Source organism: Pseudomonas sp. Pseusp3 (genome assembly GCF_047304225.1).
GTDB classification, from domain to species: domain Bacteria; phylum Pseudomonadota; class Gammaproteobacteria; order Pseudomonadales; family Pseudomonadaceae; genus Aquipseudomonas; species Aquipseudomonas fluorescens_CD.
This window is the reverse complement of record NZ_JBGLYV010000016.1, coordinates 1-84,716: the sequence shown is the minus strand read 5'-3', so window position 1 is coordinate 84,716 and position 84,716 is coordinate 1. Positions and strand designations below refer to the sequence as shown.

Below are 84,716 nucleotides of genomic sequence, written 5' to 3'. Positions count from 1 at the left end.
AACGAGATGTCGACTGACACGGCCCTTTCGCGAGCAAGCCCGCTCCCACATGAAAGGTGGTGTTAGTTCGATTGATATCGGCTTTTTATCGATCATTTTTGTAACCGTGGATTGATGGTGCTTTAAAAGCCGATATTTATCGGATATAAAGTCACCATAGCCCACGGCGTTTACACATACGCTTCCCTTTCTGTCAGGTATCAATGCCACTCCGGAGTCCTGAGCCATGACCACGTTGAACAGCACCCCTCGCGCCGACGGCTTCTACATGCCGGCCGAATGGGCACCCCAAACCCAGACCTGGATGATCTGGCCCGAGCGCCCGGACAACTGGCGCCTGGGTGGCAAACCGGCACAAGCCGCGCACGTGGCAGTGGCCAAAGCCATCGCCCGTTTCGAACCGGTGACCGTGGCGGTTTCCGCCGGCCAGTACGAAAACGCCCGTGCCCGCCTGGACGTGCCGAATATTCGTGTGGTGGAAATGTCCAGCGACGACGCCTGGGTTCGCGACTCCGGTCCGACTTTCGTCATCAACAACAGTGGCGAAGTCCGTGGCGTGAACTGGGACTTCAATGCCTGGGGCGGTTTTGACGGCGGCCTGTATTCGCCGTGGAACCGTGATTCGCAAGTCGGCGGCAAGATCCTCGAGATCGAGCGCAGCCCGCGCTACCGCACCGAAGGCTTCGTGCTCGAGGGCGGCTCGATTCACGTCGATGGCGAAGGCACGCTGATCACCACCGAAGAATGCCTGCTCAACCGCAATCGCAACCCGCACATGAATCGCGCGGAAATCGAAGCGCTCCTGAGTGCGAACCTGGCTGTGGATAAAATCATTTGGCTGCCGGATGGCTTGTTCAACGACGAAACCGATGGCCATGTGGATAACTTCTGCTGCTATGTGCGCCCGGGCGAAGTATTGCTGGCCTGGACCGATGATCCACAGGACCCGAACTATCCGCGCTGCCAGGCGGCGATGAAAGTGCTGCAAGGCAGCACCGACGCCAAGGGCCGCCCATTCATGGTGCACAAGATGCCGATTCCGGGTCCGCTGTTTGCGACCGAGGAAGAATGTGCCGGTGTCGATCCGGTCGATGGAACCCAGGAACGTAACCCGACTGTTCGTCTGGCCGGTTCCTACGTGAACTTCCTGATCGTCAACGGCGGCATCATCGCGCCGAGCTTTGACGACCCGCAGGATGGCCCGGCCAAGGAAATCCTGCAGAACCTGTTCCCGCAGCATGAAGTGGTCATGGTGCCTGGCCGCGAACTGTTACTGGGGGGCGGCAATATTCACTGCCTTACCCAGCAACAACCCGCGCCGCACAAGGAGTGAGTGAGGTTGTAACAGCTTGAGTTGATTGCGAAATCCCTCAGGCTGTCGATCAGCCCGCTGCATGGCACAGAGCCCGCAGCCCATCAGGGTTGCGGGCTTTTTTGTATCCGCTTGCCCACACTTCAGAAACCTTGGCACAGCTCTTGTATCTCTACTGTTGTAACTCGGGGAGGGGGAGGACTTCGATGTTCTGTCATAAACCTTGGATAAGTTAGCCGCTCACAAACCGGGAGAGAGCGCGGAAATGAACGCCGAAGTGAATGTAGTGAGCGAAAAGGCGTTGCATCCCCTGGCAGTAAACAGCGAATCGCTCCAGATTCTGGCGCACTGGTTCAAGTCCAATGGAACGCGTCAGATCAGCGAAACTGATCCGCGCCGGACGATGATCGAGCGTTACCCCGCTGGTTTATTCAGCGAAGCGGAACTGGATGCGTTGTGGGATGTAATGGAAGGATAAGAAGAACAACAACGGATTGATCAAAAAAAAGCGCTGCCGGGATGGCAGCGTTTTTTTTTGCTTACGGATTTTTTCAGTCACCACTGAACATTGTGGGAGCAATGGTCTTAACCCTGCCATTCGACCGATTCAAGCAACAGACTGAAAGCCAATCCGGCGTTTTTCCGGGGCCGTTGCGGCACTAATCTGCCGACATCGAATTTTCCTGAATTTCTGTCGGAGCTTTTCCATGATCCTGCATTACATCTACGACCCATTGTGCGGTTGGTGCTATGGCGCCAAACCGCTGGTGCAGGCCGCCCAGGCCGTGCTGCCCGTGATTGCCCACGGCGGCGGCATGATGACGGGTGCCAATCGGCAAAAGGTATCGCCACAGCTGCGCAGTTACGTCATGCCCCATGACCGGCGCATTGCCGAATACAGCGGGCAGCCGTTCGGTGAGGCCTATTTCGAAGGATTGCTGCGTGATCACACCGCCGTGTTCGACTCGGCTCCACCCATCGCTGCGGTGCTGGCTGCCGAGCAAATGGAAAGTCGCGGGCTGGAGTTGTTGGGGCGTTTGCAAAGTGCTCATTACGTGGAAGGGCGCCGCATCGCCGACGAATCGGTATTGTTTGAACTGGCCCACGGCATGGGGCTGGACCGTCAAGCCTTCGAAGGAGCCTTCAGGGCGGCCGACACCGAAGGCCATATCAGCAACAGCCGGGCTTTCCTGGCCAAGGTTGGAGGGCAGGGTTTTCCGACCCTGGTGCTTGAGGACAATGACCAATTCACCCTGATCGATATCGGGCCATGGCTGGGCAAACCCCAGGCATTTGCGCAGTGGTTGAGTCAGTCGCTGCCCGATCAGGGAGCATCCACTCCCGTAGCAGTCTGTGGCCTCGAAGGTTGCATCGATTGAATGTTCCTGCCACGTAAAGCCGTTTCTTAGACGTTTTTTGCCTATTTGTAGAAGATTCACGAAATTGACACATCATTGAGGGCGCAGCTACGATTCGGCCCAACGCCTGTGGCCGACCGCCACGACTCAAAAACAATAAAAGGCCCGCCGCGAGCAATCGTGGGCGGGCCTTTTTGTTTTTGCATTGAAACAAGAGCGCGATAGCGCCATTTCGGCCGTTCGACACAGCGCGTATCAACCGAATCAAGGAAAAAAACAAAATGTTGAACAAGCGAATCAGCCTGATCGCACTGGGGATGTTGAGCGCTACACAGGCCATGGCGAACGACCAGGCCGAATCCAAGGGTTTTGTTGAAGACAGCAGCCTCAAAGTGCTGCTGCGCAATGCCTACATCAATCGTGACTTCAAAGACGGCAACCCGGATAAATCCGAGTGGGGCCAGGCGGCCATCGGCACGTTCTCGTCCGGCTTCACCCAAGGCACCGTGGGTGTGGGTGTGGACGCTTTCGGGCTGTACGCTCTGAACCTGGAACGCAGCGAAGACCGTAGCGGCGCGCAAGGCATCGACTTTTTCAAAAAGGGCGACAGCGGCCAGCCGGCTGACGACCTGTCCAAGGGCGGCGCAGCGATCAAGTTCCGCCTGTCCAGCACCACCCTGACCTACGGCGACCAGATGCCGGCCCTGCCGGTACTGAACTACGACAACTCGCGCCTGCTGCCGGAAAGCTACACCGGTACCTTGATCACCTCCAAAGAGATCAAAGGCCTGCAACTGGACGCCGGGCGTTTCACCGCCGAATCGCGCAAAAGTGCCGAAGGTCGTGACAGCGGTGGCTTGAAGTCGATCAACGTATTGGGCGGTAGCTACCAGTTCACCGAACAATTCAAGGCTGCGCTGTACGCTTCCGACGTCGAAGACGTGCTGAAGAAACAATACGTGAACGCCAACTACGTGTTCCCGATCGACAAGGATCAGTCCCTGACCCTGGACTTCAACGGCTACCGCACCAAGCTGGAAGATTCCTACGTTCGCGACAACGGTATCACCGGCGACGACAACAAGATCTGGAGCCTGGCCGCCACCTACATCACCGGCCCGCACTCGTTCACCCTCGCGCACCAGCGCAGTACCGGCGACAGCAACCTGGGCTATGCCTATGGCGGCTACCAGAAAGATCAAGGCCGCATCGGCGACGGTGGCAACACCATCTACCTGGCGAACTCCTACTGGTCCGACTTCAACGCCGAAGACGAACGCAGCTGGCAAGTCGGCTACGGCCTGGACTTCAGCACCTTCGGTGTACCGGGCCTGACCTACAACGTGGCCTACGTGCGCGGTGACAACATCACCACCTCCACCAGCGAAGGCGGCACCGAGCGCGAGATCTTCAACCAGTTCAAATACGTCGTACAAAGCGGCCCGGCCAAAGACCTCAGCGTGAAACTGCGCAGCTCGGTCCTGCGCGTGTCGCAGAAATCGAGCGAGTACAACGTCAGCGGCAACGAAGTGCGTGTGTTTGTGGATTACCCGATCAACATCTTCTGATGATCGGTTGCGGTATCGAGGCCTGATCAAAGGCTGAGAGAAGAAAAGCCCCGACTGGTTCGGGGTTTTTTTATGGCTCATAGGAGTTTTCCAAACGGCTCTTTCAATGGCCATGGCGACGCCCTTCAAGATTGTCGGAAGTGTCTGAGGGAAAAAGAGGATCCACCTGATTTCTCGTGACGATTCAACAGGCTGAAATAGCAGTTGTAACCGTGAGAGATCACCGAATGAAAGTTCCAGGGGTAAAGGAAGCTCCTGATCAGGAAAGCTGGAAGGATCTAGGTTTGCCGGATCTGCGGGACATATCGATACCCTTGGAAACCAAGGTGATTCGAGAGCTACCAGGGGCCGTTGATGTCTGCTCCGCTCTAAGGCAAGTAGCGCTAGGTTTTGGATTGCATGAAGGGACTGACACGGTGCTGATCGAAACGCCATATTTACCCGTTACGGTTCGGCGTGAGCATCTACGTCACATTGTGGAAAAACGCCCTAACGCCCGAGAGCGTTTCACTGAATTTGCTGTAGATACGCTGAATAATCCATTAGAAATCTGGCGGGTTTCCTACAGCGATGGCTCCTATCGTCTCGCCTTCATTGGCGCATACCACACAAAGTACCAAATGTTGGTAGTAATCCATGTTGACCGTGGGTATGTACTTTGGAACTTCATGAACTGTGACAAAAAGGCGCTGAACAAACATCGGCACGGCGGGTTGGTTTATCAACGTTACCTATTATCCAAACAAAAAAAGCAGCCTGAGTAGGCTGCTTTTTTTGAGAAGCTTGCTTGATATTGTGCTCCCTCAAGCAAGGGAGAAGAGGTCTCACCCGAGCGCTGATTTTCAAGTCATCAACGGGGTTCCTAACGCCGACTATTGCCACCTGAAGGCAGTCGGTTTCGCGCTCTTGGGCAAATTCTCTGTCACAGATGATGCTTGTGTCAACCCGAGCGGTAGCCTTGTGGTGTTGGTCAGATCGGCGAAGTCGCGCACATCGACATCTGACTTTTTTACGATGGGGACCATTACAAAATGGAGAAATTGATCGAAACAGCAGAGGGTTATGATTCCTCGGCTGAAATGCGGATAGCTGGTGCGCGCGACCCTACAGTGAAACGGGCTTGCGCAATGCTTGATGCTCAAACCATTCGCAGGAATATCGACTCGGTTGACGAGGTGATCGAGGTTGCTGTGGGAGGTAACAGAAGGGGATATCGAACAAATCAGTTTCAGAAGGACTTGCTGGAGTCTGTTCGCGATATGAATGAGAGCCGCATCAGCCCTATCGCGCGGGGTAAGCTTTAACAAATGCATTCGCGATTCATCGCGAACGTGTCGTCCGCAGCGACATGTCCCGAAGACGTGTCGCAAAAATTGGAAAATTGCGACACGTAAGCAATTGGACGACAGAAAAAACGGTATAGAGTCCTAAAGTGCTCATTACACCACGTAACGAATGAAGTTCCCGCCCCCACCTTTATCCCTTCCAGTAAACTCCATAAATTGAGCTCCAACGCCTCTCCCATCATCCCGACGGGAAGGTCACTGGAGTTTCCCTCATGCCTTTCGTAAGCGTACGCATCACCCGCGATGGCGTTACCACTGAGCAGAAAGCTCAGGTGATTGCCGAGATCACTGAAACACTGGAACGCGTCCTCAACAAACGCCCTGACCTGACCCACATCGTGATCGAGGAAGTCGACACCGATAACTGGGGTTACGCCGGAATCACCACCACCCAGTACCGCAAGCAACTGGCCGAGGCGGAGGGGAAATCATGACGTCGTCCGTCACCATCGATTTCATCTCCGATGTGGTGTGCCCCTGGTGCGCACTGGGGGCGACGGCGCTGGAGCAAGCGATCGAGAACGTGGCCGGGGACATCTCGGTCGAGCTGACCTACAAGCCGTTCGAGTTGAACCCGGATATGCCGGCCGAAGGTGAACAAGCGGTCGAGCACTTGATGCGCAAGTACGGGAGAACGGCCGCCGACGTCGCCGCCGGCAAGGCCATGCAGATCGCTCGCGGCGAGGCCATCGGCTTCAAATTCGATCTGGAGAAACGCACGCATTTCTACAACACCTTCGATGCACACCGTTTGTTGCTGTGGGCGTTGCAGGAAGGGCGGCAAGTCGAGTTGAAGAGGGTGCTGCTGCAGGCCTACTTCAGCGAAGGCCAGAACCCGAGTGATCAGTCGACGCTGGTGCGTCTGGCGATTGAAGCGGGGCTGGATGGGGCAAGTGCACAAGAGGTGCTGGCGTCCGGCGCGTTCGCAGAAGAGGTGCGAGAACTTGAAGAGTACTACCGGCAGCGCGGCATCAATTCGGTCCCGGCCATGGTGCTGAACGGTCGCCACCTGGTGTCCGGTTCGCAATCGGTCGAGTACTACGAACAGATGTTGCGACAAATGGCCAAGGCACCGGCCGAAGCCTGATTACAGATTTTCTACCCCACTTTTAATTTTCAGAGGTCTTCATCATGAGCATTTCGAAAAAAGTCATTGTAATCACCGGCGCATCCCAGGGTCTTGGCGACGGTATGGTCAAAGCCTTTCGTGAACTCGGCTACCGCATCGTCGCCACTTCGCGCTCGATCAAACCGTCCACCGATCCGGACATTCTCACCGTGGCCGGCGACATCGGCGAACCGGAAACCGCCCAGCGCGTCATCCGTGAAGCGATTTCCCGTTTCGGTCGCATCGATACCCTGGTCAACAACGCCGGGATCTTCATCGCCAAGCCGTTCACTGCGTACACCGCGGAAGACTACGCCAATGTGCTGTCGGTGAACGTCAATGGCTTCTTCTACATCACTCAACTCGCCATCGCCGAGATGGAAAAACAGGGCAGCGGCCACGTCGTCAACATCACCACCAGCCTGGTGGACCACGCCATCGACGGCGTGCCATCGGTATTGGCTTCGCTGACCAAGGGCGGGCTCAACGCGGCAACCAAATCCCTGGCCATCGAATACGCCAAGCGCGGGATCCGGGTGAACGCGGTCAGCCCAGGCATCATCAAGACCCCGATGCACGGCGAAGAAACCCACGCAGCGCTGGGCAACCTGCACCCGGTCGGGCACATGGGCGAGATCGATGATATTGCGCAAGCGGTCGTGTATCTGGACGGCGCCAAGTTCGTCACTGGCGAAATCCTGCACGTGGACGGTGGTCAGAGCGCGGGGCACTAAAAGCGTTTTGCCAAACCCCGGAAACAACAAAGCCCCTGCATTTCTGCAGGGGCTTTGTTTTGTATGGTGCGGCACCAGGAGTCGAACAAGTAGCTAACGTATTGAACTTATAAGAAAATATTTCTAGTGGTTAGACAGGCTACCTCATTCTCTACCCTTATTTAGTTGTGTGTAAGTATCGATCATTACCTCGTCTTAAATAGATCAAATTATGGCTTTGGCCGAGCTTCGCTTTCTACTACGGTGCGAAATGCGGATTAGTATTTTTTATTCGGTATTTTAAAGGTCTACCGCTTTTGTTAAGGACAGGTGAGCGCTCAGCTGATTCGTGCTATTATACGTTCCTAATAACTTGTCCTTTCAGTAAGAGTTTGACTCGTAATGGAATACACAATATTAAAAAGCTTTGATCATGTTTCTTTGTACATAGATCAAGTTTCAAATATCGCTGATAATAACAAGGGCGCATTTGGCTTTTTGGCTTCTTCAGCATATGATCAAATGGCGTCAAAAGGACAGCTATGGGTAATAGTTAATGAGGCTAGAGAACTAAAAGGGTATCTGATGTTTGGCGGCACTATGCCGAGTATTAAAGTTTTCCAGATTTACTCCTGTCGCTCTGTAAGAGGGCACAGAATTGGTTCGCGCTTAATAAGTTCATTGAAAGATTTTGCGAAAGAGCACGGCTACCATTCCATTGTGGCTAGGGTGGCTTCTGATTTGCCAGCGAACGAGTTTTGGAGCAAGTTAGGGTTTCAGGTTTATAAACAGGTTAAGGGCGGAGAGACGACTAAGCGGATTATTAATGTTCGTGGATTCGTTGTGAATGATAATGACTTGTTCGGCTCATTAGGCAACGAGCGAGTAGGCGTTAGACCAACAGGACCTGTACTTAAAAAACGGATTTATGCTTTGGATCTTAATCTTCTCTTGGATGTCTCCAAGGCAAGGCCAGGCTATGAGCAGATAGTGAAAATCATGCAGGTTGGATTCCAAGGAGGATTTTCGATTTGCATAACTCCAGAGTTCAAAGCGGAGCTTGAGCGGCAATCGTCACACTTTTCGGATGATCCAGTTTTGAGAATGGCTGGAGCATTCCCCGAGCTAATGGCAAATACTGATGTTCAAGAAATAGCTGAATCATTGAGAAGAGATATTTTTCCGTCTAGAACAGCAGGTAGAAAATCAGCTCAGAATGATGAGTCTGATTTACGGCACTTAGCTTATTGCATATCTGCCAAAATAGATGGTTTCATAACTCGCGAGAAAGCACTTCTAAGGTCTTGCAATGATATTAAATATAAGTATGGATGTTCTATACTTTCGCCTGATGAACTTATCACGGATAATGGATTCTCAAGGTCTGATAAGCCGCTTAATTCTGATTTTTCGTTCTCTTCTTCTACTATGACTGATGAATTAAGTGCTTTTTTAAGCTCTTTTTCAGTGCCAGGGCTAGTGAGTGCAAGTCTTGACTCGGCCTCTCCTACTAAAGAGGGGGCGAATGTATATGAGGCCCGGCTGGATGGGGAGTTATTCGGCATATATTATTTCCAGAAACCGGTTAAATCTTCAGGGCATGCATTAGCCGCGTTGTATATCGATGAGAGCCGTCCACAAGCAATCGCAGCAATTGACCACTTTCTAGAAATGGCTTTGAGATATAAGTGCTCGTTCTCGCATCGCCTGGATTTATATATCGGGAAAGATCAGGATATCACTGCGGAAACCCTTACTAAGAAAGGCTTTTTCAAATCCGCTGATCATTTTGTAAAAATTATGAGTAGTGAATTTTTAGACCGTAAAAACTGGTCGGACTTCGCTCGAACCGTAAAAACTTTTTGCGAGTTCAGTATTCCAGAAAAGCTTCCTTCAAAGAAGGAGCTTCAAAATACCGGAATATTTATCTCTGATGCATTTAATGAGTCTCAAGTATTTTCTTGGTTCGATTTCGAGACCGCTATTGGGCCTAAGTTTATCTTGAGCTCCGATAGGGATTGTATCATAGTTCCTATCCGTGAAAAATTCGCTAATGGGCTGATAGGTAACGTAAAGAACCAACTGTCTCTGCTATCTAGTCATCAGCAAATATTTCTACTTGAGAAAGCGTATTTTAGGTCACCAGTTAGAGAGTCTATTTTTACACGGGGTGGGGTTATTGCTTTCTACGTTTCTGGCATAAAAAGCATTCAGGAAATCATAGGTTTCGCACGAATTACATTTTCAGATGTCATAGATATTGACGAGGCAGCCGTTAAGTTTGATCGACAGGGTGTTTTGTCAAAAAAAGAGCTGCTTGATATTTCTGATGGGGCCGGGCGTGTTCATGTCTTCACGTTTGATAACTTTATTGAATTTGATCGGCGCGTATCATTTTCAAGAGCGAAAGAGTTGGGTCTAATAAGTAATGCTAACTTAGTCTCCCCTGAGCGAATAGGCGTGGATAAGCTGAAGGTGTTAATTGGGGAAGCCTATAATGATTGAGGCGCTGGTGTCCATCAAGCCGAGGCATGTGGATAACATTATGCAAGGCAAGAAAAGTGTTGAGCTTAGAGTTAAGCCAATCAGTTTGCCACCTGGGTCACGACTATGGGTGTATACAACTCTACCAGTGGGTAGGATAGATATGTCCGCACAGGTAGACTTCGTTAAGAGTCTGCCTCCAGAGGAAATATGGACAAAGTATGGAAAAGAGATCTGTATTTCAAAACTTGATTTTGATCTATACACAGCTGGGCGCGATCTAGTAACAGCTATCGGCTTGAAAGACATAACTATTTTAGATCAAGGTGTATGCTTACCTTTGATTCGCATGAGACTTGGCAAGTTTCAACCCCCACAGTTTTTTTCCAAAATAGCCCCGAATAGTCCGCTACTCAAACTTCTTTGTGGGGGGGGGTGAGGTGGCTAGCGATTAGGTATGGCTATATAGGGTTTAGATAGTAACGAAAATTCGGAGCAGACCACAATTAATTTAGCGCTTATGGTATTTCTAGCGCGCCATGAGGATGAGCGGTGGTAGCGCAATTGGGGCAAACACCGAGCATCACCCATCAAAAATAAAAACCCTTTCTGCTCGTATCATCACGGAGTGCTGTCGGTCTGAACGTAAAATATCCAGAGCAGCATGCGGCATGGTAAACCACTAGAGCTTGAACGTTGCCAATTATTTCCCATGGATAATAGGCAGAAGTCGGCCAACAGTGGGCTCCCCCCTATCGACTGTATCGAACCAATTGCTAACGTTAGACTTGGCACCTATCAGATATCGAGAGCCGCGATCCAATTATATTACATGTTTACCTGCACACATTGATGAACCTATAGCTAGCCGTCTTACCCACGTCTATGGCGAATGAGAATCTTCCCAAGATTTATATTTTCTGATACTGCATGGGCTCCCGCCTTAAAGTTCGGACCTGTCCATGGATGATGTCGACGAGATTAGCCACAGATTAATCGTGATTTTCTACGTTGATTACAGTACCGTTGTACTCTAACGTTTACATGGTATGGAGTGAGTAATGAGCTATAGTGCAGGCGATTTAATTGACGATCGATATATAGTTTCCGGTATTTGCAGTGATAGTGGGGGGATGGGGCAGATCTTATTTGTAGAGGATGCCACAAAGGAGAAAAGCGGTAGGTTGGTTTTGAAGTATTGTCGCGAAGAGGACGATGAGTACATCAAACGGTTTCGAAGAGAGGTTAGGCTTTTAGAAGGGTTTGCGGGGAACTCCAAGGTTGTTAGCGTCCTAGACAGTAATGTGCGCCACGAACCTCCATACTTCGTGATGGACTACTACCATAATGGCGATTTAACAAAAATTATCGATGAAATTTCGGGTAGCCCTGAGAAGCAAGAATCTATATTCAATCAGATGATTGATTGCATTTCCGAGCTTCATTCCCAAGGCGTATATCACAGAGATATAAAGCCACAGAATTTCTTAATAGGTAAGAGGGGCATCGTCGTATCTGATTTCGGGCTTGGCATGGAGCCCGGGTCCTCGTCCAGGTTTACGAGTAGCTCAATGTTCTGGGGGACTCAGGGATATCTGCCGCCCGAGTTTGGGAACGGTGGATTTAAAGGTGCAGATGAAACCGGCGACATATTTATGCTCGGCAAGAGCTTATATGTTCTACTTACCAGGCAAAATCCTACTTATCTGATGGAGGGGGTAATACATCCAGCGTTATTTCACGTGATTGAAAGGGCGTGCGAGCTTGATAAGAAGAGGCGATATCAAAATCTATCGGATATGAAACAGGCGCTCCAGATGGCCTACGACGTTATCATCGGACGTGGAGGGAGACTGGGGCAGGTCAATCAATTGATATCATCAATATCTGACCGGCTGGCTAATGAGAACAAATTCAGTTCGGCCAAAGTTATTGAATTTATCAATAGTTTAGGGTTGCTCGACGATGATGATAAAATACGAATTTGCCTAGAGATTGATCGTGATTTTATTTCTTTGCTAGTACTTCCGAAACTGGTGAGTTACGTACCATCATTCTTAAAGATTTATTCTTTGATGGTCGCCGATGCGCAGTACAGCTGGGCTTTTGCTGAAGTGATTGCTAAAAACATGAAGGTAATATTTGAAGGGGAAGATGTTTCCCCGCGAGCTAGAGCTAGAGCGCTTGAGCTGGCTATTGATAGTGCCCATCAGATGAACAGATTTGCAGCTATGAACACCTGTGAGTCAATGATAGTGTCTGTCACTGATGAAGAGTTAGCTGTTTATATTGTGGATGTAATGCAAAGGAATAATCACAGTTTTATTGAGGAGATTGAGCCGTCACAGTGTAAGTCAAGTGCCATTAAAAAATATCTGAAGTCATTGTAGTATGCGTGCGATGATAGTAAGTGACGAGAGTTTGCAGCTTTGCGTAATCGAGGTGGGTTGGGGGTCTCCACTGAACTACTCGGCACTGTCATACGCTTGATTCCAGGCCTCGCTGTCACGGGCGGGGGATGGCAGCCCGTTGTGATTGAGGACATGAAGGGTTCGAACAGAAAGCCTAGGAGCCCTTCGGAAGATCCCCTTTTCGCCGCTTATTTGGGGCGGACACGTTGCTCTTGGCCGATTTCTGCCTGTCGCTACCGGCCGAAATCGGCCAGCAGAGGAGGGTCGCGAATGGTTGTCAGAAATAATCGAAGGGCTCAGAGTCGAAGTGTTTCCACTTAACTTCATCAAAATAATTAGGTGCGTCAAGAAATCTCTGAATCATGCCAAAATCTGACGGCATAAAGTCCTCTACCAAGATAAACCACAGTGCATGTCTTGCTTCCTGAATAAACATCCGATCTTTAGGATCCTTCCGCAGTAATCGCACAATAAGCGCGGATAGTATTGGCGCCGCGCTCGCCGCATACGCAGAAAGATCAAACAAGCCAAACTTGACCTCCCATTCAATCCGTTTCTGCGCCGCAGCATATTCCCCAATATTTTTGAAAGAGAACAGGTCTTTCCCGGTTACCAACTTATACAATAGCAGCCCCATAGCCCAAGAATCATACTTATTGTACTCAGATCCCGAAGCCTCCCAGTCGATAAAGGTCTCGGGAGGTAGGTTATAGAACGAGTTGGTTATCTCTCGCCCGATGCCATTATGAATGGTGACCATGTCGTCACTATCATTTTCGCTGTACTCGAAGTGCATTCTGCTATATGACTGACCCCAGTCCAGAATGATGGTTTTATAATCTGGCCGCTTAGAGTGTAAATCGATATCTTCATTTAGAAGAATAATGTTTCCTGGATGCAAATCTCGGTGAGTTACGAACATACTAAAATGTTCGGCGGCCCCAAATACTCGGTACGCTACCGTGAGCCGATCTATCAGAGACGCATTGCGAAACTTTTCTCCAAGCCAGTCTAACAGAAGTGTTCCATGAATCCTTTCCGTGACCAAGTAGAGGATTTTTCCATCAAACAATTCACCGTCTGCCAAATATTCCGGTGTCTTTTTTATAATTCCGTTGAAAAGAGCTCGCTCCTTCAGAAAACTCGCCTCATTTCTAAATCTTGCTCGTTCCAGCTCAGAGCGAGGAAAGATACAAAACTTAACGAATACATCTCTGCCTGTTTCTTCATCTACACCAAAGAACCCTGTCGAGCTTTTTCCGCCTGAGACTTCCTTGTGAAGTCTATACCTTCCCTCTAGAAGGGAGAGGCCTGTCATATCAAAGAATTTTTTTTCTTTGACTGCATTACTGGTGCCGGTTAGCATGCGTACGAAAGCCTCAAATAGGAAACGGAATGCCTTCATTATATCGGGGCTTCGCTGAGCCACTGAGTTCGGTCGAACAAGTTAATATTTTTCACCATTCCCCTCGCATCCCTCGCGAAACTAGCTTGCAAGTCCACGATCACGCTGATGCATGGTTTCTCAAGCGATTTGGTATCAAAGCCAGAAGCACAACCATAATTTGCTCTACAGATTTCTCTCAAGCCAGATCCTACGGCCCAACCTATCGTATTACGCCCTCTGAGCCCTCTACAATATTTTATAGCCCACTAGTCAGGGATTTTCTAGAGCACGAGACTGAATTGAGCTCAACATCTCAAGCGGACGTATGGGCTTGGCTAGAGAAGAAGCAATACACCGTTGTCTCGAACGTCGAAAACATAAAATCGGACTTTTTAGGTGAGGTAATGGTCTGCTGCACGAACTTTTTGGCAGTCCCCCTGATTTAAGAAGCCTCGGGCGAGTCCCGTGCTTCAGGCAACCACTCGAGCACAATATCCCCGATTCTCCTTAGAGTCAGTGCTTGGTTAAAAGAAAATCGTTGTGTCGCGATATGCTTCAACAATCTCGGGAAAGCAGGCTGTTCAGTTGGCTTGCGCAGTGTGATGTCAACGACAGCCACTTGTTACCCTGTAAGTAGGTCGATTTTTGAATCAAAATTACCCCGGATTCGTATGTCAGTTATGGTTGTTTTCTGACCTTCGTTTGGCGGTAAACTTCCAGGATTTTCCTAGGCGCTGAGTGAGTAATTGCATGGTCAGCAAATAGTAATAGCGCGTCGAGTCAGTGCGCTGGTTTAGGTGGTGATTTAAAAACCACGCAAGGTGTTTTCTCTGCCAAGTCCATGGATTGTCGCGTTGCCAGCGTTCAGCGATTGCTGCTTGGATAGTTTTCGCCTGACGAATGTGGCGTTGGCGTGTGGTATGCGACCCGGTCAGAACGCCCGCCAGGAACAGATCCATATCGAATGTCATGCTGATGCTCGACCACCAATGTAAGCGACCACCACGACGATACGGTTGTGCCCCAACTCATAGCTGATTTGTATTCGGGCATCCTGATCTAGGGTTCGGTCGAGTTGATAGCAATGACCACCGTTGATTGGGGCGGGATGGTGGGTGATTTGCTCATAGCGTTCGCACGCATAGGCTGCCCGCAGTTCGTGGAAGCCTTTTAGGTCGTGCTTATGGATGATATCCCGTGCGGGGCGGACGATTCCCTGCAAGAAATCGAGGTAGCGTTCGTTCGGTGCAAGTAGGCTGCGGCTGCCGTCGGGTGAGACCTGATCGGCAAACCTCAGCGCGTCACGAATATGATCATCTACTGTAATCCAACGAGGGGCCGAGGCGCCCGAGCGGCCACCTTTGGTGCCGTCCTGAATGTTGATCTTGCCGTATTGTTCGGCTTCATGCTTAAGGCGCGGAAGGTCGGATAAAATAGCCTCACGTAGACGCATGCCGGTGGCTCGCGCCAACTGCACGATGGCCGCGGTGCGCGGCTGCTGGTGTTCGCAAAGCACGTCGACGATCCGTTTCACGTGTTCGCGGTCTTGGCCTTGCGGCACCGAACGACGAACACTGGTGCGCCGCATTCCCAGCGCCTTGCTCGGACTTAGCAATTTCACATACTGATCACCGCGGAGCGCAGCCATGGTCCGGTTCACACTGGACAACCGGTTTTGCGCAGTGGCGATGGTCAGCTCACCTTGTTCAACTTGCTGGCGCAGATATTCGGCATAGTCCAGTAAGGTTTGCCGATCAATCTGCCTCGCGTCGTTAAACCTAGGTCCTTCATCCGATTGACACCACCGCACAAACGCCTGCCACCGATCACTGTGCGCTTTGACCGTCCCGTAATGCCCGCCGCCAAACAGATCGCGCAACGCTTGCGGCCCGGCATAGCTCAATTGCCGGCCGTAGCCAAAATTGCGCCCGTCACGTTTACCTACCAGTGCCATGATAGAACTCCTCTCGAAGCCAACACTTTTAAAACCTTCCCCACGTCATCCCGCCACGAATGTTGAGTGTTATCAGGGATCAAGGCCCCTGCGACCTGTGAGGGTTGTCCACTGACGCGGGACTGGCGGCTCTTTACGACCGGGAGCTTGGGCACCTCATGACCTGGCCTCCTGAACACTTCAGATGAAGTGGGCGGGTGGAGGCTGCGCTGGCTGACGAGACCTGCGCCGCGAGATCCTGAGTCGGGTGAAGGCAGTGAAGCGATGACCGGGGCATACCTGACTGTCAGTCAGGTGCAGTCCATTCCCTGTTCTGCGGCACCATCATCTGCATCGCTGTTGCTGGTGACTTCGGTGTTTGTCACGCCGATTGTCACGAGGGGAAATGCCGCAAAGCCTTGTACGAGTTGGGCTGCAGCAGCGGTAGGAGCGCCCGTCTCTTTCCGGAAGAAAGAGACGGGCGCAGGTTGGCGCAAGGAAATGGCCAAGCGGATAGGTTGCTGCAGGGCAGCTATGCAAGGGGATGAGTTGCCGCAGTGGGCACACTGGTAAAAGTAGGCATCCATCACATCGCTGTGACCGTGCGAGCCGCCGGACGCTAATCGCACTTTGGGAGAACCACCACGGTGTGGCGTAGCCTTAAAGGTTCTGGCTACCTGGGGTTGCTGTCAACGACAGCGCTTTGCCCGATCTTTTCTACGCCTGTGGATAATTCGGGTCAAGGCTCTAATTTTCGGGGGGGCTGCGGCTGTGGATGAAATTATCCACCGGTGGAAATCAGTGGTTTTCCACAGACAGTTGCGTTGGCTTTAGATTTTTTAAGTGAGGTCCATCGTAGCAGGGCGGCTTTGCAGCCCTGCTACGATGGACCCGCAGGGTTGTAGCGGCCGAGATCCAGGGTCGACCTAGTAAGAGAGGTGAGTCTCTAAGCGGGAAAAGCAGTATGCTTACTTATTCATAGATAAAATCGTAGTATGCCTATTTTTCCCCGCATAAAAACTTAGGGTGTTTGTATGATTAAGGATTCTGCAAAATGGAGGGCGGAGTTAACTGGTGCTGCTAAGTTCCTAGAGAAAAAAACCTACCAGCTAAGATGGAGTGATATCACGTTCTTTCAGACGGAAAGAAACATAATGACAGCTTTTTATTGGATAAGGAAAATGCTCGAGTCGAAAAAGTCGTCGCCAAAAATAATGACGTCTTCACTTAAACTCCTCGAATTTGAGAGAGGGCTGATTGGAAGTGGGGAAGTTGTCGGACCGATACTCCAAGTAAACTTTGATATGGAGCATCCAAAGGCGATCACTCGGGATTTAGTTTTTGTATGTCATCAAATAGTACATAGTTACATTTTTTCTCTGGCAGTTGGATATCAGTCCGGTCTGCAAGGTGTATATTTCTCTTCGGATAGAGAGCATCGAAGTCGCTTATTTTTTATCTCGGTTGAAGATTTAATAAATACCATAAAGATGGTAGGGCTTGATACCGATGTGGGGTTTTCTCCTTGGATAGAAGAGAGGCTTCAATTTCATCGCGTGCAGACAGCGTTTCCACAACCTTAGTATTCTATTGCAGGTCATTGATTTTAATAGATTTGTGGTGAGTCTAGCGAAAACCTAGTTTGCTTTGATCTTCCCTTGACTAGCCGCTTGGAGAATCACGGGGGCAGTAGCTCCAAGATGTATGGCAACCAATGCGCTCATTTGAGCCTGGATTACCTCCATATAAAACCATACGATTCCACCGCCCGCACCTATCATGAGAATGGTTGAGATCCAGTAAAAAACTGACGTAATCCATTCGGGGCGGCGTGATTTCTTGATTTGTCTGAGCTTATAAAGTGCAATAAACTCAGGGATTATTCCTCCCGCTATTCCATAACCTATAAACTCAACGTTCATCTTCTTCCTTAACGTCAGAATATTTTTCCCTGCTCATCTCTCTAAATGTTGACCAAATATCGCCTAATGTACTTTTTCTGGATTTTAAGGTGTAGAGCTTGCCTTTTGGTGACCGTGGAATCAGAGATTCTCTAACTCGATTGTCAGAGCTAAGTACCTTTATGACTGTCTCCTTCGGGAAACCTGTTTGAGTTGAAACTCCCTGTGCAGTCCGGTAATCCCAGCGTGCGTCTCCCAAGGCAGCGATCACACGTGACGTAACTTCGGCCCAAGTACTAGGCGTTCCCTTTTGCTTTTTTTTGATCGGTCTTGTCATGGATTAAGCAACTGTTCGTTATGATGTGAAAGTCTATTAAACTTTTTGGCTAAATTACCCTTTAGCCCAGATGCTATACACAGATTAGCAAAGCCTGGTGTAGTCGTACAGCTAGGACTTAGTGTAAGTACGTAGTAATTCCCACGGTGGTGCCAACCGGGCAGGGTGTAATTGTTCGGTGGGGGATTTTTCAATCGACTGACGAGACACTGGTCAAACGCTCATTTTTTCACATCACGCTTTACTTTTAGTTGGGCGACATTGACACCAATCTGGTTCGCGAATTCGTGTGGAGTGACATGCTCCTGCCGGTTGGCCTCCAGGTACCGGCTCCACCAGTTCATGATCAGCCTACGCTCCTCGATGAACTCTGCCTTGTGGATGTAAGCGGCGCGGACGTTGTTGCGTTCCTTGTGGCTCATCTGTCTTTCAATGGCAGTTTCGGACCACAGTCCTGATTCAATCAGCGCGCTACAGGCCATCGAACGAAATCCATGCCCGCAGATATCGGTTTTGGTGTCGTATCCCATCGTCCGAAGCGCGTTGTTCACCGTATTTTCGGACATGGGCTTCCAGGGTTTGGCATCCCCTGCGAAGACCAATGCGAATTTGCCTGTGAGTGCATGGATTTTTTCGAGTAGCGCCACTGCTTGCGGCGATAAGGGTACTAAATGGATATCCCCTGCCATCTTCGTACCCCTTGTGGAAAAGGGTACTCCTTCCAGCGCGGGTCGAGTGTCCGGTATCTCCCAGGTGCCGCGCTTGAGGTCGAACTCGCTCCAGCGTGCGAAACGCAGCTCGCTGGATCGTACAAACACATGCAGCGACAGCATCACCGTCAGACGGGTAAGTGCCCGGCCTTTATAGGTGTCGATCCGCTCCTGCAGTTCCGGCAGTCGCGATAAGGGTAGAGCGGGGCGATGCACCACCCGCGGGGCCTTAATCAAGCCTTCGAGGTCGTAAGCAGGGTTTACGGTGATAAGCCGGAGGCGCTTTGCCTCGCGCATGATGCTCTGCAGGTAGTTTTGTACCCTTAAAGCAACGTCTATCGTTCCGCGCTTCTTGATCGCTTCCAAGGGCTGCATAAGGTCATGGGTGTCGAGATCAACAATGGTGCGTGCGCCGATCAGCGGGAATACGTGGGTTTTGAGGCGGCTCATCACTGTCTTGGAATGGCCTGGTGCCCACTTGGCCGACATTTCCGTATGCCAGTCGAGCGCAACGCTTTCAAAGGTTCTGCCTTTGATTACGGCTTCCGCCTTAGCTTGGTGCTTGGTCTCTATAGGATCAACGCCATCTGCCAGCATTCGCTTGACTTCCAAGCGCTTGCGGCGCGCATCGGCGAGGCCAATGACGGGGTAGTTACCGAACGAGGTCAGTCCTTCCCGTCCGTCAGGTTTGACGTAACGGAGCCGCCAGCCTTTGCGGCCATTGGGTTGGACTAGGAGATAGAGGCCATCGCCGTCGAAAAGCTTGTAGGCGCGGTCTGTAGGTTTTGCCAAGCGGCAAGCTGCGTCGGAGAGCGGAGCTGTGGTGCGCGACATAAGGGTACTCCCTTTTATCGAAGTGACCTGTATCCCAAACTCTACCCTTAAAACGGTTGGAATCCACCAGTTTCTGACGGAAACCGATGGAACCCCAAAACGAAAAAACCCGCCAGAAGGCGGGTTTTTCGGGGGTTCCAGAGATTTTGAAAGCCTTCTCTGGAACCTTGTATGGTGCCGGCACCAGGAATCGAACCCGGGACCTACTGATTACAAGTCAGTTGCTCTACCATCTGAGCTATACCGGCGTGTCAGGGCGACGATTATAGCGATTGGTTGGCTTCTGTAAACCCCTGAATTTTGACTATTTTTGCGCGGGCTTCAGGTCAGGCGCGCAGCAGGGTTTTCTTGAGTTTCTGAATGGCTTTCCAGGCTCGACTGTTTTGCATTGCGCGCAGCTGTGCTTCGGCCTGTTCGGCGCGTTGCAGGGCGGCGGCGAGTTGCTGTTCGGCGTCGCCGACGGGGTGGCTGAAGTTGTGGCCTTTGCAGAACTGGAACTCGTCCAGGTTGCATGGCGGGATGTCGAAGGCGGGTTTGAGGTTCAGGTGTTCTTCGGCGAGGTAGTAGGTGTTGATGCCGTCGAACAGGATGGACTGGTAGCCGGCGCCGGTGACGAGGGTTTCCCAGGTCTGGTCGCGCTCCCATGGGGTCTCGATGAGGATCACCCATGGCCGCCACCGGGTGAAGTCCATGCCGCGCAGGACGGTCTCTTCGTGGCCTTCGACGTCGATCTTCAGGAAGTGAATGTCACGGCCCCGGGCGTGTTCTTCGCAGATGGAGGTCAGGGTGCGGGATTGGACGGTCTGGCTGCGCACGTCCATGCCGGCGTCTTTGTGCATTTGCGCCATGGCCGGGTCGGCGGTCGAGAGGCCGGTGCCGGCGATGCCGTAGAAGGTCAGGCTGTCGGCGCTTTCGCCGGCCACACATTGCAGGTTGGTGTCTTTGGGGCGTTGCTGGCACAGGGCTTGGTAGTAGTTGGGCATCGGTTCGACGTTGATGCCGGTCCAGCCATGGTCATAGAACGCCTTGGTGACCGAGTCATGGGTGGGGTCGTTTGCCCCGACGTCGATGTAGAAGCCGTTCTCGACGGTTTTGAGGGCGCGCCACAGGCGTATGTCTTCGAAGTTCTGTGCGTAGGAAATGAACGTCACTGGCGCATCCTGTCGGAAGAATGTTCTTGTTCGTGGCCGCGCTGCTGGCGCCCTTGCGTGTGTGTATAACAAGAGTCATGAGAGGGTGCAAATCCCCCTGTCCGAGGTCCGGGATTAGGCGTTTATGTCGTTTTCATTAAATGCTTATGCACAATGCCATTGGAAGTGCACTGGGTTTAGGCCGAATTTGTGGAGTTGTTCTCATTTGTCCGCAAATGCCTGTTTTTTCGATTTTTTATCCGTGTGTACAAAAAATGAACAGTATTGTTTTTGCCCTGAAACTGGCATGAATCTTGGATCCACGATAATTCCATCAACAGAGTTATCCACAGGCTGGGCGTGTTTAAGCGCGTTCGGCCAGGAGCAGAAAATTGCGCGGCGTGAGCGGGGTTTTGCAGAAGGTGCCGACGCGGACGCTGTAGCCCTGTTCGGCGAGGAAAAGTGCCCGGTCAAGGACCAGCCAAAGCTCCAGCGGACGTCGGAAAAGTCCGCGTAATAGCTCAAGGTTGCGCACCTCAGCCAGTCGCTGCCAACCGGCAGCTTCGACGGCTGGCCAATCTTGCGAACCGATTGTGGATAACTCTTTGAGTGCGGCCAGATGATGGCAGTAATCGGCGAAGGGTGTATCCAGCCAGGCACTGGGCAGGGAAGGGGTTGGCAAATACTCGTCAATGCCGCGCAGTTGCCGTTGCAGCAAGTCGAAGCCCAGGCGCCGGGCCATGGAGGTGTCGCGTTGACGTCGCACGCGGGCACCGGCGGTAACGGTTTCGCTCATGGGCAACGCGAGGTCGTCGAGGGAAAGCTGTAAGTCGGAGCCTTGGGCGGCCGAGGAAATCGGCGAGTATTCGGCAAGACTGATCCGGTTGTAGCAGCACGGGGCTATGGCGAGTTGTTTGCAGCCTTTCGCGCTGGCGAGTTGAATCAGCCGCACATGCAAATCACCGCAGGCGTGAAGCGCGACGGGCGTGTGATACGCACTCAGTAAAGAGGCTGCATTTGCCGCGAGCACATCCTGTTCAATATGTAGCGCGTGCAGATGATGGCGCTGGCTGAGTGCCTGGCCGCTGGTTACCAGGGCCGGGTCGTATTCCAGACATGTCAGTTGCTGCCCCGGTTGTAGCAGGCGGCGCCCCAGGTGTCCCTTGCCCGAGCACCAGTCCAGCCAATGCTGCGGTGCCTCGGAAAACTGCAACCGGCTGGCGAATGCTTCGATCTGTTGCCATTTGCGCCCTGGCACATCGACGTTCAATCGATGGCCTGCCGCTTCGAGCGTGCGTGCAGGCAATTCATCCACGGCACTCAAAGCAACGGACGTCGTTGCCAGCGATGCAAAGGGTTCGGGGGCGTGCAGTAGAGCCGGCTGGTTGTGAGCGTTTTCGGCGTCGTCCAGCGTTCGCCCGCGTAGCCATGCGGCCAGCTCCGGGTAGGACGCTTCCCAAGGTAGTTGTAGATAAGTGAACGGGCGAGGTTTCCACAACGCCTGATGCTCTGTGAGAAAAGCATCCAGCGCAGTGAAGCGGGCGAGTAGCGCCTCGCCCGTCAACACGCAGCTATCAACGCCCTTGGCAGGCATCGACGCGCAACCAGCGCTCCAGCAACTTGAAGCCACGTACCAGCACATAGGCCATCAGCAGGTAAAACATGCCCGCGGCGAAGAAGATCTCCACCGGCAGGTAGGTCCGGGCAATGATGGTGCGGGCCATGCCGGTCAGTTCCAGCAAGGTCACGGTGCTGGCCAGGGCACTGGCCTTGAGCATCAGGATCACTTCGTTGCTGTAGGCCGGCAGGCCGATGCGCGCGGCGCGCGGCAGCATGATGTAGAACAGCGCTTTGGGTTTGGACATGCCCAGCGCCCGTGCCGCTTCGATCTCGCCCGGTGGAATCGCCTGAATGGCGCCGCGCAGGATTTCCGCAATGTAGGCGGCGGTGTGCAGGGTCATGGTCGCCGTGGCGCACCAGAACGGATCGCGCAGGTACGGCCACATCGAGCTGTTACGGATCACGTCGAACTGCGCCAGGCCGTAGTAGACCAGGAACAGTTGAACCAGCAGCGGCGTGCCGCGGAAAAAGAAGATGTAGCCGTAGGGAAATGCCCGCACCCACCACAGCCGCGACGAACGGGCAATGCCCAGCGGAATGGCCAGCAGCAATCCGGCAATCACGGCGATGGCCACCAGTTCCAGGGTCAGCGTTGCGCCCTGGGCCAGCTTCGGCAGCCACTTGATGATGACTTCCCAGTTCATTGGGCGCTCCTCGCGAAGCCGCGAGCGGCGCGTTTTTCCATGAAGTGCATACCGGTCATGGCCAGAATCGTCAGGCCCAGGTACATGAACGCGGCCACCATATAGAAGGTGAACGGTTGTTTGGAGACGGTCACGCCGATTTGCGCGTGACGCATGATTTCTTCCAGGCCGATCACCGACACCAGCGCCGTGTCTTTCATCAGGATCATGAACAGGTTGCCCAGGCCGGGCAGGGCGATGCGCCACATCTGCGGCATGATCAGCCGGGTGAAGATGCGCAATTTCGACAGGCCCAACGCCACGCCTGCTTCACGGTGACCCTTGGGAATGGCGAGGATCGCGCCACGAAACACTTCCGTGGCGTAGGCGCCAAAGCACAGGCCCAGTGCAATCACGCCGGCGGCAAAGGCATTGAGTTCAAGGTCGGGGTTGCCGAAGAACTCGCCCAGGGCACGCATCAGGTTGACCGTGCCGAAGTAGATCAACAGCACCCAGAGCAATTCCGGGATGCCGCGAACCAGGGTCGAATAGGTGCCGCCAAGCCATTGCAGCGGCTTGTACGGGGAAGTCTTGGCCAAGGCGCCGAGCAGACCGAGCACCAGCCCCAGGCATAGGGCCGAGAGCGCCAGTTTCACAGTCATCAGCGCGCCAGCGGCGAGCGCCGGGCCGAATCCGTAGAGGTCGATAATCATGGATTTCTTTTCAAATCGCGGCAGGCAAGGCCGGGGACCGGCGCCGTCACAAGGCGGCGTCGGTCCGGCAGGTCAGAATCAATAGATGCTGAACGGGAAGTACTTGTCGTTGATTTTCTTGTAGGTGCCATCAGCGACGATTTCTTTCAGCGCGGCGTTCAGCTTCTCGCGGATCGGGTCCTTCTTGCGCACGGCAATACCGATCTTGTCGCTTTCTTCCACCGGATCGCCCTTGAACTCGTAGCCACGGCCAGCGTCGCTTTTCAGCCACTCGTAGTTGACGTACTTGTCAGCCAGGATGCCGTCCAGACGACCCGAAGTCAGGTCGAGGTAAGCGTTTTCCTGGGTGTCATAGAGTTTGGTTTCAACGCCCGGCATGTTGTCTTCGAGCCAGGTGCCGGCCAGGGTCGCGCGCTGGGCGCCGATCACTTTGCCCTTGAGCGCATCCTTGTCGGTCTTGAAGTCGACGTCTTTCTTGGCGATGAACTGCAGCTTGTTGGAGTAGTACGGGTCGGTGAAGTCCACCGCTTGCTTGCGCTCGTCGGTGATCGACATCGAGGAGATCAGGAAGTCGAACTTCTTGGCGTTCAGGGCCGGGATGATGCCGTCCCAGTCGGAGGTGACCACGGTGCACTCGACTTTCATCTTGGCGCACAGGGCGTCGCCGATCTCTTTGTCGAAGCCGACGACATTGCCACTGGCATCTTTATTGTTGAACGGCGGGTAAGCCGCTTCGATGCCCATCTTCAGGGTTTCGGCCATGGCACCGGCGCTGAACGCCAGGGTGACGGCGGCAGCCAGGAAGACCTTTTTGTACATCTGCATGTGGGTAGCTCCGTTAGCGGTTGCTGGACATGAATTGTTTGCAGCGTGCCGAAAGCGGGTTTTCAAACACCTGCTGTGGCGATCCTTGCTCTTCTACCAGGCCCTGGTGGAGGAACACCACTTCGCTGGAGACCTGGCGGGCGAAGCCCATCTCGTGGGTCACCAGCAGCATGGTGCGGCCTTCTTCGGCCAGTGCGCGGATGACATTAAGTACTTCCTGGACCATTTCCGGGTCAAGCGCGGAGGTCGGCTCATCGAACAGGATGACTTTGGGCTGCATGGCCAGGGTGCGGGCAATCGCCGCCCGTTGTTGCTGGCCACCGGACAGTTGCGCGGGGTAGGCATGGCGCTTGTCGGCGATGCCGACCTTGGCCAGCAGGGCTTCGGCAACCTCAATGGCTTCGGCCTTGCTCTGGCCGAGCACGCGGCGCGGGGCTTCGATGATGTTGTCGAGCACGCTCATGTGCGGCCACAGGTTAAAGTTTTGAAACACAAAACCGATTTCGCTGCGCAGGCGATTGATCTGCTTGCCGTCGGCGGCCACCAGTTCACCGTTCTTCGCGGCCTTGAGCTTGAGTTCTTCGCCGGCGACCAGGATCTGGCCCTGGTGCGGGTTTTCCAGCAGGTTGATGCAACGCAGGAACGTGGACTTGCCGGAGCCGGAAGAACCCAGGATCGAGATCACGTCGCCGTCGCGGGCGGTCAGCGAGATGCCCTTGAGCACCTCCAGCGAACCGTAGCGTTTGTGCAAGTTGCGGATTTCAAGCGCGGGCGTGGCCTCAGCCATGTGCGTTCCTCATATATGTTGCGCTCCTGCTGTTGGCGGCCTTACTGGCGAGGCGGCCAACCTAGCATAGCGTTTCAATGGCAGCCAACAGCGCTACGGACGGTAAACGGCTGGCGTGTGGCAGGTTGTCGCATCGGCGCAGCAGACTGTCGCCCCATCAACAACCGAACAGCCGTTTGAACCTTGCCTGTCGATAAAAAGCGCGGTGGCTGTCGCAAAAAAGGGCGCGATGTTGCCAGCTTTGGCGGGGGGTTGGAAGCGCTATCCGGCCGAACGTGGCAGATCCGCACTTTTATCGTGCGTCGTGTCGTTTTTAGATGTGTTTCCGGTGCGCAATTTCGTTCAAAAAGTGGGTCGCAGGGTAACGTTCTGGCAAAGTGCCATTGATTTCAAGGGCTTGCGATGACTGTCCGGTCGAGTCGAAATCGCCGGGGTAGACGCTTTTGAAACATTTTGGCGCAATTATTGCGTGCAGATTCCGGAACACCCCGTTGGTTTCTTTTTACAAGAAGGACATCCAAACGGGATGCACGCATTCGCTTTTCCTTACAAAGGTAGTTTCAATGAGCAGTACCCAAAGCTCTAACGGCCTCGAACAGGGGCTCAAACCGCGTCATGTGACCATGCTGTCGATTGCCGGGGTTATCGGTGCCGGCCTGTTCGTCGGCTCGGGTCACGCCATCGCGGCCGCAGGCCCGGCCGTGCTGTTGGCCTACGCTGCCGCCGGCATGCTGGTGGTGTTGGTGATGCGCATGCTCGGTGAAATGGCGATTGCATCGCCGGACACCGGCTCGTTCTCGACTTATGCCGATCGCGCGATCGGTCACTGGGCCGGTTTCACCATCGGCTGGCTCTACTGGTGGTTCTGGGTCCTGGTGATCCCGTTGGAAGCCAACGCCGCCGCGACCATCCTGCACGCCTGGTTCCCTGGTGTGGACATCTGGGCCTTCGCCCTGGTCATCACCATGCTGTTGACCGTGACCAACCTGTTCAGCGTGAAGAACTACGGTGAATTCGAGTTCTGGTTTGCCCTGATCAAAGTGTTGGCGATCATCGGTTTCATTGTTGTGGGCCTCATGGCGATCTTCGGCTTCCTGCCGGGTAGCCAGGTCAGCGGCGTTTCCCACCTGTTCGACACCCAGGGCTTCCTGCCAAACGGTATGGGCGCGGTGTTGGGTGCCATCCTGACCACCATGTTCTCCTTCATGGGCACCGAAATCGTGACCATCGCGGCCGCGGAATCGAAGAACCCTGGCAAGCAAATCTCCAAGGCCACCAACTCGGTGATCTGGCGGATCGGCCTGTTCTACCTCGTATCGATCTTCATCGTCGTAGCCCTGGTGCCTTGGAACGACCCGGTACTGGCAAGCCTGGGTTCCTACCAGACTGTGCTTGAACGCATGGGCATCCCTAACGCCAAGATGATCGTCGACATCGTGGTACTGGTCGCTGTGACCAGCTGCCTGAACTCGGCGCTCTACACCTCGTCGCGGATGCTGTTCTCCCTGGGCAAGCGCGGCGATGCGCCGGCCATGTCCACCCGCACCAACAAAAGCGGCACGCCATACTGGGCGGTGATGTTGTCCACTGGCGCAGCGTTCCTGGCGACCTTCGCCAACTACGTGGCCCCGGCGGCGGTGTTCGAGTTCCTGCTGGCCAGCTCCGGCGCCATCGCGCTGCTGGTGTACCTGGTGATCGCGATTTCGCAACTGCGCATGCGCAAACAGCGTATGGCTCGTGGTGAGAAAATCGTCTTCAGCATGTGGCTGTTCCCGGGCCTGACCTACGCGGTGATCGCATTCATCGTTGGTGCCCTGACCATCATGCTGTTCCAGGAAGCCCATCGTGTGGAAATCCTCGCGACCGGTTTGCTCAGCGTGTTGGTGGTGGCAGCTGGCTTGATCGTGGCTCGCCGTCGCAAGCTGGAAAAAAGTGGCGCGGTGGTGTTGAACTGATTCATACCGCGTAACGCAAAACGGCCGCTGTCAGTGATGACAAGCGGCCGTTTTGGTTTCTGGGGCAGACTTACTCGGGATTAACCCAGTCTTCAACGCGCAATCCCGGGATCCGATCAAACTCCCTGACGTTGTTCGTCACCACAATGAAGCCGCGGGAACGCGCGTGCCCGGCAATCATTTGGTCATACGGCCCTATAGGTGTTCCTGCCTTCGCCAACTCCGACCGAATCATCCCGGTGTGCGCGGCAGCATCATTATCGAAAGGCAAGACTTCAAGACGGGCTGCAAATCCCTCAATGATCGCCAGGTTTTTCTCGGGAGCTGCGGATTTTTCAGCTCCGTAGATCAGCTCCATCAACGTGACAGCACTGATGCACAATTGATCGTGATGGCGATTGAAGGCCTCGCGTACGACGGGTGGTTTGTTCTTGATGGTGAAAATGCAGATGTTGGTGTCGAGCATGAATTTAATCATCAGAGCGCTTCACGTTCCTGATCGGCGGGTTGTTCGCGATCATTCATGAAGTCTGAAGTGACGCTCTCTCCATCGAACCAACTGTCCCAGCTTTCTCCAGCGGGCGTGATGATGCGCGCCCTGCCAATGGCGATAACATCCACCCGCTTGACGTCGCCAGGCATCGCAACGGCCTTTGGAAGGCGAACAGCCTGACTCCTGTTGCTCATGAAAAGGGTGGTCTGCTCCATATTTAGCCTCCTGGATCATTATGAGTACTGAGAAAGGATAGATTCCAGGTGGGATATGTCAATGGGATATACATTTCAGCGGATGTGCGTCCTCCTACACGTAATAAATAAAACGGCCGCTGTCAGTGATGACAAGCGGCCGTTTTTGTTTGAGGCGTAACCTTTACTCGGCTTTTTCTTCCGGCGTATCCAGCGTCTGGCGGTAGACGTCCAGTGCGTCGCCGAAGTCGGCAATGAACTGCGGGTCGGTCAGCCATGCCTGGGCGGCGTCGCGGTCCATGCCGTCGGCCCACATGCGGTAGTCGATCAGCATGTCGGCGGCCAGGTGGGTGGCGGCCATGCCTTCGTCGTCGGCGTTTTCCATGTCAAGCAGTTCTGGATGGTCGATGATGATGAAGGCCAGATTCGTCAACAGCACGGAGAGCATTTCGCTGCGGCTGATGGCTTCCGCGTCACGCATTTTGCTGAACATCGCCAGGGTGTATTCCGGGATCGGCTCCGGGAGATCCAGGTCGTTGTCCAGTGCCAGGGATTTACGGCCGACCATGCGGATTTGCTTGGCTTTGGCTTTTGCGCGCTTGGCGCGTTTCTGTTGCTTGTTCAGGGAGGCCATGGGAACTCAGTTCGGTTTCTGTTGGGTTTGCGCGGCAATGGCGTCGGACGCCGCCACGTAGTCAGCCTGGAAGGCCGGTGATTCGATCCACGCCAGGGCGCCAGCCTCGTCGGTTTCAGTGGACCATTGGCGATACTCGATCAGCGCGGCAAGGATGAAGTCCATCGCGCCTTCTTCGCCTTCCTGCTCGTACACCAGTTCCAGCAATGGGTCTTCGAGGAAGGCCGTGCACATGGCTTGCTGACTGGTCTTTTCGGCGTCGATCATTTTCTTGAACAGTTCGGTCAGGTCCACCGATTCGAAGTCGATGCGATCATCGTTCGGGTCCAGTTCGACCGGCGCGGCAGCCCGCTGGGTGCGGTTCTGTTTGGCCTTGGCCTTGGCGCGGGAGGCGCGTTTCTGCTGTTTGTTGGCGGAGGCCATGGGTGTTGTTCCGTAATTCGGTGAAAGGGGCGGTTGGCTCAGCTGCGTGGCACCGTTCGCCCGGGTGTGCCAGGGGCCAGCTCGCCGTTTTGCAGCCAGGACAATGCAATGGGCCATAGTGTGGCTTGGTATGCGCTGCGAAAAAAGGCGAAATGCCCAACTTCTTTTTCGCCGATGTCTTCGGGGGCTATGCGCAGGTGGGTGTTTGTGCTGCCGGTGAAGTAGGCGAGCAGGCGTTCGATCGCCGGGATCGTGCCATAGGGATCGTCGCTGATGCTTATGGCCAGGGCTTTTGCGGTGACGGCAGCGAAGTTTCTGACATGGATGCCCTGGCCGCTGGGGCGCTTCTCGTAGCGAGCGGTGGGCGTGCTCCAGTCGCGGACTACACCGGCAGGTGTGTCTTCCAGCCAGCCGAGTCGTTTGCCGGGGAAGTAGCCGCACAGCATCGTCACCAGCGGCATCACCACATGCCACTTGCCGAACATCCGCCAGCGATGAGCGGGCGCATAGTCGCGCCAGTAAGCGAATTGTGCGCCGACCGTCACCAGGCGCCGGATTAGTTGTCCGGAGGCTCCCAGGCCCGCTGCACAGCCTCCAAAGCTGTGGCCGACCACATTGATCGGCTGCCCGGGGAATTCGCGCTGTGCGCGCCTGAGCATCGCCTCGAAATCCAGCGCGCCCCAATCGGACCACGAGGCTTGAAGCCCCTTGAGCGATCCTGGCCGCGACTCGCCGATGCCGCGGTAGTCATAGGTGATGACATCGAAGCCGTGGGCGAACAGGTAGTCGGCAAAGCGCGAGTAATGGCGGCAACGGACCGAGGTGGCGGCATTGATGATAACGACCGGGCGAGCGGCGTCCTGAGAAGGGTGCCGCCAGGTGAAGCCGCCGAGGATGAAGCCGTCCGGGGCGGTTTCCTTGAACGGTTCGCCGGGCGTGGATGTCGGCCGCGGCAACTCGACGGGAGTGGGGGCCAGTGAAGGCGTGTCCTGCAAATTCATTGGCGTCAGACCTTTGCGGGTAGCTGCCAACGATAGTCTTCATGGCGTTGATGAACAATCCGTTCGCCTCAACGCAGTGGTTGATCGAGCAGCCGCTCTTCAAGTGCCGCCCGTTCCCGATCCAGCTCGTTACGGAGCTCCTCCTCAGTTGGCAGGACAAGCTTGTACTTGCTGGCGAACAGTTGTTCGTTTCCTTCAAGCACCGAGTAACGCACCACGGATTCATCCTTTTGCGCACAGAGAATGATGCCGACAGTGGGGCCGTCTTCCACGCCACGTTTCAGGTCGTCGTACATGCGTACGTACATGTCCATCTGCCCCACATCCTGATGGGTCAGTTCACCGCGCTTGATATCGAAGATGACGAAGCACTTGAGCAGGTAGTTGTAGAACACCAGATCGATGTAGAAGTCTTTGCTGTCGGTACTGATGCGTTGCTGGCGGGCAATGAACGCGAAGCCCTTGCCCAGCTCCAGCAAGAAGCCTTGCAGTTGTTCGATCAACGCTTGTTCGATCTCGCTTTCCTGAAGCTTTCCGGCATTGGGTAAACCAAGAAATTCCAGTACCACCGGATCACGGATGAATTCCCGAGGGCTGGCTTTCATGTTCTGAATGTTGGTAGCGGCCTCCTGCTTGACGCTGCCGCGATCGCGGCTTGCCAGCAGGCGCTCGTAATACAGTGTGTTGATCTGGCGTTCCAGAGCGCGGCTTGACCAGTTTTGGGTGGCTGATTCGTTCATGTACCAGAGACGAGCGCTGTCGTTGTCGACCCGAAGCAGGCGGCGGTAGTGGGTCCAGCTCAATTCGTGACGCAGTGCGTCACGAATTGGAAAGGCTTGATAGAACAGACGCATGTAACGAAGGTTGGAGGCGTCAAATCCTTTTCCGAATTCTTCAGCCAGCACTTTTGCCAAGGTCGACAGTAACTCTTTGCCATACCTCGCCCGTCGCGCGCCGTTCTGTTCGAACTCAACGATGTGCCGACCGATCTGCCAACAGGTCTGCACTTGAACGGTATCGACCGCCCGAAGCGCTTTCTGACGTGCCTGATGGATCAATTTGCCAAGGTTGCCAAGCAGTGATGCGAGATAGGGGTCGTGAGTGTCGTTGGGTGTGAGGGCCGTCATGAGGTCTTCCGCAGCAGATTGAGCAGCGAAAGAGCATGACCAGTGAGTACCTTTCGAAGATGCCGGGAGTTACTGAAAAACAGGCAGGAAATACCGGGCTCTTCGGCAGGACGAGTCTAAATCCGGGCGAGGGCTGAGGAACAAATGGTGTAGTACGTTTCGTACTCAGGCCAAATCAATCTAAAACCCCTCCCTCCACCCGGAAATCCAAAGGGTGTAACCATTGGGTTCTGCAGAACCCGGGAGGCGTCATCATGAAACCCCTCCATTCACTCCTGTTACCTCTCACCGCCGTCGGCGTGTTGATGTTTCCATCGATGTCGCCCGCCGCCAGCCTTGCTCCAATCGACAGCGCTGGCGTGCAGGTGCAGCGCCAGGAGCAAAACGGCATCGCCTACCTGTCCGGCGGTATCGGCGAGGATGAGTCCAGGGCCATTCAGCAGACCACCGGCTATAACCTGCACATGACGTTCTCGGTCGGATCGCAAAATGAATACATTCCCGACGTGAGCGTCGTTATTCAGAAAGCCCCGGGGCAAACCGTGCTGACGCTCAATGACGCCGGTCCGCTGGTTTACGTGAAACTGCCTGCCGGTAAATACACGGTCATTGCGACGCGCAACGGCGAAACGCGGCATGACGTTGCCAATGTTGGCAGCGGTGCAGCCCGTAGCCTGGTTTTCCACTGGAAGGACGCGAGTTGACGAGAGGCTCTGAACCATGGGGCGCAAGTGAGCCCTGAATCTTGCAGTTCAGGGTTCCTGGGGAGGGGCGTTTGGGGGCCTGCACTTTCCCGCAGGCATAAAAAAACCCTGAATCTTGCGATTCAGGGTTTTCGGTATTTGGTGCCCAGAGACGGAATCGAACCGCCGACACGGGGATTTTCAATCCCCTGCTCTACCGACTGAGCTATCTGGGCAACGGGGCGCATTAAACGGGTTTTTCAGGGGGTCGTCAAGCAAGTTTTCAAAAAATATTTAATTATTACCGTTGCTTACGTGCCGACCCCGGATTTTGATCAATTATTGAGCAGGTGGAACGTAGCCTTCGGCCTTGGCGTAATCCTCGCCGGAGAAGTACTTGTCCATCTCGCCCTGCAGATATTTGCGATCTTCGGCGTTCATCATGTTCAGGCGTTTTTCGTTGATCAGCAGGGTCTGGTGCTTTTGCCAATCTGCCCAGGCCTTGGCCGAGACGTGGTCAAAAATGTCCTGGCCTTTGGCACCCGGGAACGGTGCGCGCTCCAGGGCAGGCAATTCTTCTTTGTACTTGCGGCACATGATGGTGCGGGTCATGACGACTCTCCTGCGTTCAATACGGCGGCCGCGCGTTCGAGCAAGGTCTTGACCGGGGCGGCAAGACCCAGGCGCGGCGGGGTGGCGAGGTTATACCAGAGCCAGTCGGCCTCGGCCACGTGATGGCCGGTCTGCTGGACCTGAACCAGCCAGGGTTCGATGGATAACTGAAAATGGCTGAAGGTGTGCACCAGGCTCGGCAACGCCTGTTGGGTGCCCAGTTCCAGCGAATGCTGCGATGCCAGGTGCTGCAGATCGTCGAGGTCGTCGAGTTCCGGCAGGCTCCACAAGCCGCCCCACAGGCCCGTGGAGGGGCGACGGTAAAGCAGAATGGCGCCCTCGGCGTTGGCGAGCATCGGCATCAGCGTGCGCTTCTGCGGGATGGCCTTACGCGGCTTGGGGATCGGGTAGCGGGTCTCCAGGCCAAGCATGTGCGCCTCACAGCCCTTTTTCAGCGGACACAGCAGGCAGCTCGGTTTGCTGCGGGTGCAGAGCGTGGCGCCGAGGTCCATCATCGCCTGGGTGTAGGCGTTGACCCGGTCGTGCGGTGTGAAGCGCTCAGCGTTGGCCCAGAGCTGTTTCGCGACCTTCGGCTCGCCGGGGTAGCCCTCCTGCGCGGTAAAGCGCGCCAGCACCCGTTTGACGTTGCCGTCGAGGATCGGCGCGCGCAGCCCCATGCTGATGCTGGCAATCGCACCAGCGGTGGACAGGCCGATGCCCGGCAGGTCAGTGAGCTTTTCCACGTCCCGGGGAAATTCGCCGCCGTACTGCTCGACGACGATTTTCGCGGTCTTCTGCAAATTGCGCGCGCGGGTGTAGTAACCCAGGCCCGTCCACAGGTGCAGCACTTCGTCTTCCGGTGCCGCTGCCAGGGCTTCGACCGTTGGCAGCGAGGCCATGAAGCGGTCGAAGTAGTTCAGCACGGTGCTGACCTGGGTCTGCTGCAACATGATTTCCGAGACCCATACCCGATATGGGTTGATGTCCTGCTGCCAGGGCAAATCGTGACGGCCGTGGCGGTCGAACCAGTCCAGCACCGCCGTTGAAAACTGCTCGGCTCTCATCGCTTGAACAGTTCCTTGAGTGCGTCTTTCAGTTTCGGGTCGACTTTGTCGCCCCATTTTTCCTCGATTTTTTCGCTGATCCTGTCGCCAGCCACCTTGGTCGCGACCTGGCTCATGCGTTCGTTATCCACGCGGCAAGCCTTGGCGCCCAGCTCCAGCGGGCCGCGGCAGCGCAGTGGCCACTCGATACCGACAAACTTGTCGCCGACCTGACAGGCCGGGTCTGGCATGGCGCTCGTATCACCTTCGACGATGATGCCGACGCGGTAGTCCATGCCCAGCACTCGCAGATCGATGTCACCGTTACCGTTGACGGCCATGCCCGGGATGCGCACTTTCAGGTCCGGGTTGCTGGCCACGCCATTACGGAAGGTCAGGTTGCCCTTGAGTTCCTGGAACGGTGTGTCCTTGCCCCGCGGCTCGCCGCTGAGGGTTTTGCGGTTGAGCGTGGCGATGCCTTTGCACAGCTGTTGCTCAAGGTTGGCATTGAGCAGCATGCCATTGTTGATGACGATACTGGCGTTGCCATTGAGGGTTTCGATCAGCGCTTTCTGGCTGTTGCCATTGCCGCTCAGGCTGCTGTTGAGCGTGACCAGGCCTTTGACCGGCGGGTTCTTGCCCTGGCTTTCGAGGATTTTTTCTGCCGGTACCCGGCTGATCTTCGTCTGCAGGTTCAGCGCCGGCACTGGCTGGCGCACATCGAGCGTGCCAGCGGTTTCGAAGTTGCCCTCGTACAGATCGCCGCGCAGGTTGGCCAGCGTCAGCAGGCCGCCCTGGCCGGTGGCCTTGAGCGTAGCGTTATGGATCGGCAGTTTTTTCAGGGTCAACTGGCCGAAGGTCAGGTCGGCGTCCACATCGAGCTTGCTCAAGCGTTCCACTGGCAACAGACGCTCGCTGCTCCACGCGTCCTTGGTCGGCGCGGGTGGCAGTGGTGTACTGCCCGCGCCAGCCAGGGCATCGGCTTCGGTGCTGGCGACTTCGGCCTGGCGTACCTGCGTGGCGCTATTGGCCTCGGCGGATTTTGGCGGCAGGTAACGATCGACGTTGAAGGTGTCGGCCTTGAGCACAGCGCGCAGCGATTGCTTGGCGAAGTCTTCGACGGCAATGCGGCCGCTGAAGGTGCTGTCGTCGACTTTCAGGTTGAGGTTGTCGAGCGCCAGGCTGGTCGGTGTCGCTGCCAATCGGCTGACCAGCTCGACTTTGCTCAGGCTGCCTTCGGCCATGGCCGGGAGTTTCTGGCCGATGCTTTCGACGAATTTCGCCAGGTCGAACTGGGCAATCGAGATGCCGCCGCTGACCTGTGGGGTCTTGTCGAGGTCGTTGACCTTCAGTTCACCCAGTGCCCGCAGTTGGTTGGCGGAGATCTTGATACCGGTCCACTCGGCCACGTTGGCGGCCTTGTCCAGCACCAGCTGGCCCTGGGCGGAGAACGTCATGGTCTTGCCTTGCAGCGGATCGCCGGTCACTTCACCGGACAACTTCATGTCTTCGAACTGATAACGCTGCAGTGCACGTGCGATACGCACCTCACCATTGAGCTCGGTGCGAACCCGCAGTGCCGGCTGGTTGGCTGACAGGAAAGCCGTGAGCTTGAGCGGAATGTTGACGGAGTCGTGAACCGCGCCGGTGCTCAACTGAATGCTTTCGGCGCTGAAGCTCTTGCCGGTTCGTTCGTCGGTGTATTCAACCCGTGCGTTGTTCACGGTCAGGCTGTCGATGTCCAGACGGATCGGCTGAGGCGGTTTTTCCGCCACGACGCTGGCTTCGGGCGCAGGTTCGATAGCGGCTGGCGGGGTGCTGGTGGCGTCGGTCTTGGCCGTAGCAGGCACCTTGCCGATGTCCTCCCAGTTGCCGTGACCATCCTTGTCGCGGTTCAGGCGCAGGTTCAGGCCTTCGACGCGCACGTCGCTCATCTGCACTTCACGGCGCAGCAGCGGCAGGACGCGCACCGACAGGCCGAGCATCTGCAAATCGGCGTACGGTTCGGTCGGTTTGACCATGGTCGCGACACTGGCGTCGTGCAGCTCCAGGCCCAGCCACGGGAACAGGCTCCAGCCGATATCGCCATTGAGCGTCAGCTCGATGTGGGCCTTGTCGCGGGCAATCTGGCGAATCTCGTCTTTGTAGTCGTTGGGATCGAAGAGGTGGGTCAGGGCAAAGCCCAGCGCCACAATGATCAGCAACAGCCCGAGAAGTACCAGACCCAGGATTTTGCCGAACGCTTTCATGGGCGAGTCCTTGTAGATAGTCGAATTCAAAATTTAGCCGAGGAGTATAGCGCCACCGGATAGACGACCGGTCAGCGATCACTGCGGCAGTACATCCAGCGGCAGTTTCAGCTTGGCGGCCAGTGCCTGAGCCTCCAGGTGCCCGGCAGGTGCGAGCAAGCGCAGGGTCACGCCCGATTGCTCGGCCATTTTCCGGGCTTCGGCCACCAGTCGCTCGGCAACACCACGGCGACGGGTAATTTTTCGCACACAAATTTGTGACAAGTACCAGGCCTCTTGGTGCCTTTGCAAACGGGCCGCGCCCAGCAGGCGATCATTGAAGCGCCCGGCGATCAGCGTGCCGTCGCGCAAACAGTCTTCGATCAACTGCGCTTCCCCGGAAAACGGGGCGAACAACCATTCTGGAGCGTCGCGGTAGATCTTCTGCAGATCCTGCCGATCCTGGGACGTGGCTTGATTCAGCGACTCGACGATGATCGGCATGGTGATTCCTGTGAGGTCATGGGTGAAAGAGGTCGGATAACGTACAAAAGGTGATGTCAGTTTGGTTTTTCTGTCACTTGCAGATGGTACCCTTTGCCCGTTCGTCCGTCCTTCTGCGACCTGTTGTCGCACAACAAGGCGTCCCCCGAAAAAAACGGTCATGCCTGCGTGCATAAAGGCCGGGGGTGGACCATGGCTGGCGAACCCTACTGATAATTGGGGGAAACACAATGACTACGAGCATCACGGCGGACGGCTTCAGTGCCAGCCAGCCTGCGTTCCTGTCCAAGGAGCGGATCATCGCCAAGCCCGGTTTCAACCGCTGGCTGGTACCACCGGCCGCGTTGGCCATCCACTTGTGCATCGGCATGGCCTACGGCTTTTCGGTGTTCTGGCTGCCGCTGTCCAAGGCGCTGGGTATCACCGCTCCGGCAGCCTGCGCGCCAGACATGAGTTTTATCGCACAAGTCTTTTCGTCTCAGTGTGACTGGCCGATCTCGATGCTCGGCTGGATCTACACGCTGTTCTTCATCTTCCTCGGTTGCTCGGCCGCCATCTGGGGTGGCTGGCTGGAACATGCCGGACCGCGCAAGGCCGGCGTCGTATCGGCTCTGTGCTGGTGCGGCGGCCTGCTGATTTCGGCGCTGGGGGTGTATACCCACCAGATCTGGCTGATGTGGATCGGCTCCGGGGTCATTGGCGGTATCGGCCTGGGCCTGGGCTACATTTCGCCGGTGTCGACCCTGATCAAATGGTTTCCGGACAAGCGCGGCATGGCGACCGGCATGGCGATCATGGGCTTCGGCGGCGGCGCAATGGTCGGCGCTCCGCTGGCGGCGGCTCTGATGGGGCACTTCGCTTCGCCAACCAGTGTCGGCGTGTGGCAGAGCTTCCTGGTGATGGCCGCGATCTACTTCGTGTTCATGATCGGTGGCGCGCTGTCCTACCGCGTTCCGCCAACCGGCTGGAAGCCCGAAGGCTGGACCGCCCCGGTGAAAAAAGCCTCGAACGCGATGATCACTCATCGTCATGTTCACGTGAATGTGGCCTGGAAGACGCCGCAATTCCGTCTGGTGTGGCTGGTGCTGTGCCTGAACGTATCCGCCGGTATCGGTATCCTCGGCATGGCGTCGCCGCTGTTGCAGGAAGTGTTCGCGGGCAAATTGCTGGGCAATGACCTGGCGTTCGGTCAGCTCGACGCCTCGCAACTGGCTTCGATCGCCGCCATCGCTGCCGGTTTCACCGGTTTGCTGAGCCTGTTCAACATCGGCGGACGTTTCTTCTGGGCTTCGTTCTCGGATTACCTGGGCCGCAAAAACACCTACTTCGTGTTCTTCGCCCTGGGTTTTGCCCTGTACGGACTGATTCCGAACCTTGGTCATCTGGGCAGCGTCGCGCTGTTCGTGGCGGCGTTCTGCATCATCCTGTCGATGTATGGCGGTGGCTTTGCAACCGTTCCGGCGTATCTGGCGGACCTGTTCGGTACGCAAATGGTCGGCGCGATCCACGGTCGTCTGCTGACCGCCTGGGCTGCCGCCGGCGTGCTGGGTCCGGTGCTGGTGAACTACCTGCGTGAGTATCAATTGAGCATCGGCGTCGAGCGCGCAGCGGCATACGACATCACCCTGTACATCCTCGCCGGCCTGCTGGTGCTGGGTTTCCTGTGCAATCTGCTGGTGCGTCCGGTGGCCGACAAGTACTTCATGACCGACGCCGAACTGGCCGCCGAACAGGCGCTGGGTCATGACAAGGGTGCTGACAGCAGTACCGTGCTGGAGTGGAAAGCGGCTGCCGGCACCAAGCCGCTGGCGGTTGCGGCGTGGCTGGTGGTGGGCATTCCGCTGGCGTGGGGTGTGTGGGTGACATTGCAAAAAACAGCAGTGCTGTTCCACTGACACCAAGGTAAATGCAAAACCTGTGGGAGCGGGCTTGCTCGCGAAGGCGGTGTGTCAGTCAACACAAATGTTGAATGTGACGGCCTCTTCGCGAGCAAGTCGGATTGCCGCACCACCGCTCCCACATTTGTTTTGCGTTCTTTCCAGGTCGCTTGTATGGACATGTACATCGCCGACACCCCCGGATTCATTCCGTCAGCCATATCACCTCTCGTGTTTCTGTTTGGCGCCCGCGCCCCTATAATGGTTGCCTTTTTCGCCCAATGATTTTGCGGAGCTGGTGATGGCCGAACGTAAGGCGTCTGTCGAGCGCGACACTCTGGAAACCCAGATCAAAGCCTCGATCAACCTCGATGGCACCGGAAAGGCCCGATTTGATATCGGTGTTCCTTTTCTTGAGCACATGCTGGACCAGATCGCCCGTCACGGGCTGATCGACCTGGATATTGTCAGCAAGGGCGACCTGCATATCGATGACCACCACACCGTGGAAGACGTCGGTATCACCCTCGGCCAGGCTTTCACCAAAGCCATCGGCGACAAGAAAGGCATCCGTCGCTACGGTCACGCCTACGTGCCGCTCGATGAAGCACTCTCGCGTGTGGTGATCGACTTCTCCGGCCGTCCGGGCCTGCAGATGCATGTTCCGTACACCCGTGCCACCGTCGGCGGCTTCGACGTCGACCTGTTCCAGGAATTCTTCCAGGGCTTCGTCAACCACGCCAACGTCACCTTGCACATCGACAATCTGCGTGGGCACAACACCCACCACCAGATCGAAACCGTGTTCAAGGCTTTCGGTCGTGCCCTGCGCATGGCCGTCGAGCTCGATGATCGCATGGCCGGGCAAATGCCTTCGACCAAGGGCGTGCTGTAATGCAGACAGTCGCGGTTATCGATTACGGCATGGGCAACCTGCACTCGGTGGCCAAGGCCCTCGAGCACGTCGGTGCCGGCAAGGTCCTGATCACCAGCGATGCGAACGTGATTCGCGAGGCCGACCGGGTGGTTTTCCCCGGCGTGGGTGCCATTCGCGATTGCATGGCGGAGATCCGTCGCCTCGGCTTCGATTCGCTGGTACGTGAAGTCAGCCAGGACCGTCCGTTCCTTGGTATCTGCGTGGGCATGCAAGCCTTGCTCGACACCAGCGAAGAGAACGACGGCGTCGACTGCATCGGTCTGTTTCCGGGCCAGGTGAAGTTCTTCGGCAAGGATCTGGTCGAGGACGGTGAACACCTGAAAGTCCCGCACATGGGCTGGAACGAAGTGAAGCAGAAGGTGAGTCACCCGCTGTGGCACGACATCCCGGACCTGGCGCGGTTCTACTTCGTGCACAGCTACTACATCGCTGCCGCCAACGCGCGGCAGGTGGTGGGTGGCGGTCACTACGGTGTCGACTTCGCCGCGGCGCTGGCCGAAGGCTCGCGTTTCGCCGTGCAGTTCCACCCGGAGAAAAGCCATACCCATGGCCTGCAGCTGCTGCAGAACTTCGCCGCGTGGGACGGTCGCTGGTAAATGGCCGCCAAGAAAACCAAGCCGCCGATCCTGACCCTCACTCCTGAACAGGAGAGCGAGGCCAATCGCAAGATCAAGCGGTTCATGGAGGATCGCTTCGAACTGGACCTGGGTTCGTTCGAAGCGGCCGAAATTCTTGAGCTGTTTACCCGCGAAATTGCTCCGCACTATTACAACAGGGCGATTTTCGATGTGCAGGCGCACCTCAAAGAGAGGTTCGAAAGCATCGAAAGCGACCTGTGGGCGCTCGAGAAAAACTGATTTCCGAGCCAAGCTGAACATTCAAATTTGAAGGTTTGCCAGATGCTGATTATTCCCGCTATCGATCTTAAAGACGGTGCCTGCGTACGTCTGCGCCAGGGCCGCATGGAAGATTCCACAGTGTTCTCCGATGACCCGGTGAGCATGGCTGCCAAGTGGGTGGAGGGCGGTTGCCGTCGTCTGCATCTGGTCGACCTGAATGGCGCATTCGAGGGCCAGCCGGTCAACGGCGAAGTGGTCACCGCCATCGCCAAGTGCTACCCGAACCTGCCGATCCAGATCGGCGGCGGTATCCGTTCCCTGGAAACTATCGAACACTACGTGAAAGCCGGCGTGAGCTACGTGATCATCGGCACCAAGGCGGTGAAGGATCCGGCATTCGTCGCTGAGGCCTGCCGTGCGTTCCCGGGCAAGATCATCGTTGGCCTCGACGCGAAGGACGGTTTTGTTGCGACCGATGGCTGGGCTGAAATCAGCACCGTGCAGGTTATCGATCTGGCCAAACAGTTTGAAGCCGACGGCGTGTCTTCGATCGTTTATACCGACATCGCCAAAGACGGCATGATGCAGGGCTGCAACGTACCGTTCACCGCCGCGCTCGCTGCTGCGACCAGGATTCCGGTGATCGCTTCCGGCGGTATTCACAACCTGGGTGACATCAAGTCGCTGCTCGACGCCAAGGCGCCGGGCATCATCGGCGCGATCACCGGCCGGGCGATCTACGAAGGCACTCTCGACGTCGCCGAAGCGCAAGCTTTCTGCGACTCGTACCAAGGCTGAGGACTGACCATGGCGCTGGCCAAACGCATCATCCCTTGCCTGGACGTGGATAACGGCCGGGTGGTCAAGGGTGTGAAATTCGAAAACATCCGCGACGCCGGTGACCCGGTGGAAATCGCCCGTCGCTACGACGAGCAGGGTGCCGACGAAATTACCTTTCTCGACATCACTGCCAGTGTCGACGGCCGCGACACCACGCTGCACACCGTAGAGCGCATGGCCAGCCAGGTGTTCATCCCGCTGACCGTGGGCGGCGGCGTACGCACCGTGCAGGACATCCGCAACTTGCTCAATGCCGGCGCGGACAAGGTTTCGATCAACACCGCCGCGGTGTTCAACCCGGAGTTTGTCGGCGAAGCCGCGCAGCATTTCGGTTCGCAATGCATCGTGGTTGCCATCGACGCGAAGAAGGTTTCCGGGCCGGGTGAAACCCCGCGCTGGGAAATCTTCACCCATGGCGGTCGCAAACCAACCGGTCTCGACGCGGTTGAGTGGGCGAAGAAGATGGAAGGCTTGGGTGCCGGTGAGATCCTGCTGACCAGCATGGACCAGGACGGCATGAAAAACGGTTTCGATCTGGGTGTCACCCGCGCCATCAGCGATGCGCTGGGCATTCCGGTGATCGCCTCCGGCGGTGTCGGCAACTTGCAACACCTGGCCGACGGCATCCTTGAAGGCCACGCCAGTGCGGTATTGGCGGCGAGTATTTTCCACTTTGGCGAATACACCGTGCAGGAAGCAAAAGCCTATATGGCTCATCGCGGAATCGTGATGCGTTAAACAAACCGATACAGGCCAGTGGACATCATGGCGGGCTCAAGGCACTCTTGGGTACGCCATGGATTTCGGTAGCCAGACATGCTTAGACGCCTTCTTCTAGCCCTCGCCAGTGCTTGTCTCTTGTTGGCCACCGGGGCGTACGCAACAGACAGTCCCGATACCAACATGGTGTTGCTGACGGAAAACTTCCCGCCGTACAACATGGCGAAGAACGGCAAGAACTTCGCTCAGGACGAGAACATCAATGGCATCGCCACCGATATCGTCCGCGAGATTTTCAAACGCGCCGACATAACCTATAGCCTGACACTGCGTTTCCCTTGGGAGCGAATCTACAAACTCACCCTGGAAAAACCTGGTTACGGTGTATTCGTCATGGCACGGTTGCCGGATCGCGAAAAACTCTTCAAGTGGGTCGGTCCGATCGGCCCGGACGACTGGATCATGCTGGCCAAGGCTGACAGCAAGATCACCCTCGAAACCCTGAGCGATGCACGTAAATACAGGATTGGCGCCTACAAGGGCGATGCGATCGCCGAGACGCTGGCCAAGCAGGGGCTCAATCCGATCGTCGTGCTGCGTGATCAGGACAATGCGAAGAAACTGGTCAACGGTCAGATCGACCTGTGGGCCACTGGCGATCCGGCCGGGCGCTATCTGGCGCGTCAGGAAGGGGTTAACGGATTGAAAACCGTACTGCGCTTCAACAGTGCCGAACTGTACCTGGCACTGAACAAGGACGTGCCGGACGAGACGGTGGCCAAGCTCCAGGCGGCGCTGGATCAGATGCGCAAGGAAGGGCGGGTGGACGAGATCATGGCGCAGTATCTATAGTGATCCTGCACATACTGGTGTGGGAGCGGGCTTGCTCGCGAAAGCGGTGTATCAGGCAACAATGATGTGGACTGACACGCCCTCTTCGCGAGCAAGTCGAATCGTCGCACCGCCACTCCCACATTTGTTCTGCGGTACTTCGGATTAGCGGTATACGCCATCCTTGCCATGCGCGGCCGTCGCCCGATTACCGCGCACGCTGATCATCTGCCGGATATCGATCCACTCGATCCCCTGAGCCTTCAGCTTCGGCAGTTCTCGCTCCAAAACAGCCAGCGTCTGTGGATACGGGTGCCCGATCATCACTGCCGAACCCTGCTTGTGCGCGAGGCTTATCGCTGTCTGCAGCTGGGTGAAGATCGCTGCTTCAGTACGCTCATCATCGAGAAACACATCCCGCGAAACGCTCGCCAGACCGATCTTCTGTGCTTCGGCAGCGGCCACGGTCTGGGCGCTGGTGCGACTGTCGACGAAGAACTTGTGCCGTCGTTGCAAGTCCGCCATCAGCCAGGCCATGGCGGCGGGTTGTGCGGTCATGCGGCTGCCCATGTGATTGTTGATGCCGCTGGTGTACGGGACCATCTTGAACGCAGCGTTCAGGCGCTTTTCCAGCTCATCGATGGGGAGTTCGGGGTGCCAGGCGAACGGTCCGGTGGCCGGATCCATGGGCATGTGCAGAATGACGATTTTGCCGGCGCGATGGGCTTCGCGGGCGAATTCGGTGGCGTGGGGCGTGTCGGGCATGATTGCCGTGGTCACCGGGCCGGGCAGGGCCAGCACGCGGCGATCCCGGGGCAGGTTCTGCCCCAGGTCATCGATGATCAGGGACAGGTAGGCTTTTTGCGGCGTGGTCGAGGCGGGCGTTGCGTGAACAACACCCGCCAGACAGCAAAGCAGACCGAGAACGTACCGCAGGCGCATCCTCAGCGGCCGGATGTAATGCTCAGCCCTTTGAGCAGGCTCAGGGCCTGGGCCAACTGGTAGTCATCGTCCTGTGGCATCGGTTTGGCTTTGCCACTGGTGCCGGTCGGTTTGTCGGCGCCGCCGTTGCCGTTGCCCAGGTGACCCTGCAAGTCAGCTTCCTTGAAGTAGTCGCTGTCCTGCTCGCTGGTGATCTTGGCCTTGCGCACTTCGATGTCCGGGACGATGCCCTGTGCCTGGATGGAGCGGCCGTTCGGCGTGTAATACAGCGCCGTGGTGATCTTCAATGCGCGTTCATTGTTCAGCGGCAGCACGGTTTGCACCGAACCTTTACCGAAACTGGTGGTGCCCATCAGCACGGCGCGTTTCTGGTCCTGCAGGGCGCCGGCGACAATTTCCGAAGCCGAGGCGCTGCCGCCGTTGATCAGCACGACCATTGGCACGGCTTCGCTTTCGTCCTTGCCGGTGGCAGAGAAGCGCAGCTCGGAATTGGCGATGCGGCCCTTGGTGTAAACGATCAGGCCCTTGGTGATGAAGTGGTCGACCACTTCCACCGCCGCCTGCAACACGCCGCCCGGGTTGTTGCGCAGGTCGAGAATGATGCCCTTGAGCTTCTTGCCGTTGTCTTTGCGCAGCTTGGCCAGGGCCTTGGAAACCTCTTCACCGGTCTTGACCTGGAACTGGGTGATGCGGATGTAACCGTAGCCCGATTCCAGCAACTGGCTCTTGACGCTCTTCACCTGGATGACGGCGCGGGCCAGGGTCACGTCGAACGGCGTGCCGCCGTCGCGCACCAGGGTCAGGGTGATTTTCTGGCCGATCTTGCCGCGCATCTTGTCGACGGCTTCGGTCATGCTCTGGCCCCGGGTGGGCTGGCCGTTGATCTTGACGATGAAGTCGCCGGCCTGAATGCCGGCCTTGGAGGCTGGAGTGTCGTCAATTGGCGACACCACCTTGATGAAGCCGTCTTCGGCGCCGACTTCGATACCCAGGCCGCCGAATTCCCCACTGGTGCTTTCCTGCAGCTCGGCGAAATCTTCAGGGCCAAGGTAGGCGGAATGCGGATCGAGGTTGCTGAGCATGCCCTTGATGGCGTTTTCCAGCAGGGTCTTGTCGTCTACCGGTTCGACATAAGCGGCCTTGATCCGGTCCATCACCTCGGCAAAAGTGCGCAACTCGTCCAGCGGCAGTGGCGCCTTGGTGGTCGCAGCAGTGCCCGCAGGCGCAACCGCCGGGGCTGGTTGAGCGGCAAACGCCAGAGGCGCGCCGATCACCAGGGCGATCGTCAGGGCCAGCGAGGTAAGGCGGGACAAATGCAGCATGTCGAACGAACTCCTAATGTAGGTGACTCAACGCCTATCCTTGCGCGTGGCACCATTGCGCAGGGTCACTCGGGTGACCCTGCTGACGAATTGCGAAATACAGCGCTGGTGTGTCCTGCCCGCCACTGTTACCGACAGTGGAAATAGGCTCACCGGCTTTTACAACGTCACCCGCAGACTTGAGCAGCGTCTGGTTGTGACCGTACAGACTCAAATAACCATTGCCGTGGTCGAGAATCACCAGCAGCCCGGCGCCGCGCAACCAGTCGGCGAACACCACGCGACCACCGTGTACGGCATGCACCGCACTGCCGGCGGACGCGCCGATCATCACGCCATCCCACTTGGTTCGGGCATCATCGCCACGGTTTTCACCGAAGCGCGCCAGCAGTCGACCATCGACAGGCCAGGGAAGTTTGCCGCGGGTTGATGCAAACGGGCCGCCAAAGGTCTCGCCGGAACTGGAGACCAGTGCGCCGGGAGTCGACTTGACCGGTTTGCGTGGGGCGTCGTCGTTGGCGTCTGCCAGCGCCTGGGCCTCACGTAAACGCTTTTTTTCGGCTTCCTGCTGGGCAATCAGCGCTTTTTGCCGCGCTTCTTCTGCCTCACGGGCCTGGCGGGCCAGAGTTTCTTCAATGGTTTTAAGGACTTTAGACAGGTCTGCCTGATCCTGCTCGCGCGCCGCCAGTTTCTGATCGCGAGCCTTTACGTCGTCATTGAGTTTGGCCAGGACTTGCTGGCGCTCCTGGCGGACTTTCTCGAGTTCGCCGCGCTGGGTGTCGAGGCTGCTTTGCTGCACCAGCAATTGCGCCTGCTGCATCGCGATGTCTTTCTCGACATTGGACAGTTGGCGCAGGGTTTCGTTGAAACTCTTCAACTGCTCCAGGCGAGCCTGGCTCAGGTAATCGTAATAGGTGAGGGTACGGGCGAATTTTTCCGGGTTTTGCTGGTTGAGCAGCAGCTTGAGGTATTCCTGGCGACCGTTCTGGTAGGCCGCGCGGGCCTGCATGGCGATCAGTCGTTGCTGTTCAGTGCGCGCGCTCTGGAGTTTTTTTTTCTCTGCGTCGAGGCGCTGTAGCTCGGCTTCGCTTTTCTTCAGCTCTTTTTGCAGGGCTTCGACCTGCTTCTCGAGCTTGCCCATTTCGGTTTCGGTGCCCTTGAGCTCCTTCTGCACACCGGACTTCTCTTCCTGCAGTTTACCCAGCAGTTTCTTCAGCTCGGCAATGTCCTGACGCGTGGCGTCCAACTGTTGTTGGGTTTCTGCGCGCTCGTCAGCAAAGGCCGGTTGGAGCAGGCATGTCAGAGCTAGGGCTATCAGGACGCGAAGCATAGGGGCGGGCGGCACCAGGGAAAGGGACGGCCTAGTATGCCCGCCATGGGCGGCAAAAAAAATGCCCATTTCTGACTGTGTGATAACTGGACTCAAAAACACCGCAAAACCAATGTGGGAGCGGCCTTGCTCGCGAATGCGGTGTGTCAGGCAACGTTGATGTCGACTGGCACAATGCTTTCGCGAGCAAGTCGAATCGTCGCACCGCCGCTCCCACAGGGTTTGCAGTGATTTGAATAACCGGGTTACACCAGAATCGAAGTCCCGGTCATTTCCGCCGGTTGTTCCAAGCCCAGCAACTTCAGCATGGTTGGCGCCACGTCCGCCAGCACGCCGCCTTCACGGACCTTCAGATCGCGCTTGCCGACATAAATGAACGGCACCGGCTCAGTGGTGTGTGCAGTGTGCGCCTGGCCGGTGGAGGCGTCGGACATTTGCTCGACGTTACCGTGGTCAGCGGTGATCAAGGCTTCGCCGCCGACTTTTTCCAGGGCTTCGACGATGCGGCCCACGCACTGATCCAGGCATTCGACGGCCTTCACCGCGGCTTCGAACACGCCGCTGTGGCCGACCATGTCGCCGTTGGCGTAGTTGACCACGATCACGTCGTAACGCTGGTTTTCGATGGCGTCGACGATGCGATCGGTAACTTCCGGTGCGCTCATTTCCGGCTGCAAGTCATAGGTGGCGACTTTCGGCGACGGAATCAGGATGCGTTCTTCGCCCGGGAACGGTTCTTCGCGCCCGCCCGAGAAGAAGAAGGTCACGTGGGCGTATTTTTCGGTTTCGGCGATACGCAGCTGGGTCTTGCCGTTTTTCGCCAGGTAGTCGCCCAGCACGTTCTCCAGGCTGCCGGCGGCGAAAGCCGACGGGGCAGGGATGCTGGCGGCGTATTGGGTCAGCATGACGAAGCCGGCCAGTTTCGGCTGGCGGGCACGCTCGAACTCACTGAAATCGTCTTCGACGAACACGCGGGTCAGCTCGCGGGCGCGGTCGGCGCGGAAGTTCATGAACACCACGGCATCGCCGTCTTCGACTTTTACCGGCTCACCGATGGAGGTGGCTTTGACGAACTCGTCGCTCTCGCCACGCTCGTAGGCTGCTTGCAGGCCTTCCTGAGCGGTGGCGGCGTTGAATTCGCCCTGGCCGTTGACAATCAGGTTGTAGGCCTGGGACACACGGTCCCAACGGTTGTCGCGGTCCATGGCGTAGTAACGGCCGATCAGGCTGGCGATCCGGCCTTTGCCCAGGGCCTGGAAGGTCGCGTCGAGCAGTTCGATCGACGATTGCGCGCTTTTCGGCGGAGTGTCGCGGCCATCGAGGAAGGCGTGCAGGTAGATGTTCCGGGCGCCGCGCTTGAAGGCCAGTTCGGCCATGGCGACCAGGTGATCCTGGTGGCTATGCACGCCGCCATCGGACAGCAGGCCCATGAAATGTACGGCTTTGCCGGCGGCGACGGCCTTGTCCACTGCGGCGCAGATGGTCGGGTTCTCGAAGAACTCGCCGTCGCGGATCGATTTGGTGACCCGAGTGAAGTCCTGATACACCACGCGGCCGGCGCCCAGGTTCATGTGGCCGACTTCGGAGTTGCCCATCTGGCCATCCGGCAGGCCGACGTCCATGCCGCTGCCCGAGATCAGGCCGTTCGGCACAGTGGCCCACAGGCGGTCCAGTACAGGCTTCTTCGCCGCGAAAATGGCGTTTGATTCGGGGCTGTCGCTGTGACCGAAGCCGTCGAGAATCATCAGGACCAAAGGTTTAGGCGTGGTAGTCATGGAATCCGCTCTGGCTTAAGTTAAAGGGGCGATGGAAAAGGGAGTCGCAGTTTAAAGCGAAGTTCCGGCCACGTCACCGCCGGACGGGGTTTGGCCCACCATAGTGGCTGTGTATACTGGCCGACATTTTAACGCCCTGGAACCTCCTTCGATGGTTGCTCACCTGATTGAATTCGCCACTAACCACTACATTCTCGTCGGTATCTTCGTCGTACTGCTGGCGTTGCTGATTGCCTATCAAATGCAGGGCGGCGGCCGTAGCCTGAGCACCGGCGAACTGACCGGCCTGGTCAACAAGGACGCGGGCGTCGTGGTCGACATTCGTCCGAGCAAGGATTTCGCCGCCGGTCACATTGTCGGTGCGGTGAACATTCCCCAGGACAAACTGGCCGCCCGCGTTGGCGAACTGGAAAAACACAAGGCCAAGACCATTATCCTGGTCGACGCCATGGGCCAGACCGCCGGCACCCACGCCCGCGAATTGATGAAATCCGGCTTCACCGCCGCCAAGCTGTCCGGTGGTATCTCCAGCTGGAAAGCCGACAATCTGCCACTGGTGAAGTGATATGAGTAGCGTCGTCGTCTATTCCAGCGATTACTGCCCTTACTGCTCGCGAGCCAAGTACCTGCTCGAGAACAAAGGCGTGGCCTTCGAAGAGATCAAGGTCGATGGCAAGCCGCAGGTGCGCGCTGCGATGGCCCAGAAGGCCGGGCGTACGTCCGTGCCGCAAATCTGGATCGGCAGCACCCACGTGGGCGGTTGTGATGATTTGTTCGCCCTGGAGCGCGCCGGCAAGCTCGACGCGCTGCTCAAGGCCTGACGGCAATACCCCAAACAAGCAAACCTAAAAGAACCCTGGATCAAGAAGGATCTGCGATGACTGACCAACAGAACACTGCTGCGAACGAAGAAGAAACTGCACCGCAATTCTCCTTGCAGCGCATTTATGTGCGTGACCTGTCCTTCGAAGCTCCGAAAAGCCCGGCGATCTTCCGCCAGCAGTGGGAGCCGAGCGTCGCTCTGGATCTGAACACCCGCCAAAAGACACTGGAAGCCGACTTCCACGAAGTCGTGCTGACCTTGTCGGTTACCGTGAAAAACGGTGACGAAGTGGCGTTCATCGCCGAAGTGCAACAGGCCGGGATCTTCCTGATCAAGAACCTGGACGACGCTTCGATGAGCCACACCCTGGGTGCGTTCTGCCCGAACATCCTGTTCCCGTACGCTCGCGAAACCCTGGACAGCCTGGTGACCCGTGGTTCGTTCCCGGCACTGATGCTGGCTCCGGTGAACTTCGATGCGCTGTACGCACAAGAGCTGCAACGCATGCAGGCTGCTGGCGAGACTCCGACCGTTCAGTAAGCATTTCTGAGTGTCGCAGCAAGTCCAATGTGGGAGCGGGCTTGCTCGCGAAAGCGGTGTAACAGTCAACGAAGATGTTGAATGTTATGACCCCTTCGCGAGCAAGCCCGCTCCCACATTTGTTATGCGCTGTTACTTGAAGTCGTTCTGGCGCCAGGCTTCGTAAACGGCCACTGCCACGGTATTGGACAGGTTCAGGCTGCGGCAGCCTTCGCGCATCGGCAGGCGCAGGCGTTGTTCGGCTGGCAGGGCCTCCAGCACTTCGGCGGGCAGGCCACGGCTTTCCGGGCCGAACAGGAATGCATCGCCCGGGACGAAACTGGCGTTGTGGAACGGACGCGAGCCTTTGGTGGTGAAGGCGAACACCCGCGGGTTGCCCAGGCTTTCCAGGCAGCTGGCCAGGTCCGCATGGCGTTGCAGGGTGGCATACTCGTGGTAGTCGAGGCCGGCGCGGCGCAGACGCTTGTCGTCCATCTCAAAGCCCAGCGGTTCGATCAAATGCAGGTGGCAGCCACTGTTGGCGCACAGCCTGATAACGTTGCCGGTGTTCGGCGGAATTTCTGGTTGGAAAAGGATGACGTGAAACATGCACGGCTCCGAAGGTAAAGATGACGCGCATTCTACGCCGCCGGAAGGCGTGCGTTCGAAACTATTCCTGCCGGTGATGGGCTCGCTGGCGATTGTCGGGGTGATGGTCGGGATGATGATCGGTCGCCTGACCACACCAGGCCCCAGCCAGTTGCAGCAGGTCGAGGTGACGAACGACGGGCTGGTGGTGTGGTTCAACAACGAACCCAAGACCCACGGCGAAATGGTTGATGGCAGTGTCGCGCTGCTGTTTGGCGCCGAGGGCAAGGCACAGAAAGGCCAGCTCAAGCTCGACGGCAAGGATGTGAACTGGCGGGTACGTTTGAGCGATGGGGGGGTGTTGCTGACACTGGTCGCGGCCCGGCCCCTGCAGGGCGAGTGGGCTGGTAGCGAGGTCGACGACCGCTGGCGGCTGGAGATCCATCTCCGGGAGCAATAAAAGAGGGAATCCCCGGCCTGCCTGTACCAAGGTTCCCGAAACGGGAGGCTCGTCGCGAGTGCGGTTTGAGCCTGGTGTAAAGAGGGAACCCCTGACCTGCCTGTATCAAGGGCCCCAAAACGGTTGGGCTCGTCGCGAGTGCGGTGTGAGCCCGGTGTAAAGAGGGGAATCCCCGGCCTGCCTGTACCAAGGTCCCCGAAACCGGTCAGGTGAACTGATTCACCTGAAAGGGTTATTGCAGGGGGCGTGCCAGGTTTTAAAACTGCACAACAAAATTACGCCTCAAAACGCCGAAAGCCCCGTAATCCGGGGCTTTCGTGTTTTTTCGATAGGGGTTCGATTGTGAACGCGGGCAGGGTTTCGGATCGGTTGCCGTGCACGATTGCGGTTCACGGTGCCTTCAGGCGGTGCACTGGGCCTTAAATGTGGGAGCGGGCTTGCTCGCGAAAGCGGTGTATCAGTCAAAATTGAAGTCGACTGACATACCGCTTTCGTCGGAACGCCGCCCGGAGCAAGCCCGCTCCCACAGGATCGTGTGCTCAGCCCTCATCCCCCTCATCATCATCCCCACCATCCACCTTCATCCCCAGTTCCTTGATCTTGCGGGTCAGGGTGTTGCGCCCCCAGCCCAGCAAAACGGCGGCATCGCGGCGGCGACCGGCGGTGTGTTTGAGCGCGGTTTCGATCATGATCCGTTCGAAGGCCGGCACGGCACTGTCGAGCAGGCTCGACTGACCGCGGGCCAGTGCCTGGTCCGCCCACTGGCGCAGGGCCTGTTCCCAGTTGGTCACGGGGGCCGAATCCTGCGGCAGGCTCAGCAACTCCGGCGGCAGGTCGCCGATGTGCACTTCGCGACCCGAAGCCATCACCGTGATCCAGCGGCAGGTGTTCTCCAGTTGCCGCACGTTACCGGGCCACGGCAGGTTCTTCAGGTATTCCTCGGTTTCGCTTTTCAGCAGCTTCGGCTCGACGGCCAGCTCCTGGGCTGCGCGGCTGAGGAAGTGCCTGGCCAGGGTCGGAATGTCTTCTCGACGATCCGACAGACGCGGGATATGGATGCGGATAACGTTGAGGCGATGGAACAAGTCCTCACGGAATTTCCCGGCATGCACCAGGGTTTCCAGATTCTGGTGAGTCGCAGCGATGATGCGCACATCGACCTTCACCGGCACATGACCGCCAACGCGGTAGAACTCTCCATCGGCCAGTACGCGAAGCAAGCGGGTCTGGGTGTCGGCCGGCATATCGCCGATTTCATCGAGGAACAGCGTGCCGCCGTCCGCCTGTTCGAAGCGCCCGCGACGCAGGTTGGCTGCGCCGGTGAACGCACCTTTTTCATGGCCGAACAGTTCGGATTCCATCAGATCTTTAGGAATCGCCGCCATGTTCAGCGCGATGAACGGCGAAGCTGCCCGCGGGCTGTGACGGTGCAGGGCGTGGGCCACCAGTTCTTTACCGGTACCGGATTCGCCGTTGATCAGCACGGTGATGTTGGAGTGGCTCAGGCGGCCGATGGCGCGAAACACCTCCTGCATCGCGGGTGCTTCACCGATGATTTCCGGGGTGCGGGTCAGGGTCGGGGTGACTTCCAGGCCTTGTTGTTCCTGGGCGTGCTGGTTGGCGCGCTTGACCAGGGAAACCGCTTCATCGACGTCGAACGGCTTGGGCAGGTACTCGAAGGCGCCGCCCTGATAGGACGCGACAGCGCTGTCCAGATCGGAGTGCGCGGTCATGATGATCACTGGCAGCCGTGGGTGTTGTTCGCGAATCCGCGCCAGAAGGTCCAGGCCGCTGGTGCCGGGCATACGGATGTCGGAAATGATCACGTCCGGTTGCTGGCGCGCCAGGCGGCTCATCACGCCATCGGCGCTGTCGAAGCTTTGTGTGGTCATGCCTTCCTGTTGCAAGGCTTTTTCCAGGACCCAACGGATAGAACGGTCGTCATCGACGATCCACACGGTTTCACTACGGCTCATGTCGATGTGGCTCCTTGTTCCAGTGGCAGAAAGATCGAGAAAGTGGTGTGGCCGGGGTGGCTGTCACATTCGATCAGGCCCTGGTGCTGGCTGATGATGTTCTGGGTAATGGCCAGGCCAAGCCCGGTACCGTCCGGACGACCGCTGACCATGGGGAAGAAAATGGTTTCCTGAAGTTCGGCGGGGATGCCCGGACCGTTGTCGATGATCTCGATCTTGGTCACCAGGCGATGGCGCACGTGGCCGATCGTGAACTGGCGCATGGTGCGGGTGCGCAGGCTGATGCGGCCCAGGCGCAGTTCGTTCTGGCTGCTGATGGCCTGCATTGCATTGCGCACGATGTTCAGCACGGCCTGAATCATCTGTTCGCGGTCGATCAACACGTCGGGGATGCTTGGGTCGTAGTCGCGCACCAAAGTGATGCAGCCCTGGCTTTCGGCCTCCACCAGCTGGCAGACACGCTCCAGCACTTCGTGGACATTGCACAGGGCCAGTGATGGCAACTTGTTGGAGCCGAGCATGCGGTCCACCAGGTTACGCAGACGGTCGGCTTCTTCGATGATGACGTTGGTGTAGTCGCGCAGGCTTTCTTCCGGCAGTTCCCGGGCCAGCAATTGCGCCGCGCCGCGAATCCCGCCCAAGGGGTTCTTGATTTCATGGGCCAGGCCGCGCACCAGCATTTTGCTGGTTTCCTGTTTGGAAAGCTGTGCTTCTTCCTTGGTGATCCGCAGCAAGCGGTCACGAGGGTGGACTTCGAGCAGCAGCATCGTGTCGCCATTGCTCAGAATCGGCGTTACTGCGTAGTCAACGGTCAGGGTCTGGCCGGTGAGGGCGGTGAGCATGGCTTCGCGCTTGGTGAACGGGTGCGCTTGTTCGACGGCCTGGCGCAACGAATTCAGTGCTTCGGCCGATTCGGTAAACAATTCACTGATGAACTGCCCATGGCTGCGCTGGCCGCTGATGGCCAGCAGCATCTCCGCCGCCGGGTTCATGTACTCGAGGCGCAGTTCGGCGTCGAGCAGGATGGTGGCGGTGGTGAGGTTATCGAGTAGCAAACGGTGGAGTGCGTCGCTAATGGTCATCGGGACCTCTTTCAGGGCGGAGCATGCGCAAGAAAACAGCGCTGGTACGGGCAAAATGCAAAAACCAAACCAAGGCTCCGAAAAGAAGCGTTCAGCGCCTGAAACGGACGTTTGACGCTCATTTACGCGGCGCTTTGCCAGCTTTAGCGGGTAGTTTCGAACCAAAATGGGTTGGAATGTGAGTACGGTGCAAGCAATTGCACCAATATAGTGCGCAAACCTGAACGATGTTAAAAAAGTCGCAAGAAAGGATTTTTTTCTTCGGCGGGCTTGTCGCTGAGCGGGCATTCCGGCCGCTGGCCGTAGTCTTCGAGGGCGCAGGGTTTGATCTGGCGCTTCTGGGCGAGTGACGTGCGCTGCATATGGAAGGGTTGGCTGGCGGTGCGTTCGACGATGCGTCCCTGCTCATCGAGGATTTCCACGGCCAGGGTATGGCTGCCGCGATCGATGTTGCTCAACGGGAACACCGGGCTCGGGCCGGGTTCAGCAGTGGGCTCGCCATCAAGCAGCAACCGGTAGCGGTGACCGGGTTGCAGGCCGGGCTCGTTGGTGGCGCTGACGATGACTTCGCCGGCGTTGCTGCGGATGGTCGCGTCGGGCTCCGGGACCAGGATGCGCAGCACTTCATAGTGGAACGGCACTTGTGCTTCCGGGCTGCTCTGGGCAATCAACGGTTCTGCACGGGTGGGGGTGGCCGCCATTCGATTGCTCTTGGCCAGCGGTACACGCCTGGCGTTACCGGGTTTTGGCTGGTCGGTGAAAACCCGATTGCCTTGGGAGTCAACGTAAGTAAAGACCTCTGCCGATGCGGGCAGCGCGATGAGGCAGGCGAGCAGCAACCAGGTCTTCAAGGCGCGTGTACTCGTTGCACGGTGACGGTCGTGGCGGGGCTTTGCTGCACTACTTTTTCACCATCGATCACTTGCACGGCGAGGCGGTGTTCGCCGCGATCGATGTTCACCAGTTGCAGGGTCGGCACATTACCTGGCTGGCCGTAGGGCTGGCCGTCCAGCAGCAGGCGCAACAGATGGGAGCCTTGCAGGCGCGGTTTGATCTGTACGTTAACGGTGAACGTGCCGTTGTTGGCACGTAGGGCTTCGGTGGTCGGCAGGCCTGTCAGCTCCAGCACTTCATAGGCCTTGCCGGGCTGTTCATGACGAACGACTTCAGCGGCAGGTGCGGCTTCGCCGGTAGGCTGGCGCTCGACGCTGTTGAGTGGCGGCAACTCGATCGGTTGAGCGTTGACGCCGTCGGGCGGTTGATTGCTGTACGCGGTGGTGCCGTTGGCGTCCGTGTATTTGTAGATCTGCGCTGCGGCGGGCAGGGCGATCAGCAGCAGAATGAACAGAAAACCTCGACCCATGGAATCGACCGGAAACGAAAGCGATGGGTTGCAGCATAGGTCAGGGATGTTGGTTGGCCCAGCGTGTTAACAATTGGATATGGATTCACCCAGCTCTCCAGGTCGCCACAACTCCACTGTGGGAACGGGCTTGCTCGCGAATTCGGAGTGTCAGTCGCCATCAATGTTCACTGATACATCGCCTTCGCGAGCAAGCCCGCTCCCACAGGGATTTTCAGCGGTTGTTAAATCGCGGGCACAAAAAAGGCCTCCCGAAGGAGGCCTCTTTTTTGTCACGCCGCGTGCCGCGGCGCTACCGGATCAGCAGCTGTAGTACAGCTCGTATTCCAGTGGGTGTACGAAGGTACGTACCTTGATTTCTTCTTCGCTTTTCAGGGCGATGTAAGCGTCGATGAAGTCGTCGCTGAAAACGCCGCCTTTGGTCAGGAACGCACGACCTTTGTCCAGCTCTTCCAGGGCTTCTTTCAGGCTGCCGCAAACTTGTGGGATCTCTTTGGCCTCTTCAGGCGGCAGGTCGTACAGGTTTTTGTCAGCTGCGTCGCCAGGGTGGATCTTGTTCTGGATGCCGTCCAGGCCAGCCATCAGCAGTGCAGCGAAGCACAGGTACGGGTTGGCAGCCGGATCCGGGAAACGCGCTTCGATACGGCGGGCTTTCGGGCTCGACACGTAAGGAATGCGGATCGAAGCGGAGCGGTTACGGGCCGAGTAGGCCAGCATCACTGGAGCTTCGAAGCCTGGAACCAGACGCTTGTAGGAGTTGGTTGCCGGGTTGGTGAAGCCGTTCAGCGCCTTACCGTGCTTGATGATGCCGCCGATGAAGTACAGGGCGGTATCGGACAGGCCGGCATAACCTTCGCCAGCGAAGGTGTTCTTGCCGTCTTTCCAGATGGACATGTGAACGTGCATGCCCGAACCGTTGTCGCCGTACAGAGGCTTAGGCATGAAGGTAGCGGTACGGCCGTAGGCATCGGCAACGTTGTGCACGACGTACTTCAGGGTCTGGGTTTCGTCGGCTTTCTTCACCAGGGTGTTGAACTTGACGCCGATTTCGTTCTGGCCGGCAGTTGCCACTTCGTGGTGGTGAACTTCGACGGTCAGGCCCATTTCTTCCAGTGCGTTGCACATGGAGGTACGGATTTCGTGGTCGTGGTCGAACGGCGGAACCGGGAAGTAGCCGCCTTTGACGCCTGGACGGTGGCCTTTGTTGCCGCCTTCCACGTCCTGGTCGGACATCCACGAACCTTGTTCAGAGTAGATCTTGAACATGGAGCCGGAAATGTCGGACTTGAACTTCACTTGGTCGAAGATGAAGAACTCTGGCTCTGGACCGGCGAATACGGTGTCACCGATACCGGTGGCTTTCAGGTGCTCTTCGGCACGCTTGGCGATCGCGCGCGGGTCGCGGTCGTAGCCTTGCATGCTCGAAGGTTCGATGATGTCGCAGACCAGGATCAGGGTCGGCTCTTCAGTGAACGGGTCCAGTACGGCAGTGGAGTCGTCCGGCATCAGGATCATGTCGGAGGCTTCGATGCCTTTCCAGCCAGCGATGGAGGAACCGTCGAACATTTTGCCGACTTCGAAGAAGTCGTCATCCAGCGCGTCGCGAGCCGGCATGGTCACGTGGTGCTGAGTGCCTTTGGTGTCCGTGAAGCGCAGATCAATCCACTTGACGTCATGATCTTTGATGAGTTGAACCGACTTCGACATAGTGTCCTCCGGGTGGATTAGGGCTGGTAGTGGATGCCCTTAAATGTTTGTGATGCCGGCGCGAATACTCTGCCAAGGCAACCTGCCTCACAAGGGAGCAAATTGCATGCCAGTGCCCCAGCATGGGTTTTTTGCCCCAATTTCACGCCTGTCAGGCAGAAAAGCACCTTAAAGCGGAAAATCCCGCCCTACAATGTGGCGTTCATTTCAATAAATGACCTGTTTTGGTGCGCGCAAAACCTTCTGCACATTAACTGGTTAAACCTTGAGCAATTTCCGCTATAATCCGCGCCCCCCTTTTTCGGCAGGCCTCGCGCGCGCTGTTTCCATGAAATTAATCGTAAAAGTCTTTCCAGAGATCACCATCAAGAGCCGCCCGGTACGGATGCGTTTCATCCGCCAGTTGGCCAAGAACATCCGTGCCGTGCTCCGCGATCTGGATCCGGCCGTGGTGGTGAACGGCGTGTGGGACAACCTCGAGCTGGAAACCCGCGTCAGCGACCCCAAGGCCCTGAAGGAGATGGGCGAGCGCCTGAGCTGCATGCCGGGCATCGCGCACTTCCTGCAAATCGATGAATACCCGCTGGGCGATTTCGACGACATCGTCGAAAAATGCAAGCAGCACTACGGTGATGCACTGGCCGGCAAGATCTTCTCGGTGCGTTGCAAGCGTGCCGGCAAGCACCCGTTCAGCTCGATTGATATCGAAAAATATGTCGGCAGCCAGTTGCGCCGTCAGTGTGGTGCCGCCGGGATCGACCTGAAAAAGCCGGAAATCGAAGTCCGGATCGAAGTTCGCGACCAACGGTTGTTCGTGATCCACAGCCAGCACAACGGCATCGGCGGATATCCGCTGGGCGCCCTGGAGCAGACGCTGGTGCTGATGTCCGGCGGCTTCGATTCCACCGTTGCGGCCTACCAGATCATGCGCCGCGGCCTTATGGCGCATTTCTGCTTCTTCAATCTGGGCGGGCGGGCCCATGAATTGGGCGTGATGGAAGTCGCGCATTTCATCTGGAAGAAGTACGGCAGCTCCCAACGCGTGTTATTTGTCAGTGTGCCTTTCGAGGAAGTGCTGGGCGAAATTCTCGGCAAAGTCGATAACAGTCATATGGGCGTAGTATTGAAGCGTATGATGTTGCGCGCTTCCTCCCAGATTGCCGATCGACTGCACATCGAAGCGCTGGTGACCGGTGAGGCGATCTCCCAGGTGTCGAGCCAGACGCTGCCGAACCTGTCCGTGATCGATTGCGTGACCGACAAACTGGTCTTGCGCCCGCTGATCGCCAGCCACAAGCAGGACATCATCGACACGGCCAACGAGATCGGCACCGCCGATTTCGCCCGACACATGCCGGAGTACTGCGGGGTCATCTCGGTCAATCCGAAGACGGCCGCCAAACGCTACCGTGTCGAGCACGAAGAGAAAGAATTCGATATGGCGGTGCTCGAGCGTGCGCTCGAAAACGCCAAGCTGGTGCCGATCGATCGCGTGATCGACGAATTGGGCCAGGACTTGCAGATTGAAGAAGTCAGCGAAGCGCTGGCCGGTCAGATCGTCATCGACATCCGTCACCCGGATGCCGCTGAAGACGACCCGCTGGACCTTGCTGGTATCGAGGTACAAACGATGCCGTTTTATGCACTGAACGCTCGTTTCAAGGAACTGGACCCTACTCGCCAGTACCTGCTGTATTGCGACAAAGGCGTGATGAGTCGCCTGCATGCCCACCATTTGCTCAGTGAGGGGCATGCCAATGTGCGCGTTTATCGACCGAGCTAAGTGCCCGGGGCTGTTTGCCTGTGGCTTGCGTCACCGGCCCCCCGATGCCGCCGTCAAGCTGTAACGGCTTTCACGGACGCTACTGTTAATCGCTGCCAAGACTTGTCAGCACACCGAATCCTCTGATCGAGATACACAAGTGATCGAAAATCTACGCAACATCGCCATCATTGCCCACGTTGACCATGGTAAAACGACCCTGGTAGACAAACTCCTGCGTCAATCCGGCACCCTGGAGCGCAACGAGCTCAACGACGAGCGCGTGATGGACTCCAACGACCAGGAAAAAGAGCGCGGTATTACCATTCTGGCGAAAAACACCGCCATCAACTGGAACGGCTACCACATCAACATCGTGGACACCCCGGGCCACGCCGACTTCGGCGGCGAAGTTGAACGCGTAATGTCGATGGTCGACTCCGTTCTGCTGCTGGTTGACGCTCAAGACGGCCCTATGCCGCAAACCCGTTTCGTGACCAAGAAGGCTTTCGAAGCCGGCCTGCGTCCGATCGTGTGCATCAACAAGGTTGACCGTCCAGGCGCGCGTCCGGACTGGGTTCTGGACCAGATCTTCGACCTGTTCGACAACCTGGGTGCCACCGAAGAACAGCTGGACTTCAAAGTCGTCTACGCCTCGGCCCTGAACGGTATTGCCGGTCTGGACCACAACGAAATGGCTGACGACATGACCCCGCTGTACCAGTCGATCGTCGACAACGTACCGGCGCCGGCTGTTGACCGTGAAGGTCCGTTCCAGATGCAGATCTCCGCACTGGACTACAACAGCTTCCTGGGTGTTATCGGTGTTGGCCGTATCGCCCGTGGTCGCGTCAAGCCGAACACCCCGGTTGTGGCTGTCGGTGCCGACGGCAAGAAGCGTAACGGTCGTATCCTGAAGCTGATGGGTCACCACGGTCTGCACCGTGTAGACGTTGAAGAAGCTGCTGCAGGCGACATCGTGTGCATCAGCGGTATGGACTCGCTGTTCATCTCCGACACCCTGTGCCACCCGGACACCGTCGAGGCGATGAAGCCTCTGACCGTCGACGAGCCAACCGTTTCCATGACCTTCCAGGTAAACGACTCGCCATTCTGCGGTAAAGAAGGCAAGTTCGTGACTTCCCGTAACATCAAGGAACGTCTGGACAAAGAGCTGCTGTACAACGTTGCACTGCGCGTTGAAGAAGGCGACTCGGCTGACAAGTTCAAGGTTTCCGGCCGTGGCGAACTGCACCTCTCGGTACTGATCGAAACCATGCGTCGCGAAGGCTTCGAAATGGCTGTAGGCCGTCCGGAAGTGATCATCCGTCTGGTTGACGGCGTGAAGCACGAACCGTTCGAAAACGTCACCATCGACCTGCCGGAAGAATCCCAGGGCAAGGTGATGGAAGAGATGGGGCTGCGTAAGGGCGACCTGACCAACATGGTGCCGGATGGCAAGGGCCGTGTGCGTCTGGAATACAACATCCCTGCTCGTGGTCTGATCGGTTTCCGTAACCAGTTCCTGACCCTGACCAACGGTGCTGGCATCCTGACCTCGATCTTCGACCGTTACGACGTGATGAAGTCCGGCGACATGTCCGGCCGTCAGAACGGCGTTCTGGTTTCGGTTGAAACCGGCAAGGCTCTGACCTACTCCCTGGAAACCCTGCAGGCACGTGGCAAGCTGTTCGTTGAACACGGTCAGGAAATCTACAACGGTCAGATCGTTGGTCTGAACAGCCGTGACAACGACCTGGGCGTCAACCCTACCAAGGGCAAGAAGCTCGACAACATGCGTGCTTCGGGTAAAGACGAAACCATCGCCCTGGTTCCACCTGTTCGCTTCACCCTGGAACAGGCTCTGGAATTCATCCAGGACGACGAGCTGTGTGAAGTGACTCCTAAGTCCATCCGTCTTCGCAAGAAGATCCTGGACGAAAGCGAGCGTACCCGCGCTGCCAAGAAAGCCAAGGCATAAGATTTAGCCCTGGCTGAACGAAAACGCCCCCGGTCGAAAGGCCGGGGGCGTTTTTGTTTGTCTGGGGTTTGGGTGGTGTTAGTGCCGGCCCCTTCGCGAGCAAGCCCGCTCCCACAGGGATTTTTGGTGTTCACAGATTTTGTGTTTCACCTTGATCCCTGTGGGAGCGGGCTTGCTCGCGAAGGCGGCCGATCAGTCGGCGCAGAAATCAGGAAATATCAGAACCGCTCAATCGACCGCGAATTCCGCTCGCGCTCCACTTCCTTCGGCTTGTACGCGCAATACCCCGGCCGCGGGCCGATTTTCGGGTGGTTGCGGCAAGTATCCGGGCGCTTTTCATAAATAGTGCACAGACGGCTCTTACGATCCAGGTACAGGCAATCGTTGTTGCTCATGCGCTGGAGGGTAAAGATTCCTGACTTCTGGTTGAAGCGCTCGACCAGGCCTTCCTTTTGCAGACGTTTGGCGATGTTCTTCGGCGGATCGCCCAGCTCGAACTCATCGACCACGCCGATGCGGATCAGGTCCTTGATCTTGACCTCGACGGGCAGGGTGCAGCAGCTGGACATGCACGAGCCGCACATCGGGGCAGAGTACTTGGCCCAGGTATCGAGGCGGTCGATCTCTGCGGCAGCGATCAGGTTCGGCTTCATCATCGTTTGTTACCAGCGTGTGCATCAGGGCGCGCGATCATACCGGGACTGGTGGATTTTTGAACAACCTTTCGCCAGTTTTTTTCGCAAGCGGTGCAAACAACCGGAAAAAACGGCACGGGCCCTGCATTCATTCAGACACATGACAACGCATTGTCGATCCAGCTCGTATTCAAGGGAAAAACTGCCGAACCAGAGCCTCTACCGCCTGTCAGACCGTCTAGGCTCAGACAATTCCAAGCTCGCTCGAGGTCCTATCGATGACTCAAGAACCACTTGTTCGCGAAGCAGAGGTGGCCGCATTCCGCGACGCCGTCTTGACCAAACTCACTTATGCGGTGGGTAAAGACCCGGATCACGCCTTCGACCATGACTGGTTCGAAGCTATTGCCCTGGCCGCGCGGGACCACATGGTCGAGCACTGGATGGACCACACGCGGCAGATCTACCGCAAAGGTCAGAAGCGCGTCTATTACCTCTCTCTGGAATTTCTCATCGGCCGGCTGCTGTTCGACAGCCTGAGCAACCTCGGCCTGCTCGACGTGGCCCGCGAAGCCCTGACCGAACTTGGCGTCGACCTTGAGCGCATCCGCTTGCTGGAGCCCGATGCGGCCCTGGGCAACGGCGGCCTTGGGCGTCTGGCGGCGTGTTTCCTGGAAAGCATGTCGACCCTCGGCATCGCCGCTCATGGCTACGGCATCCGCTATGAGCACGGGTTGTTCCGCCAGGCGATTGTCGACGGCTGGCAGCAGGAGCAGACCGAACACTGGCTGGATTTTGGCAACCCGTGGGAGTTCGAGCGGCCGGAGGTGGTGTACCCGATCGGCTTTGGCGGCGGCGTTGAAACCGTGACCGATGACAGCGGCAAGTCCAGGCAAGTCTGGCACCCGGCGGAAACCGTGCGGGCGATTGCCTACGACACGCCGGTGGTCGGCTGGCGCGGGGCGAGCGTCAACACGCTGCGCCTGTGGCGTGCGCGGGCCATGGAAGATCTGCATCTGGAGCGTTTCAACGCCGGCGACCACCTGGGCGCCGTGGCTGAAGTGGCCCGGGCCGAAAGTATCTCCCGGGTGCTGTACCCGGCGGACAGTACCGAGGCCGGCCAGGAGTTGCGCCTGCGTCAGGAGTATTTCTTCGTCGCCGCCTCATTGCAGGATCTGCTGCGTCGCCATCGCAACATGCACACCTCGGTGCTGACCCTGGGCGATCACGCGTCGATTCAGCTCAACGACACTCACCCATCGATTGCCGTGGCTGAACTGATGCGGCAACTGGTCGACGTCTATGACGTGGCATGGGATGCGGCATGGCAGGTCACCGTCGATACGCTGTCCTACACCAACCACACATTGCTGCCCGAAGCGCTGGAAACCTGGCCGGTCGGCTTGATGGAACGCATGCTGCCGCGGCACATGCAGATCATTTACCTGATCAACGCCCACCACATCGACTCCTTGCGGGCCAAGGGCATTCATGATTTCGACGTACTGCGCGCCGTGTCGCTGATCGAGGAAGACAACGGTCGTCGGGTGCGCATGGGCAACCTGGCGTTTCTCGGCTCCCACAGCGTCAACGGTGTGTCCGGTTTGCACACTCAACTGATGCGCAAGACGGTGTTCTCCGAATTGCACAAGCTGTACCCGGATCGAATCAACAACAAGACCAACGGCATCACCTTCCGCCGCTGGCTGTACCAGGCCAACCCCGAGCTGACCTCGATGCTGGTCGACACCCTGGGCCCCGAGGTACGGGACAACCCGGAACAGCGTTTGCTCGCCCTCGAACCGTTCGCCGAGAAAAATGCGTTTCGCAAGGCGTTTGCCGAGCAACGCCTGCACAGCAAGAAGGCCCTGGCGTACCTGATCCATGAGCGGCTGGGTGTCGCGGTCAACCCGGCGGCGATGTTCGACGTGCAGGTCAAGCGAATCCACGAATATAAACGTCAGTTACTCAACCTGATGCACACCGTGGCGTTGTACCAGGCGATCCGCGCGGAACCTGAAATCGACTGGGTGCCACGGGTGAAAATCTTCGCCGGCAAGGCTGCCGCGAGTTATCACCAGGCCAAACTGATCATCAAGCTGACCAACGACATCGCCCGGGTGGTGAACAACGACCCGACCGTGCGCGGCTTGCTCAAAGTGGTGTTCCTGCCCAACTACAACGTCAGCCTGGCGGAGAGCATCATTCCGGCAGCGGATCTGTCCGAGCAGATCTCCACCGCCGGTTTCGAAGCGTCAGGCACCAGCAACATGAAATTCGGCCTGAACGGCGCGCTGACCATCGGCACCCTGGACGGGGCCAACGTGGAAATGTGCGAGCGCATTGGCGCCGAGCACATGTTCATCTTCGGCCTCAGCGCGCAGCAGGTGGAAGCGCGCAAGCAGAACCATGAGTTCAGTGCCGTACCGGACATCGCTGCGTCCCATCGCCTGAACGATGTGCTGCAAGCGATTCGTGGCGGGGTGTTCTCCCCGGATGATCCGTCCCGTTACACCGGGTTGATCGATTCGCTGGTGGATTACGACCGCTTCCTGGTCTGCGCCGATTTCGACTCCTACTGGAATGCGCAGATGCGCGTCGAAGCCCATTGGCACGATTCCAAGGAATGGTGGCGTTCAGCAGTGTTGAACACGGCGCGGATGGGCTGGTTCTCGTCGGACCGGACCATTCGCGAGTACGCCACGGAAATCTGGAAGGCGCTGGAGTAGTTTTCAACCGGAATGCCCGGCGACTAACGGGCCTGATCGATATACTGAGTGGCAACTGATCCCTGTGGGAGCGGGCTTGCTCGCGAATGCGGACTGACTTTCGACACAATTGTCGAGTGTGATGACCTCTTCGCGAGCAAGCCCGCTCCCACAGTGGATTTATGGGGCAAATGGAATTTGTGCCCACATTGGATTCCGGGTGACTGTTTACTAGTCTGAATCACCGGATATGCCCTGATTCAGGGCCGCTTAGGGATATCGACCATGCAATGGATTTTCATGCTGACAGGGCTGGTGCTCGGCTGGATGCTCGACGAGTCATTCAGTGATGCACTGCTGGGCGCATTACTCGGATTGGGTATCGGCCAGGCCATTCGCATTGCTCGCCTGGACCTTCGGGCAGTCGAGCAACAGCGTGTGCTACAGGCGGTCGAACAACGGCTGGCAGCGCTCGAAGCATCGGGCGTCAAGGCGCCGGAAAGCCGCGAACCGCTGGTATCACCTGAAATCCTCCTTGAAGAAGCCCCTGCGGCTACCCCGGAATTGATCTGGGAGCTGCCACCCGAACTCGAGCCGATCCCCGCAGCGGCCAGCGAAATCAGTCGTCCGACTATCGATGCCTGGAAATCCGAGACGACCGCTCGCCAAGCGCAACCGCCTGTCACACCGCGTGGCCCGAATCTCATCGAGCGCGCGATCAGCTGCGCCCGGGCCTGGCTGTTCGGCGGCAATACCGTGTTGCGGGTCGGCGTGGTGTTGCTGTTCCTCGGCCTGGCCTTTCTGCTGCGCTACGCCACCGAAGGCATGGTGGTGCCGCTTGAATTGCGTTACGCCGGCGTAGCGGCCGCAGCATTGGGCTTGCTCGGATTGGGCTGGTGGTTGAGGGCCCGCAACGGCAGTTACGCATTGATCCTGCAAGGCGCCGGGATTGCCGTGTTGTACCTGACGGTGTTTGCCGCGATGCGCCTGCATCCGCTACTCGATCCTTCGGCGGCGTTCGGCCTGCTGGTGGCGGTGACCGTCTGTTCGGCGATCCTCGCCATTACCCAGGACTCCCTGGGGCTGGCCGCAGCTGCCGCACTGGGTGGATTCGCCGCGCCCATCCTGGCCTCCACCGGTGCCGGCAGCCACGTCGCGCTTTTCAGCTACTTTGTCCTGCTTGACGCCGGCATCCTCGTCATCGCCTGGTTCAAGGCCTGGCGGCTGTTGAATGTCATCGGGTTCACCGGCACCTTCGGCATCGGTTTCGCCTGGGGCCTGCGTTCCTACTCGCCCGAGTTGCTCTGGAGCACCGAGCCGTTCCTGATTGTGTTTTTCCTGATGTACCTGGCCATTGGTCTGCTGTTCGCCCGGCGCAAGCTGATGGAGCTGAGCGATCCGCCGGCAGAGGGCAGTCGCGAAGCGCTGCTGCAGTGGTCGGCGCGCAAGGGTGACTACGTCGACGGCACGCTGCTGTTCGGCCCGCCGCTAGTGGGTTTCGGCTTGCAGTTCGCACTGGTACAGCATCTGGAGTTCGCTGCGGCGTTCAGTGCCTTGGCGCTGGGCATGATCTACATGGGGCTCGCCCGTTGGCTGATGGTCGGTCGCACCGTGTTATTGGGGGAAACCTGCCTGGCCTTGGGCGTGATCTTCGCCAGCCTGGCGATTCCGCTGGGGCTCGATGCACGCTGGACGACGGCGGCGTGGGTGGTGGAAGGCGCGGGGATCTTCTGGCTCGGTCTGCGCCAGCAAAGGCCCTTGGCCCGGGTCTTTGCCTTGCTGCTGCAATTGGGGGCGGCGCTGGCGTTTCTCGGCGAGTTGCACAGCAGCGAGAACAGCCTGCTTGGCGGTGTTCCGTTAGGCGCGCTGCTGTTGGGCGTCGCGTTGCTGTTCAGCTTCTACCAGTTGCGTAAAGCCTTGCCGGAACAGATCAGGCCTTGGGAGCTGAAAGGCCTGCCAGTCCTGGCTTGCCTCGGGCTGGCGTTTCTCTATTTGCTGGCACCGTTGTTTTTCTTCAGTCACGGTACGGTGATCAGTTGGGCCTTGGCCGGGGCGCTGACGTTGCTTGCGGGATTGCACCTGGCATCGCGCACGTTCGTGTACACCGCGCTTGCTGTGCAATTGTTGGGTGGCGCGCTGTTCCTGACGACAGGACCGTTGTTCAGTGACGACCCGCGCGCCCTGGCCCATGGCGGGTTCTGGGCGCCGCTGATGCTGGGGCTGGCTGCGATGGTCGGGGCCTGGCGTTTGCAGGTGGGGCATGCGCGTGGAGCGCTGGCGGGGCCGAGTCTGTCGCTGTTGTCCCAGGCGCTGCTGGTGTGGGGCGCAGGCTGGTGGGCGTTGGCCTGGGTCATCGACGTGCTGCATTTTGCGCCGTTGCCGGTGCAGGCGACCTTGTTGTTGAGCATCGCCGCCGCGAGTGTTGCGCTGTGGACGGTATTGGCGCTGCGCCTGAGTTGGCCGTCATTGGGAGTGCTCTGCACGGTGTTGATTCCAGCGGCGGCGCTGGTGCTGCTCGCGGCCTGGCACCCGCGTTATCACCCGGCGGCCAACTTCGGCTGGCTGGCGTGGGCTGCGGTGTTCGTTGTGCATTTCATGTCCCTGCGACGCCTGGCGACCATGCTGCCGGCGCTCGTGCCAAGCGTCGCCCATGTGCTCGGCTGCTGGCTGTTGATGGGGGTGCTGGCTCTGGAATTGCGTTATGGCTTGCTGGTGTTGTCCGAGCAATACAACGCCTGGCGCTGGCTGGGCTGGGCGATTCTGCCAAGCCTTTATCTGGTTTTGGCGGCGGCACCTCGTGCGTGGCCGTGGCCAGTGTCGACGTATTCGCGGCAATACCGTGTATACGCTGGCGCACCGCTGGCTTTGCTGATGCTCGGCTGGTTCTGGCTGGCGAATGTCGCCAGTGACGGCAACGCCGAGCCACTGCCCTACGTGCCATTGATCAACCCGCTGGAACTGGGCCTGTTGTTTGCGTTGTTCGGTGTCTATGTCTGGTCCCGCAGCGCAATGACACAACTGGCGGTCCCCGAGCATTACGCCACTAAAATCACGCAAGGGGTCGCTGGTGCCTCGCTGTTCCTGTTCTTTACCGCCTTGGTCATGCGTACGGCGCACCACTGGAGCGGGGTGCCGTTCGAGTTGGGTCCGTTGCTGGAGTCGATGCGTGTGCAGGCCGGCCTGTCCATCGTCTGGACCTTGATGGCCCTGAGCCTGATGATCGGCGGCCATTTGCGTCGCCGCCGTGAAGTCTGGCTGATCGGTGCTGCCTTGATCGGTGTGGTCGTGGCCAAGCTGTTCTTTATTGAATTGAGCAATCGCGGCGGGCTGGCGCGAATCGTGTCGTTTATCGGAGTCGGCGTGTTGCTGCTGGTGGTGGGCTATTTCGCCCCGCTGCCACCCAAACGCGCCGAAGCTGTGCCGGATACCGAGAAACCGGCCCCGGAATCCGAAGGAGTGTCGTCTTGAGTCAGAAGCTGAAGCTGAAGCTGGGTTGGCTGGGCGTTGTTGCAATGGGTGTTGTGTTGTCAGCGGTTGCCCAGGAAAAACCGGCGGACTTCACCTCCCAGGTGCCCTTGGCGGTGGCGGGCGAAGGCCCTTGGTATCGCCTTGAACTGCCCCTGAGCGTACAACTGAATGCACGGCAGGCTGACCTGAGCGATGTGCGTGTGTTCAATGCCGTGGGCGATGTTCAGGCTTATGCCTTGGCCCGGGAGTCGGCGCAGAGCCGCGAAACCCGCACCTTGAACGAGGTGAAATGGTTTCCGTTGTACAGCTCGGTGGATGCGCCTGAAACCGCGCCGGGCGTGCGGGTGCAATCGAACACCAATGGCACCTTGGTCGAGGTGCAGCCCTCCAGCCAGCTGGAGCCGGGTGAGGAGGAGTTGCGCGGCTGGTTGCTCGACGCGTCCGCGATCAAGGCGCCGTTGCAGCAATTGATTCTCGACTGGACCAGCGAGCGCGACGGCTTCCAGCGTTTCACACTCGAAGCCAGCGACGATTTGCAGCATTGGCAATCCTGGGGCGAAGGGCAGGTGGCGCGCCTGAGTTTTTCCGACGAGCGGGTCGAGCAGCATGAAATCGGCCTGCCGGGCCAGCCGGCGCGCTACTTGCGATTGCTGTGGATCACGCCGCATTCGGCACCGACACTGACCTCGGCGCAACTGCAAAGCAGCAGTACCCGCAGCCTGCCGTTGCCGTTGGTCTGGTCCCAGGCGTTGGCCGGCAGCAGCGTGAAGGCGGGTGAATACACCTGGCAGTTGCCGATGGGGCTGAACGTCGAGCGAGTGCAGATCGAGTTGAGTCAGCCCAACAGCCTGGCGCCGGTGAGCCTGGCCGGTCGGCGCGACAGCAGCCTGCCATGGCAGTCGCTGGGCAACGGTCTGCTCTATCGCCTGACCCAGAACGGTCAGGATGTGGTGCAAAACGAATTGCAGTTGTCAGGGCAAATCGTCCAGCAATTGAAACTGACCGTGGACGAACGCGGCGGCGGCCTGGGTGATCAGGCACCGATGCTGAAGTTTGCCGTGCGCGCCACGCAATTGGTGTTTCTGGCGCGTGGGCCAGGGCCTTACACCCTGGTCGTGGGGAGTTCGACGGCGAAGGCGGCGAACTTGCCGCTGTCGACGCTGATTCCGGATTACAGCCCGGCGAAGCTCGCGACCCTGGGCCGGGCCATGGTGGATGTCGGGGCGGTGGCTGCGAAGCCGTCGACAGGCACCACGACTGCGCCGATCGACACCAACTGGAAAAAATTCGGCTTGTGGGCGGTGTTGTTGCTCTGCGTGGTGTTCCTGGTGGCGATGGCGTTCAGCTTGCTGCGCAAGCCGCCGGTCAAACCCTAGGCTTGCCCGCGATAGCGGTATATCAGTCAGTAAAAAATGCTGATATGACCGCTACTTTCCGGCTCGCACCCAGCCCTTTTCCATCTACGCTCATCCCCGCACATGAACTCTCTTCAGTCGATCACGTCTGATAGGAGGAAATGCGCCCCGACTCGCGCTAAACTGCGCGGGTTTTTAGCCCCCCCATTCCACCGGAGCCGTCCATGTCCCGCGTTACCTTGAGTCGCTATTTGATTGAGCAGACCCGCAGCAACAACACTCCTGCCGATCTGCGCTTCCTGATCGAAGTGGTGGCGCGTGCCTGCAAGGAGATCAACCACGCCGTGTCCAAAGGCGCCCTGGGTGGCGTTCTGGGCAGCATGGGCACTGAAAACGTCCAGGGCGAAGTGCAGAAGAAGCTCGACGTGATCTCCAACGAGATCCTGCTCGAAGCCAACGAATGGGGCGGTCACCTGGCCGGCATGGCGTCCGAAGAAATGGACAACGCCTACCAGATCCCGGGCAAATACCCGAAAGGCGCCTACCTGCTGGTATTCGACCCGCTGGACGGTTCGTCGAACATCGACATCAACGCCCCGGTCGGCACCATCTTCTCTGTGCTGCGTTGCCCGAACGAATACCTGAGCCAGAACGAGCCCTTGAATGAAAAGGCCTTCCTGCAGCCAGGTACCCAGCAAGTAGCCGCCGGTTACGCGATCTACGGTCCGCAGACCATGTTGATCCTGACCCTGGGCGACGGCGTGAAAGGTTTCACCCTGGACCGTGAAATGGGCAGCTTCGTACTGACTCACGAAAACATCACCATTCCTGAAGCCACCCAGGAATTTGCCATCAACGCATCCAACCAGCGTCACTGGGAAGCACCGGTACAGCGCTACGTCGGCGAATTGCTGGCAGGCGATGAAGGCCCGCTGAAAAAGAACTACAACATGCGCTGGGTCGCTGCGATGGTCGCCGACGTGCACCGCATCCTGACCCGCGGCGGTCTGTTCATGTACCCACGCGACAGCCGCGAGCCATCCAAGCCGGGCAAACTGCGCCTGATGTACGAAGCCAACCCGATGTCGTTTCTGGTGGAACAGGCGGGCGGCGCATCCACCGACGGTCACCAGCGCATCCTCGACATCCAGCCGGAAGGCCTGCACCAGCGTGTTGCGGTGTTCCTCGGTTCGAAAGAAGAAGTTGCCCGCGTCACGGCTTACCACAAGGAATAAACCATGACCGCGCCCTGGCAGCCGTTGCTTGATTGGTGGTTCGGAAGCTCCGGATCGGCGAGCGAAGTGGCGGCGCAGAAGGGCAGGTTATGGTTCGGCAAGCGCGACAGCCAGGACCTCGAAGCGCGCGAGCGTTTCGGGGACTGGACCGAGCAGGCACTGGCCGGCGGATTGACCGAGTGGATGCAACGTCCCGAAGGTTGGCTGGCCCTGGTGCTGTTGCTCGATCAAATCCCGCGAATGATCTTTCGCGATACTCCCAAAGCCTTTGCAGGCGATCTCCGGGCGCAGAAGCTGGTAGCCCAAGGTATTGCCGCGGATTTCGACCGGCAATTGCAGCCGATTCAGCGGGTATTCATCTTCCTGGTATTCGAGCACAGCGAAGACCTCGCGGTGCAGAACGAAGGCGTCTCGCGCTACATCGAACTGGTGGCGCAGCAGCCGGAGGCTGATCGGGCGCTGTTCAGCGATTATCTGGACTATGCCGAGCGGCATCAGAAAGTGATTGCGCAATTTGGACGGTTTCCGCATCGCAATGCGGTGTTGGGACGGGAGTCTACGGCTGAGGAATTGGAGTTTCTGTCGAAGCCGGGCTCTCGGTTCTGATTTTTCGTTGTAGCTGATGCCGTCATCGCGAACAAGCTCGCTCCCACAGTAGATCTCCAGTGCAACAAAGATCCCTGTGGGAGCGAGCTTGCTCGCGATGAGGCCGGTGAGGTTGCCTCAGATCCTGAAACTACCCACCAACTGCTTCAACCGCGCCGCCTGCTGCTCAAGATCGGCACACGCTCGCAAGGTCGACTGCAGGTTCTCCACACCCTCCTGGTTCAGCGTGTTGATCTCGGTGATGTCGACGTTGATCGACTCCACCACGGCCGTCTGTTCTTCAGTCGCGGTGGCGACCGACTGGTTCATGCCATCGATCTCACCGATGCGCTGGGTCACGCTGCCCAGGCGCTCACCAGCCTGGTTGGCGATACCAACGCTGCTTTCGCTCTGACGCTGGCTGTCGGTCATGATGCCCACCGCTGCCCGGGCGCCGACTTGCAGCTCTTCGATCATCGTCTGCACTTGCTGCGCCGAGTCCTGGGTGCGGTGAGCGAGGTTGCGCACCTCATCGGCCACCACGGCAAAACCACGACCGGCTTCACCGGCCCGCGCTGCTTCGATGGCGGCGTTGAGTGCCAGCAAGTTGGTTTGCTGGGAGATGCTGGTAATCACTTCCAGAATCTGTCCGATGTTGACCGTGTTGCTGTTGAGGGTTTCGATGTTGCCGCACGAATCGCTGATCTTGGCCGAAAGCTGCTGCATCGCCGCGATGGTTTTATCCACCACCTGTTGGCCGTCTTCGGCCAGGCTGCGGGCATCGCTGGAATGTTGCGAAGCCAGGGCGGCGTTCTGGGCGATTTCCTGGGCGGCGGCCCCGAGCTGGTTGATGGCCGCTGCCACGCTGCTGGTGCGCGAGGCTTGCTGGTCGGAGTTGTACATCGACGAGTTGGAGGCTGCGACCACGCGCAACGCCACCTCGTTGACCTGGCCGGTGGCCGAGGACACTTCGATGATCGAGGCATGGATGCGCTCGACGAAGCGGTTGAAGGACAGTCCCAGCGCACCGAATTCGTCGTGGCCGTGAATGGTCAGGCGTTTGGTCAGGTCACCTTCGCCTTCGGCGATGTCGTGCATGGCGCGGCCCATGGTCAGCAGCGGCTGCATCAGCAGGCTGATCAGCATGCCCAGCAAGGCGATGATGATCACCACGGCAATCACCATGGCGATGATTGCCGAGGTGCGGAATTCGCTGAGCATCGAGAACGCCGTTTCCTGGTCGAGCACCAGCGCCACATACCAGTCCGCCGATGGCACGCCGCTGACGTGGGTGAAAGAGATGAACTGGCGCTTGCCGTCGATCTCGACTTCTTTCATGCCCGCGCTGACTTTGGGTGTGTCGCCCGGATAGGCCTCGGCCAGGCTCTTGAGCACCAGCTTGCTGTCGGGGTGAATCAGGATCTTGCCGTCGGCACCGACGATGAACGCATGACCGTGGCCGCCGAAGTTCAACGAATTGATGATCGCGCTGACGCTGGACAGGTCGATGTCGGCGCCGGCGACGCCGATCATCTGGCCCTGGTGCTGCACCGGGGTGGCCACGGTGATGACCAGCTTGCCGGAAGACGCGGCAATGTAGGGTTCGGTGACGATGCTCTGTTGGGCGCTATTGGCTGCCTTGTACCAGCCACGGGCGCGTGGGTCGTAGTCCGCCGCACGGTTGCCCGCCGGGACCGAGAACATCACGCCATCGGCGCCACCGAAGTAGCTCAGCTGGAAATTGCCGGTGTAGGCGGGCAGGTCGATGATCCGTTTCAGGCCAGCGGGAGCATTGCCATCGGCAGTGATCTGTTGGGCCATCGACTGCAGCAATTGCATGCGGCTTTCCAGCCAGGTCTTGATGTTGCTGGTGGTCAGGCTGCCGAGTTCCTGCATCGAGGCTTCGGTGCTGTTGCGCAAGGTTTCGCGCTGGCGATAGTCGTTGAACAGGATGAAACAAGCGAATGCGACAGCCACCACGAGGGCGGCAGCCAACAAGATCTTGTGGCTGAACTTCATGTTTCTGGTCATGGGTGAGCTACCGCAGAGGGTCAGGTCTACAAAAGGGGGGAGCAAATGCCAACGACGTGGCTTTGCGTTGCATGTATGTCGACTGAACGGCGCCAAAGATTAGGCAGATTTGCTGAAAAACGACGAAATGCTCGATTAACAAGGGAATTGGTTGATTTTCGGCAAAAGGTAGACGAGTGGCCCGATAAATAGCCTGCCGGGCACGGAACCACACAGGGGTTTTCTCTTCTAAGCTTCAGCTTGGCAGCCATGCCAATCCCTTACGCCCCCCCGGAGTTTCACCATGTCGTTGCGTTCCATCGCCCTGCTTTCGTTCTGTGTGTTGCTGGCTGCCTGCAGCAAGGTCAATCAGGAAAACTACTCGAAGCTCTCGTCCGGCATGGCCAAGGCCGATGTGGAAACCCTGTTGGGCAAACCCGCCGATTGTTCAGGCGCGCTCGGCATGTCCAGTTGCACCTGGGGCGACAAGAACAGCTTTATCAGCGTGCAGTTCGCCGGTGACAAAGTGCTGATGTTTTCCGGCCAAGGCCTGAAGTAAACCGGGGCGTTTGCCCGCGGGAGAAAAATAATGAAGCAGTTATTGATCATCCTTTTCGCCGGCCTGATGTTGGCCGGTTGTGCCACGCCTGGCCAGGATCCATTGGCCCCCAAGACTGTCAAAAGCGTCAACCTCAAGCGCTACCAGGGCACCTGGTACGAGCTGGCCCGCATGCCGATGTACTTCCAGCGCGACTGCGCGCAATCCGAAGCCCATTACACGCTCAAGCCTGACGGCAACATTGCCGTGTTGAACCGCTGCCTGACGGCGCAGTGGCAATGGGAAGAGGTCAAGGGCACGGCTTATCCACAGGAGCCCGGCAAGAACGACAAGCTGTGGGTCGAATTCGATACCTGGTTCTCCAGGCTGATTCCGGGTACGGCGAAGGGTGAATACTGGGTGCTGTACGTCAGCGATGACTACAAGACCGCCATTGTCGGGGATCCAAGCCGCAAGTATTTGTGGTTGTTGTCGCGCAGCCCGACCGTGAACGGTGTGGTGCGTGAGGAGTTGCTGAGCAAGGCGCGTCAGCAGGGTTACGACACCACGCGGCTGATCTGGCGGGCGTCGGAACAGCAGATGGCCAAGACCTCGGACTGACCGTACAAACCCTTGTAGGAGCGAGCTTGCTCGCGATGGAGTGTCAGTCGACGCCAAGGCGCCTGATACACCATCGCGAGCAAGCTCGCTCCTACAGTATTGTTTCGGTGTCAGCCTAGAAGGTCGCGCAGTACCTGGGTGAACGCACGGCTGCTTTCTTCTTCGCCGGCATGCCGCCCATCCCGCACCACCCACTGGCCATTGACCAACACATCCCGCACCTGACGATCGCCGCCGGCAAACAGCCAACGATTGAGAATCCCGTCGCCGCTGGCTGTCGCCAGATACGGATCGTTGCCGTCGAGCACCAGCCAGTCGGCGCGCTTGCCGACTTCCAGTGCACCAATCGGCTGACCCAGCGCCTGAGCACCGCCGTCCAGCGCTGCATCGAACAACGTGCGGCCGACCATTGGCTGATCCGCGCCATACAAACGATTACGCCGCTGGTCGCGCAGACGCTGGCCGTATTCCAGCCAGCGCAATTCTTCCACCACGCTCAATGACACATGGCTGTCGGAACCGATACCCATGCGGCCGCCCTGGGCGAGGAAATCCACCGCCGGGAAAATCCCGTCCCCCAGGTTGGCTTCGGTGGTCAGGCACAGGCCGGCGATGGCGCGACTCTTGGCCATCGAGGTGACTTCTTCCGGGTTGGCGTGAGTCGCGTGGACCAGGCACCAGCGCTGATCGACGTCGATGTTTTCGTACAGCCATTGCAGCGGGCGACGACCGCTCCAGGTCAGGCAGTCGTCGACTTCTTTCTGCTGTTCGGCGATGTGGATGTGCACCGGGCATTGCTTGTCGCTGGCCGCCAGCACTTCGCTGATCTGCTGCGGCGTGACCGCGCGCAGCGAATGGAAGCACAGGCCCAGGGCCTGCGCCGGCTGTTGCGCCAGGACCGGTTGCAGGCGCGATTGCAGCTTCAGGTAGTTTTCCGTGCTGTTGATAAAACGGCGCTGACCGTCGTTCGGCGCCTGGCCACCGAAACCGGAGTGACTGTAGAGCACCGGCAGCAGGGTCAATCCGATACCGGCGGAACTGGCAGCCTGGCTGATACGCAGGGCCAGCTCGGCCGGATCCGCGTAAGGCTGACCATTGCTGTCGTGATGCACATAGTGAAATTCTGCGACCGAGGTGTAACCGGCCTTGAGCATTTCGATGTACAGCTGACGAGCGATGACGCCGAGTTGCTCCGGGCTGATTTTTCCGACGAGACGATACATCAGGTCGCGCCAGGTCCAGAAACTGTCGTTCGGATTGCCTGCCACTTCCGCCAGCCCGGCCATGGCCCGCTGGAAGGCGTGGGAGTGCAGATTCGGCATGCCCGGCAGCAGCGGGCCGCTCAACCGCTCGGCGCCATCTGCATGGGAATCGGCCTGGATATGGGTCAATACGCCGTCGGCGTTGACCTCAAGACGTACATTGTTGGCCCATCCACTAGGCAGCAGCGCGCGTTCGGCAAAGAAGGCGGACATGGTTCAGCACCCCATCGTGTGTTATTTGTATATACATATACAGACGTTTGCCTGCCCGGTAAACTCCGGCAAGCTAGCAATCTCTTTTCAACGAACAAGGATTAACCGTGCCGACTCCGCCTCCAGTCTCTCCGTTGGCCGCGAACATGGGCGACAGTCCGGCGCCCTTGTACGCCCGCGTCAAACAGATGATCACCCAGCAAATCGACAGTGGAAACTGGCCGCCGCACTACCGCGTGCCGTCGGAAAGCGAGCTGGTCAGCCAGCTGGGCTTCAGTCGCATGACCATCAACCGCGCGCTGCGCGAGATGACTGCCGACGGTCTGTTGGTGCGCATGCAAGGCGTCGGCACATTCGTCGCCGAGCCGAAAAGCCAGTCCGCACTGTTCGAAGTGCACAACATCGCCGACGAAATCGCCTCTCGCGGTCATCGCCACACCTGCAAGGTCATCACCCTTGAAGAAGAGGCCGCCGGTTCCGAGCGCGCCCTGGCCCTGGACATGCGCGAAGGGCAGAAGGTGTTCCACTCGCTGATCGTGCATTTCGAAAACGATATTCCGGTGCAAATCGAAGACCGTTTCGTCAATGCGCTGGTGGCGCCGGACTACCTCAAGCAGGACTTCACCCTGCAAACGCCATATGCCTATCTGAACCAGGTCGCGCCGCTGACCGAAGGCGAGCACGTGGTCGAGGCGATCCTGGCCGAGCCGTCCGAGTGCAAGTTGCTGCAGATTGAAAAGGGCGAGCCGTGCCTGCTGATCCGTCGCCGCACCTGGTCCGGCCGCCAGCCAGTGACCGCCGCCCGCTTGATCCACCCCGGTTCCCGTCATCGTCTGGAAGGTCGGTTTCACAAATGAGTAGCCTGAAGGTTTTAAGAGCAGTCGATTACCCGCGCATGCCCTGGAAAAACGGCGGCGGCAGCACTGAAGAAATTACTCGCGATGCCGGCATCGGCCTGGATGGCTTCGGCTGGCGTCTGTCGATTGCCGACATCGGCGAGTCGGGCGGATTTTCCACCTTCGCCGGTTACGAGCGGATCATCACTGTGTTGCAGGGCGACGGCATGACCTTGTCGGTTGACGGTCAGGTAACGCGGCCGTTGCTGCCCCTCGATCCTTTTGCCTTCAGCGGCGAAAGCCAGGTGTCCTGCACCTTGCTCGGCGGTCCGATCCGCGATTTCAACCTGATCTATGCGCCGAAGCGTTACAGCGCGCGGCTGCAATGGCTGAGCGGTGAGCAGCGGTTCTTCAGCGAGGCCGGGACTGTGCTGGTGTTCAGCATCAGCGATGCGCTTGAGGTGAAGGTCGGTAACAATGCTTCGCAGCTGGGTCGCCATGATTGCCTGCAACTGGTCGGTAACACTGGCCTGCTGGACGTCACCAGCAATGCCGCCTGCTGTGTGATCGAGCTGACTGCACGCTAATACACCATCCCTGTAGGAGCGAGCTCGCTCGCGAAAAAACCAGATTCGCCGCTGGGCATCTGGTTCTACGCGTTATCGTTGACGACCATCGCGAGCAAGCTCGCTCCTACAGGCAATGTTGTTTCCCTCCTTCAACTCCGTTTCCCTCCGCGCACCACTTTGTTACCGAACGCCCCAGCGTGGCGCAAAACCACGCTCAAGTAACAACCCGCCTATCCTCCAAAAAAACCCCTCGAAAAATTTCATCTACGCCAAAACCCTTGTTCCAGGCGCTCTGCAGCCATTTCAGAATTTTTCTTGAATGCTCATCCAGCAAGTTGGCCGCTTGATTGCATATGCTTGTATGTACAAGTAAAGACGTATGTGTATGAGTCGCGAGGACTCAACCATCGTCCACTGATTCGCCGGTGTGCACTGATGCCCATTGGCTTGCTCGCCCACTGCCTGGGTTGGTTTGGATTGATTGCTGAGGAGTTCTTTTCGTGACTGACAATAAACCTACTAAGTTTCGTGACGTTGAAATCCGTGCTGCCCGCGGTAACAAGCTGACCGCCAAGAGCTGGCTGACCGAAGCGCCGCTGCGCATGCTGATGAACAACCTCGATCCGGAAGTTGCCGAGAACCCTAAAGAACTGGTGGTTTACGGTGGTATCGGTCGTGCGGCACGTAACTGGGAATGCTACGACAAGATCGTCGAAAGCCTGACCAACCTGAACGACGACGAGACCCTGCTGGTGCAATCCGGCAAGCCGGTCGGCGTGTTCAAGACCCACAGCAACGCCCCGCGCGTACTGATCGCCAACTCCAACCTGGTACCGCACTGGGCGAGCTGGGAACACTTCAACGAACTGGACGCCAAAGGCCTGGCCATGTACGGCCAGATGACCGCCGGCAGCTGGATCTACATCGGTAGCCAGGGCATCGTCCAGGGCACCTACGAAACCTTCGTCGAAGCCGGTCGCCAGCACTACAACGACAACCTGACCGGCAAGTGGGTACTGACCGCTGGCTTGGGCGGCATGGGTGGCGCTCAGCCACTGGCTGCAACCCTGGCCGGCGCTTGCTCGCTGAACATCGAATGCCAGCAGGTCAGCATCGATTTCCGTCTGAAAAGCCGTTATGTCGACGAACAAGCCAAAGACCTCGACGACGCGCTGGCCCGCATCGCCAAATACACCAAAGAAGGCAAAGCGATTTCCATCGCCCTGCTGGGCAACGCGGCAGAAATCCTGCCGGAACTGGTCCGTCGCGGTGTGCGTCCGGACATGGTCACCGACCAGACCAGCGCCCACGACCCGCTCAACGGCTACCTGCCGGCTGGCTGGACCTGGGAAGAGTACCGCGCTCGTGCCAAGACCGAGCCGGCAGCTGTGATCAAAGCAGCCAAGCAATCGATGGCCGTGCACGTCAAGGCGATGCTGGAATTCCAGAAGCAAGGCATCCCGACCTTCGACTACGGCAACAACATCCGCCAGATGGCGCAAGAAGAAGGCGTCGAAAACGCATTCGACTTCCCTGGCTTCGTACCGGCCTATATCCGTCCACTGTTCTGCCGCGGCATCGGTCCGTTCCGTTGGGCGGCACTGTCGGGCAACGCTGAAGACATCTACAAGACTGACGCAAAAGTAAAAGAACTGATCCCGGACGACGCCCACCTGCACAACTGGCTGGACATGGCTCGCGAGCGCATCAGCTTCCAGGGTCTGCCGGCACGTATCTGCTGGGTTGGCCTGGGCCTGCGTGCCAAGCTGGGTCTGGCGTTCAACGAAATGGTGCGCAGCGGTGAATTGTCCGCGCCAATCGTGATCGGTCGCGACCACCTGGACTCCGGTTCGGTATCGAGCCCGAACCGCGAAACCGAATCGATGCAGGACGGTTCCGACGCCGTGTCCGACTGGCCACTGCTCAACGCCCTGCTCAACACTGCGAGCGGCGCGACCTGGGTGTCCCTGCACCACGGCGGCGGCGTCGGCATGGGCTTCTCCCAGCATTCGGGCATGGTGATTGTCTGCGACGGTACTGACGAAGCGGCCGAGCGTATCGCTCGCGTCCTGCACAACGACCCGGCCACCGGTGTCATGCGCCACGCCGATGCTGGTTACCAGATCGCCATCGACTGCGCCAAGGAACAAGGGCTGAACCTGCCGATGATTACTGGCAAATAACGCCAAACCTGTGGCACCGCTTTACCTGTGGGAGCGGGCTTGCTCGCGAAGAGGCCGGCACATTCAACATCTGTGCTGGCTGATACATCGCTTTCGCGAGCAAGCCCGCTCCCACAAAAAAGCAGTTCCACACAAAGCGGTTTCACAGCAAATTCCAATAACAATCCACAGAGGTTGAACCATGGCTGTTAACAGCGAACGTGCAGGCAGCAAACCGTTGATCGAGAAACGCTCGATCGACTACATCCCGGAAGCGGAAAGACACGGTCGTCTGTTTAGCCAGTTCACCCTGTGGATGGGTGCCAACCTGCAAATCACCGCGATTGTCACCGGGGCCTTGGCCGTGGTGCTGGGCGGTGACGTGTTCTGGTCGTTGATCGGACTGTTGATCGGGCAACTGCTCGGCGGTGGCGTCATGGCGCTGCATGCCGCGCAAGGTCCAAAGCTTGGCCTGCCGCAGATGATCTCCAGCCGTGTGCAGTTCGGCGTTTATGGCGCGGCCATCCCGATCGTGCTGGTCTGTCTGATGTACCTCGGTTTCACTGCAACGGGCACCGTGCTTTCCGGCCAGGCGCTGGGCCAATTGTTTGGCGTCAGTGACACCGTCGGCATCCTCCTTTTCGCCAGTGTCATCGTGCTGGTCACGGTGCTCGGTTATCGGGTGATCCATTGGATCGGCCGTGTTGCCAGTGTCATTGGCGTGATTGCCTTTGTTTATCTGTTCAGCCGTCTGATGAGCCAGGTTGACGTTGGCGCACTGTTGCAAATCCGCCACTTCAGCTGGAGCAGTTTCTTGCTCGCGGTGTCGCTCGCGGCATCCTGGCAGATCGCCTTCGGCCCTTATGTGGCTGACTATTCTCGCTACCTGCCGAGCAAGATTTCCGCGGTGAAAACTTTTTTTGCCGCGGGCGCAGGTTCGGTCATTGGTGCGCAGGTGGCAATGGTCCTCGGCGTGTTCGCTGCCGCTTCGGCCAACGGGCAATACGCCGGCCACGAAGTGGCGTACATCGTTGGTCTGGGTGGTACCGGTGCCACCGCCGCGCTGCTGTACTTCAGCATCGCGTTCGGCAAGGTCACCATCTCCACGCTGAACTCCTATGGCAGCTTCATGTGCATTGCGACCATCATCAGCGGTTTCCGTGGTGACCTGAAGGTAACGCGCTTGCAGCGTCTGGTCTTCGTGCTGGTCATCGTCGGTGCTGCGACCCTGATGGCGTTGCTCGGACAGCACTCGTTCCTCGGCGCGTTCAAGTCTTTCATCCTGTTCCTGCTGGCGTTCTTTACCCCTTGGAGCGCGATCAACCTGGTGGACTACTACTGCATCACTCGCGAGCGCTATGACGTACCGGCTCTGGCCGATCCGAATGGTCGCTACGGTCGTTGGAACCTTCTCGGTATCAGCGTCTATGTGTTCGGTGTGCTGGTGCAACTGCCGTTCATTTCCACCAAGTTCTATACCGGTCCGCTGGTGGCGGCCCTGGGTGATGTGGATATTTCCTGGGTCATCGGTCTGGTGCTTCCCGCTGCCCTGTATTACGTATGCGCAAAAAAATGGCACGGCACAGTGCCTGATCGTTTGATCCTGCCGGTCGAGCAGGGCGCGATCACCGAACAAAAGCTGAATGTGGGTCGCGCTGCGGCGCAGGCCTGATTGGACGTGGACAGGGCTGGATGCCTCTTGACTGCCGTAAGCCAATTCATGATTAGGAGCGTCACTACAATGAAATCGAACAAGACCCTGCTGACCACATTGCTTTCCATGGGCCTGCTGGCCAGCGCTGGCGCCACTCAGGCGGCGGGTTGGTGCGAGTCGGGCAAACCGGTGAAATTTGCCGGCCTGAACTGGGAAAGCGCCATGCTCCTGACCGACGTGCTGCAAGTCGTGCTGGAGAAAGGCTACGACTGCAAGACCGACAGCCTGCCGGGCAACTCCATCACCATGGAAAACGCTCTGAGCAGCAACGACATCCAGGTGTTTGCCGAAGAGTGGGTCGGCCGCAGCGAAGTCTGGAACAAGGCTGAGAAGGCCGGCAAAGTCGTCGGTGTCGGCGCGCCAGTGGTGGGTGCCGTCGAAGGCTGGTACGTACCGCGCTACGTGATCGAAGGCGATGCCAAGCGCAAGCTGGAAGCCAAGGCGCCAGACCTGAAAAACATTGCTGACCTGGGCAAGTACTCGGCGATTTTCAAGGACGCCGAAGAGCCCTCCAAGGGCCGTTTCTACAACTGCCCGGCTGGCTGGACCTGTGAGCTGGACAACAGCGAAATGCTGAAAAGCTACGGTCTGGAAAGCACCTACACCAACTTCCGCCCAGGCACCGGCCCGGCGCTGGATGCCGCCGTACTGTCGAGCTACAAGCGTGGCGAGCCGATCCTGTTCTACTACTGGTCGCCAACCCCGCTGATGGGCCAGGTCGACGTGGTGAAACTCGAAGAGAAGCCGGGCGTGGACAAGACCGTGACCATCAAGGTCGGCCTGTCCAAGACCTTCCACGACGAAGCCCCGGAACTGGTGGCCGTGCTGGAAAAGGTCAACCTGCCGATCGACCTGCTGAACCAGAACCTGGGACGCATGACCAAAGAGCGGATCGAGTCGCCAAAACTGGCCAAGATCTTCTTGAAGGAACATCCTGAAGTCTGGCACGCATGGGTGAGCGACGACGCAGCCAAGAAAATCGACGCGGCCTTGTAGGTTGGGCCTCTCCGACTGCCGGTAGCGGCAGTCGGATGCTTGATCGCAACCCCTTGATTGAGAGTCTCTTATGTTTCCCGAAAGCTTTACCTTTTCCATCGCCGACTGGGTCAACAGTTGGGTCGATTCGCTGGTTACCAACTACGGCGACGTGTTCCGGCACATCTCCGACACCCTGTTGTGGGCAATCGTCAATCTTGAAGGCCTGCTGCGCGCAGCGCCCTGGTGGCTGATGCTGGCTATCGTGGCGGGCGTGGCCTGGCACGCGACCCGCAAGGTCGTGACCACGGCGGTTATCGTCGGCCTGCTGTTCCTGGTGGGTGCGGTCGGCCTCTGGGACAAGCTGATGCAGACCCTGGCGCTGATGATGGTGGCGACGATCATCTCGGTGCTGATCGGCATTCCGCTGGGCATTCTCTCGGCACGCAGCAATCGCCTGCGTTCGGTGCTGATGCCTTTGCTGGACATCATGCAGACCATGCCGAGCTTCGTGTACCTGATCCCGGTGCTGATGCTGTTTGGCCTGGGCAAGGTCCCGGCGATTTTCGCCACGGTGATCTACGCCGCACCACCGCTGATCCGCCTGACCGATCTGGGCATTCGCCAGGTCGACGGTGAAGTGATGGAAGCGATCAACGCCTTCGGTGCCAACCGCTGGCAGCAACTGTTCGGCGTGCAACTGCCGCTGGCCCTGCCGAGCATCATGGCCGGGATCAACCAGACCACCATGATGGCCCTGTCGATGGTGGTGATCGCCTCGATGATCGGTGCCCGTGGTTTGGGTGAAGACGTGCTGGTGGGGATTCAGACCCTCAACGTCGGACGTGGTCTTGAAGCCGGTCTGGCGATCGTGATTCTGGCTGTGGTGATCGACCGCATTACACAGGCGTATGGTCGCGCACGGCATGAGGTGAGCAAATGAACAACGCAACCGTGAGCAAGATCGAAGTCAAGAACGTCTTCAAGATTTTCGGCAACCGCGCCAAGGATGCGCTGGCCATGGTCGGCCAGGGCAAGACCAAGGACCAGGTACTGGCCGAAACCGGCTGCGTGGTCGGCGTGAACGACCTGTCGCTGAGCATCGGCAGCGGCGAGATCTTCGTGATCATGGGCCTGTCCGGCTCCGGCAAGTCGACCCTGGTGCGCCACTTCAACCGCCTGATCGACCCGACCAGTGGCGCGATCCTGGTGGACGGCGTGGACATCCTGCAATACGACATGGAAGCCCTGCGCGAATTTCGTCGGCGCAAGATCAGCATGGTGTTCCAGAGCTTCGGCCTGTTGCCGCACAAGACTGTGGTGGAGAACGTCGCCTACGGCCTGAAAATCCGTGGCGAAAGCAAAGCCATGTGCGCCGAGCGTGCTCTGCACTGGATCAACACCGTGGGCCTCAAGGGCTACGAAAACAAATACCCGCATCAGCTCTCCGGCGGCATGCGTCAGCGTGTGGGCCTGGCCCGCGCCTTGGCGGCGGACACCGACATCATCCTGATGGACGAAGCGTTCAGCGCCCTCGACCCGCTGATCCGCGCGGAGATGCAGGATCAGTTGCTGGAACTGCAAAAGACCCTGCACAAGACCATCGTCTTCATCACCCACGACCTCGACGAGGCCGTGCGCATCGGCAACCGCATCGCGATTCTCAAGGACGGCCGCCTGATCCAGGTCGGCACGCCGAGAGAGATCCTGCATTCGCCGGCGGATGAGTATGTCGACCGCTTTGTGCAGCGTCGGGCGGCGGTGGTTTAAAGAGATTTGCAGTGTTTGAACTGGCCTCTTCGCGAGCAAGTCGAATCGTCGCACCGCCGCTCCCACAGTTGATCGCATTCCAATGTGGGAGCGGGCTTGCTCGCGAAGGCGGCGGTAGAGCTGCATCAATATTCAGGTTGTACGCACGAGGTTAATGATGTCCCAGGCTGAAAAAATCGTTATCACCGAGGCGCAGGTCACTTGGCGGGATGTGGTCGCCGTGGCGCGTCATGGCGCACAGCTTGAGCTGTCGGCGCCGATCTGGGCACGTATCGAAAATGCCCAGGCCATCGTCCAGCGCATCGTCACCAGCGGCGAACGTGCCTACGGCATCAACACGGGCCTGGGCGCGCTGTGCAACGTCTCGCTGCAGGACGAACAACTCAGCCAGTTGTCGCGCAATACCTTGCTTAGCCACGCCTGTGGCGTTGGTGCGGTATTGAGCGACGAGCAGACCCGCTCGATCATGTGCGCGGCCATCGTCAACTACAGCCACGGTAAATCCGGTCTGCACCGTCAGGTCGTCGAAGCACTGCTGGCACTGCTCAACCGTGGTATCACCCCGCAAGTGCCGTCCCAGGGTTCCGTGGGCTACCTGACCCACATGGCGCACATCGGCATCGCGCTGCTGGGTGTTGGCAATGTCAGCTATCGCGGTCAGGTGGTTTCCGCGCAGCAGGCCCTCGCCGAAGAAGGCCTGCAACCGGTTCGCCTCGGTGCCAAGGACGGTTTGTGCCTGGTCAACGGTACGCCCTGCATGACCGGCCTGAGCTGCCTGGCGATTGCCGATGCCACGCGCCTGCTGGAATGGGCCGACGTGATCGGTGCAATGAGCTTCGAAGCCCAACGCGGTCAGATTGACGCGTTCGACGCCGAGATCATTGCACTCAAGCCGCACCCGGGCATGCAACAGGTCGGGATCAATCTGCGGGCCTTGCTCGACGGCAGCGAAGTGATCGCCCAGAGCAAAGGCATTCGCACGCAGGATGCCCTGAGCATTCGTTCGATCCCGCAGGTGCACGGCGCCGCTCGCGACCAATTGGTGCACGCGACCAAGCAAATCGAAACCGAACTCAACGGTGCCACCGACAACCCGCTGGTGCTGGGCACCGCGGACAATTACCGTGTGGTGTCCCAGGCCAACCCTCATGGCCAGTCCGTGGCAATGGCGGCGGACCTGCTGGCGATTGCCATGGCGGAAATTGGCTCCATCGCCGAGCGTCGCCTGGACCGTTTGATCAACCCGCACGTCAGCGGTCTGCCAGCCTTCCTGGTGGCCAACCCGGGAGTAAACTCGGGGATGATGATCGTGCAATACGTAGCCGCTTCGCTGTGCGCGGAGAACCGTCAACTGGCGCAACCGGCGGTGCTCGACAACTACGTGACTTCGGGCCTGCAGGAAGATCACCTGAGCCTGGGCACTAACGCCGCGCTGAAGCTGCACCGCGCTCTGGAAAATTGCACGCAGATCCTCGCCATCGAGTACCTGCTGGCGGCCCAGGCGTTCGAATTCCTCAAGGAGCAACGTTTTGGCGCCGGCACCGATGCCGCATGGCGTCTGCTGCGCGAGCGCGTTCCGGCTTACGACCAGGATCGCTGGCTGGCACCGGACATCGCCGCTGCTGCGAGCGTTTTGAAAGACCCGGCCTTGCTGCAGAAAGCTTTGCCGAATTTGAACTGATTTCCACACAACACCAACGTGCCAAGGCGCGGCTCCCCAAAAGGCAGACGCGACGGACAACGGACAACTCCGGAGCGTCTGGTGAGTTAATGACAACTCTCAAAAGGAGCACAAAATGACTGCGCTAAACCTGATCCCCGGCCAACTGAGCCTCACCCAACTGCGTGACGTCTATCAGCAGCCGGTGAAACTGACCCTCGACCACAGCGCCGCGGCCCAGATCGAGGCCAGCGTGGCCTGCGTGGAACAGATCCTCGCCGAGAACCGCACCGCCTACGGGATCAACACCGGTTTCGGCCTGCTGGCCTCGACCCGCATCGCCAGCGAAGACCTGGAAAACCTGCAGCGCTCGCTGGTGCTGTCCCACGCCGCCGGCGTCGGCCAGCCGATCAGCGACGAGCTGGTGCGCCTGATCATGGTGCTCAAGGTCAACAGCCTGAGCCGTGGTTTCTCCGGCATCCGTCGCGTGGTGATCGACGCGCTGATCGCCCTGATCAATGCCGAGGTGTACCCGCACATTCCGCTGAAAGGCTCGGTCGGTGCGTCCGGTGACCTGGCGCCGTTGGCCCACATGTCGCTGGTGCTGCTGGGCGAAGGCAAGGCGCGCTACAGGGGCGAGTGGATGGAAGCCACCGAAGCGCTGAAAGTCGCCGGCCTGACCCCGCTGACCCTGGCCGCGAAAGAAGGCCTGGCCCTGCTCAACGGCAC

Annotated in this window: 79 protein-coding genes, 2 tRNA genes and 1 pseudogene; 45 read left to right on the top strand and 37 right to left on the bottom strand. The window is 58.0% G+C overall.

What is annotated here, in order from left to right:
• The first annotated feature begins 226 nt into the window (after positions 1 to 226).
• The 12 genes from aguA (at position 227) to ACCD00_RS08140 (ending at position 12,279) form a co-directional block, all read left to right on the top strand.
• Positions 227 to 1,333, top strand: coding sequence for an agmatine deiminase (gene aguA / locus ACCD00_RS08195; protein ID WP_413423471.1), 1,107 nt, complete (start codon positions 227 to 229; stop codon positions 1,331 to 1,333).
• Between the two features lie 244 nt (positions 1,334 to 1,577).
• A complete protein-coding gene (locus tag ACCD00_RS08190) occupies positions 1,578 to 1,790 on the top strand; it encodes a hypothetical protein (protein WP_057399224.1) in 213 nt (70 codons plus the stop codon).
• Positions 1,791 to 2,019: 229 nt separating this feature from the next.
• Entirely contained in the window at positions 2,020 to 2,691 is a 672-nt protein-coding gene (locus tag ACCD00_RS08185; protein WP_413423469.1) for a DsbA family protein, read from the top strand.
• 260 nt (positions 2,692 to 2,951) lie between these two features.
• Entirely contained in the window at positions 2,952 to 4,238 is a 1,287-nt protein-coding gene (locus tag ACCD00_RS08180; RefSeq protein WP_413423467.1) for an OprD family porin, read from the top strand.
• 176 nt (positions 4,239 to 4,414) lie between these two features.
• Entirely contained in the window at positions 4,415 to 5,002 is a 588-nt protein-coding gene (locus tag ACCD00_RS08175) for a PBECR2 nuclease fold domain-containing protein (protein ID WP_413423465.1), read from the top strand.
• A 267-nt stretch (positions 5,003 to 5,269) separates the two neighbouring features.
• On the top strand, positions 5,270 to 5,542 hold the full coding sequence (locus ACCD00_RS08170; RefSeq protein WP_413423463.1) for a hypothetical protein: 273 nt from the start codon (positions 5,270 to 5,272) through the stop codon (positions 5,540 to 5,542).
• A 254-nt stretch (positions 5,543 to 5,796) separates the two neighbouring features.
• Positions 5,797 to 6,018, top strand: a complete 222-nt coding sequence (locus ACCD00_RS08165; RefSeq protein WP_111286693.1) for a tautomerase family protein — start codon at positions 5,797 to 5,799, stop codon at positions 6,016 to 6,018.
• Complete coding sequence (locus tag ACCD00_RS08160; protein WP_413423461.1) at positions 6,015 to 6,671, top strand: DsbA family oxidoreductase; 657 nt, start codon at positions 6,015 to 6,017, stop codon at positions 6,669 to 6,671. Before ACCD00_RS08165 ends, ACCD00_RS08160 begins: the two co-directional genes overlap by 4 nt.
• A 44-nt stretch (positions 6,672 to 6,715) precedes the next feature.
• Positions 6,716 to 7,426, top strand: a complete 711-nt coding sequence (locus tag ACCD00_RS08155; protein WP_057712436.1) for an SDR family NAD(P)-dependent oxidoreductase — start codon at positions 6,716 to 6,718, stop codon at positions 7,424 to 7,426.
• Positions 7,427 to 7,807: 381 nt separating this feature from the next.
• Positions 7,808 to 9,910, top strand: a complete 2,103-nt coding sequence (locus ACCD00_RS08150; RefSeq protein ID WP_286819320.1) for a GNAT family N-acetyltransferase — start codon at positions 7,808 to 7,810, stop codon at positions 9,908 to 9,910.
• Positions 9,903 to 10,328, top strand: a complete 426-nt coding sequence (locus ACCD00_RS08145; protein ID WP_413423458.1) for a hypothetical protein — start codon at positions 9,903 to 9,905, stop codon at positions 10,326 to 10,328. The genes ACCD00_RS08150 and ACCD00_RS08145 overlap by 8 nt, the downstream gene beginning before the upstream one ends.
• 622 nt (positions 10,329 to 10,950) lie before the next feature.
• Positions 10,951 to 12,279 carry a protein kinase domain-containing protein gene (locus tag ACCD00_RS08140; protein WP_286819319.1) on the top strand — a complete coding sequence of 443 codons (1,329 nt, stop codon included), beginning with the start codon at positions 10,951 to 10,953 and terminating at the stop codon, positions 12,277 to 12,279.
• A gap of 298 nt (positions 12,280 to 12,577) precedes the next feature.
• On the opposite strand, the gene ACCD00_RS08135 is transcribed toward ACCD00_RS08140, so the two are convergent.
• From ACCD00_RS08135 to ACCD00_RS08125, 3 genes are all read right to left on the bottom strand, one after another.
• A complete protein-coding gene (locus ACCD00_RS08135; RefSeq protein ID WP_413423456.1) occupies positions 12,578 to 13,705 on the bottom strand; it encodes a protein kinase domain-containing protein in 1,128 nt (375 codons plus the stop codon).
• 656 nt (positions 13,706 to 14,361) lie between these two features.
• Positions 14,362 to 14,664 (bottom strand): hypothetical protein, encoded by a 303-nt coding sequence (locus ACCD00_RS08130; protein ID WP_150604047.1) that lies wholly within the window; start codon positions 14,662 to 14,664, stop codon positions 14,362 to 14,364.
• Entirely contained in the window at positions 14,655 to 15,641 is a 987-nt protein-coding gene (locus ACCD00_RS08125) for an integrase domain-containing protein (protein WP_413423454.1), read from the bottom strand. The genes ACCD00_RS08130 and ACCD00_RS08125 overlap by 10 nt, the downstream gene beginning before the upstream one ends.
• A 1,013-nt stretch (positions 15,642 to 16,654) precedes the next feature.
• Between ACCD00_RS08125 and ACCD00_RS08120 the strand changes: the two genes are divergently transcribed.
• Positions 16,655 to 17,203: a hypothetical protein gene (locus tag ACCD00_RS08120; protein WP_413423452.1), complete on the top strand. Its 549-nt coding sequence runs from the start codon at positions 16,655 to 16,657 to the stop codon at positions 17,201 to 17,203.
• A 54-nt stretch (positions 17,204 to 17,257) separates the two neighbouring features.
• Here ACCD00_RS08120 and ACCD00_RS08115 read toward each other — a convergent pair whose 3' ends face one another.
• The 9 genes from ACCD00_RS08115 to ACCD00_RS08075 form a co-directional block, all read right to left on the bottom strand.
• Complete coding sequence (locus ACCD00_RS08115) at positions 17,258 to 17,542, bottom strand: hypothetical protein (RefSeq protein ID WP_413423450.1); 285 nt, start codon at positions 17,540 to 17,542, stop codon at positions 17,258 to 17,260.
• Positions 17,543 to 18,079: 537 nt separating this feature from the next.
• Positions 18,080 to 19,402: a tyrosine-type recombinase/integrase gene (locus ACCD00_RS08110; RefSeq protein ID WP_413423448.1), complete on the bottom strand. Its 1,323-nt coding sequence runs from the start codon at positions 19,400 to 19,402 to the stop codon at positions 18,080 to 18,082.
• 172 nt (positions 19,403 to 19,574) lie between these two features.
• Positions 19,575 to 19,650, bottom strand: a tRNA-Thr gene (locus ACCD00_RS08105).
• A 78-nt stretch (positions 19,651 to 19,728) separates the two neighbouring features.
• Positions 19,729 to 20,553 (bottom strand): FkbM family methyltransferase, encoded by an 825-nt coding sequence (locus ACCD00_RS08100; RefSeq protein ID WP_413423446.1) that lies wholly within the window; start codon positions 20,551 to 20,553, stop codon positions 19,729 to 19,731.
• A 343-nt stretch (positions 20,554 to 20,896) separates the two neighbouring features.
• Entirely contained in the window at positions 20,897 to 22,126 is a 1,230-nt protein-coding gene (locus ACCD00_RS08095) for a methyltransferase (protein ID WP_413423444.1), read from the bottom strand.
• Positions 22,107 to 22,796, bottom strand: coding sequence for an ABC transporter permease (locus ACCD00_RS08090; RefSeq protein ID WP_413423442.1), 690 nt, complete (start codon positions 22,794 to 22,796; stop codon positions 22,107 to 22,109). The genes ACCD00_RS08095 and ACCD00_RS08090 overlap by 20 nt, the downstream gene beginning before the upstream one ends.
• Positions 22,793 to 23,488 (bottom strand): ABC transporter permease, encoded by a 696-nt coding sequence (locus ACCD00_RS08085; RefSeq protein WP_085717865.1) that lies wholly within the window; start codon positions 23,486 to 23,488, stop codon positions 22,793 to 22,795. Before ACCD00_RS08085 ends, ACCD00_RS08090 begins: the two co-directional genes overlap by 4 nt.
• A 78-nt stretch (positions 23,489 to 23,566) precedes the next feature.
• A complete protein-coding gene (locus ACCD00_RS08080) occupies positions 23,567 to 24,313 on the bottom strand; it encodes an ABC transporter substrate-binding protein (RefSeq protein WP_111286715.1) in 747 nt (248 codons plus the stop codon).
• 13 nt (positions 24,314 to 24,326) lie between these two features.
• Positions 24,327 to 25,100, bottom strand: a complete 774-nt coding sequence (locus ACCD00_RS08075) for an ABC transporter ATP-binding protein (RefSeq protein ID WP_007972784.1) — start codon at positions 25,098 to 25,100, stop codon at positions 24,327 to 24,329.
• Between the two features lie 115 nt (positions 25,101 to 25,215).
• Here ACCD00_RS08075 and ACCD00_RS08070 point away from each other — a divergent pair, with 115 nt between their 5' ends.
• Both ACCD00_RS08070 and gabP read left to right on the top strand, forming a co-directional pair.
• Positions 25,216 to 25,506 (top strand): hypothetical protein, encoded by a 291-nt coding sequence (locus ACCD00_RS08070; RefSeq protein WP_413423439.1) that lies wholly within the window; start codon positions 25,216 to 25,218, stop codon positions 25,504 to 25,506.
• Positions 25,507 to 25,663: 157 nt separating this feature from the next.
• Entirely contained in the window at positions 25,664 to 27,055 is a 1,392-nt protein-coding gene (gene gabP / locus ACCD00_RS08065; protein ID WP_413423437.1) for a GABA permease, read from the top strand.
• A gap of 70 nt (positions 27,056 to 27,125) precedes the next feature.
• On the opposite strand, the gene vapC is transcribed toward gabP, so the two are convergent.
• The 6 genes from vapC to ACCD00_RS08035 form a co-directional block, all read right to left on the bottom strand.
• Entirely contained in the window at positions 27,126 to 27,533 is a 408-nt protein-coding gene (gene vapC, locus ACCD00_RS08060) for a type II toxin-antitoxin system tRNA(fMet)-specific endonuclease VapC (protein WP_413423435.1), read from the bottom strand.
• On the bottom strand, positions 27,533 to 27,763 hold the full coding sequence (gene vapB, locus ACCD00_RS08055; RefSeq protein WP_413423433.1) for a type II toxin-antitoxin system VapB family antitoxin: 231 nt from the start codon (positions 27,761 to 27,763) through the stop codon (positions 27,533 to 27,535). The genes vapC and vapB overlap by 1 nt, the downstream gene beginning before the upstream one ends.
• A 163-nt stretch (positions 27,764 to 27,926) precedes the next feature.
• Positions 27,927 to 28,376 carry a hypothetical protein gene (locus tag ACCD00_RS08050; protein ID WP_413423431.1) on the bottom strand — a complete coding sequence of 150 codons (450 nt, stop codon included), beginning with the start codon at positions 28,374 to 28,376 and terminating at the stop codon, positions 27,927 to 27,929.
• Positions 28,377 to 28,382: 6 nt separating this feature from the next.
• Positions 28,383 to 28,799 (bottom strand): hypothetical protein, encoded by a 417-nt coding sequence (locus ACCD00_RS08045; protein ID WP_368556556.1) that lies wholly within the window; start codon positions 28,797 to 28,799, stop codon positions 28,383 to 28,385.
• A 38-nt stretch (positions 28,800 to 28,837) separates the two neighbouring features.
• The gene (locus ACCD00_RS08040) at positions 28,838 to 29,800 is read right to left on the bottom strand and encodes an alpha/beta fold hydrolase (RefSeq protein WP_413423429.1); all 963 of its coding nucleotides are present in this window, start codon (positions 29,798 to 29,800) and stop codon (positions 28,838 to 28,840) included.
• A 68-nt stretch (positions 29,801 to 29,868) separates the two neighbouring features.
• Positions 29,869 to 30,927 (bottom strand): PDDEXK nuclease domain-containing protein, encoded by a 1,059-nt coding sequence (locus tag ACCD00_RS08035; protein WP_413423427.1) that lies wholly within the window; start codon positions 30,925 to 30,927, stop codon positions 29,869 to 29,871.
• A gap of 254 nt (positions 30,928 to 31,181) precedes the next feature.
• Between ACCD00_RS08035 and ACCD00_RS08030 the strand changes: the two genes are divergently transcribed.
• Complete coding sequence (locus tag ACCD00_RS08030) at positions 31,182 to 31,631, top strand: carboxypeptidase regulatory-like domain-containing protein (RefSeq protein ID WP_413423425.1); 450 nt, start codon at positions 31,182 to 31,184, stop codon at positions 31,629 to 31,631.
• Positions 31,632 to 31,770: 139 nt separating this feature from the next.
• Here the strand turns inward: ACCD00_RS08030 and ACCD00_RS08025 are convergent.
• The 5 genes from ACCD00_RS08025 to ACCD00_RS08005 form a co-directional block, all read right to left on the bottom strand.
• Positions 31,771 to 31,846, bottom strand: a tRNA-Phe gene (locus ACCD00_RS08025).
• Between the two features lie 103 nt (positions 31,847 to 31,949).
• Positions 31,950 to 32,222 (bottom strand): oxidative damage protection protein, encoded by a 273-nt coding sequence (locus ACCD00_RS08020; RefSeq protein WP_413423423.1) that lies wholly within the window; start codon positions 32,220 to 32,222, stop codon positions 31,950 to 31,952.
• The gene (gene mutY, locus ACCD00_RS08015; protein ID WP_413423421.1) at positions 32,219 to 33,286 is read right to left on the bottom strand and encodes an A/G-specific adenine glycosylase; all 1,068 of its coding nucleotides are present in this window, start codon (positions 33,284 to 33,286) and stop codon (positions 32,219 to 32,221) included. Before mutY ends, ACCD00_RS08020 begins: the two co-directional genes overlap by 4 nt.
• The gene (locus ACCD00_RS08010) at positions 33,283 to 35,514 is read right to left on the bottom strand and encodes an AsmA family protein (protein ID WP_413423419.1); all 2,232 of its coding nucleotides are present in this window, start codon (positions 35,512 to 35,514) and stop codon (positions 33,283 to 33,285) included. Before ACCD00_RS08010 ends, mutY begins: the two co-directional genes overlap by 4 nt.
• Before the next feature lie 78 nt (positions 35,515 to 35,592).
• Complete coding sequence (locus ACCD00_RS08005; RefSeq protein ID WP_413423417.1) at positions 35,593 to 35,997, bottom strand: acetyl-CoA sensor PanZ family protein; 405 nt, start codon at positions 35,995 to 35,997, stop codon at positions 35,593 to 35,595.
• Positions 35,998 to 36,227: 230 nt separating this feature from the next.
• Between ACCD00_RS08005 and ACCD00_RS08000 the strand changes: the two genes are divergently transcribed.
• From ACCD00_RS08000 to ACCD00_RS07970, 7 genes are all read left to right on the top strand, one after another.
• Positions 36,228 to 37,892, top strand: a complete 1,665-nt coding sequence (locus tag ACCD00_RS08000) for an OFA family MFS transporter (RefSeq protein WP_413423415.1) — start codon at positions 36,228 to 36,230, stop codon at positions 37,890 to 37,892.
• Between the two features lie 283 nt (positions 37,893 to 38,175).
• Positions 38,176 to 38,769 (top strand): imidazoleglycerol-phosphate dehydratase HisB, encoded by a 594-nt coding sequence (gene hisB, locus ACCD00_RS07995; protein ID WP_003186751.1) that lies wholly within the window; start codon positions 38,176 to 38,178, stop codon positions 38,767 to 38,769.
• Complete coding sequence (gene hisH, locus ACCD00_RS07990) at positions 38,769 to 39,407, top strand: imidazole glycerol phosphate synthase subunit HisH (RefSeq protein ID WP_007989198.1); 639 nt, start codon at positions 38,769 to 38,771, stop codon at positions 39,405 to 39,407. The genes hisB and hisH overlap by 1 nt, the downstream gene beginning before the upstream one ends.
• Positions 39,408 to 39,668 carry a DUF2164 domain-containing protein gene (locus ACCD00_RS07985; protein ID WP_413423413.1) on the top strand — a complete coding sequence of 87 codons (261 nt, stop codon included), beginning with the start codon at positions 39,408 to 39,410 and terminating at the stop codon, positions 39,666 to 39,668. It abuts the gene before it with no gap.
• Between the two features lie 42 nt (positions 39,669 to 39,710).
• On the top strand, positions 39,711 to 40,448 hold the full coding sequence (gene hisA / locus ACCD00_RS07980) for a 1-(5-phosphoribosyl)-5-[(5-phosphoribosylamino)methylideneamino]imidazole-4-carboxamide isomerase (RefSeq protein WP_413423411.1): 738 nt from the start codon (positions 39,711 to 39,713) through the stop codon (positions 40,446 to 40,448).
• A 9-nt stretch (positions 40,449 to 40,457) separates the two neighbouring features.
• Positions 40,458 to 41,228 carry an imidazole glycerol phosphate synthase subunit HisF gene (hisF, locus tag ACCD00_RS07975; RefSeq protein ID WP_007897430.1) on the top strand — a complete coding sequence of 257 codons (771 nt, stop codon included), beginning with the start codon at positions 40,458 to 40,460 and terminating at the stop codon, positions 41,226 to 41,228.
• 78 nt (positions 41,229 to 41,306) lie between these two features.
• On the top strand, positions 41,307 to 42,062 hold the full coding sequence (locus ACCD00_RS07970) for a substrate-binding periplasmic protein (protein ID WP_413423408.1): 756 nt from the start codon (positions 41,307 to 41,309) through the stop codon (positions 42,060 to 42,062).
• A 144-nt stretch (positions 42,063 to 42,206) separates the two neighbouring features.
• Here ACCD00_RS07970 and ACCD00_RS07965 read toward each other — a convergent pair whose 3' ends face one another.
• The 4 genes from ACCD00_RS07965 to gpmI all read right to left on the bottom strand — a co-directional run bounded on the left by ACCD00_RS07965 (position 42,207) and on the right by gpmI (position 47,410).
• Positions 42,207 to 42,983 carry a divergent polysaccharide deacetylase family protein gene (locus ACCD00_RS07965; RefSeq protein ID WP_413423406.1) on the bottom strand — a complete coding sequence of 259 codons (777 nt, stop codon included), beginning with the start codon at positions 42,981 to 42,983 and terminating at the stop codon, positions 42,207 to 42,209.
• Between the two features lie 2 nt (positions 42,984 to 42,985).
• The gene (locus ACCD00_RS07960) at positions 42,986 to 44,305 is read right to left on the bottom strand and encodes a S41 family peptidase (RefSeq protein ID WP_413423404.1); all 1,320 of its coding nucleotides are present in this window, start codon (positions 44,303 to 44,305) and stop codon (positions 42,986 to 42,988) included.
• A gap of 34 nt (positions 44,306 to 44,339) precedes the next feature.
• Positions 44,340 to 45,635 (bottom strand): murein hydrolase activator EnvC family protein, encoded by a 1,296-nt coding sequence (locus ACCD00_RS07955; protein WP_413423402.1) that lies wholly within the window; start codon positions 45,633 to 45,635, stop codon positions 44,340 to 44,342.
• Between the two features lie 245 nt (positions 45,636 to 45,880).
• Entirely contained in the window at positions 45,881 to 47,410 is a 1,530-nt protein-coding gene (gene gpmI / locus ACCD00_RS07950) for a 2,3-bisphosphoglycerate-independent phosphoglycerate mutase (protein WP_413423400.1), read from the bottom strand.
• Positions 47,411 to 47,561: 151 nt separating this feature from the next.
• Between gpmI and ACCD00_RS07945 the strand changes: the two genes are divergently transcribed.
• Genes ACCD00_RS07945 through secB form a run of 3 tightly spaced genes read left to right on the top strand, consistent with a single transcriptional unit; the run spans position 47,562 to position 48,773 of the window.
• Entirely contained in the window at positions 47,562 to 47,975 is a 414-nt protein-coding gene (locus ACCD00_RS07945) for a rhodanese-like domain-containing protein (protein WP_007989216.1), read from the top strand.
• 1 nt (position 47,976) lies between these two features.
• Positions 47,977 to 48,231, top strand: coding sequence for a glutaredoxin 3 (gene grxC, locus ACCD00_RS07940; protein WP_008018956.1), 255 nt, complete (start codon positions 47,977 to 47,979; stop codon positions 48,229 to 48,231).
• 56 nt (positions 48,232 to 48,287) lie between these two features.
• Positions 48,288 to 48,773 carry a protein-export chaperone SecB gene (gene secB, locus ACCD00_RS07935; RefSeq protein WP_057397192.1) on the top strand — a complete coding sequence of 162 codons (486 nt, stop codon included), beginning with the start codon at positions 48,288 to 48,290 and terminating at the stop codon, positions 48,771 to 48,773.
• Positions 48,774 to 48,905: 132 nt separating this feature from the next.
• On the opposite strand, the gene ACCD00_RS07930 is transcribed toward secB, so the two are convergent.
• Positions 48,906 to 49,361 (bottom strand): tRNA (cytidine(34)-2'-O)-methyltransferase, encoded by a 456-nt coding sequence (locus ACCD00_RS07930; RefSeq protein ID WP_413423397.1) that lies wholly within the window; start codon positions 49,359 to 49,361, stop codon positions 48,906 to 48,908.
• On the opposite strand from ACCD00_RS07930, the gene ACCD00_RS07925 reads away from it, so the two are divergent.
• Positions 49,360 to 49,800, top strand: coding sequence for a hypothetical protein (locus ACCD00_RS07925; protein ID WP_413423395.1), 441 nt, complete (start codon positions 49,360 to 49,362; stop codon positions 49,798 to 49,800). The genes ACCD00_RS07930 and ACCD00_RS07925 overlap by 2 nt on opposite strands.
• Positions 49,801 to 50,339: 539 nt before the next feature.
• Here ACCD00_RS07925 and ntrC read toward each other — a convergent pair.
• The 5 genes from ntrC to glnA form a co-directional block, all read right to left on the bottom strand.
• Complete coding sequence (gene ntrC, locus ACCD00_RS07920) at positions 50,340 to 51,776, bottom strand: nitrogen regulation protein NR(I) (protein ID WP_413423393.1); 1,437 nt, start codon at positions 51,774 to 51,776, stop codon at positions 50,340 to 50,342.
• The gene (gene glnL, locus ACCD00_RS07915) at positions 51,773 to 52,858 is read right to left on the bottom strand and encodes a nitrogen regulation protein NR(II) (RefSeq protein WP_008018951.1); all 1,086 of its coding nucleotides are present in this window, start codon (positions 52,856 to 52,858) and stop codon (positions 51,773 to 51,775) included. The genes ntrC and glnL overlap by 4 nt, the downstream gene beginning before the upstream one ends.
• Before the next feature lie 230 nt (positions 52,859 to 53,088).
• Positions 53,089 to 53,709, bottom strand: coding sequence for a DUF4124 domain-containing protein (locus ACCD00_RS07910; protein ID WP_413423391.1), 621 nt, complete (start codon positions 53,707 to 53,709; stop codon positions 53,089 to 53,091).
• Positions 53,706 to 54,221: a DUF4124 domain-containing protein gene (locus tag ACCD00_RS07905; protein WP_413423389.1), complete on the bottom strand. Its 516-nt coding sequence runs from the start codon at positions 54,219 to 54,221 to the stop codon at positions 53,706 to 53,708. The genes ACCD00_RS07910 and ACCD00_RS07905 overlap by 4 nt, the downstream gene beginning before the upstream one ends.
• Positions 54,222 to 54,521: 300 nt before the next feature.
• Positions 54,522 to 55,928 carry a glutamate--ammonia ligase gene (gene glnA / locus ACCD00_RS07900; RefSeq protein WP_413423387.1) on the bottom strand — a complete coding sequence of 469 codons (1,407 nt, stop codon included), beginning with the start codon at positions 55,926 to 55,928 and terminating at the stop codon, positions 54,522 to 54,524.
• Positions 55,929 to 56,256: 328 nt separating this feature from the next.
• Here glnA and thiI point away from each other — a divergent pair, with 328 nt between their 5' ends.
• Positions 56,257 to 57,711, top strand: coding sequence for a tRNA uracil 4-sulfurtransferase ThiI (gene thiI / locus ACCD00_RS07895; protein WP_413423385.1), 1,455 nt, complete (start codon positions 56,257 to 56,259; stop codon positions 57,709 to 57,711).
• Positions 57,712 to 57,850: 139 nt separating this feature from the next.
• The gene (typA, locus tag ACCD00_RS07890; protein WP_413423383.1) at positions 57,851 to 59,671 is read left to right on the top strand and encodes a translational GTPase TypA; all 1,821 of its coding nucleotides are present in this window, start codon (positions 57,851 to 57,853) and stop codon (positions 59,669 to 59,671) included.
• 218 nt (positions 59,672 to 59,889) lie between these two features.
• Here typA and ACCD00_RS07885 read toward each other — a convergent pair whose 3' ends face one another.
• Complete coding sequence (locus tag ACCD00_RS07885) at positions 59,890 to 60,327, bottom strand: YkgJ family cysteine cluster protein (protein WP_008018944.1); 438 nt, start codon at positions 60,325 to 60,327, stop codon at positions 59,890 to 59,892.
• A 257-nt stretch (positions 60,328 to 60,584) separates the two neighbouring features.
• On the opposite strand from ACCD00_RS07885, the gene ACCD00_RS07880 reads away from it, so the two are divergent.
• The 5 genes from ACCD00_RS07880 (at position 60,585) to ACCD00_RS07860 (ending at position 69,678) form a co-directional block, all read left to right on the top strand.
• Positions 60,585 to 63,035, top strand: coding sequence for a glycogen/starch/alpha-glucan phosphorylase (locus tag ACCD00_RS07880; RefSeq protein ID WP_413423381.1), 2,451 nt, complete (start codon positions 60,585 to 60,587; stop codon positions 63,033 to 63,035).
• Positions 63,036 to 63,299: 264 nt separating this feature from the next.
• Complete coding sequence (locus ACCD00_RS07875; RefSeq protein ID WP_413423379.1) at positions 63,300 to 66,482, top strand: DUF2339 domain-containing protein; 3,183 nt, start codon at positions 63,300 to 63,302, stop codon at positions 66,480 to 66,482.
• A 44-nt stretch (positions 66,483 to 66,526) separates the two neighbouring features.
• A complete protein-coding gene (locus tag ACCD00_RS07870; RefSeq protein ID WP_413423473.1) occupies positions 66,527 to 67,858 on the top strand; it encodes a DUF3999 domain-containing protein in 1,332 nt (443 codons plus the stop codon).
• Positions 67,859 to 68,061: 203 nt separating this feature from the next.
• The gene (locus ACCD00_RS07865) at positions 68,062 to 69,072 is read left to right on the top strand and encodes a class 1 fructose-bisphosphatase (RefSeq protein ID WP_015093094.1); all 1,011 of its coding nucleotides are present in this window, start codon (positions 68,062 to 68,064) and stop codon (positions 69,070 to 69,072) included.
• Between the two features lie 3 nt (positions 69,073 to 69,075).
• The gene (locus ACCD00_RS07860; RefSeq protein WP_413423377.1) at positions 69,076 to 69,678 is read left to right on the top strand and encodes a DUF924 family protein; all 603 of its coding nucleotides are present in this window, start codon (positions 69,076 to 69,078) and stop codon (positions 69,676 to 69,678) included.
• A gap of 117 nt (positions 69,679 to 69,795) precedes the next feature.
• On the opposite strand, the gene ACCD00_RS07855 is transcribed toward ACCD00_RS07860, so the two are convergent.
• Positions 69,796 to 70,560, bottom strand: coding sequence for a methyl-accepting chemotaxis protein (locus ACCD00_RS07855; RefSeq protein WP_404942359.1), 765 nt, complete (start codon positions 70,558 to 70,560; stop codon positions 69,796 to 69,798).
• Positions 70,561 to 70,650: 90 nt separating this feature from the next.
• A pseudogene (locus ACCD00_RS07850) lies at positions 70,651 to 71,676 on the bottom strand (cache domain-containing protein); the annotation flags it as partial.
• 295 nt (positions 71,677 to 71,971) lie between these two features.
• Here ACCD00_RS07850 and ACCD00_RS07845 point away from each other — a divergent pair.
• Entirely contained in the window at positions 71,972 to 72,226 is a 255-nt protein-coding gene (locus ACCD00_RS07845; RefSeq protein WP_008018937.1) for a hypothetical protein, read from the top strand.
• Positions 72,227 to 72,256: 30 nt separating this feature from the next.
• Positions 72,257 to 72,826 carry a lipocalin family protein gene (locus ACCD00_RS07840; RefSeq protein ID WP_413423375.1) on the top strand — a complete coding sequence of 190 codons (570 nt, stop codon included), beginning with the start codon at positions 72,257 to 72,259 and terminating at the stop codon, positions 72,824 to 72,826.
• A 110-nt stretch (positions 72,827 to 72,936) separates the two neighbouring features.
• Here ACCD00_RS07840 and ACCD00_RS07835 read toward each other — a convergent pair whose 3' ends face one another.
• Positions 72,937 to 74,301: a formimidoylglutamate deiminase gene (locus ACCD00_RS07835; protein ID WP_413423373.1), complete on the bottom strand. Its 1,365-nt coding sequence runs from the start codon at positions 74,299 to 74,301 to the stop codon at positions 72,937 to 72,939.
• 146 nt (positions 74,302 to 74,447) lie between these two features.
• On the opposite strand from ACCD00_RS07835, the gene hutC reads away from it, so the two are divergent.
• From hutC to ACCD00_RS07790, 9 genes are all read left to right on the top strand, one after another.
• Positions 74,448 to 75,158 (top strand): histidine utilization repressor, encoded by a 711-nt coding sequence (gene hutC, locus ACCD00_RS07830; RefSeq protein ID WP_162135916.1) that lies wholly within the window; start codon positions 74,448 to 74,450, stop codon positions 75,156 to 75,158.
• A complete protein-coding gene (locus ACCD00_RS07825) occupies positions 75,155 to 75,724 on the top strand; it encodes a HutD family protein (protein WP_413423371.1) in 570 nt (189 codons plus the stop codon). The genes hutC and ACCD00_RS07825 overlap by 4 nt, the downstream gene beginning before the upstream one ends.
• Before the next feature lie 482 nt (positions 75,725 to 76,206).
• Positions 76,207 to 77,889 (top strand): urocanate hydratase, encoded by a 1,683-nt coding sequence (gene hutU, locus ACCD00_RS07820; protein WP_008018930.1) that lies wholly within the window; start codon positions 76,207 to 76,209, stop codon positions 77,887 to 77,889.
• A gap of 181 nt (positions 77,890 to 78,070) precedes the next feature.
• On the top strand, positions 78,071 to 79,540 hold the full coding sequence (locus ACCD00_RS07815; RefSeq protein ID WP_413423369.1) for a purine-cytosine permease family protein: 1,470 nt from the start codon (positions 78,071 to 78,073) through the stop codon (positions 79,538 to 79,540).
• 69 nt (positions 79,541 to 79,609) lie between these two features.
• Positions 79,610 to 80,578, top strand: coding sequence for an ABC transporter substrate-binding protein (locus ACCD00_RS07810; RefSeq protein ID WP_111286787.1), 969 nt, complete (start codon positions 79,610 to 79,612; stop codon positions 80,576 to 80,578).
• Positions 80,579 to 80,648: 70 nt separating this feature from the next.
• Positions 80,649 to 81,500, top strand: coding sequence for an ABC transporter permease (locus ACCD00_RS07805; protein ID WP_008018927.1), 852 nt, complete (start codon positions 80,649 to 80,651; stop codon positions 81,498 to 81,500).
• On the top strand, positions 81,497 to 82,327 hold the full coding sequence (locus tag ACCD00_RS07800; protein WP_008018926.1) for a quaternary amine ABC transporter ATP-binding protein: 831 nt from the start codon (positions 81,497 to 81,499) through the stop codon (positions 82,325 to 82,327). Before ACCD00_RS07805 ends, ACCD00_RS07800 begins: the two co-directional genes overlap by 4 nt.
• A 157-nt stretch (positions 82,328 to 82,484) precedes the next feature.
• The gene (gene hutH / locus ACCD00_RS07795) at positions 82,485 to 84,008 is read left to right on the top strand and encodes a histidine ammonia-lyase (protein ID WP_413423366.1); all 1,524 of its coding nucleotides are present in this window, start codon (positions 82,485 to 82,487) and stop codon (positions 84,006 to 84,008) included.
• 115 nt (positions 84,009 to 84,123) lie between these two features.
• The coding region (locus ACCD00_RS07790; protein WP_413423364.1) for an aromatic amino acid lyase at positions 84,124 to 84,716 on the top strand (593 nt) is incomplete at its 3' end.

Excerpts from the sequence above, each read along its gene's own strand:
- aguA (WP_413423471.1), top strand. The coding sequence starts at position 227 with ATGACCACGTTGAACAGCACCCCTCGCGCCGACGGCTTCTACATGCCG.
- ACCD00_RS08190 (WP_057399224.1), top strand. The coding sequence starts at position 1,578 with ATGAACGCCGAAGTGAATGTAGTGAGCGAAAAGGCGTTGCATCCCCTG.
- ACCD00_RS08185 (WP_413423469.1), top strand. The coding sequence starts at position 2,020 with ATGATCCTGCATTACATCTACGACCCATTGTGCGGTTGGTGCTATGGC.
- ACCD00_RS08180 (WP_413423467.1), top strand. The coding sequence starts at position 2,952 with ATGTTGAACAAGCGAATCAGCCTGATCGCACTGGGGATGTTGAGCGCT.
- ACCD00_RS08170 (WP_413423463.1), top strand. The coding sequence starts at position 5,270 with ATGGAGAAATTGATCGAAACAGCAGAGGGTTATGATTCCTCGGCTGAA.
- ACCD00_RS08165 (WP_111286693.1), top strand. The coding sequence starts at position 5,797 with ATGCCTTTCGTAAGCGTACGCATCACCCGCGATGGCGTTACCACTGAG.
- ACCD00_RS08160 (WP_413423461.1), top strand. The coding sequence starts at position 6,015 with ATGACGTCGTCCGTCACCATCGATTTCATCTCCGATGTGGTGTGCCCC.
- ACCD00_RS08155 (WP_057712436.1), top strand. The coding sequence starts at position 6,716 with ATGAGCATTTCGAAAAAAGTCATTGTAATCACCGGCGCATCCCAGGGT.
- ACCD00_RS08150 (WP_286819320.1), top strand. The coding sequence starts at position 7,808 with ATGGAATACACAATATTAAAAAGCTTTGATCATGTTTCTTTGTACATA.
- ACCD00_RS08145 (WP_413423458.1), top strand. The coding sequence starts at position 9,903 with ATGATTGAGGCGCTGGTGTCCATCAAGCCGAGGCATGTGGATAACATT.
- ACCD00_RS08140 (WP_286819319.1), top strand. The coding sequence starts at position 10,951 with ATGAGCTATAGTGCAGGCGATTTAATTGACGATCGATATATAGTTTCC.
- ACCD00_RS08135 (WP_413423456.1), bottom strand. The coding sequence starts at position 13,705 with ATGAAGGCATTCCGTTTCCTATTTGAGGCTTTCGTACGCATGCTAACC.
- ACCD00_RS08125 (WP_413423454.1), bottom strand. The coding sequence starts at position 15,641 with ATGGCACTGGTAGGTAAACGTGACGGGCGCAATTTTGGCTACGGCCGG.
- ACCD00_RS08120 (WP_413423452.1), top strand. The coding sequence starts at position 16,655 with ATGATTAAGGATTCTGCAAAATGGAGGGCGGAGTTAACTGGTGCTGCT.
- ACCD00_RS08115 (WP_413423450.1), bottom strand. The coding sequence starts at position 17,542 with ATGAACGTTGAGTTTATAGGTTATGGAATAGCGGGAGGAATAATCCCT.
- ACCD00_RS08110 (WP_413423448.1), bottom strand. The coding sequence starts at position 19,402 with ATGTCGCGCACCACAGCTCCGCTCTCCGACGCAGCTTGCCGCTTGGCA.
- ACCD00_RS08095 (WP_413423444.1), bottom strand. The coding sequence starts at position 22,126 with ATGCCTGCCAAGGGCGTTGATAGCTGCGTGTTGACGGGCGAGGCGCTA.
- ACCD00_RS08090 (WP_413423442.1), bottom strand. The coding sequence starts at position 22,796 with ATGAACTGGGAAGTCATCATCAAGTGGCTGCCGAAGCTGGCCCAGGGC.
- ACCD00_RS08085 (WP_085717865.1), bottom strand. The coding sequence starts at position 23,488 with ATGATTATCGACCTCTACGGATTCGGCCCGGCGCTCGCCGCTGGCGCG.
- ACCD00_RS08080 (WP_111286715.1), bottom strand. The coding sequence starts at position 24,313 with ATGCAGATGTACAAAAAGGTCTTCCTGGCTGCCGCCGTCACCCTGGCG.
- ACCD00_RS08075 (WP_007972784.1), bottom strand. The coding sequence starts at position 25,100 with ATGGCTGAGGCCACGCCCGCGCTTGAAATCCGCAACTTGCACAAACGC.
- gabP (WP_413423437.1), top strand. The coding sequence starts at position 25,664 with ATGAGCAGTACCCAAAGCTCTAACGGCCTCGAACAGGGGCTCAAACCG.
- vapC (WP_413423435.1), bottom strand. The coding sequence starts at position 27,533 with ATGATTAAATTCATGCTCGACACCAACATCTGCATTTTCACCATCAAG.
- vapB (WP_413423433.1), bottom strand. The coding sequence starts at position 27,763 with ATGGAGCAGACCACCCTTTTCATGAGCAACAGGAGTCAGGCTGTTCGC.
- ACCD00_RS08050 (WP_413423431.1), bottom strand. The coding sequence starts at position 28,376 with ATGGCCTCCCTGAACAAGCAACAGAAACGCGCCAAGCGCGCAAAAGCC.
- ACCD00_RS08045 (WP_368556556.1), bottom strand. The coding sequence starts at position 28,799 with ATGGCCTCCGCCAACAAACAGCAGAAACGCGCCTCCCGCGCCAAGGCC.
- ACCD00_RS08040 (WP_413423429.1), bottom strand. The coding sequence starts at position 29,800 with ATGAATTTGCAGGACACGCCTTCACTGGCCCCCACTCCCGTCGAGTTG.
- ACCD00_RS08035 (WP_413423427.1), bottom strand. The coding sequence starts at position 30,927 with ATGACGGCCCTCACACCCAACGACACTCACGACCCCTATCTCGCATCA.
- ACCD00_RS08030 (WP_413423425.1), top strand. The coding sequence starts at position 31,182 with ATGAAACCCCTCCATTCACTCCTGTTACCTCTCACCGCCGTCGGCGTG.
- ACCD00_RS08020 (WP_413423423.1), bottom strand. The coding sequence starts at position 32,222 with ATGACCCGCACCATCATGTGCCGCAAGTACAAAGAAGAATTGCCTGCC.
- mutY (WP_413423421.1), bottom strand. The coding sequence starts at position 33,286 with ATGAGAGCCGAGCAGTTTTCAACGGCGGTGCTGGACTGGTTCGACCGC.
- ACCD00_RS08010 (WP_413423419.1), bottom strand. The coding sequence starts at position 35,514 with ATGAAAGCGTTCGGCAAAATCCTGGGTCTGGTACTTCTCGGGCTGTTG.
- ACCD00_RS08005 (WP_413423417.1), bottom strand. The coding sequence starts at position 35,997 with ATGCCGATCATCGTCGAGTCGCTGAATCAAGCCACGTCCCAGGATCGG.
- ACCD00_RS08000 (WP_413423415.1), top strand. The coding sequence starts at position 36,228 with ATGACTACGAGCATCACGGCGGACGGCTTCAGTGCCAGCCAGCCTGCG.
- hisB (WP_003186751.1), top strand. The coding sequence starts at position 38,176 with ATGGCCGAACGTAAGGCGTCTGTCGAGCGCGACACTCTGGAAACCCAG.
- hisH (WP_007989198.1), top strand. The coding sequence starts at position 38,769 with ATGCAGACAGTCGCGGTTATCGATTACGGCATGGGCAACCTGCACTCG.
- ACCD00_RS07985 (WP_413423413.1), top strand. The coding sequence starts at position 39,408 with ATGGCCGCCAAGAAAACCAAGCCGCCGATCCTGACCCTCACTCCTGAA.
- hisA (WP_413423411.1), top strand. The coding sequence starts at position 39,711 with ATGCTGATTATTCCCGCTATCGATCTTAAAGACGGTGCCTGCGTACGT.
- hisF (WP_007897430.1), top strand. The coding sequence starts at position 40,458 with ATGGCGCTGGCCAAACGCATCATCCCTTGCCTGGACGTGGATAACGGC.
- ACCD00_RS07970 (WP_413423408.1), top strand. The coding sequence starts at position 41,307 with ATGCTTAGACGCCTTCTTCTAGCCCTCGCCAGTGCTTGTCTCTTGTTG.
- ACCD00_RS07965 (WP_413423406.1), bottom strand. The coding sequence starts at position 42,983 with ATGCGCCTGCGGTACGTTCTCGGTCTGCTTTGCTGTCTGGCGGGTGTT.
- ACCD00_RS07960 (WP_413423404.1), bottom strand. The coding sequence starts at position 44,305 with ATGCTGCATTTGTCCCGCCTTACCTCGCTGGCCCTGACGATCGCCCTG.
- ACCD00_RS07955 (WP_413423402.1), bottom strand. The coding sequence starts at position 45,635 with ATGCTTCGCGTCCTGATAGCCCTAGCTCTGACATGCCTGCTCCAACCG.
- gpmI (WP_413423400.1), bottom strand. The coding sequence starts at position 47,410 with ATGACTACCACGCCTAAACCTTTGGTCCTGATGATTCTCGACGGCTTC.
- ACCD00_RS07945 (WP_007989216.1), top strand. The coding sequence starts at position 47,562 with ATGGTTGCTCACCTGATTGAATTCGCCACTAACCACTACATTCTCGTC.
- grxC (WP_008018956.1), top strand. The coding sequence starts at position 47,977 with ATGAGTAGCGTCGTCGTCTATTCCAGCGATTACTGCCCTTACTGCTCG.
- secB (WP_057397192.1), top strand. The coding sequence starts at position 48,288 with ATGACTGACCAACAGAACACTGCTGCGAACGAAGAAGAAACTGCACCG.
- ACCD00_RS07925 (WP_413423395.1), top strand. The coding sequence starts at position 49,360 with ATGCACGGCTCCGAAGGTAAAGATGACGCGCATTCTACGCCGCCGGAA.
- ACCD00_RS07930 (WP_413423397.1), bottom strand. The coding sequence starts at position 49,361 with ATGTTTCACGTCATCCTTTTCCAACCAGAAATTCCGCCGAACACCGGC.
- ntrC (WP_413423393.1), bottom strand. The coding sequence starts at position 51,776 with ATGAGCCGTAGTGAAACCGTGTGGATCGTCGATGACGACCGTTCTATC.
- glnL (WP_008018951.1), bottom strand. The coding sequence starts at position 52,858 with ATGACCATTAGCGACGCACTCCACCGTTTGCTACTCGATAACCTCACC.
- ACCD00_RS07905 (WP_413423389.1), bottom strand. The coding sequence starts at position 54,221 with ATGGGTCGAGGTTTTCTGTTCATTCTGCTGCTGATCGCCCTGCCCGCC.
- glnA (WP_413423387.1), bottom strand. The coding sequence starts at position 55,928 with ATGTCGAAGTCGGTTCAACTCATCAAAGATCATGACGTCAAGTGGATT.
- thiI (WP_413423385.1), top strand. The coding sequence starts at position 56,257 with ATGAAATTAATCGTAAAAGTCTTTCCAGAGATCACCATCAAGAGCCGC.
- ACCD00_RS07885 (WP_008018944.1), bottom strand. The coding sequence starts at position 60,327 with ATGATGAAGCCGAACCTGATCGCTGCCGCAGAGATCGACCGCCTCGAT.
- ACCD00_RS07880 (WP_413423381.1), top strand. The coding sequence starts at position 60,585 with ATGACTCAAGAACCACTTGTTCGCGAAGCAGAGGTGGCCGCATTCCGC.
- ACCD00_RS07875 (WP_413423379.1), top strand. The coding sequence starts at position 63,300 with ATGCAATGGATTTTCATGCTGACAGGGCTGGTGCTCGGCTGGATGCTC.
- ACCD00_RS07870 (WP_413423473.1), top strand. The coding sequence starts at position 66,527 with ATGGGTGTTGTGTTGTCAGCGGTTGCCCAGGAAAAACCGGCGGACTTC.
- ACCD00_RS07865 (WP_015093094.1), top strand. The coding sequence starts at position 68,062 with ATGTCCCGCGTTACCTTGAGTCGCTATTTGATTGAGCAGACCCGCAGC.
- ACCD00_RS07860 (WP_413423377.1), top strand. The coding sequence starts at position 69,076 with ATGACCGCGCCCTGGCAGCCGTTGCTTGATTGGTGGTTCGGAAGCTCC.
- ACCD00_RS07855 (WP_404942359.1), bottom strand. The coding sequence starts at position 70,560 with ATGTACAACTCCGACCAGCAAGCCTCGCGCACCAGCAGCGTGGCAGCG.
- ACCD00_RS07845 (WP_008018937.1), top strand. The coding sequence starts at position 71,972 with ATGTCGTTGCGTTCCATCGCCCTGCTTTCGTTCTGTGTGTTGCTGGCT.
- ACCD00_RS07840 (WP_413423375.1), top strand. The coding sequence starts at position 72,257 with ATGAAGCAGTTATTGATCATCCTTTTCGCCGGCCTGATGTTGGCCGGT.
- ACCD00_RS07835 (WP_413423373.1), bottom strand. The coding sequence starts at position 74,301 with ATGTCCGCCTTCTTTGCCGAACGCGCGCTGCTGCCTAGTGGATGGGCC.
- hutC (WP_162135916.1), top strand. The coding sequence starts at position 74,448 with ATGGGCGACAGTCCGGCGCCCTTGTACGCCCGCGTCAAACAGATGATC.
- ACCD00_RS07825 (WP_413423371.1), top strand. The coding sequence starts at position 75,155 with ATGAGTAGCCTGAAGGTTTTAAGAGCAGTCGATTACCCGCGCATGCCC.
- ACCD00_RS07815 (WP_413423369.1), top strand. The coding sequence starts at position 78,071 with ATGGCTGTTAACAGCGAACGTGCAGGCAGCAAACCGTTGATCGAGAAA.
- ACCD00_RS07810 (WP_111286787.1), top strand. The coding sequence starts at position 79,610 with ATGAAATCGAACAAGACCCTGCTGACCACATTGCTTTCCATGGGCCTG.
- ACCD00_RS07805 (WP_008018927.1), top strand. The coding sequence starts at position 80,649 with ATGTTTCCCGAAAGCTTTACCTTTTCCATCGCCGACTGGGTCAACAGT.
- ACCD00_RS07800 (WP_008018926.1), top strand. The coding sequence starts at position 81,497 with ATGAACAACGCAACCGTGAGCAAGATCGAAGTCAAGAACGTCTTCAAG.
- hutH (WP_413423366.1), top strand. The coding sequence starts at position 82,485 with ATGTCCCAGGCTGAAAAAATCGTTATCACCGAGGCGCAGGTCACTTGG.